84 protein-coding genes, 3 tRNA genes and 2 pseudogenes (2 of these 89 cut by a window edge) are annotated in these 115,343 nt (G+C 71.3%); 43 read left to right on the forward strand and 46 right to left on the reverse strand.

Features of this window, described 5'->3' with window-relative positions; genetic code table 11:
- Both AS97_RS17205 and AS97_RS17210 read left to right on the forward strand, forming a co-directional pair.
- Positions 1–565 carry the 3' portion of a hypothetical protein gene (locus tag AS97_RS17205; RefSeq protein ID WP_059145706.1) on the forward strand. The gene continues 425 nt to the left of window position 1, outside the view, so only the last 565 of its 990 coding nucleotides appear in the window; its start codon lies off the left edge, out of view; it ends in the stop codon at positions 563–565.
- Positions 566–623: 58 nt separating this feature from the next.
- Positions 624–1,469, forward strand: coding sequence for a hypothetical protein (locus AS97_RS17210; protein ID WP_210565233.1), 846 nt, complete (start codon positions 624–626; stop codon positions 1,467–1,469).
- A gap of 105 nt (positions 1,470–1,574) precedes the next feature.
- Here AS97_RS17210 and clpX read toward each other — a convergent pair whose 3' ends face one another.
- From clpX to AS97_RS17235, 5 genes are all read right to left on the reverse strand, one after another.
- Complete coding sequence (gene clpX, locus AS97_RS17215) at positions 1,575–2,861, reverse strand: ATP-dependent Clp protease ATP-binding subunit ClpX (protein ID WP_059145704.1); 1,287 nt, start codon at positions 2,859–2,861, stop codon at positions 1,575–1,577.
- Positions 2,862–3,043: 182 nt separating this feature from the next.
- A complete protein-coding gene (locus AS97_RS17220; protein WP_059145703.1) occupies positions 3,044–3,700 on the reverse strand; it encodes an ATP-dependent Clp protease proteolytic subunit in 657 nt (218 codons plus the stop codon).
- Positions 3,701–3,761: 61 nt separating this feature from the next.
- Complete coding sequence (locus AS97_RS17225) at positions 3,762–4,376, reverse strand: ATP-dependent Clp protease proteolytic subunit (RefSeq protein WP_059145702.1); 615 nt, start codon at positions 4,374–4,376, stop codon at positions 3,762–3,764.
- Positions 4,377–4,656: 280 nt separating this feature from the next.
- Positions 4,657–6,099 carry a trigger factor gene (gene tig, locus AS97_RS17230; RefSeq protein ID WP_059145701.1) on the reverse strand — a complete coding sequence of 481 codons (1,443 nt, stop codon included), beginning with the start codon at positions 6,097–6,099 and terminating at the stop codon, positions 4,657–4,659.
- A 156-nt stretch (positions 6,100–6,255) separates the two neighbouring features.
- Positions 6,256–6,332 (reverse strand) — tRNA-Pro (locus tag AS97_RS17235).
- A gap of 179 nt (positions 6,333–6,511) precedes the next feature.
- Here AS97_RS17235 and AS97_RS17240 point away from each other — a divergent pair.
- A tRNA-Gly gene (locus tag AS97_RS17240) sits at positions 6,512–6,585 on the forward strand.
- 129 nt (positions 6,586–6,714) lie between these two features.
- Here AS97_RS17240 and AS97_RS17245 read toward each other — a convergent pair.
- The gene (locus tag AS97_RS17245; protein ID WP_059145700.1) at positions 6,715–6,909 is read right to left on the reverse strand and encodes a hypothetical protein; all 195 of its coding nucleotides are present in this window, start codon (positions 6,907–6,909) and stop codon (positions 6,715–6,717) included.
- Positions 6,910–7,525: 616 nt separating this feature from the next.
- On the opposite strand from AS97_RS17245, the gene AS97_RS17250 reads away from it, so the two are divergent.
- A complete protein-coding gene (locus tag AS97_RS17250) occupies positions 7,526–8,719 on the forward strand; it encodes an acyltransferase family protein (protein WP_059145699.1) in 1,194 nt (397 codons plus the stop codon).
- Positions 8,720–8,831: 112 nt separating this feature from the next.
- Here AS97_RS17250 and AS97_RS17255 read toward each other — a convergent pair whose 3' ends face one another.
- The 3 genes from AS97_RS17255 to AS97_RS17265 all read right to left on the reverse strand — a co-directional run bounded on the left by AS97_RS17255 (position 8,832) and on the right by AS97_RS17265 (position 13,465).
- On the reverse strand, positions 8,832–11,360 hold the full coding sequence (locus tag AS97_RS17255; protein WP_210565234.1) for an FtsX-like permease family protein: 2,529 nt from the start codon (positions 11,358–11,360) through the stop codon (positions 8,832–8,834).
- Complete coding sequence (locus AS97_RS17260) at positions 11,357–12,175, reverse strand: ABC transporter ATP-binding protein (protein WP_059145697.1); 819 nt, start codon at positions 12,173–12,175, stop codon at positions 11,357–11,359. Before AS97_RS17260 ends, AS97_RS17255 begins: the two co-directional genes overlap by 4 nt.
- A gap of 147 nt (positions 12,176–12,322) precedes the next feature.
- Complete coding sequence (locus AS97_RS17265; protein WP_059145696.1) at positions 12,323–13,465, reverse strand: PP2C family protein-serine/threonine phosphatase; 1,143 nt, start codon at positions 13,463–13,465, stop codon at positions 12,323–12,325.
- 127 nt (positions 13,466–13,592) lie between these two features.
- On the opposite strand from AS97_RS17265, the gene AS97_RS17270 reads away from it, so the two are divergent.
- A complete protein-coding gene (locus AS97_RS17270) occupies positions 13,593–14,825 on the forward strand; it encodes a GNAT family N-acetyltransferase (RefSeq protein WP_059145695.1) in 1,233 nt (410 codons plus the stop codon).
- A 121-nt stretch (positions 14,826–14,946) separates the two neighbouring features.
- Here AS97_RS17270 and AS97_RS17275 read toward each other — a convergent pair whose 3' ends face one another.
- A complete protein-coding gene (locus AS97_RS17275; RefSeq protein ID WP_059145694.1) occupies positions 14,947–15,756 on the reverse strand; it encodes a DNA-formamidopyrimidine glycosylase family protein in 810 nt (269 codons plus the stop codon).
- Entirely contained in the window at positions 15,756–16,244 is a 489-nt protein-coding gene (locus tag AS97_RS17280) for a ribose-5-phosphate isomerase (RefSeq protein WP_059145693.1), read from the reverse strand. Before AS97_RS17280 ends, AS97_RS17275 begins: the two co-directional genes overlap by 1 nt.
- Positions 16,245–16,425: 181 nt before the next feature.
- Between AS97_RS17280 and AS97_RS17285 the strand changes: the two genes are divergently transcribed.
- A complete protein-coding gene (locus AS97_RS17285; protein WP_059145692.1) occupies positions 16,426–17,895 on the forward strand; it encodes an amino acid permease in 1,470 nt (489 codons plus the stop codon).
- Between the two features lie 312 nt (positions 17,896–18,207).
- On the opposite strand, the gene AS97_RS17290 is transcribed toward AS97_RS17285, so the two are convergent.
- Both AS97_RS17290 and AS97_RS17295 read right to left on the reverse strand, forming a co-directional pair.
- The gene (locus AS97_RS17290; RefSeq protein WP_059145691.1) at positions 18,208–18,849 is read right to left on the reverse strand and encodes a superoxide dismutase; all 642 of its coding nucleotides are present in this window, start codon (positions 18,847–18,849) and stop codon (positions 18,208–18,210) included.
- Positions 18,850–19,012: 163 nt separating this feature from the next.
- Positions 19,013–20,434: an amino acid permease gene (locus tag AS97_RS17295; protein ID WP_210565235.1), complete on the reverse strand. Its 1,422-nt coding sequence runs from the start codon at positions 20,432–20,434 to the stop codon at positions 19,013–19,015.
- Between the two features lie 255 nt (positions 20,435–20,689).
- Here AS97_RS17295 and AS97_RS17300 point away from each other — a divergent pair, with 255 nt between their 5' ends.
- Positions 20,690–21,283, forward strand: a complete 594-nt coding sequence (locus tag AS97_RS17300) for a biotin transporter BioY (protein ID WP_059145689.1) — start codon at positions 20,690–20,692, stop codon at positions 21,281–21,283.
- 163 nt (positions 21,284–21,446) lie between these two features.
- Here the strand turns inward: AS97_RS17300 and AS97_RS17305 are convergent, their stop codons facing one another.
- A complete protein-coding gene (locus tag AS97_RS17305) occupies positions 21,447–22,082 on the reverse strand; it encodes a DsbA family protein (protein ID WP_059145688.1) in 636 nt (211 codons plus the stop codon).
- Between the two features lie 171 nt (positions 22,083–22,253).
- On the opposite strand from AS97_RS17305, the gene pepN (AS97_RS17310) reads away from it, so the two are divergent.
- The gene (gene pepN / locus AS97_RS17310) at positions 22,254–24,872 is read left to right on the forward strand and encodes an aminopeptidase N (RefSeq protein WP_059145687.1); all 2,619 of its coding nucleotides are present in this window, start codon (positions 22,254–22,256) and stop codon (positions 24,870–24,872) included.
- 256 nt (positions 24,873–25,128) lie between these two features.
- Positions 25,129–26,154 carry a hypothetical protein gene (locus tag AS97_RS17315; protein WP_059145686.1) on the forward strand — a complete coding sequence of 342 codons (1,026 nt, stop codon included), beginning with the start codon at positions 25,129–25,131 and terminating at the stop codon, positions 26,152–26,154.
- 123 nt (positions 26,155–26,277) lie between these two features.
- Here AS97_RS17315 and AS97_RS17320 read toward each other — a convergent pair whose 3' ends face one another.
- Entirely contained in the window at positions 26,278–28,011 is a 1,734-nt protein-coding gene (locus tag AS97_RS17320; RefSeq protein ID WP_125759558.1) for a TIGR03767 family metallophosphoesterase, read from the reverse strand.
- 316 nt (positions 28,012–28,327) lie between these two features.
- Between AS97_RS17320 and AS97_RS17325 the strand changes: the two genes are divergently transcribed.
- Entirely contained in the window at positions 28,328–29,353 is a 1,026-nt protein-coding gene (locus tag AS97_RS17325; RefSeq protein ID WP_059145684.1) for an aspartate-semialdehyde dehydrogenase, read from the forward strand.
- A 164-nt stretch (positions 29,354–29,517) separates the two neighbouring features.
- Positions 29,518–32,115: an aminopeptidase N gene (pepN, locus tag AS97_RS17330; protein ID WP_210565236.1), complete on the forward strand. Its 2,598-nt coding sequence runs from the start codon at positions 29,518–29,520 to the stop codon at positions 32,113–32,115.
- 272 nt (positions 32,116–32,387) lie between these two features.
- Here the strand turns inward: pepN (AS97_RS17330) and AS97_RS17335 are convergent, their stop codons facing one another.
- From AS97_RS17335 to AS97_RS17360, 6 genes and pseudogenes are all read right to left on the reverse strand, one after another.
- Positions 32,388–34,217, reverse strand: a complete 1,830-nt coding sequence (locus AS97_RS17335; protein WP_247204400.1) for a tetratricopeptide repeat protein — start codon at positions 34,215–34,217, stop codon at positions 32,388–32,390.
- Positions 34,218–34,295: 78 nt separating this feature from the next.
- Entirely contained in the window at positions 34,296–35,270 is a 975-nt protein-coding gene (locus AS97_RS17340; RefSeq protein WP_059145681.1) for an acyl-ACP desaturase, read from the reverse strand.
- A gap of 338 nt (positions 35,271–35,608) precedes the next feature.
- Entirely contained in the window at positions 35,609–35,851 is a 243-nt protein-coding gene (locus tag AS97_RS17345; protein WP_059145680.1) for a hypothetical protein, read from the reverse strand.
- Positions 35,852–36,068: 217 nt separating this feature from the next.
- Positions 36,069–36,390, reverse strand: a pseudogene (locus AS97_RS17350) (alpha-L-fucosidase); the annotation flags it as partial.
- Positions 36,391–36,498: 108 nt separating this feature from the next.
- Complete coding sequence (gene malQ / locus AS97_RS17355) at positions 36,499–38,676, reverse strand: 4-alpha-glucanotransferase (protein WP_086706559.1); 2,178 nt, start codon at positions 38,674–38,676, stop codon at positions 36,499–36,501.
- Positions 38,676–38,966 (reverse strand): hypothetical protein, encoded by a 291-nt coding sequence (locus AS97_RS17360; RefSeq protein ID WP_059145677.1) that lies wholly within the window; start codon positions 38,964–38,966, stop codon positions 38,676–38,678. Before AS97_RS17360 ends, malQ begins: the two co-directional genes overlap by 1 nt.
- A gap of 391 nt (positions 38,967–39,357) precedes the next feature.
- On the opposite strand from AS97_RS17360, the gene AS97_RS17365 reads away from it, so the two are divergent.
- The gene (locus AS97_RS17365) at positions 39,358–42,345 is read left to right on the forward strand and encodes a beta-N-acetylglucosaminidase domain-containing protein (protein WP_210565238.1); all 2,988 of its coding nucleotides are present in this window, start codon (positions 39,358–39,360) and stop codon (positions 42,343–42,345) included.
- Between the two features lie 133 nt (positions 42,346–42,478).
- Here the strand turns inward: AS97_RS17365 and AS97_RS17370 are convergent, their stop codons facing one another.
- Positions 42,479–43,015, reverse strand: a complete 537-nt coding sequence (locus AS97_RS17370) for an HNH endonuclease (RefSeq protein WP_059145675.1) — start codon at positions 43,013–43,015, stop codon at positions 42,479–42,481.
- A gap of 452 nt (positions 43,016–43,467) precedes the next feature.
- Between AS97_RS17370 and AS97_RS17375 the strand changes: the two genes are divergently transcribed.
- Positions 43,468–44,568 (forward strand): mechanosensitive ion channel family protein, encoded by a 1,101-nt coding sequence (locus AS97_RS17375; RefSeq protein WP_059145674.1) that lies wholly within the window; start codon positions 43,468–43,470, stop codon positions 44,566–44,568.
- Between the two features lie 124 nt (positions 44,569–44,692).
- On the opposite strand, the gene AS97_RS17380 is transcribed toward AS97_RS17375, so the two are convergent.
- The gene (locus AS97_RS17380) at positions 44,693–46,618 is read right to left on the reverse strand and encodes a S53 family peptidase (protein ID WP_197049154.1); all 1,926 of its coding nucleotides are present in this window, start codon (positions 46,616–46,618) and stop codon (positions 44,693–44,695) included.
- Positions 46,619–46,913: 295 nt separating this feature from the next.
- Here AS97_RS17380 and AS97_RS17385 point away from each other — a divergent pair, with 295 nt between their 5' ends.
- From AS97_RS17385 to AS97_RS17445, 13 genes and pseudogenes are all read left to right on the forward strand, one after another.
- Entirely contained in the window at positions 46,914–48,149 is a 1,236-nt protein-coding gene (locus AS97_RS17385) for an ROK family transcriptional regulator (protein ID WP_059145673.1), read from the forward strand.
- 197 nt (positions 48,150–48,346) lie between these two features.
- Positions 48,347–49,675, forward strand: a complete 1,329-nt coding sequence (locus AS97_RS17390; RefSeq protein ID WP_210565239.1) for an extracellular solute-binding protein — start codon at positions 48,347–48,349, stop codon at positions 49,673–49,675.
- A gap of 11 nt (positions 49,676–49,686) precedes the next feature.
- The gene (locus AS97_RS17395; RefSeq protein WP_059145671.1) at positions 49,687–50,640 is read left to right on the forward strand and encodes a sugar ABC transporter permease; all 954 of its coding nucleotides are present in this window, start codon (positions 49,687–49,689) and stop codon (positions 50,638–50,640) included.
- A gap of 15 nt (positions 50,641–50,655) precedes the next feature.
- Positions 50,656–51,561, forward strand: a pseudogene (locus AS97_RS17400) (carbohydrate ABC transporter permease).
- Positions 51,558–52,820, forward strand: a complete 1,263-nt coding sequence (locus AS97_RS17405; protein WP_125760037.1) for a 6-phospho-beta-glucosidase — start codon at positions 51,558–51,560, stop codon at positions 52,818–52,820. The pseudogene AS97_RS17400 and the gene AS97_RS17405 overlap by 4 nt, the downstream one beginning before the upstream one ends.
- 80 nt (positions 52,821–52,900) lie before the next feature.
- A complete protein-coding gene (locus AS97_RS17410; protein ID WP_086709726.1) occupies positions 52,901–53,911 on the forward strand; it encodes a BadF/BadG/BcrA/BcrD ATPase family protein in 1,011 nt (336 codons plus the stop codon).
- A 134-nt stretch (positions 53,912–54,045) separates the two neighbouring features.
- Positions 54,046–55,455 (forward strand): hypothetical protein, encoded by a 1,410-nt coding sequence (locus tag AS97_RS17415; RefSeq protein ID WP_210565240.1) that lies wholly within the window; start codon positions 54,046–54,048, stop codon positions 55,453–55,455.
- Positions 55,456–55,475: 20 nt separating this feature from the next.
- Positions 55,476–56,495 (forward strand): glutamate ABC transporter substrate-binding protein, encoded by a 1,020-nt coding sequence (locus tag AS97_RS17420; RefSeq protein WP_247204401.1) that lies wholly within the window; start codon positions 55,476–55,478, stop codon positions 56,493–56,495.
- A 129-nt stretch (positions 56,496–56,624) separates the two neighbouring features.
- Positions 56,625–57,950 carry a hypothetical protein gene (locus tag AS97_RS17425; protein WP_059145666.1) on the forward strand — a complete coding sequence of 442 codons (1,326 nt, stop codon included), beginning with the start codon at positions 56,625–56,627 and terminating at the stop codon, positions 57,948–57,950.
- Positions 57,947–60,526 carry a serine/threonine-protein kinase gene (locus AS97_RS17430; protein ID WP_210565241.1) on the forward strand — a complete coding sequence of 860 codons (2,580 nt, stop codon included), beginning with the start codon at positions 57,947–57,949 and terminating at the stop codon, positions 60,524–60,526. The genes AS97_RS17425 and AS97_RS17430 overlap by 4 nt, the downstream gene beginning before the upstream one ends.
- A gap of 3 nt (positions 60,527–60,529) precedes the next feature.
- Positions 60,530–61,915, forward strand: a complete 1,386-nt coding sequence (locus AS97_RS17435; RefSeq protein ID WP_125760033.1) for a PP2C family serine/threonine-protein phosphatase — start codon at positions 60,530–60,532, stop codon at positions 61,913–61,915.
- 22 nt (positions 61,916–61,937) lie between these two features.
- Entirely contained in the window at positions 61,938–63,365 is a 1,428-nt protein-coding gene (locus tag AS97_RS17440; RefSeq protein WP_210565242.1) for a VWA domain-containing protein, read from the forward strand.
- 69 nt (positions 63,366–63,434) lie between these two features.
- A complete protein-coding gene (locus tag AS97_RS17445; protein WP_059145663.1) occupies positions 63,435–64,571 on the forward strand; it encodes an FHA domain-containing protein in 1,137 nt (378 codons plus the stop codon).
- Positions 64,572–64,668: 97 nt separating this feature from the next.
- Here the strand turns inward: AS97_RS17445 and AS97_RS17450 are convergent, their stop codons facing one another.
- Positions 64,669–65,922, reverse strand: coding sequence for a methyltransferase domain-containing protein (locus AS97_RS17450; RefSeq protein WP_247204812.1), 1,254 nt, complete (start codon positions 65,920–65,922; stop codon positions 64,669–64,671).
- A 149-nt stretch (positions 65,923–66,071) separates the two neighbouring features.
- On the opposite strand from AS97_RS17450, the gene AS97_RS17460 reads away from it, so the two are divergent.
- Positions 66,072–66,476: a globin gene (locus AS97_RS17460; RefSeq protein ID WP_059145662.1), complete on the forward strand. Its 405-nt coding sequence runs from the start codon at positions 66,072–66,074 to the stop codon at positions 66,474–66,476.
- A 31-nt stretch (positions 66,477–66,507) separates the two neighbouring features.
- On the opposite strand, the gene AS97_RS17465 is transcribed toward AS97_RS17460, so the two are convergent.
- The 7 genes from AS97_RS17465 to AS97_RS17495 form a co-directional block, all read right to left on the reverse strand.
- Positions 66,508–67,326: a hypothetical protein gene (locus tag AS97_RS17465; RefSeq protein WP_210565243.1), complete on the reverse strand. Its 819-nt coding sequence runs from the start codon at positions 67,324–67,326 to the stop codon at positions 66,508–66,510.
- A complete protein-coding gene (locus AS97_RS17470) occupies positions 67,323–67,811 on the reverse strand; it encodes a thioesterase family protein (protein WP_059145660.1) in 489 nt (162 codons plus the stop codon). The genes AS97_RS17465 and AS97_RS17470 overlap by 4 nt, the downstream gene beginning before the upstream one ends.
- A 4-nt stretch (positions 67,812–67,815) precedes the next feature.
- Positions 67,816–69,480 carry an energy-dependent translational throttle protein EttA gene (ettA, locus tag AS97_RS17475; RefSeq protein WP_059145659.1) on the reverse strand — a complete coding sequence of 555 codons (1,665 nt, stop codon included), beginning with the start codon at positions 69,478–69,480 and terminating at the stop codon, positions 67,816–67,818.
- Between the two features lie 324 nt (positions 69,481–69,804).
- Positions 69,805–71,202 carry an LAETG motif-containing sortase-dependent surface protein gene (locus AS97_RS17480; RefSeq protein ID WP_210565244.1) on the reverse strand — a complete coding sequence of 466 codons (1,398 nt, stop codon included), beginning with the start codon at positions 71,200–71,202 and terminating at the stop codon, positions 69,805–69,807.
- Positions 71,203–71,417: 215 nt separating this feature from the next.
- Positions 71,418–71,924: a single-stranded DNA-binding protein gene (locus AS97_RS17485; RefSeq protein ID WP_086710331.1), complete on the reverse strand. Its 507-nt coding sequence runs from the start codon at positions 71,922–71,924 to the stop codon at positions 71,418–71,420.
- A gap of 137 nt (positions 71,925–72,061) precedes the next feature.
- Positions 72,062–73,996: a GTPase gene (locus tag AS97_RS17490; RefSeq protein WP_210565245.1), complete on the reverse strand. Its 1,935-nt coding sequence runs from the start codon at positions 73,994–73,996 to the stop codon at positions 72,062–72,064.
- Positions 73,997–74,002: 6 nt separating this feature from the next.
- On the reverse strand, positions 74,003–75,613 hold the full coding sequence (locus tag AS97_RS17495) for a dynamin family protein (protein WP_059145729.1): 1,611 nt from the start codon (positions 75,611–75,613) through the stop codon (positions 74,003–74,005).
- A 382-nt stretch (positions 75,614–75,995) separates the two neighbouring features.
- On the opposite strand from AS97_RS17495, the gene AS97_RS17500 reads away from it, so the two are divergent.
- Positions 75,996–76,068, forward strand: a tRNA-Arg gene (locus tag AS97_RS17500).
- A 127-nt stretch (positions 76,069–76,195) separates the two neighbouring features.
- Here AS97_RS17500 and AS97_RS17505 read toward each other — a convergent pair.
- The 3 genes from AS97_RS17505 to AS97_RS17515 all read right to left on the reverse strand — a co-directional run bounded on the left by AS97_RS17505 (position 76,196) and on the right by AS97_RS17515 (position 79,397).
- Positions 76,196–76,885: a siderophore-interacting protein gene (locus AS97_RS17505; protein WP_210565246.1), complete on the reverse strand. Its 690-nt coding sequence runs from the start codon at positions 76,883–76,885 to the stop codon at positions 76,196–76,198.
- A gap of 203 nt (positions 76,886–77,088) precedes the next feature.
- Positions 77,089–78,831, reverse strand: coding sequence for a cytochrome c oxidase subunit I (ctaD, locus tag AS97_RS17510; protein WP_059145654.1), 1,743 nt, complete (start codon positions 78,829–78,831; stop codon positions 77,089–77,091).
- 146 nt (positions 78,832–78,977) lie between these two features.
- Positions 78,978–79,397, reverse strand: a complete 420-nt coding sequence (locus AS97_RS17515) for a hypothetical protein (RefSeq protein ID WP_059145653.1) — start codon at positions 79,395–79,397, stop codon at positions 78,978–78,980.
- Positions 79,398–79,853: 456 nt separating this feature from the next.
- On the opposite strand from AS97_RS17515, the gene AS97_RS17520 reads away from it, so the two are divergent.
- Positions 79,854–80,936, forward strand: a complete 1,083-nt coding sequence (locus AS97_RS17520) for a sporulation protein (protein ID WP_086705889.1) — start codon at positions 79,854–79,856, stop codon at positions 80,934–80,936.
- Positions 80,937–80,995: 59 nt separating this feature from the next.
- Here AS97_RS17520 and AS97_RS17525 read toward each other — a convergent pair whose 3' ends face one another.
- The gene (locus AS97_RS17525) at positions 80,996–82,291 is read right to left on the reverse strand and encodes a cation:proton antiporter (RefSeq protein ID WP_086705890.1); all 1,296 of its coding nucleotides are present in this window, start codon (positions 82,289–82,291) and stop codon (positions 80,996–80,998) included.
- A gap of 4 nt (positions 82,292–82,295) precedes the next feature.
- A complete protein-coding gene (locus tag AS97_RS17530; RefSeq protein ID WP_059145650.1) occupies positions 82,296–82,766 on the reverse strand; it encodes a TrkA C-terminal domain-containing protein in 471 nt (156 codons plus the stop codon).
- Positions 82,767–82,944: 178 nt separating this feature from the next.
- On the opposite strand from AS97_RS17530, the gene AS97_RS17535 reads away from it, so the two are divergent.
- The gene (locus AS97_RS17535; RefSeq protein WP_059145728.1) at positions 82,945–83,367 is read left to right on the forward strand and encodes a hypothetical protein; all 423 of its coding nucleotides are present in this window, start codon (positions 82,945–82,947) and stop codon (positions 83,365–83,367) included.
- 163 nt (positions 83,368–83,530) lie between these two features.
- Positions 83,531–83,899: a VOC family protein gene (locus AS97_RS17540; protein WP_247204402.1), complete on the forward strand. Its 369-nt coding sequence runs from the start codon at positions 83,531–83,533 to the stop codon at positions 83,897–83,899.
- Here the strand turns inward: AS97_RS17540 and AS97_RS17545 are convergent.
- Together AS97_RS17545 and AS97_RS17550 are read right to left on the reverse strand one after the other, a co-directional pair.
- On the reverse strand, positions 83,865–84,854 hold the full coding sequence (locus AS97_RS17545; RefSeq protein ID WP_086705891.1) for a zinc-dependent alcohol dehydrogenase family protein: 990 nt from the start codon (positions 84,852–84,854) through the stop codon (positions 83,865–83,867). The two genes, AS97_RS17540 and AS97_RS17545, sit on opposite strands and share 35 nt — an antisense overlap.
- 149 nt (positions 84,855–85,003) lie before the next feature.
- Positions 85,004–85,222, reverse strand: a complete 219-nt coding sequence (locus AS97_RS17550; RefSeq protein ID WP_059145648.1) for an MbtH family protein — start codon at positions 85,220–85,222, stop codon at positions 85,004–85,006.
- A gap of 169 nt (positions 85,223–85,391) precedes the next feature.
- On the opposite strand from AS97_RS17550, the gene AS97_RS17555 reads away from it, so the two are divergent.
- The 4 genes from AS97_RS17555 (at position 85,392) to crcB (AS97_RS17570) (ending at position 87,732) form a co-directional block, all read left to right on the forward strand.
- Positions 85,392–86,423: a polyprenyl synthetase family protein gene (locus tag AS97_RS17555; protein ID WP_059145647.1), complete on the forward strand. Its 1,032-nt coding sequence runs from the start codon at positions 85,392–85,394 to the stop codon at positions 86,421–86,423.
- 105 nt (positions 86,424–86,528) lie between these two features.
- A complete protein-coding gene (gene crcB / locus AS97_RS17560; RefSeq protein ID WP_125757767.1) occupies positions 86,529–87,029 on the forward strand; it encodes a fluoride efflux transporter CrcB in 501 nt (166 codons plus the stop codon).
- On the forward strand, positions 87,026–87,361 hold the full coding sequence (locus AS97_RS17565) for a DUF190 domain-containing protein (RefSeq protein ID WP_086705893.1): 336 nt from the start codon (positions 87,026–87,028) through the stop codon (positions 87,359–87,361). The genes crcB (AS97_RS17560) and AS97_RS17565 overlap by 4 nt, the downstream gene beginning before the upstream one ends.
- Entirely contained in the window at positions 87,358–87,732 is a 375-nt protein-coding gene (gene crcB, locus AS97_RS17570) for a fluoride efflux transporter CrcB (RefSeq protein ID WP_059145644.1), read from the forward strand. Before AS97_RS17565 ends, crcB (AS97_RS17570) begins: the two co-directional genes overlap by 4 nt.
- Positions 87,733–87,856: 124 nt before the next feature.
- Here crcB (AS97_RS17570) and AS97_RS17575 read toward each other — a convergent pair whose 3' ends face one another.
- Together AS97_RS17575 and AS97_RS17580 are read right to left on the reverse strand one after the other, a co-directional pair.
- Entirely contained in the window at positions 87,857–88,792 is a 936-nt protein-coding gene (locus AS97_RS17575) for a LysR substrate-binding domain-containing protein (RefSeq protein WP_059145643.1), read from the reverse strand.
- A gap of 177 nt (positions 88,793–88,969) precedes the next feature.
- Entirely contained in the window at positions 88,970–90,070 is a 1,101-nt protein-coding gene (locus tag AS97_RS17580) for a sulfotransferase (protein WP_247204403.1), read from the reverse strand.
- 586 nt (positions 90,071–90,656) lie between these two features.
- Between AS97_RS17580 and AS97_RS17585 the strand changes: the two genes are divergently transcribed.
- Both AS97_RS17585 and AS97_RS17590 read left to right on the forward strand, forming a co-directional pair.
- Positions 90,657–93,461, forward strand: coding sequence for a LuxR family transcriptional regulator (locus tag AS97_RS17585; RefSeq protein WP_247204813.1), 2,805 nt, complete (start codon positions 90,657–90,659; stop codon positions 93,459–93,461).
- Between the two features lie 39 nt (positions 93,462–93,500).
- A complete protein-coding gene (locus tag AS97_RS17590; RefSeq protein ID WP_086705896.1) occupies positions 93,501–95,159 on the forward strand; it encodes an NAD(P)/FAD-dependent oxidoreductase in 1,659 nt (552 codons plus the stop codon).
- Between the two features lie 91 nt (positions 95,160–95,250).
- Here AS97_RS17590 and AS97_RS17595 read toward each other — a convergent pair whose 3' ends face one another.
- Positions 95,251–96,660 (reverse strand): class I adenylate-forming enzyme family protein, encoded by a 1,410-nt coding sequence (locus AS97_RS17595; RefSeq protein WP_059145639.1) that lies wholly within the window; start codon positions 96,658–96,660, stop codon positions 95,251–95,253.
- Between the two features lie 71 nt (positions 96,661–96,731).
- Positions 96,732–97,337, reverse strand: a complete 606-nt coding sequence (locus AS97_RS17600; RefSeq protein WP_237513509.1) for a thioesterase domain-containing protein — start codon at positions 97,335–97,337, stop codon at positions 96,732–96,734.
- 385 nt (positions 97,338–97,722) lie between these two features.
- Here AS97_RS17600 and AS97_RS17605 point away from each other — a divergent pair, with 385 nt between their 5' ends.
- Genes AS97_RS17605 through AS97_RS17615 form a run of 3 tightly spaced genes read left to right on the forward strand, consistent with a single transcriptional unit; the run spans position 97,723 to position 101,147 of the window.
- Positions 97,723–98,748: an ATP-binding cassette domain-containing protein gene (locus tag AS97_RS17605; protein WP_079059512.1), complete on the forward strand. Its 1,026-nt coding sequence runs from the start codon at positions 97,723–97,725 to the stop codon at positions 98,746–98,748.
- Entirely contained in the window at positions 98,745–100,175 is a 1,431-nt protein-coding gene (locus tag AS97_RS47385; RefSeq protein ID WP_236669511.1) for an ABC transporter permease, read from the forward strand. The genes AS97_RS17605 and AS97_RS47385 overlap by 4 nt, the downstream gene beginning before the upstream one ends.
- A 33-nt stretch (positions 100,176–100,208) precedes the next feature.
- Positions 100,209–101,147, forward strand: a complete 939-nt coding sequence (locus AS97_RS17615; protein ID WP_059145637.1) for an ACP S-malonyltransferase — start codon at positions 100,209–100,211, stop codon at positions 101,145–101,147.
- A gap of 205 nt (positions 101,148–101,352) precedes the next feature.
- On the opposite strand, the gene AS97_RS17620 is transcribed toward AS97_RS17615, so the two are convergent.
- Both AS97_RS17620 and AS97_RS17625 read right to left on the reverse strand, forming a co-directional pair.
- Entirely contained in the window at positions 101,353–101,562 is a 210-nt protein-coding gene (locus tag AS97_RS17620; protein ID WP_086705897.1) for a DUF397 domain-containing protein, read from the reverse strand.
- Positions 101,559–102,392: a helix-turn-helix transcriptional regulator gene (locus AS97_RS17625; RefSeq protein WP_086705898.1), complete on the reverse strand. Its 834-nt coding sequence runs from the start codon at positions 102,390–102,392 to the stop codon at positions 101,559–101,561. The genes AS97_RS17620 and AS97_RS17625 overlap by 4 nt, the downstream gene beginning before the upstream one ends.
- A gap of 230 nt (positions 102,393–102,622) precedes the next feature.
- Here AS97_RS17625 and AS97_RS17630 point away from each other — a divergent pair, with 230 nt between their 5' ends.
- From AS97_RS17630 to AS97_RS17640, 3 genes are read left to right on the forward strand one after another with little or no spacing between them, the layout of a single operon-like run.
- On the forward strand, positions 102,623–102,814 hold the full coding sequence (locus AS97_RS17630; protein ID WP_210565248.1) for a hypothetical protein: 192 nt from the start codon (positions 102,623–102,625) through the stop codon (positions 102,812–102,814).
- Complete coding sequence (locus AS97_RS17635; RefSeq protein ID WP_059145633.1) at positions 102,811–103,131, forward strand: hypothetical protein; 321 nt, start codon at positions 102,811–102,813, stop codon at positions 103,129–103,131. Before AS97_RS17630 ends, AS97_RS17635 begins: the two co-directional genes overlap by 4 nt.
- Positions 103,131–103,346 carry a hypothetical protein gene (locus tag AS97_RS17640; RefSeq protein ID WP_086710442.1) on the forward strand — a complete coding sequence of 72 codons (216 nt, stop codon included), beginning with the start codon at positions 103,131–103,133 and terminating at the stop codon, positions 103,344–103,346. The genes AS97_RS17635 and AS97_RS17640 overlap by 1 nt, the downstream gene beginning before the upstream one ends.
- A 114-nt stretch (positions 103,347–103,460) precedes the next feature.
- Here the strand turns inward: AS97_RS17640 and AS97_RS17645 are convergent, their stop codons facing one another.
- Both AS97_RS17645 and AS97_RS17650 read right to left on the reverse strand, forming a co-directional pair.
- A complete protein-coding gene (locus tag AS97_RS17645; protein WP_210565249.1) occupies positions 103,461–115,226 on the reverse strand; it encodes a type I polyketide synthase in 11,766 nt (3,921 codons plus the stop codon).
- Positions 115,227–115,288: 62 nt separating this feature from the next.
- On the reverse strand, positions 115,289–115,343 hold the 3' portion of the coding sequence (locus AS97_RS17650) for a type I polyketide synthase (protein ID WP_247204404.1). Its footprint extends 17,144 nt past the window's final position; 55 of the gene's 17,199 nt are visible here — the last part of the coding sequence; its start codon lies off the right edge, out of view; it ends in the stop codon at positions 115,289–115,291.

The following is a 115,343-nucleotide window of genomic DNA, read 5'->3' on the forward strand; positions in this document are numbered from 1 at the left end:
CACCACCCCCCAGACGGTGGCCGGCGACTACACCAAGGAGTCCTCCGGCTCCGGCGGCGGGCTCACCTCCTCGGACGCGGACGACTTCGAGAAGTTCGGCGTCAGCAACCCCGAGCCGGTGAGCGCGGAGTACAAGTCCGGCGAGGGCATGAGCGTGAAGAAGCTCCAGCTCAACGGGGTCTGGGGCGAGGTGAAGGACCCGGAGTCGGTCGTCGACGGCGCCTTCGCGAAGATCGCCCAGGAGGCCGAGAAGGACTCCTCGACCAGCAGCGGGATGAAGGCCGAGCTCGTGGGCAGCCCGGAGACGGTGACGCCCAGCGGCTTCGAGAACGCCGTGATGAAGTGCCAGAACACCAAGTTCACCCCGGGCGAGGGCTCGAGCTCCAGCGGCATACCCAGCAAGGGGTTCACGATCCCGATCTGCATGTGGGGTGACAACAGCACGGTGGGCTATGTGGTCGTCTCCGACGCGGCCGCGGCGCTCTCCGGCAACGGCATGTCGCTCGACGAGGCCGGTGAGGTCACCGCGAAGGTCCGCAACGACGCGCGCGTGGAGATCAAGTAGCCGAGCGGGCCGCCCAGTTCACAGGCGACAGCCGATCCGGAGGGGGACCCCCACAGCCATGAGCCACAACCAGCCACCACCACCGGGGCCCTACGGCGGCGGACCCAGCCCGTACGGGGGCGCTCAGCCCAATCCGTACGGCGCAGGGCAGCAGCAGCCCGCGGAGCCCAACCCGTACGCGCAGCCGCAGGGTTACGGCTATCCGCAAGCGCAGCCCCCGCAGGGTTACGGCTATCCGCAGCAGCAGGCGGGTCCCTACGGCCAGCCGCCCTACCCCGCGCCGCCCGCGGCCGGCGGGGGCGGCAACCGCACCAAGATCATCGCGGTGACGGTGGCCGGGCTCGTGGTGGTGGGCGCGATCGTCACCGGCGCCGTGGTGCTGTCCGGCGGCGACGACGGCCCGAAGGCGATGAAGCTGGTCACCCCCAAGACGCTCGACGACGGCACCTACACGCTGGACAAGGGCACGGACGACCTCGACAACGAGGGCACCAGCGTGCAGGGCAGCATGCCCGAGGGCGCGACCTCGGTCCTGGCCCAGTACAAGCGGTCGGACGACGACAACTCGGGACTCGCCTTCTCCGGGATGTACGGCGAGATCAGGGACCCGGAGGCGGTCCGGGACGAGATGTTCAAGGGCTTCGCGGGCGGCGACGGCTCCCCCACGGTGGAGGAGAAGCGCAAGCGGTTCCAGCCGGAGGGCGCTGACGGCCCCTCGGTGGAGTGCGAGGTGGTCAAGCTCTACGACCGGATCTACGCCCCGGCCTGTGTCTGGGCGGAGGAGACGGACGCGGCGATGGTGCTCGACGTCAACGCGGAGAACACCTCGGCGTCGGACGCCGACATGGAGTCATTCGCCAAGGTGACCGCGGGCATCTACCAGGACACCCGCAAGCGCGCCTGAACCGCCCGCAAGACGCCCACAGGGCGCGTACGACACGAAGAGGGCCCCGGGAGACCGGGGCCCTCTTCGCATGCTCTCTGCGGGGCGGCTACGCGCGCGGGGCGCCTACGCGCTCTTCTCGTGCCGCTCGCCCGGCTCAGTGCCCCGGGTGCGGGGCACCAGCGTGGGATTCACATTGGAGTGCACGACGTCCTCGGTGATGACGACGCGGGCCACGTCCTTGCGGGACGGCACCTCGTACATCGCCGACATCAGCACTTCCTCGATGATGGCGCGCAGGCCCCGGGCCCCGGTGCCGCGCAGGATCGCCTGGTCGGCGATGGCCTCCAGGGCCGGGCGGTCGAAGTCCAGCTCCACGCCGTCGAGTTCGAACAGCCGCTGGTACTGCTTCACCAGAGCGTTCCGCGGCTCGACGAGGATCTGCAGCAGCGCCTCGCGGTCGAGGTTGTGGACGGAGGTGATGACCGGGAGACGGCCGATGAATTCCGGGATCATTCCGAACTTCACCAGGTCCTCGGGCATGACCTCCTGGAACTGGTCGCTCGCCTCGATCTCGCGCTTGGAGCGGATCGTGGCGCCGAACCCGATGCCCTTGGCACCCGCTCGCGACTCGATGATCTTCTCCAGACCGGCGAAGGCACCGCCCACGATGAACAGCACATTCGTGGTGTCGATCTGGATGAACTCCTGGTGCGGGTGTTTCCGGCCGCCCTGCGGCGGCACCGACGCCGTGGTCCCTTCCAGGATCTTCAGCAGCGCCTGCTGAACGCCCTCGCCGGACACATCGCGGGTGATCGAGGGGTTCTCGCTCTTGCGGGCCACCTTGTCGATCTCGTCGATGTAGATGATGCCCGTCTCGGCCTTCTTGACGTCGTAGTCGGCGGCCTGGATCAGCTTGAGGAGGATGTTCTCCACGTCCTCGCCGACGTAGCCCGCCTCGGTGAGCGCGGTGGCGTCTGCGATGGCGAACGGGACGTTGAGCATCCGGGCGAGGGTCTGCGCGAGCAGCGTCTTGCCGGAGCCGGTGGGGCCGAGCAGCAGAATGTTGGACTTCGCCAACTCGATGCCGTCGTCCCGGCTGTGGCCGCCGTTCTCGCCCGCCTGGACCCGCTTGTAGTGGTTGTAGACGGCGACCGAGAGGGCCTTCTTGGCGGCCTCCTGGCCGACCACATAGCCCTCGAGGAATTCATAGATCTCGCGCGGCTTGGGGAGTTCCTCCCAGCGCACTTCGGAGGTCTCGGCGAGCTCCTCCTCGATGATCTCGTTGCAGAGATCGATGCATTCATCGCAGATGTACACACCCGGGCCCGCGATGAGCTTCTTCACCTGCTTCTGGCTCTTCCCGCAGAACGAGCACTTGAGCAGGTCGCCGCCGTCACCGATGCGTGCCACGAGGTGCTTCCCCTTCGCCTTGGATCCGCTTCGCTGCGCGGAACCGGGTGCTTGCGCTGCGCTTTCTGCTTCTTTTCCCGTGGGCCGGGGCCCCCAGCCCTCTACGACGGTACCTTGCCGGGCCCCCGGTTCGGGCCCCCCTTGGACCTACTCGGTCCAAGGGAGGTGTCGCCACCGAAGATTCAGCCGAGACCGACCGACGTCTTGCGGGTGGAAACGATCTGGTCGACAAGACCGTACGACAGGGACTCCTCGGCCGTGAGGATCTTGTCCCGCTCGATATCGTCGCGGATCTTCTCGATGGGCGTGGTGGAGTGCTTGGCCAGCATCTCCTCGAGTTGCGAGCGCATCCGCAGGATCTCGTTGGCCGCGATCTCCAGGTCGGAGACCTGACCACGCCCGGTCTCACTGTACGGCTGGTGGATCAGGATGCGGGCATTGGGCAGGGCCATCCGCTTGCCCGGCGTACCGGCGGCGAGCAGCACGGCCGCGGCGGACGCCGCCTGGCCCATGCAGACCGTCTGGATGTCGGGCTTGACGAACTGCATCGTGTCGTAAATGGCGGTCAGCGCGGTGAACGAGCCGCCGGGAGAGTTGATGTAGACCGAAATGTCACGGTCCGGGTCCATCGACTCCAGGCACAGCAGCTGCGCCATGACGTCGTTGGCCGAGGCGTCGTCGATCTGGACGCCCAGGAAGATCACGCGCTCCTCGAAGAGCTTCGCGTACGGGTCGTACTCGCGGATGCCCTGGGAGGTGCGCTCGACGAAACGCGGAACGACATAGCGGGATTCGGCCATCGGGCCGGTGTACAGGCCGCTGCCGGGGAAGTTGCTCATCTGGGTCTTCACCATCCTGTGGCGATCTGGGGGCTGGAGGTCGGCTACGGGACGGCGGGACTCAGGCCCCGGTGCCGCCCCCGCCCGGAACGCTGGAGGCGGACGTCATGACGTCGTCGACCAGGCCGTACGCCTTGGCCTCCTGGGCGGAGAACCAGCGGTCGCGGTCGGAGTCACGGACGATCTGCTCAACCGTCTGACCGGTGTGGAAGGAGGTCAGCTCGGCCATGCGCTTCTTGGTGTGCAGCAGCCGCTCGGCGTGAATCTTGATGTCCGAGGCGGAACCCGCCAGACCCGCGGAGGGCTGGTGGATCAGGATCTCGGCATTGGGCAGCGCGAAACGCTTGCCCGGGGTGCCCGCGCTCAGCAGGAACTGGCCCATCGAGGCGGCGAGGCCCATGGCGATGGTGACCACGTCGTTCTGGATGTACTGCATGGTGTCGTAGATCGCCATGCCGGCCGAGATCGAGCCGCCCGGAGAGTTGATGTAGAGGTAAATGTCCTTGTCCGGATCGGCGGCGAGCAGGAGCAGCTGAGCCGTGATCTTGTTGGCGATGTCGTCGTCGACCGGCTGGCCGAGGAAGATGATCCGCTCGCCGAGCAGCCGGTTGTAGACCTGGTCGCCGAGGCCACCGACGGTCGGCTCGCCGGCGGCGGAAGGCATCGTATTCGTCACGTATCCACCTGCTCGTCTCTGACGGCTGACTGGCCGTCTCAGCGTCTTCTTCTGGGGTGCGGGAGTGTGGCCGCCGGTGCGGCCCCGGCGGGCTTGCGAGACTCCCCCGCCCTCGTATCTACGGACCCTAACGCGCTGGTCGGCGGGCGCCATCCCGCATCAGGAACTGTTCGCTCTGAGCGCATGTTCCGGCACCGGACCGGCATCGCGGAACACGAACGGGCCCGGACGCGTGCAGACGTTCGGGCCCGTTCGTTACGGGCTGTGGAGCGGACCGGGATCAGCTCTCGGCCTTGTCCTGCTTCTCCTGGGACTCCGCGGGCTCCTCGGCGGCCTCGGTCGCGGCCTCGGCCTCTGCGGGCGCCTCGACGGCCTCGGAGGTGGCCTCGACCGTCTCGCCGGTCTCGTCCTCCTCGTCGTCCAGGTCGACGGTCTCGCCCTTGTCGTCGACGACCTTGGCGGCCTCGACCACCACGGCCAGCGCCTTGCCGCGGGCGACCTCGCCGACGAGCATCGGCACCTGGCCGCCCTCGACGACGGCCTGGGCGAACTGGTCGGGGCTCATGCCGGAGGACTGCGCACGGCGCATGAGGTGCTCGGTGAGCTCCTCCTGACCGACGGACAGCTGCTCCTTGTTGACCAGCTCGTCGAGGACGAACTGGGTCCGGATGCCCTTCTCGGCCTGCTCCTTGAGCTCGGCGTCGAACTCCTCGGCGGTCTTGTCCTGCATCTGCAGGTACGACTCGAGGTTCAGGCCCATCTGCCCGAGCTGGTGGTGCTCGAGGTTGTGCTTACGGGTGTTGATCTCTTCCTCGAGGAGCTTCTCGGGGATCGGCACCTCGACCAGCTCCAGCAGGGCGTCCAGCACCTTCTCCTGGGCCTGGGTGGCCTGCTCGAACTTCTTCGACCGCTCCAGGCGCTTACGGCTGTCCGCGCGCAGCTCCTCGAGGGTGTCGAACTCGCTGGCCAGCTGGGCGAAGTCGTCGTCGAGCTCCGGCAGCTCACGGGCCTTGACCTCGGAGACCTTGACCGAGACCTCGGCCTCCTTGCCCTGGGCGGAGCCGCCCTTGAGCTCGGAGGTGAAGGTGGCCTCGCCACCCGCCTCCAGGCCGGTCACGGCCTCGTCGATGCCGTCCAGCAGCTCGCCCGAGCCGATGGTGTAGGTGACGCCGGTGGCGACACCGTCCTCCAGGACCTCGCCGTCGACCTTGGCCTCCAGGTCGATCACGACGATGTCGCCCTCGGCGGCGGCGCGCTCCACCGGGCTGGTGGTGGCGAACCGCTCGCGCAGCTGCTCGACGGACTTGTCGAGGTCCTCGTCCGAGACCTCGACGGCGTCGACGGTGACCTCGATACCGGAGTAGTCCGGGATCTCGATCGTCGGGCGGATGTCGACCTCGGCGGTGAAGGTCAGGAGCTCGTTGTCCTTGAGCTCGGTGATGTCCACCTCGGGCTGGCCGAGCGGGTTCAGCTCACCCTCGTTGACCGCGTCGGTGTAGAACTTCGGGAGCGCCTCGTTGACGGCCTCTTCCAGCACGGCGCCACGACCGAACCGCTGGTCGATGATGCGGGCCGGGATCTTGCCCTTACGGAACCCAGGCACCGTGACCTGCTGGTTGATCTTCTTGTACGCCGCGTCGAGGCTGGGCTTGAGCTCCTCGAAGGGCACCTCGACAGTGAGCCGAACCCGGGTCGGGTTCAGGTTCTCCACGGCGCTCTTCACGGTTCGGTCTCCTTGGGGGCTGACGTGTGATGTTCAGCTGCGGTGCGCTGTCGCGTCGCAGCGGATTCGCGTCCGGTTAAAAAAGACACAGACACGCAGCTTGCATAGTAACCGCAAGCATGACGAGCCCCACAACGCGATCTTGACGCCTGTGGATGGTCGGGGTGGCCGGATTCGAACCGACGACCTTCCGCTCCCAAAGCGGACGCGCTACCAAGCTGCGCCACACCCCGTCGGTGCGACACGTAGGGTACATGCCCGCGGACCCCCCGGCTGCCGGTTATTCGACTGGTGGGCAAGGGTGTGCGGGGAACGGTGGAGAACCGCTACGATGCATCTCGTGCCGCGATCCGGGTGATCATGCCTGGGCGGAGGTGTCCGGGCGACCGGTGCATCCGCGTACGTGGCGTGTGCGGGCGTAGCTCAATGGTAGAGCCCCAGTCTTCCAAACTGGCTACGCGGGTTCGATTCCCGTCGCCCGCTCCACTGCTTTCGGCCCGGCCCGGGGAACTCCCCGGAGCCGGGCCGTTTGCTTATGCGCACACGCACGCCCGCCCGGCCATCCGCCCCCGTGACGCGGGGCGCGGATGCCTCAGGGGTTGGGCCAGGGCGGCGTCAGGGGTTGATGTCGGCAATCGCCTCGGCGGCCGAGTTGAGGAACTCCTGGATGTCCGGTGCGACGTTGGACGAGGCGAGCAGGAAGCCGAAGAGGATCGCGACGAGGGCAGGGCCCCACTTGACCCGGCCATTCCGGATCATTATCACCAGGATGATGCCCACCAGCAGCACCAATGACAGGGAAATGGCCACAACATCCCACCCTCAGTCGCACACGTCTCACAGGCCCCGGAAGCACGCGACCCCGCACACCCCCGCAGCCACCATCGTGCCATCAACTCACGCCGCTGAGCAGCGGGATGGAGCGATATACGGTCACCTGTGCACACGCCACCCGCCCCTCCGCTACCCATCCGGGTAAGCGCTCATTCAAAGGGCCCCGGGTGATGCTGCCCACAACTCCGCGCGGCGCCCGGCCGATTAATTCCGACCGTCCCGGATGATCTCGGGCGGGAATTCGGAATTCGCCCGGCGATCACTCGACAGGGTGACAAAACATCAATGAATCAGACATTCCGCCAGAGCCTCCTGCGGGGCATATGCCCCAATTAAGAGGGATGAAAGCGGGCAGAACGGACGGCCTTGGTCGAGATATCGAATGATCGCATCGCTTTGTCGACTCCCCGCCGACTTCCCGAGGTCGGCTATCAGTCGCGACGCGAGGGCCATGAACGGAAAGCAAACAGAACGAGGTTTTACGCAATACAGGTTTGAGCGCTATCGTGCCTTAGATGTTTCACGCTGCCATGACTCCCCCACGCGCAGTGAGGTCCCGGGTGGTCTCCCCCAGTTCCTGGTGGGAGGGCCTGTGACCAACTCCCTGCGCCCGCACGGTTATCAGCGGACCCCCCTCCCCCAGGAGGCGGCGCCCACTCCCCCTACGCCGCGGGCCGAAGAACCAGGGCAGCAGCCGTCCACTCCGCCCGCCCCCAGCGCCCCCAGCGCCCCCGCCGGACAGAAGCCCAAACAGCGGGACGCGTTCTTCGACAACGCGAAGTATCTCGCGATCGTGCTGGTCGCGATGGCCCACTCCTGGGAGCCGCTGACCGACTCCAGCCGCACCGCGGAAGCGCTGTACATGGTCGTGTACACCTTCCACATGCCGGCCTTCATCCTGATCTCCGGCTACTTCTCGCGCAGCTTCGACATGCGGCCGGACCGGCTCAAGCGGCTGGTCACCGGCGTAGCGGTGCCCTACGTGCTCTTCGAGGTCGCGTACACGCTGTTCAAGCGCTGGGCGGACGACGACCCGACGTACGACTTCAGCCTGCTCGACCCCTGGTACCTCACCTGGTTCCTGATCGCGCTGTTCGTATGGCGGCTGACCACTCCGCTCTGGAAGCTGGTGCGCTGGCCAATCCCGCTCTCGCTCGCGATCGCCACGCTCGCGGCGGTCTCGCCCGACATCGGCGACGACCTGGACATGCAGCGGGTGCTGCAATTCCTGCCGTTCTTCGTCCTCGGCCTGTGCATGAGGCCCGAGCACTTCCAGATGATCCGCCGCCGCTCCGTGCGGATCGCGTCCGTGCCGATCTTCGCGTGCGCCCTCGTCTTCGCCTACTGGGCGGCGCCGCGGATGAACTCGGCGTGGTTCTACCACCGCGACAGCGTCCAGGAGCTGGGCGCGCCGCCGTGGACCGGCCCGGTGATGACACTCGCCCTCTTCGGCTGCTCGGTCGTGCTGGTGAGCTGCTTCTTCGCCTGGGTGCCGCGGCGGCACATGTGGTTCACGGTGCTGGGCGCCGGGACGCTGTACGGCTACCTGCTGCACGGCTTCCTCGCCAAGGGCTCCCGCTTCTGGGGCTGGTTCGACAACCACGAGTGGCTGCACAAGCCGCTGGGGGAGATCGCGGTCACGGTCATCGCCGCCTCCGTGGTCACCGTGCTGTGCACGCCTCCTGTCCAGCGCGTCTTCCGCTTCGCCATGGAGCCGAAGATGGCCTGGGCCTTCCGTAAGGATCCCGCCGAACAGGCCCGCAGCCGTACGACGACGGCGGCCTAGCGCGCCGACGGCCACGACGTGAAAGGGCTGGACCGCGGACCCCACGGTCCAGCCCTTTCACGGCTTCGGCCGCGGTCCACCCATTCACGGTTTCGGCCGCGGTCCAGCCCGTTCACGGCTTCGGCGTGGTGCGACGCAGCGCCGCGCGGGCCGGGAGCGCCGTCGCCGCGAGGCCGAGCGCCACGGCGGCGCCCGCGAAGCCCGCGTAGGTGAGCGGCGGCACGTACGGGTCCTCGCCGGTCAGGCCGCGCATCATCGGCACCAGCGTGGCCAGGGCGATCGCCGTGCCCAGGGCGATGCCCGCCGTGGCCACCAGCAGCGCCTCCCAGCGCACCATACCGAGCACCTGCCGCCGGGTGGTGCCGATCAGCCGCAGGGTGCCCAGTTCGCGGCGGCGGTCCAGCACCGTCATCACCAGGGTGTTGACGGCGGCGACGGCGGCGAAGCCGCCGAGGACGGCCGCCATGACGGTGTTGGCCCATGCGTTCAGCTTCCGGTCCTGGTCCTGGGCCGCCGCGTAGCCGTCCCGGTCGGTGACCTGCTCACCGAGCCGGCCGAGCGCCGCCGCGACGGCCTTACGGTCGGCCCCTTCGGCGTCCCGCACCAGCACATCGCTGTCGAACGACGACGTCACATGGCCGGCCAGCGCCGTACGGGGCAGCGTGAGCTCGGCGATCCCCAGCCCGCGCCCGTAGATCGCGACCACGGTGGGCGAGATCCGCGTACCGTCCGGAAGGTGGAGGGCGAGCCGCTGGCCGATCCGGGCGTGAGCCGCCTTCGCCAGGAGCGCGTCGACCGCCACCCGGCCCGGCCCCAGGGCGTCCAGGCGCCCCTTACGGACGTCCAGGTCCTGTACGGCCGCCAGGTCGCGCCCGCTCCCCGAGACGCCCTGCGTCGACGCGGTCCGCAGCCAGCGGCCGTCGCCCGAGCCCACCGGGACCAGCACCCCGGTGCGCAGCAGCCCCACCGACGCGGCCACGCCCCGTACCGAGCCGGCGCGGGCCGCGGTACCGGAGGGGAGCCCGTCGGGGGCGGAGATCACCTGGTCGGCGACGATGCCCGCCCGCCGCTGGCGGTCGCCCGCGTGGTCCTCACTGGTGTGCATGAACACGAGCGTCGAGGAGAAGGCCATGGCCAGCACGATCGGGGTGATCGCCGAGGCCAGGCGGCGGGCGTTGGCCCGGCTGTTGGCCGAGGCCAGATGGGCCGACACCGGTCCGGCGCGCAGCGGCAGACCGATCAGCCACGCGCACAGCCGGGCGATGACCGGGCCGAGCAGGGCCACGGCGAGCATGAACAGCATCACGACCCCGAGGGCGGCGTTGGCCGCGTCGTCGCCGGAGGCTGAGGCGGCGACGCCGGTCATGACGATGCCGCCGACGAGGGCCGCGACGCCGAGGACCGTACGGATGACACCGGGCCGCAGCCGTTCGACGGCCGCCTCGCCCAGCGCCCGCCCCGGCGGGATCCGCGCCGGGCGGCGGGCGGCCATCAGGCCCGCGAGGAGCGAGGTGAGGAGGCCGGCGCCGACGGCGGTGACCAGCGGGATCCAGGAGACGGAGAGCTCCACGGGCCCCGGGATGGCGCCCTTCTCCTTGAGCTGTCCGAACCACCAGTGGGCGAGCCCGTACCCGGCCGGCAGACCGGCCGCGCCCGCGAGCGGGGCGACCAGCAGCGCCTCGGCCGCGACGGAGCGGCGGATCTGGCGCGGGGTGGCGCCGATCGCCCGCAGCAGGGCCACCTCGCGGCCGCGCTGGCCGACGGAGAGGGCGACGGTGCCCGCGGTGGTGAAGACGGCGACGGCGGTGGCGATGCCGCCGAAGGAGCCGCCGAGCCCCATGAGCGTCTCCCTGGCATTCGCGAGCGCGGGCTCCTCGATAGCACCGCGGCCGCCGCCGGTGTGCACGCGCGGGGAGTGCGCCCCGCCCTTCACGGCCCGCTCCAGATGGGCGGCCAGCCGGTCGGGGGTGGTGCCGGGGCGGGGGCGGACGAGGACGGCGTCCACAGTGGTGGGGTGGCCGCTCAGCGCCCGGGCCCGGTGGTCGGTGAACCACGCCGTAAGGCCGTCGCCGTCGGCGCCGCCCGCCTTACGGGTCACACCGGAGACCCGGAACGTGTGGCGGCCATCCGGCGCCGTCACCGTGATCCGGCCGCCGACACCGGTGCCCGTCGCACGGGCGGCCCCGGGACTGAGGACCGCCTCGCCGTCGCGGGGCGCCGCGCCCGAGGCGAGCGCCACCCCCGTGAAGGGCGCCGCGCCCCAGCCATGGCCGGTGAGCGACCCATGGGCGGTGCGGAGCGGGAAGGTCACGTCCGGGGCCGCGGCCGCGGCCCCGGGAGCGCGGGCGGCGGTGGCCACCAGGGAGGCGTCGAGCCGGGCGCGGTCGGGGACCTGCTCGGATTCGTCCGAGCGGCCGTCGCCGTGGCCGATGACGTAGTGCACCCGCTGGTCGGCGGCGATCACGACCGGGGCGCCCGCATAGCGCTGCGGCGGTACGGAGGCCCGGATCCCGGTCTCCAGCAGGATGCCGCACGCGGACACGATCGCCGCGGCCACGGCCAGGGCGATGAAGGTGCCCGCGAAGGCGGACGGCTTGAAACGGACGGCGGCGCGGGCCAGTCCGTTGCTGAGCGGCCTCACCGGACCCCCTCCGCGACCCAGGCCGCGGTGGGGGCCGGAGTGCGGGCGGTGAGGCCGGTCATCCGCTCGGCGATCTCGTGGGCGGGGGCGCGGAGGAGCCGGTCGACGATCGCGCCGTCGGCGAGGAAGAGCACGCGGTCGGCGTAGCTCGCGGCGACCGGGTCGTGCGTGACCATCACGACGGTCGCGCCCAGCGTGTCCACGGCCTGCCGCAGGAGGGTGAGCACCTCGGCGGCGGTGTTGGTGTCCAGGGCGCCGGTCGGCTCGTCGGCGAAGACGACATCGGGGCGGGTGACGAGGGCGCGGGCGATGGCCACGCGCTGCTGCTGACCGCCGGAGAGCTCACCGGGCCGTCGCCTGGCCTGCTCCCCCAGCCCGACCTGGGCGAGCACCTCACGGGCCCGGCGGCGGTCGGGGCGGGTGCCCGCGAGCCGCATCGGGAGCAGCACGTTCTGCTCGACGGTCAAGGAAGGGAGAAGGTTGAAGGACTGGAAGACGAACCCGAGGCGGGCGCGGCGCAGCGCGGTGAGCTTGTTCTCACTCATTCCGGTGATTTCGGTGCCACCGAGCCGCACGGACCCTGCGGTCGGCCGGTCGAGCCCGGCGGCGCACTGCAGGAACGTCGACTTGCCGCAGCCCGAGGGGCCCATGACGGCGGTGAAGCTGCCGCGCGGAAGGGCGAGGTCGATGCCGCGCAGGGCGTGGACGGCGGTGCGGCCACGGCCGTAGCGACGCTGGATGCCGTGGAGTTCAATGGCATGGGCGTCGTGGTGCGGCGCCGGTGCCGCCGTCTCTCGCCGCTTGCGCAGCCGCATGGTGGTGACCCTTCCGAGGAGTTCGCCCGATTCCCCTCGAACGTACGGATCGCGGCCCCTTGGCAGCCATGACGGCGACCGGCGTATCCGGGGTGGGGTTAACCCCCGCCGTAAGGCGCCACCGGACAGTCAGCGGGAAAGGTGCGGCTACTGGCGGCAGATCAGCAGGAGGGCCCGGTCGTCGTTGACGTCCTTCGCGACCGTCTCGATCAGATGCCAGGCCGCGCCGTGGAAGCCGGAGCCCACGTAGCGGTCCGCCTCGCCCGTAAGGTGGTCGATGCCTTCGCTGATATCCCGGTCGGCGGTCTCGACGAGGCCGTCGGTGAAGAGCATCAGGACGTCGCCGGGGCGCAATGTGCCCTTGGTGGGGTCGAACTGGGCGCCGTCGTAGACGCCCAGCAGCGGGCCGTCGGCGGACTTCTCCTCCCACTTGCCGGTGCCCGCGCTCAGCTGGAGCGCGGGCAGATGCCCGGCGGAGAAGAGCTCGAAGTCGCCGCTGTCGAGGTCGAGGACGAGATGGATGGAGGTCGCGAAGCCCTCGTCCCAGTCCTGGCGCAGGAGATAGCCGTTGGCGGCCGGGAGGAAGCCGTGCGGGGGCAGGGAGCCGAGGAGACCGCCGAAGGCGCCGGAGAGCAGCAGGGCGCGCGAGGCGGCGTCCATGCCCTTGCCGGAGACATCGGTGAGGACGACCTCGAGGGTGCGGCCGCCGCCGGTGCGGGCGGCGACGACGAAGTCACCGGAGAAGGACTGTCCGCCGGCCGGGCGCAGCGCCATCTCGCGGTGCCAGCCGCGCGGCAGACTGGGCAGCTTGCTCTGGACGCGGATGCGCTCGCGCAGGTCGAAGAGCATGGTGCCGCCGCGCCGCCAGGGCACCCCGACGCGGCTGCGGAACTGGGCGATCAGCAGGCCGAAGAAGCCGACGGCAGCGACGACCAGGATGGTGCCGGGGGTGACCCGGGAGGAGGCGTCCTCCTCGGTGTACGGGCCGAGCACGGCGGACTCCACGATCAGGGCCGTGGCGGCCGCCGCGTAGAGGGCGAGCAGGCTGGCGGGGCGCAGCAGCAGCCCGCCCGCGACGATGGGCAGGACGAGGGCGGACGGGGAGCACCAGTCGGGCTGGGCGATGGTGCCTCCGGCGATGGTGGGGATGCCGAGGAGCAGTGCCGTCAGGGCGAGTCGGTCGGAGCCCTCGCCGCGGAAATAGTCCACTCCGGCTTTGCGCACGCCTGTGCGAGCCCGGTGCAGAGCTCTGCGCATCCGGGCCCACGGAGTGTCCACGCCGCCAGTCATTGCATCGGGACCCTACCCACCCGTTCGGACGCGCGTCGATTCGTGGCGCGTTGAACCACCCAGCCAGGGGGCAATAGTAAGCGAAATTCGTTCGCGTGTACGGGAAACGGCTGCTAGGGATGGGAATATGAGGACTGAGCTACGCGTGCTCGACCCATCGGTTTGGGATGATTGGTACGGAAAACTGGTACTCGCATTCGGAGGAGTTCCCGAAGCGCCGGAGGAATCCGCGCTCTGGAGGGAGTTGACCGAATGCGAGCGCTCGATCGGCGCGTGGGACGGCGCCGACATCGTCGGCACGGCCGGGCTGTTCAGCTTCCGGCTGTCGGTTCCCGGTGGCGCGATCGTTCCCGCGGCCGGTGTCACCATGGTGAGCGTGCAGGCCACGCACCGGCGGCGCGGGGTGCTGCGGTCCATGATGCGGCGGCAGTTGGACGACATACGCGCGGCGGGCGATGAGCCGCTGGCCGTTCTGACCGCATCGGAACCGGACATCTACGGACGGTTCGGGTACGGCGCCGCCACGCAGAACGCCTACGCCGAGATCGACACCACCCGGGTGCGGCTGACCGTCCCCGAGGGCACCGACGACGTGCGGCTGCGCACGGTGCCCCCGGAGTCCGCCGTCGAGGCGTGCGAGGCGGTTTACGCCCGGCGGGTGTCCGCCCGGCCGGGCATGCTGGAGCGGCGCCCCGGCTGGGAGCGGCTGTCGCTGCTGGACCCGCCCGGCGGTCGCGAGGGGGCGTCCCCGCTGCGCTGTGTGCTGGCCGAGTCGGGCGGCGAGGTCACCGGCTATGCGCGCTTCGCGGTCAAGCCCGACTGGGATCTGGCCGGACCCAAGGGCACGGTCGTCCTGCGCGATCTGGAGGCACTTGATCCGGCGTCCTACGCGGCGCTGTGGCGCCTTCTCTTCGAAATCGACCTGACGTCGGTGATCCGGACCGGCTCCCGCCCGGTCGACGATCCGTGGCAGCACCTGGTCTCGGACATCCGGCGGTGCGCCGTAAGGCTGCGCGACTCGCTGTACGTCCGCCTGGTGGACGTGGGGACCTCGCTCGAGAGGCGGACGTACGCGACCCCGGTGGATGCCGTCCTGGAGGTCACGGACCCCTTCTGCCCGTGGAACGAGGGGCGCTGGCGGCTGAGCGGCGACAGCAAGGGCGCCTCCTGCGAGCGGACCCAGGACGCCCCCGACCTCCGGCTGGGCGTACGGGAGCTGGGGGCGGCGTATCTCGGCGGGGTTTCGCTGACCGCGCTGGCGGGTGCGGGACGCGTCCAGGAGACCCGTCAGGGGGCCCTTACGGAGGCCGCGGCGGCCTTCGCCTCCCCGGTCGCCCCATGGTTGCCCCACGGCTTCTGATGGCTTCGGGGCGGCGGATGCGGCCCTGAGGGTGAGTGCCCGGCGGCCGCCTCAAGGACACAGCGCCACGGCCACCGCCTTACCGCCGCTGCCCCGGAGCCGCTGCCCTACCGCCGCCGCCTCACGGCCGCTGACAGTCAGGGCACCAGAAGAGGTTGCGGGCGGCGAGATCGGCGGTGCGGATCTCGCCACCGCAGACATGGCAGGGCTGTCCGGCGCGCCGGTAGACATAGACCTCACCGCCGTGGTCGTCCACGCGCGGCGGGCGGCCCATCGCCTCGGGGGTGTGCTCGGGGCGGACCGTGTCGATCCGGTTGTTCCGCACACCCTCGCGCATCAGCGCCACCAGGTCGGCCCAGATCGCGTCCCATTCGGCGCGGGTCAGCGCACGGCCGGGCCGGTAGGGGTCGATGCCGTGCCGGAAGAGCACCTCGGCGCGGTAGACGTTCCCCACACCGGAGATCACCTTCTGGTCCATGAGCAGCCCGGCCACGCTGACCCGGCTGCGGGAGATCCGGGCCCAGGCCCGCTCGCCGTCGTCCGCCGGGCGCAGCGGATCGGGGCCCAGCCGGTCGTGGATCGCCTGCTTCTCCCCGTCGGTGATCAGCGCACAGGCGGTGGGGCCGCGCAGATCCGCGTAGCCCTCGGGGTTCGCCAGCCGCAGCCGGACCGTGTCGGTGGCGGGCGGGGCGGGGGCCGGGCCGAAGGCATACGTACCGAAGAGCCCGAGGTGGACGTGGACCCAGCCGGTGGCCGCGAAGTCCAGGAAGAGGTGCTTGCCGTGGGCCTCGGCGTGGTGCAGCGGCTGGCCGTCGATCAGCCCGGCGCCGTCGGCGAACTTCCCCTGTGGGCTGGTGGCCCGGACGGGCCGGCCGCCGAAGGTTTCGAGGTGGTCGGCGGCCAGCCGGTGGATCGTGTGCCCTTCGGGCATCAGTCGCCTTGCGGGTGGTGGGCCGGGATGGGCGGCAGCTCGCCGGTGGCCTCGTAGGCGCTGAGCATCTCGATACGGCGGGTGTGCCGCTCCTCGCCCGAGTACGGGGTGTTCAGGAAGATCTCGACGAACTTGGTCGCCTCTTCCTGCGGGTGCATCCGGGCGCCGACGCTGATCACATTGGCGTTGTTGTGCTCACGGCCGAGGGCCGCGGTCTGCTCGCTCCAGGCAAGTGCCGCGCGCACCCCCTTGACCTTGTTCGCCGCGATCTGCTCACCATTGCCGGATCCGCCGATGACGATGCCGAGGCTCTCCGGGTCGGCGGCGGTCCGCTCCGCGGCACGCAGGCAGAACGGCGGGTAGTCGTCCTGCGCGTCATAGACGTGCGGGCCACAGTCGACGGGCTCGTGGCCGGCGGCGTTGAGCCACTCCACGAGGTGGTTCTTGAATTCGAAACCGGCATGATCAGAGCCGAGGTACACGCGCATATTCCGAGTGTGTCATGGCCGTGTGACCCCCGCCGCCCCGGGTAGGCGCCGCATAAAACTCTGTAGCGCCAAGGAACCTCATGAAAACCTCAAGTAACAATCTGGAATCAAAGGTTCAACTGGCGGACCTCCTGAGATTCACTGGCGTCGCTCGTTACGCGAGAGCAAAGGAATCCAGCACATGAGCGCACAACCTGCGACCACGCCGGAGCGGCAGGCTCCCGGCGACCCGGGCTCGCCCGACGGCCTCAAGGCGGGGCTCAAGAACCGCCATCTGTCGATGATCGCGATCGGCGGGGTGATCGGCGCCGGTCTGTTCGTCGGCTCCAGCGCGGGTATCGCGAAGGCCGGCCCCGGCATTCTTGTCTCGTATGCGCTGGTCGGCCTCATGGTCGTCTTCGTCATGCGGATGCTCGGCGAGATGTCCGCCGCCAATCCCACCTCCGGCTCCTTCTCCGCCTACGCCGACCGGGCGCTCGGCCGCTGGGCCGGTTTCTCCATCGGCTGGCTCTACTGGTTCTTCTGGGTCGTGGTGCTGGCGGTCGAGGCCACCGCCGGCGCCAAGATCCTGGAGGGCTGGTGGCCGGCGGTCCCGCAGTGGGGCTGGGCGCTGATCGTCATGGTGGTGCTCACCGCGACCAACCTGGTCTCGGTCGGCTCCTACGGTGAGTTCGAGTTCTGGTTCGCCGGGATCAAGGTCGTGGCGATCGGCGCGTTCATCGTGATCGGCGGGCTCGCGGTGTTCGGGGTGCTGCCGCATTCGGACAACGAGGGCGCGGGCCTGTCCCACCTCACCGATCACGGCGGCTTCCTGCCGAACGGGCCGGGCGCCATCCTCACCGGCATCCTGCTGGTGGTCTTCTCCTTCATGGGCAGCGAGATCGTCACCCTCGCGGCCGGTGAGTCCGAGAACCCGCGGCGGGCGGTCACCAAGGCCACCAACAGCGTGATCTGGCGTATCGCGGTCTTCTACCTGGGCTCGATCTTCGTCGTGGTCACGCTGCTGCCCTGGGACTCCAAGGCCATCGCCGACAAGGGCAGCTACGTCGCGGCGCTGGACTCGATCGGCATTCCGCACGCCGGCGACATCATGAACGTGATCGTGCTGACCGCCGTGCTCTCGTGTCTGAACTCCGGGCTCTACACGGCCTCCCGCATGGCCTTCTCGCTCGGCCAGCGCGGCGACGCCCCGGCCGCCTTCGCCCGCACCAACTCCCGCGGCGTGCCGGCGGCCGCGATCCTCGGCTCGGTCGTCTTCGGCTTCGTCGCGGTCTGGTTCAACTACCAGTGGCCGGACACGGTCTTCACCTTCCTGCTGAACTCCTCGGGTGCGGTCGCGCTCTTCGTCTGGCTGGTGATCTGCTTCAGCCAGCTGCGGATGCGCGGGATCATCCTGCGCGAGAGCCCCGACAAGCTGATCGTCCGGATGTGGCTGTTCCCGTATCTGACCTGGGCGACGATCGCGATGATCTCGTTCGTCCTGGTCTATATGCTCACCGACAAGGACGGGCGCGAGCAGGTGATCCTCTCCGCGCTGGTGGCCGCGCTCGTAGTGGCCTTCGCCCTGGTCCGGGACCGCCTGGTCGCCGGCCGCGCCGTCGCCCCGGCCGCTTCCTCCGACGCCTCGGCCAAGGAGACGGCGGCCCCGTAAGGGCGCGCTCTGCTGAATTCCCCTGTGCCCCTGGGCGGCGGTATACCGGCCGCCGCCCAGGGGCACAGCCGTGTCCGGGGGCTGGGGCCGGTGGGCTGCCTACGGGGGCTGTCTCGGGGGCTGCCGTACGGGAGGTGTGCCGGGCTCAGACGACGCGCGGAAGGACCCGCTCCGCGAAGGCCCGGACCGCGTCCAGCACGCCCACGGCAGGGCCCCCGCGCGAGTCGACCGCGCGGGGGCCCCTTTCCCGACCTGCCCGGTGTTCGGTGAGAAGACGATCACGCAAGCAGGTGGTCTGGCGGGCGTCCCGGGTTACGGGGCCAGCAGCAGGTTGTGGGCGCGCTCCTTGGCGGCCGTGTAACGGCGGGCCACATCCTGCCAGTTGACGACCTTCCACATGGCCTCGATGAAGTCCACCTTCTGGTTCTTGTACTGCAGATAGAAGGCGTGCTCCCAGGCGTCGAAGACCAGGATCGGCACCGAGCCCTGCCCCACGTTCCCCTGGTGGTCATAGACCTGCTCGACCACCAGCCGCCCGCTGACCGGCTCGTACGCCAGCACGCCCCAGCCGGATCCCTGGGTGGTGGCGGCGGCCTTGGACAGCTGGGCCTTGAAGCCCGCGAAGGAGCCGAAGTGCTCGGCGATGGCGTCGGCCAGCTCCCCGACCCCGTCCCTCTCCAGCGGCTCGCCGCCGCCGTCGCCGGTCATGTTGTGCCAGTAGATGCTGTGCAGGATGTGGCCGGACAGATGGAAGGCCAAGTTCTTCTCGAGCCCGTTGATCGAGCCCCACTGATCCTTGTCCCGCGCCTCCGCGAGCTGCTCCATCGTGTCGTTCGCGCCCTTGACGTACGCGGCGTGGTGCTTGTCGTGGTGCAGCTCGATGATCTCGGGGCTGATGACCGGGGCCAGCTCCGAGTAGTCGTAGGGAAGTTCAGGAAGTGTGTAGATGGCCATGCGAAGCCCTTCGGACCGCGTTATTGCAATTGACTTGCAAGTACACGCTAGCAGCAAGAGCGTTTTCCGCCAGCCGGAATCGGATGCCTGGCCCCAAAGACGGAGGCGGGGCGGGTCCTCCGACCGAGGACCCGCCCCGCCTCCGTGCGCGGGATGGTGAGGATCAGCTTCGTGCCGCCGCCGTCCGCTGTCGTACGTAGCCGATGATGGCGAGGGCGATCGCCAGCGCGGCCGTGGCGTACAGCTGGCTGCGGGTGTCGCTCTCGCGGAGCATCAGGACCAGGACCCCGGCCGTACCGGCCAGCGCGACCCAGGTCAGATAGGGGAAGAGCCACATCTTCACCACGAGCTTCTCCGGGGCCTCGCGCTGCAAACGGGCACGCATCCGCAGCTGGGCGACGGCGATGAAGCTCCAGACCACCAGCACCGCGGCGCCGACCATGTTGAGCAGCCACTTGAAGATGGTGTCCGGCCACCAGTAGCTGAGCAGCACCGCGACGAAGCCGAAGACGGAGGAGGCGAGCACGGTGAGGCGGGGCACACCGCTGGTGACCCGGCCCAGGAAGGCCGGGCCTTCGCCGCGGGCGACCAGGGAGTAGGACATGCGGGAGGCGCCGTAGATGTTGGCGTTCATCGCGGAGAGCAGCGCGATCAGCACGATCACGTTCATGATGTCGCCGGCCGCGGGGATGTCGAGGTAGTTGAGCACGGCCACGTACGGGCCCTGCTCGACCACGGCCTTGTCGTTCCACGGGATGAGCGTGACCACGATGAGCATCGAGCCGACGTAGAAGAGGGCGATGCGCCACATCACGGTGCGCACCGCGACCGCGACGCTCTTGACCGGGTTCTCGGACTCGGCCGCCGCGATGGTGACCGTCTCCAGGCCGCCGTAGGCGAAGACGGACGCCAGCAAGCCGAGGACCAGGCCGTTCACCCCATTGGGCAGGAAGCCGCCGTCACCGCTGAGATGGGAGCCGCCGGGGGCGTCGGTGCCCGGCAGGACGCCGAGGATCGCGAGCACGCCCAGCGCGAGGAAGATGGCGATCGCGGCGACCTTCAGCGCGGCGAACCAGAACTCGAACTCGCCGAAGTTGCTGACCGCCGCGAGGTTCGTGCCGCAGAAGATCGCCATGAAGAGGGCGACCCACATCCAGGATTCGGTGCCCGGGAACCACTGGACCATGATCCCGGCCGCGCCGATCGCCTCGGCGGCGAGGGCCACGCACAGCGTGATCCAGAACATCCAGCCCGCCGTGAACCCGGCCCAGGGCCCGATCGCCCGCTCGGCGTGGACGGAGAACGAACCGGAGGCCGGGTTGGCCGCCGAGAGTTCGCCGAGCATCCGCATCACGAGCAGCACCAGCAGCCCGGACAGCACATAGGCGACCACGATCGACGGACCGGCGGCGGCGATTCCGGCGCCGGAGCCGACGAACAGCCCCGCGCCGATCACACCTCCGAGGGCGATCATCGACAGATGGCGCTGCTTGAGGCCGTGGGAGAGCGACGACGCGGCGGTCTCGCCCGCCCCCGTCTCCTCGACGTCGCCGGATGGCGCGGAGGACGCGGATGTCCGGTTCATTCTTCTTCTCTGTCCCTTACGAGGGCCGGGGGTGGCGGATGCAAAACGTCCCCAGTGTGAAGGGCGCGCCCTGACGGGACAACATCGCGGACGATCTTTTCTGGATATCGGACGCCGATGTCACGTTCCGTATCGGGAATGTCTGCCAGAAGCCGCCAACCCGATGCGTCCGCCTTTGTGGCCATCCGACGGTGTCCGGGACCCCCGCTCCGGGTTAGCGTCGCGGTATCACCCTCTGACCTGGGAGCTTCGCTGATGAGCACTGTTTCTGCCGCCGCCACACCCGGTACGGTCCTCGCGGACGCGGTCTTTCCCGCCCGGCGCGTCCTGGCCCGGGACACCGCGCTGGTCATCGGGGGCGCCGTGCTCACCGGTCTCGCCGCCCAGATCTCGGTGCCCGTCCCCGGCTCGCCGGTGCCGGTGACCGGCCAGACCTTCGCCGCCCTGCTGGTGGGCACCTCGCTGGGCGCCCGGCGCGGCTTCCTGTCGCTGGCGCTGTACACCCTGGTCGGCATGGCCGGTGTGCCGTGGTTCGCCGAGGGCAGCTCCGGCGCCGCCATGCCGTCGTTCGGCTATGTACTGGGCATGCTGCTGGCGGCGACCGTGGTGGGCGCGCTGGCCCGGCGCGGCGGCGACCGCGGGGTGCTGCGCACCGCGGGCACCATGGCGGTCGGCTCGGCGGTCACCTACGCCGTGGGCGTCCCGTACCTGGCGCTGGCCACCCACATCTCCCTCGGCGAGGCGGTGGCGGCCGGGCTCACCCCGTTCCTGATCGGGGACGCGCTGAAGGCCGCGCTGGCGATGGGCGCGCTGCCGGCCGCCTGGAAGCTGGTGGGCCGCCGGGGCTGAGCCACCCCGTACGCCCGGGCCCGGCGTCCGGGCATGGCCACTCAGCCGCCCATGCGTGAGCCCATGCGTGGGCGGCTGGGACGTGAAAGCGGCTGGGACGTGAAAGGGCCCCCGCGCGGTCGACTCGCGCGGGGGCCCTGCCGTGGCGGCGGAGCAGAGGGGGTCAGTCGAAGATCGGGCCGACCGTACGGGTCCGCTTGATCTCGTAGAAGCCGGGGATCGAGGCGACCAGCAGCGTGCCGTCCCACAGCTTGGCGGCGTCCTCGCCCTTGGGGGCGGGGGTGACCACCGGGCCGAAGAAGGCGACCTGCTCGCCGTCCGCGCCGGGGACTGCGATGACGGGGGTGCCCACGTCCTGGCCGACCATCTCGATGCCCTCCTTGTGGGAGGCGCGCAGCTCGGTGTCGTACGCGTCGGAGTCGGCGTAGTCGGCGAGCTCGGCGGGGAGACCGGCCTCTTCGAGGGCGGCCACGATCGTCTCGCGGTTCTTCTCCAGGCCCTGGTTGTGGAAGCGGGTGCCGAGGGCGGTGTAGAGCCGACCGAGGACCTCGCTGCCGTGCTTCTGCTCGGCGGCGATGCAGACCCGGACCGGACCCCAGGCGGTCGTCAGCAGCTCGCGGTACTCCTCGGGCAGCTCATCCATCTTGGGCTCGTTGAGCACGGCGAGGCTCATGACGTGCCAACGCACCTCGACCGGGCGCACCTTCTCCACCTCGAGCATCCAGCGCGAGGTCATCCAGGCCCAGGGACACAGCGGGTCGAACCAGAAATCAACAGGAGTCTTGGCAGTCTGGGTCACGGTTTCTCCTCAAGCGGGCGCGTCGTAGTGGCAAATGAATAGAGAGCTGGCTACCTCACCCAACGCGGGCGGGAGGGGGGCCCATTCCCCGATACCGGCTGTCGGCGCACCGTGACATGATTTCCGCTGTCCGATATCCGAGATGCGAGACATTGCCGAGGGAGCCGCGTCGTGCCCGGTGAGAACCTGACCCGTGACGAGGCCCGTGCGCGGGCGAAGCTGCTGACCGTCGAGCGTTACGAGGTGGCGCTCGATCTGCGGTCCGCGGTCGGTGAGCACACCGGGTCCGGGCCGCGCACCTTCCGCTCCACGACCACGATCCGCTTCCGCTGCGCCGAGCCGGGCGCGGCGACCTTCGCCGATCTGCTGGCCCCCTCGGTGACCTCGGTGCGGCTCAACGGGCGGGAGCTGGACGCGGCGGCGGTCTTCGACGGCTCCCGGATCGCGCTGGACGGCCTCGCCGCCGAGAACGAGCTGGTGGTGGACGCGCAGTGTGCCTACAGCCGGACCGGCGAGGGCCTGCACCGCTTCGTGGACCCGGAGGACGGCGAGGTCTACCTCTACACCCAGTACGAGCCGGCCGACGCCCGCCGGGTCTTCGCCAACTTCGAACAGCCGGATCTCAAGGGCCCGTTCACCTTCTCGGTGACCGCCCCGGAGGGCTGGACGGTGCTGAGCAACGGGACGGTGGACCGGGTGGAGCCGTCCGGTGCCGGCGATGGCGCCGCGACCAGCCACTTCGTCCCGACTCGGCCCATCTCGACATACATCACGGCCGTGCTCGCCGGTCCGTACCACCACGAGAGCGACCTCTACCGCCGCACGCTGCCGGACGGCTCGGAGCTGGAGATCCCGCTGGGCGCGCTCTGCCGCAAGGGGCTGGCCAAGCACTTCGACGCGGGCGACATCTTCACCGTCACCAAGCAGGGTCTGGACTTCTTCCACGACCACTTCGACTATCCGTACCCGTTCGGCAAGTACGACCAGGCATTCGTGCCGGAGTACAACCTCGGCGCGATGGAGAACCCGGGCTGTGTGACCTTCCGGGAGGAGTTCGTCTTCCGCGGCAAGGTCACCCAGGCGTCCTACGAGAGCCGGGCCAACGTCATCCTGCACGAGATGGCCCATATGTGGTTCGGCGACCTGGTGACCATGGAGTGGTGGGACGACCTGTGGCTCAAGGAGTCGTTCGCCGACTTCATGGGGGCCTTCGCCCTGGTCGGGGCGACCCGCTTCACCGACGGCTGGATCACCTTCGCCAACCGCCGCAAGGCCTGGGCCTATCGCGCCGACCAGCTGCCGTCCACCCACCCGGTCACGGCCGACATCCGTGACCTGGAGGACGCCAAGCTCAACTTCGACGGGATCACGTACGCCAAGGGCGCGTCCGTGCTCAAGCAGCTGGTGGCCTACGTGGGGCAGGACGCCTTCCTGGAGGGCGCGCGGCGCTACTTCAAGCGGCACGCGTACGGCAACACCCGGCTGTCGGATCTGCTGTCGGTGCTCGGCGAGACCTCGGGGCGGGACATGGCCACCTGGTCGCGCGCCTGGCTGGAGACCGCGGGGGTCAACGCGCTCACCCCGCGGGCCGACTATGACGCCGAGGGGCGCATCACCGAGCTGGCGGTGGAGCAGCAGGCCGCCGAGAGCCACCCGACTCTGCGGCCGCACCGCGTGGCCGTGGGGCTGTACCGCAAGGAGGCCCCGGCCGGTGAGCGCCCCGGGGCGCTGGTGCGCTACGCCCGCGCCGAGGTGGACGTCGACGGCCCCCGTACGGTCGTCCCCGAGCTGACCGGCGCCCCGCGGCCCGATCTGATCCTGGTCAACGACGACGACCTCACCTACTGCAAGATCCGCTTCGACAAGGGGTCGCTGGACACCCTGCACCAGCACCTGGGCGAGCTGACCGACCCCCTCGCCCGCGCGCTGAGCTGGTCCGCGCTGTGGAACCTCACCCGTGACGCACTGCTGCCCGCCCGCGACTATCTGGAGCTGGTGCGGCGGTTCGCCGGGGCCGAGAGCGACATCGGCGTACTGCAGATGGTCCAGGCGTGGGCGCTGTCCGCCCTGCACCACTACTCGGCGCCGGACGCGCGCGAGGCGGCCGGCGCCCAGCTGGCCGAGGTCGCGCTGAGCGAGCTGAGGCTGGCCGAGCCGGGCAGCGGGCATCAGCTGGCCTGGGCGCGGTTCTTCGCCCAGGTCGCCGTCGCCGACTCCGAGCTGCGGATGCTGAGCGGGCTGCTGGATGGCACGGCCCGGATCGACGGGCTGGATGTGGACCAGGAGCTGCGCTGGACGTTCCTGGCCGCGCTGGCCTCGAGCGGCCAGGCCGACGAGGCGCTGATCACCGCCGAGCTGGCGCGCGACGACACCGCCTCCGGCAAGCGCCACCAGGTGCGGTGTCTGGCCGCCCGGCCCTCCGCCGCGGTCAAGGCCGAGGCATGGGACGCGGTGGTGGAGTCCGACCGGCTCTCCAACGCCCTGGTGGAGGCCACGATCTCCGGTTTCGACCAGCCGGGCCAGCGGGATCTGCTGGCGCCGTACACACCGCGCTACTTCGAGGTGATCGAGCGGATCTGGCAGGAGCGGTCGATCGAGATCGGGATGGCGATCGTGCGCGGGCTGTTCCCGGCCGCCCAGGGCGACGCCCGCGCCCTGGAGGCGGCCGACACCTGGCTGGACGGCCACCCGGACGCGGCGCCCGCGCTGCGCCGGCTGGTCCTGGAGGCGCGCGACGACCTCGCTCGCGCCCTGCGCGGGCAGGAATGCGACGAGCGGGCGGCCGCCTGAGGCATACGCCGCCCCCGGACGCCCGGCGGCGTCCCCGGCTACCACCGGGCAAGCGCCGCGCGGGCATCGGGGCGGGGTCCCGCGCCGGGGCCTCGCGACCGGGCTGTGCGGCCGGATGGCGGGGCGTGGCCGGGCGCCGGGGCGGGGAGCCTTTTCGGCATTCGAACTACCGTACTTTAGTGCGGGGTTGTCCGCTTTTGTCGACGACTCTGTAACAGGGGTTAGCCGGTGCGGCGGGCGCGGGAATGGCGGGGGCATGAGCCACAACACGCCGCTGTCCCCCCGCCCTCTCCACCACCTCTCGGACGTCCAGCGCCGGGTGTTGACGATCCGTCAGCTTCGCGAGCACGGTGTGACCGCGTCCGTCGCCGCGGAGCGCAGCCGGGCCGGCGGGCCCTGGCAGCAGATCCTGCCGGGCGTCCATCTGCTCCACCCCGGCCCGGCGACCAGCGAGGAGCGGCTGCTGGCCGCGCTGCTGTACACCGCGAGCCGCGGCCAGGGCGCCGACGGCTCGGCGCCGGGCGGCGGCGAGCCGCACGGCGAGGCGATGATCACCGGGCTTGCCGCGCTCGCCATGCACCACTTCTCCTCCGCTCCCCCGCTGGCCTCCCTCGACCGGATCGACGTCCTGGTGCCGCGCAGCCGGCGGCTGCGCGCCACCGGCTTCGTCCGCTTCGTGCGGGCCGGCACCCTGCCCGGCCCGCAGTACGTCGCGGGGGTGCCCACCGCCCCGGTGGCCCGTGCCCTCGCCGACGCGGTCGCCCGGCTCACCGACGCCGTCCTGGTCCGCAGACTGCTCACCGAGTCCGTGCGGCACGGCCACTGCGAGGCCACGGCCGTCGTCGCGGAGCTGAACTCGGCCCGGCTGCTGTCCCGGCCGCATGTCGTGGACGCCGTGGACGCGCTGCTCGCCGAGGGCCGGGCGATCGCCGAGGGGCGGCTGTACGACATGGTCCGCGGCAACCACCTGCCCGAGCCGCTGTGGAATGTGGAGCTGCGGCTGCCCGGCGGGCCCGCCCTCGGCGGAGTGGACGCCTACTGGCGTGAGCAGGCGGTGGCGGTGGAGATCGACACCCGGGCGCCGCGCCAGAACCAGGAGGTCTGGCGCGGCGGCTTCGGCCACAAGCGCGAACACCTGGAGCGGCTCGGGATCACGGTGGTGCGCGTCACCCCGAAGAAGCTCCGGGAGACTCCGGAGGAGCAGGCCGCGGTGGTCCGTACCGCCCTGATCGCGGCGGCCGACCGCGACCCGGCCTCCTATGTCGTGGTCCTGCCGCGCTGACGCCCCGATGCCCCGGCGCGGAGGCGGGGCATCGGGCGGGTCACACCCGGTGCGGGCGACTCAGGATCAAGATCAGGCTCGGGATCAAGATCAGGCTCAGGACCAGGGATCCGGGCTCAGGGCTCAGGGCTTGCGCAGCAGCAGCTCGGTGTTGCGGTCCGTCACGTCACCGGCCAGCTTCTGGCTGGCGCCGGGCGCGTTGAAGGACAGCTCGCGGTAGAGCGCCGCGAGCCCGGTCTGGGACAGGTCCGAGAAGTCCGTGCGGTGCGGCGCGGCCGACTCGATGAGCGTGGTGAACAGGGAGATCGTGCCGTCGTGGTTGTCCACGACCTCGAAGACCCGGGCCAGCTGGGGGAAGTCCACATGCGAGGCGGTGGTGATCTCCCAGAAGGTGCCACGCGGGGTGATCTCGTTCTGGTGACTGTGGCCGTTGATCCAGGCCAGCACCTTGGGGTGGCGCTGGAACAGGGCGACGACCTCGTCCCCGCCGTGGCGGGCCTCGCCCGGCCGGCCCGGGTCCCGGTTCATGTTGTCCAGGCTCCGGCTGTAGTGGTGGCTGAAGACGATGACGTAGTCGTCCTTGTGGGCCTTCAGGGTCCGCTCCAGCCAGCGCAGTTGGGCGGTGCCGAGCGACCCGGTGTAGTGGCCGCCCGGGTCGGTGGTGTCCAGGCTGATGCCGATCACGTTCTCGGAGACCCGGAACGAGTAGTAGAGGGTGCCCTGCTCGAGGTTGTCCTCGGTGTAGCCGTGGCCGACCGGGCCGGGGCCGGTGGCGGCCGGGTCCAGGTGCGCGGCCAGGTACTCGGTCTGGGTGAAGGGCGCGCGGCGCTCGTCGGGGGTGACCGTGCGCATGTCCTTGGCGTGCGCGTCCAGCAGCGCCTTCATCTGGACGCCCTTGGGGTCGTCCCCGACGCGCGTGCCCTTGAACAGCCGCTCGGCGTCGTCGGCCGGGATGATCTCCAGCTTGCGCTTCCCGGTGGCGAAGTCCGCGTAGAAGTTGTGGCCGAGGGAGTAGACACCGCCCGCCAGATCGTCGTGGTTGCCGATGGTGGAGTACCACGGCAGCCGCAGCCCGGGGCTGTTGACGGTGCGCAGCGCGGCCTCGAGGAAGCCGTCGATGCGCGGGAAGCCGAGCTTCTTGTCGGCGTCGCGCAGCGCGTCCTCGGGGTGCCAGAACTCCTTGAGCCCGCTGTTCTGGACGCCCTCGTAGTGGCGCGGATCGCCGGTGTTGGGGGTGATCCGGCCGCCGTTCATCGCGGCCAGGAACCAGTCCAGCTCGATCTTGGCGTTGTTGTCGGTGTTGTCGCCGGTGGTCATGACGAACGACAGCGGCGCCCCGGTGGCGGGTCCGCCGCGCAGCCCGTTGATCCGCTCGATGAGCGAGGCGACCCCGGCGACGGTCAGCGCCTCATGCGGCCGCCACGCCCCGGCGCGCCCGCTGCGCAGGAACTCGTAGCGCATCGGGTGCTGGACGTCGGTCAGGTGCAGATCCGTGAGCTGGACGAACGAGGCGAGCGCGGTGCGCCGGTCCTCGCGGCCGCCCTTGGCGCCGGTGATCTCGGTGCGGACCGCACGGGTCCAGGCGGGGCCGCCGGCCAGCCGCCGGTAGCCGGTGGCACCCTGCGCTGCGGAGAACGTCTCCAGCGTCGTACCGGCCGTCGAGGGCGCCGCCGGGGCCTGCACCACCCGGCGGCCCGCGGCGCGCGCGGTGGCGGGCTGCGTGGCGTCGGCCGAACCGCTGCCGGGCCCGAAGGCGAGCCCCAGACCGGCCGTGGCACCGGTGGCGGCGGTCGCGGCGAGGAAGGTACGCCGGTCGAGGTGAGCGACGGCAGTTGCGGCGGACCGTATGCGGGACATGCGCGATCTCCCCGAGTGGACACGCGGAAACGGGCGGACAGCGACGCTGCCCTCACCTCGGATCGTTGGCATCGGGAATGGCCTGGCGGTGAACGAGGCGGCAACGCCGGTCGCCGATCTCCACACGTGGATCTTGGCGGTAGCAAACGGTCATCGCGCCCTTGTGAACAGGAATTCTTCTCCTCACTTGGCGTTCATCCACGCTGGGAACCGCCCCCCGCCGTGGGATAAATCACGGGACGGTAACGGACCCGCCTGAGACACTTGCCAGGAGGGTAGGCGCCTCGAACAGGCACAACCAAGGAAAAGGGCTGATATGAGGATCGGAATCGTCGGAGCGACCGGCCAGGTCGGCGGAGTGATGCGCAGGGTGCTCGCCGAGCGTGACTTCCCGGCCGAGCAGCTGCGGCTGTTCGCCTCCGCCCGCTCGGCCGGCCGTACGCTCCCGTGGCGCGGCACCGAGATCACCGTCGAGGACGCCGCCACGGCCGACTACTCCGGTCTGGACATCGTCCTGTTCTCCGCGGGCGGCGCCACCTCCAGGGCGCTGGCCGAGAAGGTCGCCGCACAGGGCCCCGTCGTGATCGACAACTCCTCGGCCTGGCGGATGGACCCCCAGGTGCCCCTGGTCGTCGCCGAGGTCAATCCGCACGCCGCGGTGGACCGCCCCAAGGGCATCATCGCCAACCCGAACTGCACCACCATGGCCGCCATGCCCGTGCTGCGCCCGCTGCACGCCGAGGCCGGGCTCACCGCCCTGGTGGCCACCACCTACCAGGCCGTCTCCGGCTCCGGGCTGTCCGGCGTCGCCGAGCTCGACGGCCAGATCCGCAAGACCGCCGACCGTGCGGCCGAGCTCACCCACGACGGCGCTGCGGTGGACTTCCCCGAGCCCGAGGTGTACGCCCGCCCGATCGCGTTCAATGTGCTCCCGCTGGCCGGGAAGATCGTCGACGACGGCCGGTTCGAGACCGACGAGGAGCAGAAGCTCCGCAACGAGAGCCGCAAGATCCTGGAGATCCCGGAGCTGAAGGTGTCCGGCACCTGTGTCCGGGTGCCGGTCTTCAGCGGCCACTCGCTCCAGGTGAACGCCCGCTTCGCGCGTCCGATCAGCGTGGAGCGCGCCTCCGAGCTGCTGGCCGCGGCCCCCGGCGTGGCGCTCTCGGAGATCCCGACCCCGCTCCAGGCCGCGGGCCAGGACCCCAGCTATGTGGGCCGGATCCGGGTGGACGAGACGGTCGAGCACGGTCTCGCGCTGTTCCTCTCCAACGACAACCTGCGCAAGGGCGCCGCGCTGAACGCGGTGCAGATCGCCGAGCTGGTGGCGGCCGACCTGAGCTGACGCCCACGCCTCGCCCGAGGGGGAGCGGCCGACCGGCCGCTCCCCCTCGGTGTTCCTCCCGTTCAGTCGCCCTTTGGCCTACCGACGCCGACCGGCCGACGTGCGAGGATGGCCATCCGCCTGACGCATGGCGTACCGCACATGACGAACGGGAGTTAGCCGACGTGCCTGGCACCAACCTCACAAGGGAGGAAGCGCAGCAGCGGGCGCGCCTCCTCACGGTGGACGCGTACGAGATCGAACTGGACCTGAGCGGCGCCCAGGAGGGCGGTACCTACCGCTCCGTGACCACGGTGCGCTTCGACGCCGCCGAGTCGGGCGCGGAGTCGTTCATCGACCTGGTGGCGCCCACGGTGCACGACGTGGTGCTCAACGGCGACGCGCTCGACCCGAACGAGGTCTTCAAGGACTCGCGGATCGCGCTGCCGGGGCTGCTGGCCGGGCGCAATGAGCTGCGGGTGGTCGCGGACTGCGCGTACACCAACACCGGTGAGGGGCTGCATCGCTTTGTCGACCCGGTCGACCAGCAGGCGTACCTCTACACCCAGTTCGAGGTGCCCGACGCCCGCCGGGTGTACGCCAGCTTCGAGCAGCCCGATCTGAAGGGCACGTTCCAGTTCACCGTGACGGCGCCCGAGGGCTGGACGGTGATCTCGAACTCACCGGCGCCGGAGCCGAAGGACAACGTCTGGCGGTTCGAGCCGACCCCGCGCCTGTCGACGTATGTCACCGCGCTGATCGCCGGCCCGTACCACAGTGTGCACAGCTCCTACGAGAAGGACGGCCGCTCGGTGCCGCTGGGCATCTACTGCCGTCCCTCGCTCGCGGAGTACCTCGACTCGGACGCCATCTTCGAGGTGACGCGGCAGGGCTTCGAGTGGTTCGAGGAGAAGTTCGACTACGCGTACCCGTTCGCCAAGTACGACCAGCTCTTCGTGCCGGAGTTCAACGCGGGCGCGATGGAGAACGCGGGCGCGGTGACCATCCGCGACCAGTACGTCTTCCGCTCCAAGGTCACCGACGCGGCGTACGAGGCGCGGGCCGAGACCATCCTCCACGAGCTGGCCCATATGTGGTTCGGCGATCTCGTCACCATGGAGTGGTGGAACGACCTGTGGCTGAACGAGTCGTTCGCCACCTACACCTCGATCGCCTGCCAGGCCCATGCGCCGGGCAGCAGGTGGCCGCGGTCCTGGACCTCCTTCGCCAACTCCATGAAGACGTGGGCCTACCGGCAGGACCAGCTGCCGTCCACCCACCCGATCATGGCCGAGATCAACGACCTGGACGACGTCCTGGTCAACTTCGACGGGATCACGTACGCCAAGGGCGCCTCGGTGCTCAAGCAGCTGGTTTCGTACGTCGGGATGGACGAGTTCTTCAGCGGCGTCCAGGCGTACTTCAAGCGCCACGCCTACAAGAACACCCGGCTGTCGGATCTGCTCGGCGCGCTGGAGGAGACCAGCGGGCGCGATCTGAAGACCTGGTCGAAGAAGTGGCTGGAGACGGCGGGCATCAATGTGCTGCGGCCGGAGATCGAGACGGACGCGAACGGCACCGTGACCTCCTTCGCGGTGCGGCAGGAGGCCCCCGCGCTGCCGCCGGGCGCCAAGGGCACTGTGTCTGATGATGCGGCTCCGCCGCGTGGCACCCTGCGGCCGCACCGCATCGCCATCGGGCTCTACGACCTGAACGCGACCGGCAAGCTGATCCGCTCCGAGCGCATCGAGCTGGACGTGGACGGTGAGCTGACCCAGGTGGAGCAGCTGATCGGCGCGAAGCGCTCCGCGGTGATCCTGCTCAACGACGACGACCTCACCTACGCGAAGGTGCGCCTGGACCCGGACTCGCTGGCCGTCGTCACCGAGCACCTCGGCGACTTCGCGGAGTCCCTGCCGCGCGCACTGTGCTGGGCCTCGGCCTGGGACATGGTCCGCGACGGCGAGCTGGCCACCCGCGACTACCTGGCGCTGGTGCTCTCGGGCATCGCCAAGGAGTCCGACATCGGCGTCGTCCAGTCGCTGCACCGCCAGGTGAAGCTGGCCCTGGACCTGTACGCGGCGCCGGCCTGGCGCGAGACGGGCCTGGCCAAGTGGACCGAGGCCACGCTCGACCATCTGCGGGCGGCGGCGCCGGGCAGCGACCACCAACTGGCCTGGGCGCGGGCCTTCACCGCGACCGCCCGTACGGACGCGCAGCTCGACCTGGTCGCCGGGCTGCTCGAGGGCACCGAGACGATCGAGGGCCTGGCCATCGACACGGAGCTGCGCTGGGCGCTGCTGGAGCGGCTCGCCGCCACGGGGCGGGCGGACGAGGCCGCCATCGCGGCGGAGCTGGAGCGCGACAAGACCTCGGCGGGCGAGCGCCACGCCGCGACGGCGCGGGCCGCGCGGCCGACGCCGCAGGCCAAGGCGGAGGCGTGGGCGTCGGTCGTGGAGAGCGACAAGCTCCCCAACGCGGTGCAGGAGGCGGTGATCGGCGGCTTCGTCCAGACCGATCAGCGGGAGCTGCTGGCGCCGTACACGGAGAAGTACTTCGCGGTGGCGAAGGACACGTGGAACAGCCGCAGCCATGAGATGGCGCAGCAGATCGTGGTGGGGCTCTACCCGGCGCTGCAGGTCTCCCAGGAGACCCTGGACGCGACGGACGCGTGGCTCGCGTCGGCCGAGCCCACGGCGGCGCTGAGGCGTCTGATGACGGAGTCCCGCGCGGGCATCGAACGCGCCCTCCGAGCCCAGACCGCGGACGCCAACGCGGGCTGACCGGGTTACGGCGCCGTGCGGGGCCCAGCGCCCCGCACGGCGCCGCCCGGTTGTGGGCAATCGTCCCGCTGGAGGGGCACCTCCCAGCGGTAGCTGAGGGAGGGACGGGTGAGCACAACCCGGCCACCGGGCCGCACCCGGTAGCGATGGCTCAGCCAGGGCCCAGTGGGGCCGGACCGGGCGCGCCCGTCTCTGGCCGACTTTCCTTGCCGGGCGCGGGCCGGTGGGCGGTTCGTGCCCACCGGGCCGCGGAACGATTGCCCACAAACCGGTCAGCGGGGGTCGGGCATGGCCAGGCCGGCCATCTTGCCGTATTGGGCCAGTACGTCCGGGTACGCCTCGGCGGCCACCCGAAGCCACCGCTCCGCCTCCTCCACCCGCCCCACCCCCCGCAGCGCCTGCGCAAGCCAGTACGGCGCCTCCTCGTGCTTACCCTCGCACGCCACCCTGAGCAGCGGCTCGGCCTCACCATAGGCACCGCGCCGAACCATGCTGCGCCCCGCGAGAAACGCGGGCGGCACCAGACCGCTGCGCGCGGCGCGCACATACCAGCGCTCGGCGTGCTGCGGGTCGCCGCCCCGCTCCTCCGACGTCCAGCCGAGCCACCACGCGGCGCGCCCGTGCCCGAGGTCGGCCGCCCGCCGGAACCAGATCTGGGCGGTGCGCCGGTCCCCGGCCTCGTCGTGGATGCGGCCGATGTCGTACGCCGCCCCGGCGTCGCCCTCCGCCGCCGCGGGCTCGTAGTACGGCACCATCCGCAGCCCCGTGGCGCCGCCCACTTCGTACAGCATCCGGCCGAGGGCGAGCAGGGCACGCGGGGTGCCCGCCCTGCGGTACCACTCGGCGGCCTCCGGGAGCCGGTACAGCCGGTCGAGCGCGTCGGCGTACGCGTACCAGGCGTCCGGGCCGCCCTCCTCGGCGCGGGCCCGCAGCTCGGGCAGGCGTTCCTCCCACTCGGCGGGCGGCATCCGCTCGGGGTCGGCGCGGATCGCGGCGATGTCCTCCAGCGCCCTGACGATCCGCTCCTCGCCCTCGTCGAACGGGCCCCGGTCCCGGCCCTCCGCATCCACACCCCCGGCGCCCCCGACGCCCTCGGCCCCGTCGAGCCCCGTGGCCCGCAGCCATCGCTCCGCCTCGTCCAGCCGCCGCTGCCGTACGCACAGCACGCCGAGGTTGAAGCAGGCCCATATGTGGCCGCCGTCCGCCTCGTCGGCCGTGCGGTACCACTCCTCGGCGGTGCGCAGTTCGCCGTTCTCCTCGGCCCAGACGCCGAGGACGTACGCCGCGCCGTCGTAGCCCCGCTCATGGGCGCGTTCGACGAGGGCGCGGGCCTCGTCCCAGCGGCTGTCGTCGCGGGCGATGAAGAGGGCCTGGTCCACCAGTGCCTTGGCGCTGCCGACCGCGGCCGCCCGGGCGTACAGCGCCTCGGCCTCCGCGACCATCCGCGGGTAGCGCGCGAACATCGCCTTGCGCTCCGGGTCGAGCAGGTCGCGCAGCGCCTCGTACGCCTCCTCGGGGTCGCCCTCGGCCTCGGCCCGGGCGAGGGCCCCGCGCCAGCCCTCCAGGTCCCGCAGCATGTTCTCGATGGCCCCACGGGTGCGGGTGGCGATGTCGTCGCCCTGGGCGGACGCCTCTGCCAGCCGCTCCAGGGCGGTGTCCCATTCGCCGCGGGCGGCCAGCAGCACGGCGCCGTTGGTCGTGCACTCGACGCTGCCGAGCGCGGCCCCGTGCTCGTACCACGTCTCGGCACCGGCCGTATCACCGGCCTCGTGCAGCAGCCGGGCCAGACCGAACGCACAGCCGCCGTCGCGATCGGCGGCCGTGCGGTACCACCGCTCGGCCTCGGGGAACTCGCCGCGGTCCTTGTGACAGATCGCGAGCGTGCGCGAGGCGTCCGCGTCCCCGGCGTCGGCGGCCCTGGCCCACCACGGCAGGGCCTCGTCCAAGCGGCCCTGGCCGGTGAGGAGTTCGGCGTAGGCCCGGTACGCCTCCGGCTTCCCGGCAGCCGCGGCGGCCCTCAACCGGGCCGCCTCGACTGCCGGATCCACCGCCGGGTCCACCGCCGGGTCCGGATCCTGATCCGCCGCCGTCCGGTCCGCCATGGCGGGCATTTCACCGTGAGCCGCGCCGGACGTCCCTTGCGATGAATGTTCGACCATCACCCGATGGTGCCAGAGTGATCACGAACGTTCGGCACGGGCCCTGCGACGGGCCAGCAGCGCCTCGCGCCGCTCGTCGAACTTGGTGGCCTGATCGTCCAATCCACCCATGTAGAGCCCCAGCTCCTCCTGCGCCTTGAGCCCCTCCGGGCCGAGCCCGCCGATCTCCAGGACCTTCAGGAAGCGCAGCACGGGCTGCAGGACGTCGTCATGGTGGATGCGCAGGTTGTATATACCGCCAATGGCGATCTGGGCGGCGGCGCGCTCGAAACCGGGCATCCCATGACCCGGCATGCGGAAGTTGACCACCACATCGCGGACGGCGCCCATGGTCTGGTCGGGGGCCAGCTCGAACGCCTTCCCGAGCAGGTTCCGGTAGAAGATCATGTGCAGGTTCTCGTCGGTGGCGATGCGCGCCAGCATCCGGTCGCAGACCGGGTCGCCGGAGTGATGGCCGGTGTTGCGGTGCGAAATGCGGGTGGCCAGTTCCTGGAAGGCGACATACGCCACCGTGTGCAGCATGCTGTGCTGGTTGTCCGACTCGAAGCCCTCGGACATGTGCGCCATGCGGAACCGCTCCAGCTCCACCGGGTCGACGGCGCGGCTGGTCAGCAGGTAGTCACGCATCACGATGCCGTGGCGCCCCTCCTCCGCCGTCCAGCGGTGCACCCAGGTACCCCAGGCGCCGTCCCGGCCGAAGAGGGACGCGATCTCATGGTGGTAGCTGGGGAGGTTGTCCTCGGTGAGGAGGTTGACCACGAGCGCGATCCGGCCGACGTCGCTGACCTTGGACTGGTCGGGCGCCCAGGCCTCACCGCCCATGACACCGTCGAAGTTCCGGCCGTCGCTCCACGGGACGTACTCGTGCGGCATCCACTCCTTGGCGACCGCCAGATGCCGGTTGAGCTCGGTCTCGACCACCTCTTCAAGCGCGTACAGGAGCTGGGTGTCGCTCCATACGGCCTGACCATTGCGATGGGTGGGGGCGAGTGTCACTGTGGCGCTCCAGGGGACGGGGGCGACGGGCTATACCTACGGACCCGTAGGTTACGACACCGTAGGTTAAAGCGAAAATAAACGGTCCGGGGCCTGTGGATGGCACACGGTGAACTCGGCGTGACACGGTCGCACTTGGGATCCGGAGCGGCGCGATGCGGCGCGGCGCGGATGGCCTACCCGGTACAGGCGGGCGGCCGGAGACGACCCGAGCCATACGCGGCCGGAGACGGCCCGCGCCACCCGGCCGGAGACGGCGCCCCTCGTACGACAAAAGCGCCCCGGCCGGATGGCCGGGGCGCTCCGCAGCGGCGTGCGCGCTTCGTCGATCAGTCGCCTCAGTCGGTCTGCTTACGGGACTTCCTGTCTCCCGCCATCACCAGACCCGCGATCACCAGGAAGAGAACGATCGGAGCGGCGACATAGAGGCCCAGCGTCTCGGCGACGCTCAGGCCCGGACCCGGGTCGTCACCGTCGTCGCGGGTGAGCGCGAACGCGGGGGACGACATCAGCAGCATCGCCGTCGTCGCGGCGATGACTGCACCGGCGCGCACGGCGTTCTTTTTGACCTTGTTGCTCACGGACTCAAGTTATCCGATGCCCCCCGGCGCCGCGTGCCCGGGGTGGCCTTTACCACCGTGTTGAGATGGCCATGACCGCGGCCTCGGACGTCGGCTCAGCGGCGGCCCGCCGCGCCGAGGTGGACGGTGGGCGGCAGCAGCCGTGGCGCGGCGCGGGCGGCGAGGACCCGTACCCGCAGCCCATCGGCGGTGACGGGCGCGGCCAGCGGAAGGATGCGCCCTGGAAGACCACGGCATCCGGGGAGAGCGCGCGGATCAGCTCGAACCAGTTCCTGACGTCGTAGTTCTGGGTGACGCCCGCACCGCCCCAGGGGTTGGCGCCGTCCAGGCGAGAGATAGACGCCGACGTTGAGTCCCGCCTTACGGGCGGCCTTGACGTACGCGCCCAGGACATCGCGATCGGGATTCCTGCCGCCGGGGCCGTTTGTCCACCAGGGGCTGGCCTCGACGTCGTGGTCCGTGTAGCGGCTCGGGTAGAGCACGAAGCCGTCGTGGTGCTTGGCGGTGAGCATGACCTGCTGGGCGCCAGCGGCCTTGTAAGGGGAGGCGTTCTGGGGAGGCTGCGCAAAGCAGAGATCCAACCTATGGGCGGGTCGAGCGGGCCGGGGCATCGAAGCCCGGCGAGCCGGCCATGGGCGGAGTCGGCCTTACGGCGCGGATTGACGAGGGGCGAGCCGGGCCACCTCGGCCATCAGCGCCCGCAGCCGAGGCGAGGCGACCAGCTCCTCCAGGGACATCGGGCGCCCCTCGGCGTCGGCGATCGGCAGCCGCCAGTTGGGGTACTGATCCCAGGTGCCCGGCAGATTCTGCGGTCTGCGGTCCCCCACGGCGTCCGGCAGCCATACGCCCACCATCCTCGCCGGGGTGCGCAGCAGAAAGCGGTGGACCGCCTTGACCGCCCCCTCCTCATCGCCCGGCCCCTCGGGCAGCAGCCCGAGCCGCCCCAGCAGCGCCAGCCACTCGGCGACCTCGACCGCGTCCGCCGCGCGCTCCTCGGCGAGGGGGCGGGTCAGCAGGCCCAGCCGGTGCCGGAGTTCGACATGGTCGCCGGTGAGCCGGGCGGCCGTGCTCGGCAGATCGTGGGTCGTCACGGTGGCCAGGCAGTCCGCGCGCCACTCCCCGGGGGACAGCGGCCGGGCCGCGCCCGCTCCGTTGTAGTTCCGCTCGAACCACATCACCGACGTCCCCAGCACTCCGCGCCGCTCCAGCTCCCCCCGCACGCCGGGCTCGACCGTCCCCAGGTCCTCCCCTATGACGACCGTCCCGGCCCGGTGCGCCTCCAGGGCGAGCACGCCGAGCATCGCCTCCGCGTCGTAGCGGACGTAACAGCCCTCGGTCGGCTCACGACCCTCGGGGACCCACCACAGCCGGAAGAGGCCCATCACATGGTCGATACGGAGCGCGCCCGCGTGCCGTAAGAGGCCGCGCAGCAGATCGCGGTAAGGGGCGTAACCGGTGGCGGCGAGCGCGTCCGGGCGCCACGGCGGCAGGCCCCAGTCCTGGCCCCGGGAGTTGAAGGCGTCCGGGGGCGCGCCGATCGACATGCCGGAGGCGAAGACGTCCTGGAGCGCCCAGGCGTCGGCGCCCGAGGGATGGACCCCGACCGCCAGATCGTGGACGAGGCCGATGCCCATGCCGGCGTCGAGCGCGGCGCGCTGGGCGGCGGCGAGCTGGGTGTCGGTGAGCCAGGCCAGCCAGCAGTGGAAGTCGGCGCGGTCCAGGTGCTCGGTCCGGGCGCGGGCGGTGGCCGCCGAGCGCGGATCGGCCAGGCCGCCGGGCCAGGTGCGCCATTCGGGACCGTGGGTCTCGGCCAGCGCGCACCACAGGGCGTGGTCCTCCAGGGCCTGGCCGCGCTCGGCGAGGAAGTCGCAGTAGGCGGCGCGGCGGCCGGGACTGAGCGGGACCGTCCGCACCAGCTCCAGCGCCTCGCGCTTGAGGGCCCAGACGGCGTCCCGGTCGATGAGGGCGCCCTCGCGCAGGACGGACGTACGGAGGGCGGTGGCGGCCTCCAGGAGCTGATCGGCCCGCTCACGGGCGGGGCCGCGCAGCTGGACGAATTCGGGCACGTCCTCGATCCGCAGATGGACCGGGTCGGGGAAGCGGCGCGAGGAGGGACGGTAGGGCGACGGATCGGTGGGGGCGCCCGGGGTGCCGGGCACGGCGGCGTGCAGCGGGTTGATCTGGACGAAGCCGGCGCCGAGGGCCCGCCCCGACCAGGCGGCCAGATCGGCCAGGTCGCCGAGGTCGCCCATGCCCCAGGAGCGCGCGGAGAGCAGCGAGTAGAGCTGCACCAGAAAGCCGTGACTGCGGACCGGGGATAACGGCATCCGGTCGGGGGCCACGATGAGGGGGGCGGTGGCGCGGCGGCCGTCGGGGGCCTCGGCGAGCAGGGTATGGGCGCCGGGCGGCAGCGCGGTAAGGAGACCTTCGGCGGTGGTGCCCTCCGTAAGGACGCCACCCCTATGAACACTCTCTGTGCGGGCCTCCGTAAGGGCGCTATCGGCCCCACGGGTCCCCGCGGCCGCCCGCCCCCGCGTGTGCGGTGCGCCGTCTTCGGGGCGCACCCGCAGCGCCGTGCCCTCGGGCAGGCTCAGGCGTGGCGCCTTGCCGGGGCGCACCACCACGCAGGGGGGCAGCAGCTGGTCGCGCTGCCGGCTCTCATGCCGGTCCAGCGCTTCGCGTACCGATTCGGGGGTCGAGGCGTCCACGCCGAGCGCGGCCAGTACGGCGACGACTGTGTCCTCGGGCACCTGGACGGTGCGGCCCGGGGCGGGCTCGTAGGAGGTGGCGACACCGTGCAGCTCGGCGAGCCGCGCTCTGCCCATCAGTACTCCATCGGCTCGCAGCCCGCGCCCACGCCGGTGAGGGCGGCGGTCGGCTCACTGGTCAGGGGACGTTCGGCGGCGAGCGGGGGCTCGCTGGTCAGGGGAACGTTGTCGGCGAGCGGGGGCTCGCTGGTGAGGGGCGCCTCCGTAGCGCTTCCGGACCCGAAGCCGTCCAGGCCGCACAGTCCACAGTCGGGGTCGGAGACTCCGTCGAAGGGATCCGGTTCACTGGACGCCTCGGGTCCGGGTTTGGACAGGGCGGAAAGCAGAAGCTGAGCTGACGCGGCCACACGGACCTCCGTGGGGTTGTCGGCAGTGGGTCATCCCGAGCCCTACCCACTCCGGACGGGCGCAGACGTAAACGCCCCCCGTACGTGCTGTAGGTCACATCCCCTCTGGGCGGCGATTTCACGGCCGCAAGGGATCGGGAGCACAGAGTTTACGAACAGGACCGCCCTTCATCCGTCAGACTTGCGCCGGGCGCGCCGCGCCGGGCCCCGGTCCGCCCAGTGCCTCGCGCACGCGGCAATGCCGACAGTTCGGTCGTCCGCGTTGACACCCTCACCGGCCTGGTGGTGGGCTCACGCCTATCGGCGCCATCTGCGGGGACCGGCTATCTGGATCGAGGAGAGGCCCGTGCACTTCGGGGGGAAGAGGCCCAGGGCCGCGGGGGCGACGGCCATGGCTGCCGCGGTCATCGGCGGGCTGCTCGGCGGCGCCCCCGCGGCCGCCGCCGCACCGGTGGACCACGGCTCCCCGGGCGCCTCCACACCGGAGCGCGACAGCGGCGACGGCATACCGCCCGTATGGCCGCGCCCTCAGTCGCTGCGGGCACACGGGCCGGAGCTGGCCCTGGGGGACGAGGCCACGCTCATAGCCGACGGCGACGCCGATCCGTACGCCCTGGACGCGCTGCGCGGCCTGCTGCACGACGCGGGGGTGCGCACCGTCAACGAAGCCACCCCCGGCGGCAAGGCCCCGACGCGCGGACTGGTGGTGCAGGTGGGCGGCCGGGGCGCGGCCGACGCCCTGCGCGCCCTGCGCGCCCCCGAGCGCGGCGACCTCCCGTCCGGCGGCTATCTCCTGGCCACGGGCCCGGTGGAGGGGCGGCCCACGATCGCGCTGTCCGGCGTCGGCCCCGACGGTCTCTTCCACGCCGTCCAGACCCTGCGCCAGCTGTTGGTGAAGCGGGAGGGCAAGGGCTCCGCCGTCGCCGGGGTGACCGTCCGCGACTGGCCCGGGACGGCCGTAAGGGGCACGACCGAGGGCTTCTACGGCTCCCCGTGGTCGCACCGCGACCGGCTGGCCCAGCTCGACTTCATGGGCCGCACCAAGCAGAACCGCTATCTCTACGCGCCCGGCGACGACCCTTACCGGCAGGCTCGCTGGCGCGACCCCTACCCCGCCGAGCGGCGCGAGGAGTTCCGCGAGCTGGCCACGCGCGCCCGGGCCAACCACGTCACCCTCGGCTGGGCGGTCTCCCCCGGCCAGGAGATGTGCTTCTCGTCCTCGAAGGACCTCAAGGCGCTGCTGCGCAAGGCCGACGCCATGTGGGCGCTCGGGGTGCGCTCCTTCCAGCTGCAGTTCCAGGACGTCAGCTACAGCGAGTGGCACTGCGACGCCGACGCCGACACCTTCGGCTCCGGCCCGGAGGCCGCCGCCACCGCACAGGCCAAGGTGGCCAACGCCCTCGCCCGCCATCTGGCCGGCCGCTACCCCGGCTCGGCCCCGCTGTCCCTGATGCCGACCGAGTACTTCCAGGACGGCGACACCGAGTTCCGGCGCGCGCTGTCCGGTGCGCTCGACGACGGCGTGGACGTCGCCTGGACCGGGGTGGGAGTGGTGCCCAGGACCATCACCGGCGGTGAGCTGGCCGGTGCCCGGTCGGCGTTCGGCCACCGCCTGGTCACCATGGACAACTACCCGGTCAACGACTGGGCCCAGGACCGGATCTTCCTCGGCCCGTACACCGGCCGCGACCCGGCGGTGGCCACCCAGTCCGCGGCGCTGCTGGCCAACGCCATGGAGCAGCCGACCGCCTCCCGGATCCCGCTGTTCACCGCCGCCGACTTCGCCTGGAACCCGCGCGGCTACCGCCCCCAGGAGTCCTGGCAGGCGGCCATCGACGACCTCGCGGGCCCCGACACCAAGACCCGCGCCGCCCTGCGCGCCCTCGCCGGGAACGACGCCTCCTCGACGCTCGGCGGCGACGAGTCCGCGTATCTGCGCCCACTCCTCGACGCGTTCTGGACGGCCCTGGCCGGTACGGACGTGGGGCGGCTGGAGCGGTCCGGGGACCGGCTGCGCGACGCCTTCCGGACCATGCGCGACGCCCCCGAGCGGCTGTCCCGCACGCTGGGCGACGATGTGCGGCCCTGGCTCGACCAGCTCGGCCGGTACGGCGACGCGGGCGTCCGGGCCGTGGACATGCTCACCGCCCAGGCACGTGGCGACGGAGCGGCGGCCTGGAAGGCCCGGCTCGCGGTGGAGGCGCTGCGCGAAAAGATCGGGGACAGCCGGGTCACGGTCGGCAAGGGCGTCCTCGATCCCTTCCTCGCCAAGGCCCTGACGCGGGCGGACGCCTGGTCGGGCGTGGACCGGACCCCGAAGCAGGGGCTGCGGACGGGCAAGGACGACCGTGCGGCGGCCGACGGTAAGGCGGCCACGGAGGTGGCGTCCCCCGGCCGCCCGGTCACGGTGCGCTTCGGCCGCAGCCGTCCGCTCTCCTCCGTCTCCGCGCTCACCGCCCGGGTCCGGGACGCCTCACCGGGCACCGTGGAGGCGCATGTCCCCGGTAAGGGCTGGCGCAGCCTGGGTGCGCTCTCGGGCAGCGGCTTCACCCAGGTCAGGGCGGCGGACGGGGACAGGGACCTGCTGGCGGACGCGATCCGGCTCAGCTGGCCGGCCGGCACCACCCCGCCGGCCGTGCACGAGATCACGCCCTGGTTCGGCGACACCCCGGACGCCGAGCTCACGCTGTCCCACAAGACGGCGGACGCGGAGATAGGCGGCGGCGCGGCCATCGTCGAGGCACAGTTGGTCTCCCACCGCCCCGGCGATGTGAGCGGGGACCTTACGGTGAAGGCGCCGCACGGCATCACCGTCCGGGCCCCCGGCGGGGTGACGGCCCCACGCGGCGGCGCGGTGACCGCCCGCTTGGAGATATCGGTGGCCCAGGGCACCAAGGCGGGCAGCTACTCCCTCCCGGTCCGCTTCGGGTCGGAGGAGCGCATGCTGACCGTAAGGGCGCTCCCGAGCGCCGGCGGCCCGGACCTGGCCCGTGCGGAGGGCACGAAGGCGACCTCGTCCGGCGACGAGACCGCCGACCTCCCCGCGTCCGCCGCGATCGACGGCAAGGCGGACACCCGCTGGTCCTCCCGGCCCGAGGACGGCGCCTGGCTCCAGCTGGAGCTGGCCCGCCCGGCCCGGATCGGCCGCCTCGAGCTGAACTGGCAGGACGCCTACGCCTCCCGCTACCGCGTCCAGGTCTCCGGGGACGGCCGCACCTGGCGCGAGGCGGCGACAGTCGCCCATGGGAAGGGCGGGCGGGAGTCGATCGGCATGGACGCCCCGGACACGCGTTTCATCCGCATCCAGGGCGTCGAGCGCGCCACCCGCTTCGGCTACTCCCTCTGGTCGGTCGCCGCCTACGCGGTCCAGAAGGATTAGGGCCCGGTCTCAGGGCCCGGTCTCCCCTCCGTTCCACGGTGCCCCGGTTCCCCGCCGGGCACCGGTGGCTCCCGGCCCCTGGTTCCTACCGGCCAGGGGCGAACCGGGCCTCAAAAAAATGGTGACCCGGATCTCAGGCGGATTTGCCGTCGATCCGGGCCATGGCGTCTTCCGCGCCGTATGCCTGCAGGTATGGCAGCCAGCGCGGGTCCCTATGCCCCGTGCCGATGATCCGCCACGCGAGCCCCGAAGGCGGCGCGGGTTGATGGCGCAGCCGCCAGCCGATCTCGGCGACATGGCGGTCTGCTTTGACGTGATTGCAGCGACGGCACGCGGCGACCACGTTTTCCCAGGTGTGCTGCCCGCCACGGCTGCGCGGGATGACGTGATCGACGCTGGTTGCGACGCCACCGCAGTACGCGCATCGGCCGCCGTCGCGGGCGAACAGCGCGCGGCGGGTGAGCGGGACGGGGCCGCGAAAGGGCACCCTCACAAAGCGCTTCAGCCGGACGACGCTGGGTGCGGGGATCGCGCGGGACGCGCTGTGCATCAGGGCGCCTGAGTCCTCAAGGCTGATGGCCTTGTCGTTGAGGACGAGTATGAGCGCGCGGCGGAGCGGTACGACGCCGAGGGGCTCGTACGACGCGTTGAGGACCAGGACATGCGGCACGGGGGCCTCCTTGTACGCCGGCGGCGCGTGGCTCGCGCCGGGACGATCTCCCCCAGTTTCCCCTGAACCCTGGCCGGAACGCCACTATCACCGGGTTAACGGTTGAGAGGCATTTCCGCGTACCGCGCGTATACCGCCCGCGCGCGGTAGGGGCGGCGGCCGCTTGACCACCGTCCCGACAGCCTTCCGGCGGCCTCGCTCACGGTGCGCGGGCAGCGGGACCCCACTGCGGAGTGGCAAGAATCACGGCCCTTCCCCCGCTGCTGCCACCGCGCCCTCCCGGCCGGGGCAGAAGGTGGAATTGCGGCCTCCGGCCCCGCTCATACGCGCCCCCTGAGCACGCTCGCGCCCTCTCGAACACAGGAACGGCGCGTCTCGCGCCCCGCTACTGTGTGAGAGGTTCCGCGCGCGGGTGATGCGTGCGGGCATGTCGCATACGAAGGGTTTCTGCTGTGTTCTGGTCCGCTGCTCTGGCCGCAGACTCGACGCCTCGTCCCACGACTCTCGACGATGCGCATAGGAGCGCCACGAACGCCGCGGGCTGGGTGGAGGAGAACTGGTCCACCTGGCTCGGCATCGGCCTGCGCATAGCCCTGATCCTGATCATCGCCTTCGTACTCCGGTCCGTCATCCGGCGAGCGATCACCAAGCTGATAGAGCGGATGAACCGCACGGCCCAGGCCGTCGACGGCACCGCGCTCGGCGGGCTGCTGGTCAATGTGGAGCGCCGGCGACAGCGTTCCGCGGCGATCGGCTCGGTGCTGCGCTCCGTCGCCTCGTTCATGATCATGGGCACCGCGGCGCTGATGATCCTCTCCGCGCTGCAGATCAATCTGGCGCCGCTGCTGGCCAGCGCCGGGGTCGCGGGTGTGGCGATCGGTTTCGGCGCCCGCAATCTGGTCACCGACTTCCTCTCCGGTGTCTTCATGATCCTCGAGGACCAGTACGGGGTCGGCGACACGGTCGACGCCGGGGTGGCCTCGGGCGAAGTGATCGAGGTCGGGCTGCGCGTCACCAAGCTGCGCGGGGACAACGGCGAGATCTGGTACGTGCGCAACGGCGAGGTCAAGCGGATCGGCAACCTCAGCCAGGGCTGGGCGACGGCCGCGCTCGACGTCCAGGTCCGGGCCGAGGAGGATCTGGACCACGTCCGTTCCGTGATCACGCAGGTCGGTGTGGACATGGCCAAGGACGAGCCGTGGAACGAGCGGCTGTGGGAGCCGATCGAGGTCCTGGGGCTCGACGCGGTCTATCTGGACTCGATGATCGTCCGGGTGTCGGCGCGGACCATGCCCGGCAAGTCGCTCGGTGTCGAGCGGGAGCTGCGCTGGCGGATCAAGAAGGCGCTGAACGAGGCGGGCATTCAGCTCGTCGGCCGGCCCCTGGACCCGGAGCTGCAGACCGAGGCCGTCGATCCGTCGGCCACCACGGCGGCGCCGTCGGCGCTGGCCAACCCGGACTCGCCGCAGTCCACGGCGGCCAGCCCGCTCTCCGCCCCCGCCGGCCCGGCCGCCACCCCCTCCGCGACGGTGCCGCCGCCCACGCAGAAGTGAGCACGGCGCACACACGGAAGTAAGCGCGCGGCCCACGCGGAAATGAGCGCGGCGGACGTGGCAGGGCTCCCGCCCCGGGGAGGGACGGGAGCCCCATGGCAACCGTAAGGAGCTCAGCCCCGGCTCAGCGGCGGTGGTGTCCGCCGAACGAGCTGAGATAGCCGGCCGCGGGGGTGCCCACGCCGGTCACATCGTCGTAGCCCACGACCGCGTGCAGTGAGCTGTCCCGGCCGAGGCTGCGCAGCGAGGTCACCAGCCCGTCGGAGTCGTCGTGGCTGTTGACGTAGTCGACCCGGACCACGCCCAGCGAGACACCGGCGCCCAGCGGGTGATCGGTCACATCGTGGTACGAGGCGGTGCCGTACCGGTCGTACAGCGACGGGTTGGCGAAGCCGATCGGCTGGCCGCCGCGCGCCTGCTGGGCGAGCGCCTGGACACCGGCGATCACGGGCGCGGCCAGCGAGGTGCCGCCGATGCGGTACTCGCCGTACTGGAGCGATCCGTCCGGGAAGGTCTGCGTCTGGCCCACCAGGAAGCCGGTGTTGGGGTCGGCCACGGCCGCGACGTCCGGGGTCACCCGCTTCTTGGCCGTGCCGCCGCCTGCCAGGGCGAGCGAGTCCGGGACCACTCCGCGCTGGTAGAAGGGCTGTGCGACGGTCTTGCTGGTGCCGCCGCCGGCGCCGGAGGTGTACGCGCCGGGCAGCGCTTCCCAGTTGGTGCCGTCGGCCGAGAGCGTGGCCTTGGTGGTGCCCCAGCCGGTCTCCCACTGGTATGTGTCGCCCTTGCCGACGGCCAGGGAGGTGCCGCCGACCGCCGTCACCCACGCCGAGTTGGCCGGGGTGTCGACCTGCTTGGTGCCGGTGGACGCCACGTTGTCGCCGTTGTCACCGGAGGAGAAGTAGAAGCCGATGCCCTCGACCGCGCCCTGCTGGAAGATCTGGTCGTAGGCGGCGGCCACGTCCGGGGTCTCGTTGGCCTCCACATCGCCCCAGGAGTTGGAGACGATGTCGGCCAGCCGGTTGTCGACGACCTTGGCCAGCGAGTCGAGCAGATCGTCGTCGGTGCAGGAGGCCCCGCCGACGTAGACGATGTCGGCCGCGGGCGCCACCGCGTGCACCGCCTCGACGTCGAGGGTCTCCTCGCCGTACCAGCCGCCCGCGTCGCACTCCTCGGTGTACCGGTAGTCGGCCGGCAGGACCTGCGTCAGCTGGCCCTCGCGGTAGGCCGGGTCGCCGTTGCGCCGGGCGTACTTGGCGGCGTCCGCGGCGATGGTCGGCGAGGCGAAGGCATCGGTGATGGCGACGGTGACGCCCTTACCGGTGTGACGGCTCTTGGCGCCGTAGGCGGCGCGCAGTTGCTTGCCGGTGTACCCCTTGATCGCGTACGGCTGCTTGGCGCCGTAGGCCGACGGCAGACTCCGGTTGGTCCGGGAGCCGTAGGAGGTGGAGAACGGACCGGCGTTCTTGAAGACCGGCCCGGGGGGCGGGAGGGTCTCGTCGTGCTTGGCCCGCTTGGGCGCGTTGTCGAGGCCGACGACGGTCAGCACCGCGCCATGGAGCGAGGCGGGCACGGTGGCCGCGTTCGACGGCGCCCGGTAGACCTCGCCGCCCTTGGTGTAGTCGTGCAGCTGGGTGCCGAACGCCCGCTCAGCGGCGGCGACTTCGCCGGTGACGGACAGATAGTGCTGGTTGGCGCCGGTGACGTCGAGCCCGGAGCCCTTCAACCAGGCGGTCACGGCATCCTTCTGTTGCCGTGTCGCTCCGAAACGTGCCTGGGCCTGCCGGGCCGGGAGATACCTGCCGTAGTCCGGTGAGGACGGGTCGGACACGGCCTTCGCGTAGTCGGCCAGCCCCTTGGCGTCCCGTCCGGCGAGGTAGACGCGGGCGGTGACCTTATCGCCGTCATCGGTGGCGCCACGATCCGAACGCACCGTCGCCCAGGTGGGCTTGGTGCCGCTCAGGGTGTCACGGCCTTGCGGTGTGGAGTCGGCCTGGGCCGTGGGTATGCCCAGTGCGAGCGCACCGGCCACCAACGGCAGCGCCGCCGCCAGACCCAAGGCCGTGCGCTGTCTGGAACGGGCCGCGCGCTTCCGGGAAGAAGATCTCACCAAACCCCCTGCGATACGAGTAGTCGCATTCCGGTGGGGGCCGACGATCACAGCCACCCCACCGGAGGCCACTCTTACGGTGACTTGTCCATGCCAGGCACATGCGAGATCCATCTCTTCGCCAAGAACCCACCAAGGAAAGCCCACCCATGACCCATTGACGCCACCCCGGTCCGCCCCCTAGCTTGCTGTTCATCAATAGGAAACTTTCTTAACAGAGTGAGGACGGGGGCAGCACATGGCCGCACCACCCGGCAGCAGCACGCAGGGCGGCACGCCCGGGACTCCCCGCGTCCTCCGCGCCATGAACGACCGCGCCGCACTGGAACTGCTGGCCGCGCACGGGCCGCTCACCCGGACCCGGCTCGGGGAGCTGACCGGGCTGTCCAAGCCCACCGCCTCCCAGCTGCTGACCCGCCTGGAGTCCGTCGGCCTGGTCCGCACCACCGGGAACGTCACCGGACGGCCGGGGCCCAACGCGCAGCTGTACGAGATCGATCCCGCCGCCGCCCATGTGGCCGCGCTCGCCGTCGACCAGGAGGGCATCACCGCCGCCGTCGCCGACATCACCGGCCAGGTGGCCGGTGAGCACCGGGTGACGGCCCCGGCGACCGACGAGAGCCTGACCAACCGGACCGGAGAGCTGGTCGCCGAGGCGGTGGACGGGGCGCTGGCCGCCGCCGGGCTCGGCCGCGACGATCTGCACTCCACCGTGATCGGCACCCCCGGCGCGCTCGACCCGCGCACCGGGACGCTGCGCTACGCCCCGCATCTGCCCGGCTGGCAGTCCCGCACCCTGCGGGACGAGCTGGCCGAGGTGCTGCACACTCCGATCGTCATCGAGAACGACGTCAACCTCGCCGCCATCGCCGAACAGCACCACGGCACCGCCCAGGACTTCGACGACTTCGCGCTGGTCTGGGCCGATGAGGGGGTCGGCGCGGCCATCGTGCTCGGCGGCACCCTGCTGCGCGGCGCCACCGGCGGGGCCGGCGAGATCGGCTATATGCCGCTGCCGGGCGCCCCGCTGGCCCGGGGCGGACCGGACGCCACCGCCCGGCCGGACGGGGGTGGGGGGTTCCAGAAGCTGGTCGGCTCACCCGCCGTCGTGGAGCTGGCCCGCGACCACGGGATCGACGCGCCCACGGCCACCAAGGCGCTCGCCGCCGCGCTGCGCACCCCCGGCCCGGGGGACGAGGTGCTGACCGAACTGGCCCGCCGGCTGGCCACCGGGCTGGCCTCCGTCGTCGCCGTGGTCGACCCGGAGCTGGTCGTCCTTTCGGGTGAGGTCGCCCAGGCCGGCGGGGAGCGCCTGCGTCAGCTGGTCGAGGCCGAGATGACCGGTCTCGCACTGCCCCGCCCGCAGTTGCGGATCAGTGAGCTCGAGGGGGATCCGATTCTCATCGGCGCGCTGCGGACGGCGGTCGCCGATGCCCGTCAGACCGTTTTCGACACCGCCCGGTTCGACGCCTGATTCACCGCCCCACTCTCCCCGTACTTTCCCCTCCCCGTACTTTCCCCTCCCCGTACTTTCCCCTCCCCGTACTTTCCTCTCCCCGTACTTTCCTCTCCCCGTACTTTCCTCTCCCCGTACTTCCTGGTTCATCATCCGGCGCCCGCACCGCCGCTTCCCCCTGCCGTCCCCCCGTACCGCAGTAAAGGAAGTCCCCCATGCCACGAAAACTGGCCGCTCTCGCGTCGGTGCTGAGCGCCGGCGCCCTCCTCCTGACGGGCTGCGCCAATCCCAGCACCGGCAGCGCCGAGGACGATCCGACCAAACCCGTCACGCTGAAGTTCTGGCACGGCTGGTCGGAGAAGAGCGAGGTCAAGGCGATCGATGCCAGCATCGCCCGGTTCGAGAAGCTCCACCCCAATATCAAGGTGCAGGCGACCGGGAACGTCACCGACGCCACCGTGAACCAGGCGCTGCGGGCGGGCGGAAGCGATGCCCCCGATGTGGTCTCCTCCTTCACCACCAACAATGTGGGGCAGTACTGCTCGTCCGGGATGTGGGTGGACCTCAATCCGTTCATGAAGAAGACCGGGCTGGACAAGACCAAGGTCTTCCCGAAAACGCTGCTGGACTACACGAGCTACGAGGGCGACCAATGCGCCCTCCCGCTGCTCGCCGACGCGTACGGCATGTACTACAACAAGGACGCCTTCGCGGAAGCGGGCATCAAGCGGCCGCCGCGCACCATGTCGGAGCTGCGGCGCGACGCCGTCAAGCTGACCAAGCGCACCAAGAGCGGCGGCTATCAGCGGGTCGGGTTCATGCCCAATTTCCGGCTCTACCAGAACAGCCCGGACCGGCTCTTCGCCCAGTGGGGCCCGTCCTATTTCGGCAAGGACGGCAAGGCGCGGCTGGCGAAGGAGAAGGCGGCCAAGGAGTTCTACGCCACCACCCGGGAGCTGATCCGGAGCCAGGGCGGCTATGGGCCGCTGGAGACGTTCCGCACCTCCTTCGGCGATGAGATGTCGTCCCAGAACGCCTTTCTCACCGGAAAGCTCGCCATGCATATGGACGGCGAATGGCGCGGGCTCTTCATGAAGGGCGCGAAGTTCAAGTGGGACACCGCTCCGCTGCCCGTGCCCGACGACCGGCCCGAAACCTACGGCCGGGGCTATCTCACCGGCACCGTGGTCGGCATCGCGCACTCCAGCACCCACCAGAACACCGCCTGGGAGCTGGTGAAGTTCCTGACCGCCGACACCGATCAGGTGGTCGCCTTCGCCAACGCCATTCACAATGTGCCGTCCACCAAGGCGGCGCTCACCTCGCCGAAACTGGACTCGGATCCCACCTTCCGGGCCTTCCTCGACATCGCGCAGAACCGCTACAGCACCGCCCTGCCGCCCTCGATCAACGGCGGCCAGTACGTCACCTCGCTGCAGGACTTCTCCTACGGCGTCGAGGCGGGCAAGGTGCACGATCTGGACGCGGGGCTAAGGGAACTCGATGACGAGATAGACGCCGACAATCTCCAGGCACAGAACTGACGGAGTGCGATATGGCCACTTTGACGAACGCCCCCGCCCTGCGCCGCAAAGCACGGCGAGAGCGGCTGCGCACCCTCGGTTTTCTCTCCCCCTGGCTGGTCGGCTTCACCGTCTTCTTCGGCTATCCGCTGATCGCCACCGTCTACTTCTCCTTCATGCACTACAACCAGATCGAGGCCCCGACCTTCGTGGGACTGCGCAACTGGCGTTATGTGCTGGAGCAGATGCCGCTGTTCGGACCGGCGCTGTGGAATACACTCTGGCTGGTCGTGGTCATGGTGGCGCTGCGGGTCGTCTTCGGCCTGGGCATCGGACTGCTGGTCACCAGGATCAAGTCCGGGGTGGGATTCTTCCGCACCGCCTTCTATCTGCCGTATCTCGCCCCTCCGGTGGCGGCCACCGTCGCCTTCGTCTTCCTGCTCAATCCCGGCACCGGCCCGGTGAACGACATCCTCGGGAATATCGGGATCCACGCGCCGAACTGGTTCAACGACCCGGCCTGGGCCAAGCCCTCCCTCGTGCTGCTCTCCCTGTGGGGCATCGGGGATCTCATGGTCATCTTCATGGCGGCCCTGCTGGACGTGCCCAAGGAGCAGTACGAGGCGGCCGAACTCGACGGCGCCGGGGCGTTCCACAAGTTCCGCTATGTGACCTGGCCGTCGATCACCCCGATCGTGATGTTCGCGGTCGTGACGGGTGTCGTCCAGACCATGCAGTACTACACCCAGGCGCTGGTCGCCGGAAAGCTCGCCTCCGGGGTCAGCATCGGGCCCGGATCGGTCATCCAGCCCGGCTATCCCGACCACTCCACGCTCACCGTGCCGCAGCTCGTCTACTCGCTCGGCTTCCAGAACTTCAACACCGGAGCCGCCTGCGTGCTCTCGCTCGTGCTGTTCGCGATCGCGATGGCCGTGACGACGCTGCTGATGCGCAAGCGTGCCGGACTGCTGTCGGCCGAGGACTGAGAGGACCGATCCGCCATGACCGCCACCACCGCCCTCTCGGCGCCATCCGCGCCCACGCACCCCGCCGCCGGCCGCTCCCCCGCCCCCGCCGCCCGCCGCCGCGCCGCGCTGCACTGGATCGCCGTGCACACGGTCGCCATCGCCGCCGCGCTCTTCTTCATCCTGCCCTTCGTCTTTGTCTTCCTGACCTCGGTGATGAGCGATGACCAGGCGCTGAGCGGCGATCTGTGGCCCACCGAATGGAACTGGTCGAATTACGCCGATGTCTTCAACACTCCGGGCTTTCTGGACTGGTGGCGTAATTCGCTGATGTACGCCGGGCTCGGCACCCTGTTCACGGTCTGTTCCTCCATTCCGGTGGCCTACGCCCTCGCCAAATTCCGCTTCCGCGGTCGCCGCACCGCCATGATCATGGTCATCTCCACGATGATGCTGCCGCCGCAGGTGATCGTGATCCCGATGTATCTGGTCTGGGCCTAGCAGCTTCATCTGTCGGGTTCGCTGTGGCCACTGATCATTCCGATGGCGTTCGGCGACGCGTACTCCATCTTTCTGCTGCGTCAGTTCCTGCTGACGATTCCCCGGGAGTACCTGGAATCGGCGAAGGTCGACGGCAGCGGTGAACTCGGCACGCTGCTGCGCATCGTGGTCCCGATGGCCAAGCCGGGGATCGCGGCCGTCGCGCTCTTCCAGTTCTTCTACTGCTGGAACGACTACTTCGGCCCGCAGATCTACGCCGCGCAGAATCCGGGCGCCTGGACGCTCAGTTATGGCCTGGAGAGCTTCAAGAGCGCGCACAGCGTCAACTGGAATCTGACGATGGCCGCGACCCTGCTCGTCATGGCCCCCGTCATCATCATCTTCTTCTTCGCTCAGAAAGCCTTCGTCGAAGGCGTCACACTGACAGGAGTCAAAGGTTGAAGCTCGCAGTCGTGGGGGGCGGATCCACCTACACCCCCGAACTCATCGACGGGTTCGCCCGGTTGCGGGACGCGCTCCCGCTGGAGGAGCTCGTCCTGGTCGACCCGGCCGCCGACCGGCTGGAGCTGGTCGGCGGGCTGGCGCGCAGGATCTTCGCCAAGCAGGGCCACCCGGGCACCATCTCGTGGACCGACGACCTGGACGCGGGCGTGGACGGCGCGGACGCGGTCCTGCTGCAGCTGCGGGTCGGCGGCCAGGCCGCGCGGAATCAGGACGAGACCTGGCCGCTGGAGTGCGGCTGCGTCGGACAGGAGACCACCGGCGCGGGCGGGCTGGCCAAGGCGCTGCGCACGGTGCCGGTGGTGCTGGACATCGCCGAGCGGGTGCGGCGCCGCAACCCCGACGCCTGGATCGTGGACTTCACCAACCCGGTCGGAATCGTGACCCGGGCGCTGCTCACCTCCGGGCACCGGGCGGTCGGCCTGTGCAATGTCGCCATCGGCTTCCAGCGGAAGTTCGCGAAGCTGCTGGGTGTCACCCCCGGCGAGGTGACGCTGGAGCATGTGGGCCTGAACCACCTCACCTGGGAGCGCGCGGTGCGCATCGGCGGCACCGACGGCGAGGATGTGCTGCCCAAGCTGCTCGCGGAGCACGGCGAGGCGATCGCCGAGGATCTGCGGATGCCGCGCACGCTGGTGGACCGGCTCGGCGTCGTCCCCTCGTACTATCTGCGCTACTTCTACCAGCACGACGCGGTGGTGAGGGAGCAGCGCACCAAGCCGTCCCGGGCGGCGGAGGTCGCGGCGATCGAGCGTGAGCTGCTGGAGATGTACGGCGATCCGACTCTGGACGAGAAGCCCGAGCTGCTCGGCAAGCGCGGCGGGGCGTTCTACTCGGAGGCGGCGGTCGATCTCACCTCGTCCCTGCTGGGCGACACCGGTGAGGTGCGGATCGTCAATACGCTCAACAACGGCACCCTGCCCTTCCTGCCCGACGACGCGGTGATCGAGGTCCCGGCGGCCGTCAACGCACAGGGCGCGAAGCCACTGCCCGTGCGCCCCCTCGAGCCCCTGTTCGCCGGCCTGGTCGCCAATGTCACGGCGTACGAACACCTGGCGCTGGAGGCGGCGTTGAAGGGCGGCCGGGAGCGGGTCTTCCAGGCACTGCTGTCCCACCCCCTCATCGGCCAGATCGAATACGCCGAGAAGCTGACCGACGACCTCATCGCGCACAACCGGGAGCATCTGGCGTGGGCCTGACCCAGACCGTATCGACCCCCTCTCCTTCCCCTTCGTCTTCTTCCTCCACTTCCTCCGCCGCCGCCCCGGAGCGGTCGGTCCTGGCGATCGACGCGGGCAACAGCAAGACCGATGTCGCGCTCGTCGGCCCGGACGGCTCCGTCCTCGGCGCGGCCCGCGGCGGCGGCTTCCAGCCGCCCGTCGTGGGCGCCGAGGCCGCGGTCGGCTCGCTCGCGCCCCTGGTGGAGGACGCGGCGCGGCAGGCAGGCGGGTCCGGTCCACCGCGCGTGGGGCATATCTCGGCATGCCTGGCCAACGCCGATCTGCCCAGCGAGGAGGAGGAGCTGACGGGCGTACTGGCCGATCGCGGCTGGGGCGCCACCGTCACGGTCGCCAACGACACCTTCGCCCTGCTGCGGGCCGGGGTCGCCGACGACGGCGAGCCGACCGGCGTCTCCGTGGTCTGCGGCGCGGGCATCAACTGCGCCGGGATCGGGCACGGCGGCCGGGTGGCCCGCTTCCCCGCCATCGGCCGGATCTCCGGCGACTGGGGCGGCGGGGGCTATCTGTCGGAGGAGGCGCTGTGGTGGGCGGCACGCGCGGAGGACGGCCGCGGCGAACCGACCGAGCTGGCCCGCGCCCTGCCCGCGCAGTTCGGCCTGACCACCATGTACGAGCTGATCGAGGCGCTGCATCTGGGCCGGCTGGACGCGGCCCGGCGGCATGAACTGACGCCGGTGCTCTTCGCGGTGGCCGACGCCGGCGACGAGATCGCCCGGGCGATCGTCGACCGCCAGGCGGAGGAGGTGGTGACCATGGCCACGGTCGCCCTCGGCCGCCTCGATCTGCTGGGCGAGGAGACGCCCGTCGTGCTGGGCGGCGGGGTGCTCGCGGCCCGCCATCCGCTGCTGGACGACCGGATCCGCGAACTGCTGGCGGAGCGCGCCCCGAAGGCCGAGCCGCGGGTGGTCACCGCACCGCCGGTGCTGGGCGCCGCGCTGCTGGGCCTGGACCGCGCCGGCGCGCCCGAGGCGGCGTACACCCGGCTGCGCGCGCACTACGCCCCAGCTGATGACGCGGAAAGTGGAACCGAAAGTCCGTCCGAAGCGTAATGAAAAGGGGAGGGAAGATCGCGATCCGAACAAGATCCAGGCTCGACCGGTGACCTCTCCTGGCGCCGCGGTCCATACTGCTGCGACACCGACCGCGACACCAACTACGGAATCCGGGCCAAGGGGGAGGTCTTGTGTCATACCCGCCGACCACCGGCAGAGCCGCGCCGCCACCCGCGCCCGCGGCCCCGCCGCGGACCGCGTGGCGTGAAGGGCTCGACCGGGCACGGGCGGCGGCGACGACCGAGCCCGGCCGGCTGCGCGTCATCGGGGCGGTCCTGGCCGCGCTGGTGATCGCGTTCGGCGCGGTCACGGCCTGGCAGGTCTCCGACCGGCAGACCGCGGCGGACGCCGTGGCCGAGCGCAGCCAGCCGCTGAGCGCCGACGCGGCGCAGATCTACCGCTCCCTGGCCGACGCGGACACCACGGCGACCAGGGGCTTCCTGGCGGGCGGCCAGGAGCCCGCCCAGGTCCGCAAGCGCTATGTGCAGGACATCGACACCGCCTCCAAGCTGCTGGTGAGCGCCGCCGCCAATACCGGGGGCTCGGCCTCCGCCCGCGAGGAGATACGGAAGATCAACCAGCTGCTGCCGGTCTACACCGGTCTGGTCGACTCCGCGCGCGCCAACAACCGCCAGGGGCTGCCGCTGGGCGGCGCCTATCTGCGCTATGCCAACGACACCATGCGCAGCCGGCTGCTGCCCGCCGCGGGCAGGCTCTATCAGGCCGAGACCGCCCGGCTCGGGGATGACTACGAGGACGCCGAGGCATGGCCGTGGGTGGCGATCGGCACCGGCCTGGTCGCCCTGGGCGCGCTGGGGTGGGCCCAGCGCCGCCACTACCAGCGGACGAACCGGGTGCTCAACCACGGCATGCTCGCCGCCACGGCCGCCTCCACGGTGGTGATGCTGTGGCTGGTGGTCGGCCATGCGGTCGCCAGCACCGAGCTCGGCGACTCCAACGACCACGGGGCGAAGTCCCTCCAGGTACTCAACGAGGCGCGGATCGACTCCCTGCGGGCCCGCGCCGACGAGAATCTGACCCTGGTGGCGCGCGGCGCGGTCGTCGTCGACGAGGACGGCTCCAACAAGGGCAAGGACGCCTACGAGGTCAGCTACGGCTCGCGGATGTCCGCGCTCGTGGGGAAGTCGTCCGGCGGCCGTCCCGCGGAGGGCGGCCTGCTGGACAAGGCGCGCGCCCTCGCGGACGACGACGCGGGCCGCGAACCGCTGGAGAAGGCCGCCGACCGGGTCAAGGAGTGGCAGGTGCGGCACAAGGCCGCCCGCACCGCCGATGACGCGGGCGACTACAAGACCGCGCTGACCAAGGTCATCGGCGCGAAGGACAGCACTGGCGAGTCCTTCGACGCGGTGGACAGCAAGCTGGCCGAGGCCCTCGCCCACGAGCAGCGCGAGTTCCAGCAGGCCGCCGACGACGGGCGCGGCGCGTTCACCGCCATGGCACTGGGCGCCGGGGTGCTGGCCGTGCTGGGAGCCGCGGGCGCGTTGCTGGGCATAGGCCGCAGACTGTCGGAGTACCGATGAGGACGATGGGGGGCGGAAGCATGCGATCGCTGCGATCGGCCGCCGCGGTGACGGTATGCGCCCTGGGCGTGGCCACGGCCATCGCGGTGCCGGCGATGATGGACGACGGCGGCGACGGCGACAGCAAGGGCGGTGCCGCGCGCCCGCAGACGATGCGGGCCGGCACCGAGGCCGAGGCCGCGGCGGACAGCTGCCGCAATCCCGAGGCGAGCCTGCGCCCGTCCAGCGCCAGCGGTCCGGCCATCAAGCGGATCAAGAACCGCGAGGTCAACGGCCACAAGCTCAACAAGCTGATCGCCGGCGTCGACCAGAACAGCTACCGCTGGGGATACCGCGATCCGGCCACCGGCGACCTCACCGGGTTCGACATCGACCTGGTGCGCGCCATAGCCGAGGACATATTCGGCGATCCGGACGCGGTCATCTTCCGCACCATCCCCACCAGCCAGCGCATCAAGGCCCTGCAGCAGGGCAAGGTGGACGTCGTGGTGCGCACCATGACCATCAACTGCGACCGGATCAAGGACGTCGCGTTCTCCACCGCGTACTTCCAGGCCGGACAGCAGGTGCTGGTCGCCGACGACTCGTCCATCACCGGCTACAACAAGACCCTGCGCGGCAAGAAGGTCTGCACCGCGCAGGGTTCCACCGCCGAGGCCGAGCTGGACAAGCCGGACACCGGGGCCGAGCATCTGGGCGCGATCAAGGTCAAGCCCGTTCCCAACCAACTGGATTGCCTGGTCAGGCTGCAACTCGGCGAGGTGGACGCGGTGATCACCGACAATGCGCTGGCGGCCGGCCAGGCGGCCCAGGACCCCTCCGTCAAGCTGGTCGGCTCGCGATTCACCGATGAGCTCTACGGCGTGGCGATGAACAAGGACGACGACGACCTGGTACGCCGGGTCAACAAGGTTCTGGAGAACTACCGCCAGGGCGGTGTCGGCAGCCCCTGGATGCAGGCCTACCAGAAGTGGCTCGCCAAGGACTTCAGCACGGCACAGGAGAATCCGGCACCACCCGCCCCCGAATACAAGGACTAGCGCCGGGCCCCGGACACATCGGGCCCGAGCAAGGATCACAGACCGGCAAGGATTAGCACCCGCCTCACACGCGTAGGGATGACGCTGCGGACGGATCACACAATGGTTACGGACATGGAGAGGTGATCGATGGGGGTCCCGGGACCCTTCCCCAGCTTCGCGGGGGCACCCGACGGCCCGGTCATGGGCCGTGAGGAGGTGGACCGCGCGCTGGCGAAGCTCGCCGCCGAACACGAGGCGATCGAGTCCTCGCTGCTCGCCCTCCAGGACCACGCGGGCAGAAGGCTTCTCGAGGGCGCCGAGCTGACGGGCCTCACCAAGGACCGGTGGTCCACCACCGAGCAGGCCATCTCTCTCCTGTGGAGCTACTTCGACGCGTACTCCGAGGCCCTCACTCGCGCCCGTGAGCTGCGCTCCCGTCACCGCTGGCCGACGCAGGAAGAGCTGACCGAGCTCACCGAGCTGCTGTGCGGCACCGCGATCACCCTGCCCAGCAGCGCCACCCTCGGCGGCTCGCCCCTGCTCAGCGAGGAGTTGAGCCTGGACCGGCTGGTCGACCGGATGAACCGCTGGTACGCGGAGGCTCTTGGCGTCATCGTCAGCGCCGACGCCGTATGGTCCGCGCTGCCCGCCCGGATCGACATGCTCTCCGCCGAGCTGCACCGCACCCGTTCGCTCGCCCACTCGGTCGGGGTGCGCCCCGGCGAGCACCCCTCGGGGGACGATCTGGAGCAGATCACCGCCGAGCTGACCGCGCTGCGCGCCGAGGTGGTCTCCGACCCGCTGGCCTTCTGGAAGCCGGCCGGCGGCAGCTCCGCGCCCGGCGGCGGCAGCCCCGACACCCAGCGCTATGACCGCTCGGCCCGCGCCCTGGAGGATGTGCGACGGGAGATCGAGGCGGTCCTGGATGTGCGGCAGGACGCCGAGCGGCGGCTGATGCGGCTGCGGGATGTGCTCTCCCGCGCCGATCGCACCCTGGCGGAGGCGCGCCAGGCGCGCGGTGAGGTGCTCGCGAAGATCGCGGCGTCGGAGGTTCCGGCCGTCAGCGGCCCGCCGACCGCGCTGCACGAGCAGCTGGTCGCCGCCGCCGACTACCGCAGGCGCTCCCAGTGGCACCGGCTCTCGCCCCTGCTGGAGAGCCTGGAGCAGCGCGCCGACGACGAATTGCTGCGGGCCCGCGAGTCGTTGACCGCGGTCACCGCGCCGCTGGCGGTCCGGGCCGAGCTGCGCGGCCGTCTCGACGCGTACAAGGCGAAGGTCGCCCGCCACGGCATGGCGGAGGATTCGATGCTGGTGGAGCGGTATGACGTGGCCCGCCGGATGCTGTGGAGCGCCCCGTGTGATCTGCGGGCGGCCGAGCAGGCCGTGCTGCGCTATCAGCAGGCGGCGGCCGAGGCCCTGGTGCCACGCCAGACGGGCCCGGCCGACGAAGGTATCGAGGGAGGCACGAAATGACTGCGGCGGTCGCCGCCTGCCAGCGGCGTGACTGCGGCGGGTCCTACGAGGACGTGGGCGGAGGTGAGCTGTACTGCGATGTCTGCGGTATGGCTCCGGTCGTCTCACCGCAGGGGTTGGTGGCTTCACCGCCCACCGGGATCACCGGGCAGGGCGGACCGGTCGGGGGCTCCTCGTCGTCGGGCGGCGGATCCTCGTCGTCGGTCAGGGGCTCCTCCCTGCCGTCCAGCCCAGGCTCCTCCCCCTTGTCCGGCCGGGACTCCTCGTCCAGCGCCTCGAGCCGGTCGCGTTCGGCACGCTCCTCCTCGTCCCGGCGCTCGGTCTCCGGGCGGCTGTCCCGCTCCATGTCCGGGGTCTCCTCGTCGCGTTCGGTCTCGGTGCGCAGCTCCCGCACCTCCACCGCGGCCTCCTCGGGGCGGAACGCACTGGGCGCCGGTCTGGTCAGCGTCCCGGATGTGCCGCGCCCCGATCCTCGGACGGCGGTGCTCGCGGACCCCGAGGTCCCCGAGCGGAAGCGGTTCTGCAGCCGCGGGGACTGCGGTGCCCCGGTGGGCCGCGCCCGCGGCGAGCGGCCGGGCCGCACCGAGGGGTTCTGCACCAAATGCGGCCATCCGTACTCGTTCGTACCGAAGCTGAACCCCGGTGACATCGTCCACGGCCAGTACGAGGTCGCGGGCTGTCTGGCGCACGGCGGGCTCGGCTGGATCTATCTGGCCATCGACCGCGCGGTGTCGGACCGCTGGGTGGTCCTCAAGGGCCTGCTCGACACGGGCGACGAGGAGGCTCTGGCGGCCGCCGTCTCCGAGCGCCGCTTCCTCGCCGAGATCGAGCACTCCAACATCGTCCGGATCTACAACTTCGTCGAGCATCTCGACCAGCGCACCGGCAGCCTCGACGGCTACATCGTCATGGAGTACGTAGGCGGCAAGTCCCTCAAGGACATCGCCAACGCCCTGCGCACCACCGACGGCCGGCGCAATCCGCTGCCCGTCGAGCAGGCGTGCGCCTACGGCATCGAGGCGCTGGAGGCGCTCGGCCATCTGCACAGCCGCAATCTGCTCTACTGCGACTTCAAGGTCGACAACGCCATTCAGCAGCAGGACCAGCTCAAGCTGATCGACATGGGCGCGGTCCGGCGGATGGACGACCACGACAGCCCCATCTACGGAACGGTCGGCTACCAGGCCCCCGAGATCGCCGAGACCGGCCCGTCGGTCGCCTCCGATCTCTACACGGTGGCGCGCACCCTGGCCGTGCTCACCTTCGACTTCCAGGGCTATACCAACGTCTTCGTGGACAGCCTGCCGGACCCCGAGCACATCGAGGTCTTCCGGCGCTATGAATCCTTCTACCGGCTGCTGGTGCGGGCCACCGACCCGGACCCGGGGCGCCGCTTCGCCTCCGCGCGGGAGATGGCCGACCAGCTCACCGGGGTGCTGCGGGAGGTCGTGGCGCTGCAGACCGGGCGGCCCCGGCCGGCCCTGTCCACCCTCTTCGGGCCCGAACCACGCGTCGTGGACACCGAGTTGTTCGCCGACGACGGCCAGGATCCGTCCCTGCTGGGCGCCCGGCCCCTCGGCCGGGGCGCCACCGCGCCCGTCCCCGCGCAGCGGCCGCCGGGCCCGCTGGCCCTGCCGCTGCCCGCCATCGCCACCCTGGAAGGCGGAGCCACCGCGCTGGCGCTCCCGGTGCCGCTGGTGGACCCGGACGACCCCAACGCCGGATTCCTGGCCGGGCTGCTGGCCGCCGACCCCGCCGAGGTGAGCGCCGCGCTGCGGACCGCGCCCGTCGACTCGGTCGAGCTGCGGCTGCGCCGGGTCCGCGCCCAGCTGGAGCTGAGCCAGGAGCATGACGCGGGCGTCGCGCTCACCGGCCTGGAGGCCGCGTACAGCGACGACTGGCGGATCGTCTGGTACCGGGGGCTGCACGCACTGGCCACCGGCGACCGCGAGACGGCCGCGCTCTCCTTCGACGCCGTCTACGACGCGTTCCCCGGTGAGCCCGCGCCGAAGCTGGCGCTCGGCGTCTGCGCCGAGGTCCTGGGCCAGTTGGACAACGCGGCGGAGTACTACCGCCTGGTGTGGGCCACCGACCCCAGCTTTGTGAGCGCCGCCTTCGGCCTCGCCCGGGTCCTGCTGTGCTCCGGGGACCGGGCGGGCGCGGTGCGGGCCCTGGAGTCGGTCCCGGAGTCCTCGATCCACTACACGGCGGCGCGGGTCGCCGCCGTACGGGCCCGGCTGCGCCAGCGCGCCCCGTACGACGCCCTGCTGGGCGATCTGGCGGCCTCGGCCGCCCAGGTCGAGCGGCTGGGCGAGTTCGGGCTGGACGCGGTGCGGCGCGAGCGGCTGCGTACGGAGGTCCTGGGCAGTGCCCTCGATTGGGTACTGTCCGGCAGCAGCGGGGCGCCCCCGGGACACAACCGGCCGCCTCTGCTCGGCAGCAGCCTGGACGAGCGCGGGCTGCGCTTCGGATTGGAGCGCTCGTACCGGGTACTCGCCAGACTCGCGCAGCGAGGCGAGGAGAGGATCGAACTGGTGGAGCGGGCCAACCGTTTCCGCCCCAGGACGTGGGTGTGATCGATGTCGCAGATGCCGCAGCCAGCCCAGCTGTCAGCCTGCCCGACCTGTGATGAGCCGCCGCAGGCGGGGGACAGATACTGCGATCAGTGCGGTGCGGATCTGGCGGCGGCGGCCGCGTCGGCGGCGCAGACGCCCGGCGACCGGCCGGTGCCTCCGCGGCTGAACGGCGCGGCGTGGTCCCCCCATCCGGAACCGGAGCCGGACGACTACGAGCTGGCCGCCCCGGCCCCCGACGGGTACGAGCTGGCTACCGCGGCCCCCGACGGGTACGGGCAGCCGGCCGATCCGCGGGCCGCCGGGGCGCTCGGCGCGCCCGAGGCGGCGCCGCCCACCGAGACCGGCACCCCCGCGGAGATCGACACGGGGGTCAACGCGAGTACGCACACCAGCGCGGCGACCAGCACGGGCAGCATGGCGGGCGCCGGCACCGGGGCGGGCCCCCGGCTGCCCGGCGGGGAGCACCGTCCCCGGTGCGCCGCGTGCCAGGAGGGCACCATCGACCAGGACGGATACTGCGAGCGCTGCGGACACGCCCAGGCACGCGAACGCGACCATATGGAGAGCGAGTTGGAGGGCATCGCGGCGGCCAGCGACCGAGGGCTGCGGCATCACCGCAATGAGGACGCGTTCGCGGTGTCCGCCGCCGAGCTGCCCGACGGCTCACCGGTCATGGTCGCGGTGGTGTGCGACGGCGTCTCCTCGGCCACCCGCCCCGACGACGCCTCGGCCGCCGCGGCCCATGCGGCCGGTGAGGCGCTGCGGACCTCGCTGCCGCGCGGCGCCCACCCCCAGCAGGCCATGAACGAGGCGATCGTCGCCGCCGCCGAGGCGGTCAACTCCCTGGCCCTGGACACCGGCGCGGCCGCCGCGCACCACGAGGGCCAGCGCCATCAGAACGCACCGGCGTGCACCATCGTCAGCGCCGTCGTCACCAGCGACATCCTCACCATCGGCTGGGTCGGCGACAGCCGCGCCTACTGGGTCCCCGACGACCGTACGGCCCCGCCCGCCCGGCTCACCGAGGACGACTCCTGGGCGGCCCAGATGGTGGCCGCGGGGCTGATGTCGGAGGCGGAGGCGTACGCGGACGAGCGGGCCCACGCCATCACCGGCTGGCTCGGGGCGGACGCCTATGAGCTGGAGCCCCACACCGCCTCCTACAAACCGGACCGGCCGGGCGTCGTGGTGGTGTGCACCGACGGGCTGTGGAACTACGCGGAATCGGCGGAGCAGATGGCCCGCGCGGTGCCGTCGGACGCCCGCTCCCGGCCGCTGAACACCGCCCAGATCCTGGTCGGCCACGCCCTCGACGGCGGGGGCCACGACAACGTAACAGTGGCGGTCGTGCCGTTCCCCGCAGCCCCGGGCCGGGCAGGATCCGCCTGACGGTCGCCAAGGAGCGGATGACATGGCCCATTTCTCGACGCCCGACGCGCCGCGGTTCTCGGTCGAGGTCTACCAGAACGAGTACCTCCCCGAGGGAGGCCACGAGGTGAACGCGATCATCACCGTGACCTCGTCCGGCGGCGGGGCCGCCGCGGGAGGCCCGCCGATCCCCGCTCCCGCCGCCGCGCCCGATGTGTACGACGGCATCCCGGCCACGTACGGCGGCGTCCCCGGCGCGTACGACGGCGGGAGCGTCCCGGGCGGTGCCGCCGCCCGCGCGGCCGTGGTGATCATGGTGGACTGCTCCGGCTCGATGGACTATCCGCCGACGAAGATGCGCCACGCACGGGAGGCGACCGCCGCCGCCATCGACACGGTGCGCGACGGTGTCGCCTTCTCCGTGGTGGCGGGCACCCATAAGGCGGTCGAGGTCTTCCCGAGGAACGGGCAGCTGGCCATCGCCGATCCGCTCACCCGTGCCCAGGCCAAGGAGGCGCTGCGGAGTTTGAGTCCGGGCGGCGGCACCGCGATCGGCACCTGGCTGCTGCTGGCCGATCTGCTGCTCGGCTCCGCCGATGCCACGATCCGGCACGGCATTCTGCTCACCGACGGCCGGAACGAGCACGAGGAGCCGGCGCGGCTGCGGGCGGTGCTCGACGCCTGCGCGGGCCGCTTCACCTGCGACGCCCGCGGGGTGGGCACCGACTGGGAGGTCGAGGAGGTCACCGGGATCGCCTCCGCCCTGCTCGGCACGGCCGATATCGTCGCCGATCCCGCCGGACTCTCCGCGGACTTCACGCGGATGATGGAGGCGGCGATGGGCAAGGAGATCGCCGACGTCAGCCTCCGGCTGTGGACCCCCAAGGGCGCCGAGGTGGCGTATGTGAAACAGGTCGCACCGACGGTCGAGGATCTGACCGCCCGCCGCGTCGAGGCCGGTCCGCGCGCGGGCGACTATCCCACCGGGTCCTGGGGCGATGAGTCCCGCGACTACCACCTGTGTGTGAGAGTTCCGGCGGCGGAGGTCGGCCAGGAGATGCTCGCGGCCAGGATTTCCCTGGTCCAGCCGCCGCCCGAGGGAGTCGGCAGTCCGCCGAGCCCGCTGGCCCAGGGGCTGGTACGCGCGGTGTGGACGGCTGACCTGGCCGTCTCCACCGCGATGAATCCGCAGGTGGCGCACTATACGGGCCAAGCCGAACTGGCCCAGGTCATCCAACAGGGCATGAATGCCCGCAAGTCCGGCGATGCCGAACAAGCGACCGCGAAGCTGGGGCGTGCCGTACAGCTGGCGACCGCATCGGGGAACGAGGACACGGCGAAACTGCTTGCGAAGGTGGTGGACGTCCTCGATGTGGGGGCAGGTACTGTGCGACTGAAGGCGAAGGTCGCGGAGGCGGACGAGATGACACTCGAAACGCGCTCCACCAAGACAGTTCGCGTTAAGAAGTAGCACATAACCAGCACTCACGTAGCACTTCTCGGCAGAAACACCGAGAAAGCCACAAGAGGGGGATCCGACATGCCGACCTGTCCCAACGGCCACCACTCGGCGGCCGACGACTGGTGCGAGGTGTGTGGCCACCGGATGTCGGGGACACCCATGCCCTCCGGTGCCGTCTCGCCACCTCCGCCACAGCCCGCGCCGGGTGGCCACGGCATGCCCGTGCCACCGGGCGGCTACGGGAGTCCGGGGCCGGGCGGCCCACCGCCGCCCGGCGGCGCGGGGGGCTACGGCTATCCGGCGCAGCAGCAGGAGCTGTGCCCGCAGTGCCGTACGCCGCGTGAGGCGCAGGCTCCGTTCTGCGAGGAGTGCCGGTTCAACTTCCAGACGCATACGCCTTCTCCGTACGGTCCGCCGCAGGGCGGTTACGCGCCGCCACAGCAGCCGGGCCCCGGGGTGCCGCATGTCCCGCACCCGGGGCAGGGCGGCGCCGGTCACTCCTCCGGTCCGGGGTTCGGCGGCAACGACTGGACGCTTCCGCCGCCGCAGCAGGGGGGCACGCCCCCGCACGGCGCACCGCAGCAGGGCGCCCCGGGCCACGGCCAGGGCGGGCCCCCGGCCGCGCCGCAGTACGGCTACGGCTACCCCCAGGCCCCCGCGCCCCCGGCCCAACCGTACGGGAACGAGGGGTACGCCCCGCCCCAGCAGCAGGGGCCGGGCCACCAGCAGCAGCACCCCGGCGCCCCGCAGCACTCGACGCCGCCCGGCGGCGCCCAGTTCGGCCAAGGCGGGGCTCCGTCGTCGGCGCCCGGCAACTGGATAGCCGTCGTCGCCCCGGACCGTGAGTACTTCATGGCGATGATGAACCGCAGCGGCCCGGAGGCCGCCGGGCTGAACCTCCCGGCCTACTCCCCCGAGCAGCAACTGCCGCTCAACGGCGGCCAGATCACCATCGGCCGCCGCCGCCACAGCACCGGTGAGGCCCCCGACATCGACCTCGGGCGCCCGCCCGAGGACCCGGGCGTCTCACATCAGCACGCGCTCCTCGTCCAGCAGCCCGACGGCGTCTGGGCGGTCGTCGACCAGGACTCGACGAACGGGACGACGATCAACGGCGGCGAGGAGCCGATCCAGCCGTTCGTGCCGGTCCCGCTCCGGGACGGCGACCGCGTCCACGTCGGTGCCTGGACGACGATCACGGTGCGCCGGGGCTGAGGCCGGGACGGGCGGCGGGGCGGGCCCGGAGGTCCGGTGCTGCGCCGCGCGCAGGGCCGGAGGGCTAGAAGGGCTGAAGGCCGGGCTGAAGGCCGGGCTAAAGGCCGCTGGGAGGGCCCAGCGGCCAGCCGTAGGCGCCCTCCGGGTCGTCCAGCCAGGCCCATTGGCGCTCGCCCCGCACCGTTACCCCGTAACGCTCCCGCCCCGGCCTGCCCTCGTGCTCCCACAGCGCGAGGGCCTCGACCGGTTCCAGATGGCCCGCGGCCACGTTCAGCAGGAAGCGGAAGGAGTCGTCCAGCAGCGGCCGGGACGGCAGCCCGTGGGTGGGCACCTGAGGCGGCGGGCCGCTGCCGCGCAGCGGAACGAAGTACGCGGGCATGGCCAGAAAGTGCCCCTGCGCATGGCGGGCGTCGGCGACCCTCAGGGCGATCAGCCCGGTCGCGAGCGGCGTCAGGATCAGCGCGCCCGGCCGGCACTGGCCGATCCATGCGGACGGGATGGACGCCACGGCGCAGGTGGCGATGATCCGGTCGTAGGGAGCGTGCAGCGGGCAGCCGCGCGCCCCGTCGCCCGTGACGACCGCGGGGCGGAATCCGGCGGCGGCCAGATGGTTGCGGGCGGCCTCGGTGATCTCCGGGTCGAGGTCGAGGGTCGTGACGTGGGTGTCGCCGAGCCGATGGGCCAGCAGCGCGGCGTTGTAGCCGGTGCCCGCGCCGATCTCCAGCACCCGGTCCCCGTCCCGCACCTGGAGCGCCTGGAGCATCCGTGCCATCAGTGACGGCTGGCTGCTGGAGCTGATCAGCTCACCGTCGCGCACCCGCGTGGCGAGCGGGGCGTCCGCGTACGCGCCGGCCAGCCAGCGGGCCCGCCGCAGCGGGTGGGGGTCGTCGCGCCACAGCCGGGTGTAGCCGACCGTCCCATACGCCGCACCGGCCTTTGCCGCCCCTGCTGTCTCACGGCCCGGTGCACCTGCCGAGCCCGTGCCTGCCACACCCGCCGCACCTGCCGTACGTGCCGTGCCTGCCACACCCGCCGCACCTGCCGTACGTGCCGTGCCTGCCGCACCCGCCGCACCTGCCGTACGTGCCGTGCCTGCCGCGCCTGCCGCCGTACCTGGCGTAGTAGCCGCCGCACCTGCCGTGCCTGCCGCACCCGCCGCACCCGCCGTACGTGCCGCCGCACCCGCCTCCCCGGCCTCGTAGTAGTAGGGCACGAAGAGATGGCGCGGCACCTCCTCGAAGGCCGCCCGCCAAGCGGGGTCCGTGAGCCCGCCGCCCGCCACGATCTCCCGGACCAGCCCGGCCCGTACCGCCGCGGCCTCCTCGGCGCACACATCGGCCTCCTGGCCCATACGCCTCCCCCGCGCCACACGCTCCACGGCGTCCGGCGCACTGCGTGTGTCACCGCCCGTGCTGCCCATGACTCCACTCTCCTGCGCCCGCCCCGCGGCCGCGACCCACGCCCCCTTTTCCAGCCGGGGGTGTCTGAGACCATGGGGGCGTGAAAGAGATTCCGCGAGGCACACTTCAGGAGCAGACCTTCTACGAGCAGGTCGGCGGCGAGCAGACCTTCCGGCGTCTGGTCCACCGCTTCTACCAGGGGGTCGCCGAGGACCCGCTGCTCCGGCCGATGTACCCCGAGGACGACCTGGGACCGGCCGAGGAACGACTCGTACTCTTCCTGATGCAGTACTGGGGCGGCCCCCGCACCTACAGCGACAACCGCGGCCACCCGCGGCTGCGCATGCGCCACGCCCCCTTCACCGTGAACCGCGCCGCCCATGACGCCTGGCTGCGCCATATGCGCGACGCGGTCGACGAGCTGGAGCTGGCCCCGGAACTCGAGGGCCAGCTGTGGCGCTACCTCACCTACGCCGCCGCCTCCATGATCAACACGGAGGGCTGACCGTCTGAGCCCGTAGGGCTCACCCCGGGGCTCAGGCGGGTGTGACGGACAGGCCGGAGAGGCCCGACGTACGCACCGCGATCGAGCCGTACGGAGTGCGCAGCCTCAGCCAGCCGCCCGCGGCGAGCAGCGCCAGAGGCTCGGCCGTGGGGCCGGGCGTGGCCGTGGCCACACCGCCCCCGGCCCCGGCACTGGTGGCGGCCGGCGCCGCCGCCCGGACCGGGCGCAGGAAGCCCAGCGACTGGGCGGCATGCACGGCGCGCAGCGGGAGCCCGGTGTCGCCGAGCGTGCGGGACCAGATCTCATGGCCGATACGGTCGCGCTCGGCGCGCGTACGGCGCTCCTCGGGGAGTTCCGCGTCGCGGGCCCGGAACTCGGCGACGGCGGCGGCGACCGCCCCGTGCACCTCGTCCACGCCCGGCAGGCCGCTCACCCGGCGCCAGCCGCCGCGCGGCGGCAGCACCCCGGCCCACGGCGGACCGGTGACGGCCTTCGGCACGGTGACCACCAGGCCCCGGTCACGGACCTCGGGCCCGTCGGCGGTCCGCCCGGCCCGCGCCGTGTCCAGCGCGTCCCCCAGCTCACCCGCCGAGACCGTCGTATCCAGCACGCCGGGCCCGCTCGCCCCGGCCGTCGTGGTGTCGGTGCCGATGATCGCCTCGAGCCGTGCCGTACGGATCGCGAGGACCTCGAAGGACGGCGGCCGGCCGAAGACGGCGAGCACACCGCCGCCCGCCTGCAGCCGCACCGCCGCCGCCCGGTCGTAGTGGATCAGCCGGGCCAGGAAGGCGGCGAGATCGGCCGCCTCCCCGGCGTCGGCGAAGTGGAGCTCCTGGTCGGCGGCCGTCATACGGCGACGGCCCCCTCCGACCGCTCGGCCCCGCCGGCGGGCTTCGCGGACGCCTTACCGGCGCCCTTCTTCACCGGGTCCGGCTCCAGGTACTCGGTCAGGAACTTCTCCTCTTCCGGGGAGACCCGGCGCGGCCGGCCCTGGTCGAGGTCGTACGGCACGATGCGGGTGGCGGCACGCACATACAGTGCGTCCTCGTCCTTGATCTCGTAGCGCAGGGTGAGATACGCGGCCTTGATCTCCGTCACCCAGGTCTCGATCGTCACCGGGCTGTGCCGGTGGACGAGGGGCTTCAGATAGTCGATCTCATGCCGGGCCACGACCACGCCACCGGTGAACGCGTCACTCCCGTTCCCCGGCGCCAGTCGCCACATGAAGTCGACCCGGGCCTCCTCCAGGTAACGGAGGAAGGTCACGTTGTTGACGTGGCCGAACGCGTCCATGTCGGACCAGCGCAGGGGACAGGGGTAGATATGGCGTGCCATCCACTCAGCCCCGGGTGAGCTTCTTGTAGGTGGCGCGGTGCGGACGGGCCGCGTCCGGGCCGAGCCGCTCGACCTTGTTCTTCTCGTACGACTCGAAGTTGCCCTCGAACCAGAACCACTTGGACTCGCCCTCGTACGCCAGGATGTGCGTGGCGACGCGGTCGAGGAACCAGCGGTCGTGGGAGACGACCACGGCGCAGCCGGGGAAGTCGAGCAGCGCGTTCTCCAGCGAGGACAGGGTCTCGACGTCGAGGTCGTTGGTGGGCTCGTCGAGGAGCAGCAGATTGCCGCCCTGCTTGAGGGTGAGCGCGAGGTTGAGGCGGTTGCGCTCACCGCCCGAGAGCACACCGGCCGGCTTCTGCTGGTCCGGGCCCTTGAAGCCGAACGCGGAGACATAGGCGCGGGACGGCATCTCGACCTGGCCGACGTTGATGTAGTCGAGCTCGTCGGAGACGACCGCCCACAGCGTCTTCTTGGGGTCGATGTTGGCGCGGCTCTGGTCGACGTAGGAGATCTTGACGGTCTCGCCGACCTTGATGCGGCCCGCGTCGGCGGTCTCCAGGCCCTGGATCATCTTGAAGAGCGTGGTCTTCCCGGCACCGTTGGGGCCGATGATGCCGACGATGCCGTTGCGCGGGAGGGTGAAGGAGAGGTCGTCGATGAGGACCTTCTCGCCGAACGCCTTGGAGAGGTTCTCCACCTCGACCACGACACTGCCCAGGCGCGGGCCCGGCGGGATCTGGATCTCCTCGAAGTCCAGCTTCCGGGTCTTCTCGGCCTCGGCGGCCATCTCCTCGTAACGGGTCAGCCGGGCCCTGGACTTGGCCTGGCGGCCCTTGGCGTTGGAGCGGACCCAGTCCAGCTCCTCCTTGAGGCGCTTGGCGCGCTTGGCGTCCTTCTGGCCCTCGACCTTCAGCCGGGCCTGCTTCTTCTCCAGGTAGGTGGAGTAGTTGCCCTCGTAACCGATGGCGCGGCCGCGGTCGAGCTCCAGGATCCACTCGGCCACATTGTCCAGGAAGTACCGGTCGTGGGTGATGGCCACGACGGTGCCCGCGTACTTGGCGAGATGCTGCTCCAGCCAGTTGACGGACTCGGCGTCCAGGTGGTTGGTGGGCTCGTCCAGCAGCAGCAGGTCGGGGGCCTCGAGCAGCAGCTTGCAGAGCGCGACCCGGCGCTTCTCACCGCCGGAGAGGGTGGTGACCGGCCAGTCGCCGGGCGGGCAGCCGAGGGCGTCCATGGCCTGCTCGAGCTGGGCGTCCAGGTCCCAGGCGTTGGCGTGGTCCAGGTCCTCCTGGAGCTTGCCCATCTCCTCCAGCAGCGCGTCGCTGTAGTCGGTCGCCATCTGCTCGGCGATCTCGTTGAAGCGGTCCAGCTTGCCCTTGGTCACCGCCACGCCGTCCTGGACGTTCTCCAGCACGGTCTTGGACTCGTCCAGCGGGGGCTCCTGGAGCAGGATGCCGACGCTGTAGCCGGGCGAGAGGAAGGCGTCACCATTGGACGGCTGCTCCAGGCCCGCCATGATCTTCAGCACCGTCGACTTACCGGCGCCGTTGGGGCCCACGACACCGATCTTCGCGCCGGGCAGAAAGCTCAGCGTGACGTCGTCGAGGATCACCTTGTCGCCGTGCGCCTTGCGCGTCTTGCGCATGGTGTAGATGAACTCAGCCAAGAGAAACCGTCCGGCAATCTGGTAGGTATCGAGGTGCGGCTCCGCCGCGGGGTCCGTATCCGTGGCAGCTCCACCGCATGAGGGTAGATACAGCCATCTTGCCGTACGCCGAGCCCGAGGCGGAAACCCGTTTGGTCCGGCGTGCGGCGTGAGTCCGGCATCCGCGGCCCCGCGGCCCCGGCATCCGCCGCCACCGCGACACGAAGGGCCGGAACCTCCGCGAGGCTCCGGCCCTCCATCACCGCGTTTTCGACGATCACCACGCTCGGTGACCTTCGCTTCACTCAGCGATCATCGCCGCCCTGGCGTCGCCGCCCAGGCGTTTCACTGACCTGCGGGCGCCTTCTTCTTGCGGACGAAGAACACCGCGCCGCCACCGACGACGACCAGCGCCACGGCGATGCCCGCGATCATCGGGGTGTTGCTGCTGCTACCGGTCTCGGCCAGGTCGCCACCGGAGGTGTCACCGCCGGTGCTGCCACCGGCCGACGCGGCGCTCGGCTGCGAGGAGGGGGTGTCGCTGCCGCCACCGCTGCTGGCGGTCTTGCAGTCGAGAACGCCGGAGAAGGTCTTCTCGAAGCCGTTCGGACCGGTGATGGTGAACTTGTAGCTCTGGTCCTCCTTCACCGGGGCGGTGACGGTCTTCGACTGACCCGCCTCGACGGTGTACTTCTCGCCCAGCAGCTCGAAGGTGAACGCCTCGTCGCCCTTGTTGCCGGCGGTGATGTCCACGCCGCCCTTGGCGCAGTCCTTCTCGGCGGAGACCGCCGGGACCGCACCCTTCTTCGCCCAGTTCGCGGTGGCGGTGGCGGAGACGGTGCTCTCGCTGGACCCGGCCAGGATCTGGGTCTGGCTCTTGGTGGCGCTGGCGAACGCGCGGCCCACCGGAACCTTGGTGGCGGCCTGGGCGGTCAGCGTGGCGGAGCCGTCCGCCGCGCCCTCCGGGACGTCGAAGTACACCTCGCCGCCGTCGGCGGCGCTGGTGAGGGTCTTGCCGCTCTTGTCGACCAGCTTGACGCCACTGCCACCGGCCTCGGTGCCCGGGGTCAGGGTGACGCTGTCGGCGTTGGTGTGGACCTTGACCGGGCCGAGACGCTCACCGGCCTTGCCGGAGACGGCCGGCGGGTCCAGGCTCAGCGACGCCTTGGGCTCCTCGAGGTTCTGGGCACTCTTCTCGAGGTAGTCGGCCAGCTTCTCGGCCTGCGGGTCGACCGCGTCGACCTTCGCATTGTCGGAGAAGCGCCAGATGGCGACCTGCGTACCCGCGGCGGCGGTCTTCTCGGTGAGGGCACCGGTGCCGGCCGTCTTCGCCAGCGCGCCGAGGTCGTTCACCTGCGGGTAGGAGTTCTGCAGAACCCAATTGATCTTGCCCGCGTCGGGGTTGTTCGCCAGCGACGTCTCGGCCCAGGACTTCTCCTCGTACTTGGCCTTGCTCTGCGTCGGGTTGTGCAGATCAATGCAGTACGTCTGGATGGAGCCGCCGTTGTCGACCGACATCTCGAAAAGACCGGCGCCGACCTGCTGGTCCTTGCCGTTCTCGTGAATGACGGCCTTGTCGAACGTCTTGAGACCGCCCAGCGTGGCGGTGGCGCCGCCCTGGCTCGGGGGCGCGTCATCGGCGGCGGCGGTGTCGGCGGTGAACAGCGCACCCGCCGCGACCAGACCGGACGCCAGCACGGCGGCCGCAAGGCGGGCAGCGCCCCGCCTCCTAACAGAAATCATGATTTCCCTCCGGGCGAGCACCAGTCAGTTGGTGCGCCTCGCCAGCGAACTCAAAACTCAGGAACCCCCGTTGGGCACGCACGGATCCTAGGGAGAAAAGCGGGGCACGTTCCCCACCAATACCTAGACCCAACCGATCCGAATCGGAATCGTTATCAATCTTCAGATCCCATATGAGCTGGGTTTATCGACAAGTCTCCCGTGTTCGCGGCCGCTCACGGGGAGGTTGTCCCGGTCAGTGTGTTTAGAAGCGGTTTAGCCTGTGAAACCCGGCGAAAAGCGGATGTACCTCGCGTGAGGTCATGGCCGACGGCCATCGCGTCGATCTCCGCGGTGACCCAGCGCCGGGACTGATGCGCGCCGCCGCCGGAATCCATACCCGGGGCCGCAGGCGCGGCCGCGCCTCCCCCTTCTCCCTGAAGCGGCCGGTCCCTCTCCCGCTCTCGCTCCCGGTCCCATTCGCGCTCCCGTACCCGCAACGTCCCATGGACAACGAGGGGTTCACCGAGCGATACCGACCCGGCGACATTCGCGGCGAGCGTGCGCCACGTCCAGACCGTGTAGAAACTCGTGTACGCGTCCGCCCACGCTTCCCGCCCCCGGTCCCACCGGCGCACCGTCACCGCCAGCCGGAACCGGGCCACCGCGACACCCGCCGCCGTCTCCCAGAAGTCGGGCCGCGTCGCGGCATTGCCCACCACGGTCACCCAGCTCTCATTCACCGGCTACTCCCCCATCAATTCCCGGCTCTGTCGTGCTGTTCGTGGACCATGCTGCCCGCGATCACGAGGCCCCGCCGGGCCCTGTGTACGACCCCGCGGTTGTGGACAACTCGGTCACCCGCCCGGGTGACCGCCCGTCACGCGCCGCCCGCCGCGATGACGTACTGCGCCCGGACCTCCCCGTACCGCGCCAGCTCCGCCTCCACCGGCTCCAGCACCCTCCTGGCCCCGCACTCGGCCGCCGCCTCCCGCAGCCGGCCCTCCACCGACAGGCCATGGCGCCGGGCGGGCCCCCGCGCCGCCACCCGGGAGCCCCACGCCAGCGCCGGGCCGACCGCCGCACCGCCCACCAGCAGCGCCGGCATCCACCACCGCGGCCCGCCGAACACCCCGGCGGTGGCTCCCAGCAGCCACAGCACCCCCACCACTTGGACCACCAGCAAGGTCACCTGAGCCACCGCCACCATCGACCACCACACGGGCCGGACCGGCTGCCGGTCCACCGCCGCGGCCGCCACCGCCTCGTCGACCGCCTCCGCCAGCCCTCTGCCGCCCCACCCCGCCGCCTCCCGTACGGCCTGCGCCCATGGGCCGGGCAGCCCGGCCGTCGCCTGATCCCCGAGCGTCCGTACGGCCTCCTCCACCGCGGGGCGCGCCGTCACCGCCTCCACCGCCACCGTGCCCGCCCGCGCGCCCGGGATCTCCATCCGTTCCGCGGCTCGGGGGGTTCGCGAGGCCCGGGAGCCTCCCGAAGCGCGGGCCTTCCTCCCTCGCACCCGCCCCCACGGCGTTCCGCACCACCACTCCGCGTCCCTCAGCCAGGCGCGCTCCGCCGCCTGTCCGGCCGCGGCGGCGCCTGCCGCCTCGGCCAGCCGGTCCTCGAATTCCGCCCGTGCCCGCTCGGTGAGCCCGACCGGCCCGTTGTCCGCCACATACTGCGGCCGCAGCCGCGTCATCGTGCCGTCCACGTCGGCCGACAGCCGGCGCTCGGCCGCCCCGCACTCGGCCGTGAGCCGCCCGAGCGTCTCCCGCAGCTCCCCGACGCCCTCGCCGGTCAGCGCGGACAGCGCGAGCACGGCCGCCCCCGGCTCCCCGTGCTCCCCGAGGGCGAGCCCGTCCTCGTCCAGCAGCCGCCGCAGATCGTCCAGCACCTGGTCCGCGGCCTCGCCCGGCAGCCGGTCCACCTGGTTGAGCACGACGAAGGTCACCTCGGCATAACCGGCGAGCGGCCGCAGATAGCGCTCATGGAGGACCGCGTCCGCGTACTTCTCGGGGTCCACCACCCACACCACCGCGTCGACGAGCCCCAGCAGCCGGTCCACCCGCTCCCTGTGGCCCGGGGCGGCCGAGTCGTGGTCGGGCAGGTCGAGGAGGACGAGACCGCGCAGCGCGGGGTCGTACGGATAGCCCGGGTTGCGCCGGTCCACCGCCGGGATGCCGAGCCGGTCCAGCAGTCCGTCGGCGTGGTCGGTCCAGGCACAGGCGAGGGGCGTGGCGGTGGTCGGACGGCGGATCCCGGCCTCGGAAAGGGGGGCTCCGGCGAGGGCGTTGAACAGCGTCGACTTACCGCTTCCGGTGGCCCCGGCGATGGCGACCACGGTGTGCCCGTAAGGATGCCGTCCCCGCGCGTCCGCCTCGTCGAGCACCCGCGCGGCCCCGGCGAGCGTGCGCCCCTCGAGCCGGGACCGGGAGAGCCCGACCAGCTGGCGCAGGGCTTCGAGCCGGGGCCGCAGGGTGCCCGTGGCGAAGCTGCGGACGCCGGCCTGGTACACGGCGTAGGGAGGGCCCCCGAAGGACCGCCGGGCGGTCTCCTCCTCCGGGAAGTAGCCCGCCGTGGCGTGGGGAACACCCGCCGTGGCGTGGGGAACACCCGACGCGGCGTGGGGAACACCCGACGCGGCCTCCTCCGGCCTCCCCTCGTCCACCGCGCGGGCCGGGCGGGCCCCGGTGCGTCCTCCGGTCCAGCGGTGCGCGCGCCGGGCGATCAGGCCGTCGTCCCAGGTGTGGCGGCCCCCCGCCGCCCGGTCTCCCCCGCCGCCCTCGTTGCCGCCATTGCCCTCCGTGGCCGTCACCGTCGGTCACCTCTCCTTCTGCAGTACGGACAGCGCGGCGATCAGCTCGACCTGGTGCTCCGGGGACATGTCCAGGGCGTCCAGCGGGGCCAGCCTGCCGTCGCGCTCCGCCCGCATGGCGCGTGCGACACAGCTGTCGAGCAGCCGTCCGCCGCGGTCGCCCAGGCGCAGCGCCGCATGCGCGCCCAGGGTCTCGGCGAGCTTCTCGCCCGCCTTACGGGCGCGGCGTCCGCCCAGCAGGGACGCGGCGAGCAGGGCGGCGATCTCCTCGGACGCACAGCTGCCCCCGTATTCGGCGATCCGGGCCCGGGCCTCCTCCTCGGCCAGCTCCTCGACACAGCGCCGCCAGTGCCGTACGGCCACGCCGATCCGCTCGGCGGCGCCGGGCGTGTCGCACGGAGCGAGCCCGGCCTGGGCGACCGGGTCCTGTCTGCCGGCCTCCGCGACCCGTTCGTCGGCGGTGGCGGCCGCACCGCGCAGCAGGGTGGCCAGGGAGTCGGTGAGAGCCGTAAGGAGCTCATCGGGGGTGCTGTCATGCGGCAGGCCGTGCCAGTGGGTGAGCGCGGCGCCCGCGAGCGGCGCGCCCTGCGCGATCTCGCGCCGCACCCGCTCCACCGCCTCCCCGTACGCGCCCTCGACCCGCTGGACCAGCCGCACCGCGGCCGCGTGCTGTGCCGCCGCGGCCCCGGCCAGCGCGGGCATCCGGGAGCTCAGCGAGGCGAGCGTCCCGGCGGCCGTGCGGGCGGCGGCGACGGTACGGGCGTACGGATCCTGTGCGTGCTGGGTGAGCCAGGACCGCAGGGCGGCGACGGCGGTGGCCGGCAGCAGCCCGCTGCCGCCGCCCGCGGACTCGGGCAGCTCGGGGATGGTGAAGCGCGGGATATCGCCGAGCCCGGCCGCCGTAAGGAGCGCGGCGTACTGCCGGGAGACCTCGGCGCCCACCTGGTGCGGCACCCGGTCCAGGACGGTGACGAGGGTGACGTCGTACTCCTTCGCGGTCCGCAGCAGATGCCAGGGGACGGCGTCGCCGTAGCGGGTGGCCGTGGTGACGAGCACCCAGATGTCCGCGGCGCAGATCAATTCCGCGGCCAGATCGCGATTTCGCGCGACCAGTGAGTCGATGTCGGGCGCGTCGAGCAGTGCGAGCCCCCGCGCCAGCCCCGGATCGGTCTCCACTCGCAGCGCCGCCGGCCCCTCCTGCGCCCGCCCCTCCTCGTCGTACGCGCTCTCCGCCCGCTCCCCCTGCGCCGGCACCCACACCCGGGTGAGCCGCGGCAGCACCCGCTGCCCGGCGAACCAGGGGTGATCGTCGGGGTGGCACACCAGCACCGGCGTACGCGTCGTGGGCCGCAACACACCGGCCTCGGTGACCCGTCGGCCGACCAGCGAATTGACGAGGGTGGACTTGCCCGCCCCCGTCGATCCCCCGATTACCGCCAGCAGGGGCGCTTCGGGGGCGCGCAACCGGGGCACGAGGTAGTCGTCCAGTTGAGCGAGCAGCTCGGCTCGGCTGCGGCGAGCGCGGTCGGCGCCGGGAAGGGGGAGCGGAAACCGAGCGGCGTCGACACGGTCGCGCAGTGAGGTCAGCGCGTCGAGCAGCCGGGGCCGTACGTCCAAGATCGCCACGTGGTGAAGAATGCACGCTTTTGGTGCCTTTTTGAAGCGTATGGTCACTCGTGCGCGTCAAAGAGACCCACCCGGATCACCCTAAAAGGGGCATGAGGCGGACGTGACGACAGGGGCGCGGGCATAACGAGTGCACAACACCCGTTCCCTGAGGCGTGAAAAACGATGCGAGTTTCGGACCTGCCTGCGATTATCAGACCGCTTCACCGAACCTCCACAACGTGCCACGGAGGTGAAGCAACCGGGGCGAGGCGCAAGGAGCCCTATCCTTGTCCCGGCAAGGTCACGGTCCGTCGAGTCCGGCCACCCGCACCACGGCCGTCCCGGCGGCCCCGCAGGCACCGGGGGCTCAGCAGCTCCGCGACCACCACCGGCCCCCGTAGCTCAGTGGATAGAGCAGGCGCCTTCTAAGCGCTTGGCCGCAGGTTCGAGTCCTGCCGGGGGCGCACCGGACCCTCTTCTCTACGCACGTAGCGAAGGGGGTCTTCTCGCTCTTCGGAGCCGATCCCACCGGCCACGGCACCGCCCCGGGCGCGCCTCGGCGGTCGGGGGCAGGCGCGGGGCCGGACTGTCCTACTCCATGCCCCGCTTGCCCGGCGCCCAGAAGGGCTTGGTGAGTACCGCGCGGCGGTCCCAGCCCGCCTCCTGGACGAGCACCTGGCGCACTCGCTGCACGGTGCGGGCCTCCCCGGCGACGTAGGCGATCCCGCCCGGGGCGGGGGCGAGGCGGCGTATCGCGTCCGGAAGTGAAGCGCTTCCCCTGGTCAGCCAGTTGAGGCGGTCCGAATGGGGCAGCGGCAGGCGGTCCGCGGCCGTTTCCGTCTCCACGCAGCCGGAGACCCGCGCCCCGGGCGGCAGTGCGGCCAGCATCGCGCCGAAGGGGACGGACGCCGTCTCCTCCCCGACGAAGACGTGGTGGGTGGCCTCGGGGCGGAGCGTGAACGACCCCTCGGGTTTGCCCAGCCGCACCCGCTCGCCGACCTGGACGCTCCTGCCCCAGCGCGCCCCCGGCCCCGCTTCGGCGTGGTCCAGTACGCACAACTCGACGGCACCGGAGGGGTCGTAGCGCCACACCGAGTACGTACGGCGGGTCAGCCCGGAGCCGACCAGGACGCGCACCTGCTGCCCGGGGCGGACGTCGAGCCCGGCGAGGGTGTGGCCCTCGATGCGCAGCCGGCGCATACGGGCGGCTATGGGTTCGGCCTCGGTGACGGTCCCGCGGAGCATCAGCAGGTCCAGGACCGGATCCAGCAGCGTGGGCATGGGAGGGCTCCTCGGGGAACTCAGGTGCGTGCGGGGGAAGTTGGGCAGCCACCGGCAGCCGGACGCGATAGTACGTGTTTCCGGCTGAATGCGATAGTGCGTGACTTGCCCCGGACCCGAACCCCGGCCGCGGCTCCCGGCTCCCGGCTCCCGGCTCCCGGCTCCCGGCTCCCGGCTCCCGGCTCCCGGCTCCCGAGAGAGGGTCAGTCCTTGCGGTCCCCGGCGTCGCCGCCCGTTTCGGGGGCGGGCTCGCCGTCGGTGCGCCCCGCCCCGGGGAGGGGCGGCCTGTTGGACGTGGTCACCTCGTGGAGGATGACCTCGGGGTGGTGGAGGTCGAAGGCGGGGGATTCGGAGCGAATCTTCGGCAGGGTGAGGAAGTTGTGCCGGGGCGGCGGGCATGAGGTGGCCCATTCCAGGGAGCGGCCCCACCCCCAGGGGTCGTCGACCTCGACCCGCTTTCCGTATTTCCCGGTTTTCCACACGTTGTAGAGGAACGGCAGGGTGGACAGGCCCAGGAGGAAGGAGCCGATGGTGGAGACCGTGTTCAGCGTGGTGAAGCCGTCGGCGGCCAGATAGTCGGCATAGCGGCGCGGCATGCCGGTGGCGCCCAGCCAGTGGTGCACCAGAAAGGTCGTATGGAAGCCGACGAACAGGGTCCAGAAGTGCATCTTGCCGAGGCGCTCATCGAGCATCGTGCCGGTGAACTTGGGCCACCAGAAATAGAATCCGGCGAACATCGCGAAGACCACCGTGCCGAAGACCACGTAGTGGAAGTGGGCGACGACGAAGTAGCTGTCGTGAACCTCGAAATCCATCGGCGGCGAGGCGAGGATCACCCCGGTCAGTCCGCCGAAGAGGAAGGTGACCAGGAAGCCGATGGACCACAGCATCGGTGTCTCGAAGGAGAGGGAGCCACGCCACATGGTTCCGATCCAGTTGAAGAACTTCACCCCGGTCGGCACCGCGATGAGGAACGTCGTAAAGGAGAAGAACGGCAGGAGCACCGCCCCGGTGGCGAACATATGGTGTGCCCATACCGTCGCGGAGAGGCCGGTGATGGCGACGGTGGCGCCCACCAGACCGATATAGCCGAAGACGACCTTGCGGGAGAACACCGGAATGATTTCGGTGATGATGCCGAAGAACGGCAGGGCGATGATGTAGACCTCGGGGTGGCCGAAGAACCAGAAGAGGTGCTGCCAGAGCATCGGCCCGCCGTTGGCCCCCTCGAAGACGACCGCGCCGAATTTACGGTCCGCCTCCAGCACCAGCAGGGCGGCCGCCAGGATCGGGAAGGCGAGCAGCACCAGGATCGAGGTGAAGAGGATGTTCCAGGTGAAGATGGGCAGCCGGAACATCGTCATTCCCGGAGCGCGCATGCACACGATGGTCGTGATGAAGTTGACGGCGCCCAGGATCGTCCCGAAGCCGGAGAGGGCGAGCCCCATCACCCACATGTCGCCGCCCACGCCCGGCGTGCGTGCCTTGCTGCTGAGCGGCGTATAGGCCGTCCAGCCGAAGTCGGCCGCGCCACTGGGGGTGAGCAGAGCGCCGATCACGATCAGCCCGCCGAAGGCGAAGAGCCAGTACGAGAACATGTTCAGCCGGGGGAAGGCGACATCCGGGGCGCCGATCTGCAGCGGCATGATCTCGTTGGCGAATCCGGCGAAGACCGGTGTGGCGAAGAGCAGCAGCATCAGCGTGCCATGCAGGGTGAAAGCCTGGTTGTACTGCTCCTGGCTGATCAGTTGCAGTCCGGGCCGGGCGAGTTCGGCCCGCATGACCATCGCCAGAAGGCCGCCGATGAGAAAGAAACCGAACGCGGTCACCAAGTACAGGTGTCCGATTTTCTTATGGTCCGTGGTGGTGAGCCAGTCGACCATGATGCTGCCGAGTTTGGTGGTTTCGGCGGGAGCTTCAAATTCGGGCTTGGTTGTCGTCGCCATGTCCGTGTCCGCTCCTCGGCAGGATGCATGTGTGGGCGGCCGGCGGCACCGGCCAACGCATACGTTGTATTGATTCGCCCACCATTACCGGAAGCGGGACGGCGATTCGGACCCGACTCGCCGTAGAGGATTTATATGTGCCGCCCTTATGGCTGTGGCTTTGTCTGTGCCGTCTTTCCCGACTCCAGCTGGGACTTCGCCTCGCGCAGGGCGCGGCGCACCTCCTGGCGGGGGTCCTGACCGGCCAGCCTGCCCGGCAGGGCGATGGCGAGCCGCGAGGGCCGATCCTTCGTCCGCGCCGCCAGCTCGGTGCCGCAGTTCCCGGGCGCCGGGCGGATCCGGATCTCCAGCCGGTCTCCGTAGCGCTCCAGCGGCTCCGGCAGCGCTTCGGCCCATACGTCCGTGGGCGGCCGGTTGACGGTGACCGTCTGCCATCGGCCGCCGTTCTGGGCGTCGGCCAGCCGGGCCATCCGCGACGGCCTGCGCCGCCATCGCCGGATCCCCGCGCTCACGACGATCGCCGCGGCGCTGAGCAGCGCCGACCTCACCCGTCGCACACGTGACATCGGTTCCTCCTGTCTTCCGGCATGAGGATGAGCAGGCGCCCCACATTCGGGCACACGCCTCTGCGGACATACTCCGCTCTCCGCACGGCACCCGCCCGTCATGGGCCAGGGTCCACCGCCGGTTACCCATGGCCGGATGGCCCAATCAGACGGCTCCGCGCGGGCGGGCGTTGGTGGAGACGGACCGTTTTCCCCGGCCCGATCCGGGTCACCCGGAAGGGTGACGTCGGGTCCGGCCGGACGGATTCCGAAAAACGTTCGACCGGACGAGGGGCCACCGAAGGGCGCCTGAGCTGGACCGTCGCGGACACCGGCGGTCGGGGCCGCACCATCCCCGACCGGTTTTGCCAGCCCAGAAGGCGTACATGGGAATCCCTTTACCATCCCATTCGTTCCACGCATGCCCCCCACGGAACAGAGAACGAACCCAGTGACAGTGAAGGAGTGGACGCCGCAATGGTGTTCAAACGAGTGCTCGGCTCGCTCGGGGTCGGTGGACCCGTCGTGGACACGGTCCTGGACCGGGAGCCGGTACGCCCCGGTGGGGTGGTGCGGGGGCAGGTGCGGCTTCGGGGCGGCGGCCGGGCCTGCGATATCGAGCACCTCACACTGGAGCTGGTCGCCCGGGTCGAGGCCGGGCACGGCGGCGAGGAGCGCGCGGGCGGCGTGGTCTTCGACCGCCTCCGGCTCAGCGGGGGGTTCCGGCTCGACACAAGAGAGCACAGAGACGTTCCGTTCACCCTTCACATACCGTGGGAAACCCCGCTCACCGAACTCTCCGGGCAGCCGCTGGGCGTCGCCCTGGGCATCCGGATCGAGCTCGCGTCGGCGGGCGCGAAGGACCACGGTGATCCGGATGAGCTGATCGTGCGCCCGCTGCCGGTCCAGGAAGCCGTACTGGGGGCGCTGGGGAGGCTCGGCTTCGGCCTCATCGCCGCCGATCTGCGGCTGGGCCATGGCCCCGGCACCGGGCAGACGCTCCCCTTCCACCAGGAGATCGAGCTCACTCCCGCCCCGCGGTACATCCACGACATGAACGAGCTCGCGCTGACCCTTCTCACCGGCCCCGACGGCATGGAGGTCGTCCTGGAGGCCGACAAGCGCGGCAGGCCCTTCTCCGGCGCGTCCTCCCCTGACACGTCCTCCCCCGCCGGGTCCTCTTCCGGCGGGTCGTTCCCCGGCCCGTCCTCCCCCGGCAAGCGACTCCCCGGCGGCCCTGCCGCCCTGGGCCGCCACACCGTGAGCCATGAGGACCTCGAGCATCGCGACTGGATCGCCGAGGTCGACTCCTGGATCCAGGCGCTCATCGCGGCCCGCACCGCCCACACGCCCCGCGCCGGGGCGACCACCTCGGGCATCACGGCCGGGACGGCGGCCGGGACCGCGGGCGGCATGGTCGCGGCCGGGCTCGGCGACGCGTTAGGGAACTTAGGGAGCTTAGGAGACTTAGACGACTTAGAGGGCGTAGAAGGCTTAGAGGGCTTGAAAGACTTAAAAAACTTGAGGAACGCAGGGCACGAGGAAGCGGGCCAGGGCTGAGACGCGCGGAAGGGCCGCGGATCTCCCCGCGGCCCTTCAGGTGCACCACCGGCGAACGGCTAGGAACGGCGCCCCACGGCATCGGGGTCGTCCACCGTCTCCCGTGACTCCTCCGTCACGCGATCACCTCCGTTCTCGGCCCCGGCCTCACCCCCGCCCTCGACCGCCGTCGCCGGAGCGGGCTCGCGGCGCGCCGCCAGTCGGGCCGTGACCTGCCGGGCGATGGGCTCCGTCCAGCGGGCGGTGAGCGGGCCGAGGACGACCAGGATCAGGACGTATGCCGTGGCCAGCGGGCCCAGCGAGGGTTCGATACCGGCGGTGACGGCGAGTCCCGCGATGACGATCGAGAACTCGCCCCGGGCCACCAGCGTGCCGCCCGCCCGCCAGCGGCCCCGTTCGGAGATCCCGGCCCGCCGCGCCGCCCAGTAGCCCGTGGCGATCTTCGTACTGGCGGTGAGGACGGCCAGCGTCATGGCGGGCAGCAGCACCGGGGGGATGCTGGCCGGGTCCGTGTGCAGACCGAAGAAGACGAAGAAGACGGCGGCGAACAGATCCCGCAGCGGGCTGAGCAGATGATGGGTGCCCTCGGCGACCTCCCCGGACAGGGCGATGCCCACCAGGAACGCGCCGACGGCCGCCGACACCTGGAGCTGCTGGGCGATCCCCGCCACCAGCAGCGTCAGCCCGAGCACCACCAGCAGCAGCTTCTCGGGGTCGTCGCTGGAGACGAAACGGGAGATGTGCCGGCCGTAGCGGACGGCCAGGAACAGCACCAGACCGGCCACGCCGAGGGCGATGGCCAGGGTGACGCTGCCCGCCGCCAGGCCCGCACCGGCCAGCAGGGCGGTGACGATCGGCAGATAGACGGCCATCGCCAGGTCTTCGAGGACCAGGATGCTCAGGATCACCGGGGTCTCGCGGTTGCCGAGCCGGCCCAGATCGCCGAGGACCTTGGCGATGACACCGGAGGAGGAGATCCAGGTGACGCCGGCCAGCACCACGGCGGCCACCGGCCCCCATCCCAGCAGCAGGGCCATGACGGCGCCGGGCAGCGCGTTGAGCACCGCGTCGACGAGCCCGGCCCGGTACTGGGTCTTGAGATTGCTGACCAGATCGCTGGCGGTGTACTCCAGGCCGAGCATCAGCAACAGCAGGATGACGCCGATCTCGGCGCCGGTCGCGACGAACTCCTCGCTGGTCCCCAGCGGCAGCAGCCCGCCCTCGCCGAAGGCCAGCCCGGCCAGCAGATACAGCGGGATCGGGGAGAACTGAAACCGGCCGGCCAGCCGCCCCAGCAGCCCGAGGCTCAGGATGACCGCACCGAACTCGATCAGAAAGACGGCAGACGAATGCACGGGCCTACACCCGCCCGAGTATCGCCGCGGCCGAGTCCACGCCCTCGCGGGTACCGATCACGATCAGCTCGTCCCCACCGGCCAGCCGGAAGTCGGGGGTCGGGGAGGGGATCGCCTCCGCCCTGCGCAACACGGCCACGATCGAGACGCCGGTCTCGGTCCGCATCCGCGTCTCGCCCAGCACCCGCCCGTTCCAGTACGACGTGGACGACAGCTCGATCCTCTCGGCCACCAGCCCCAGTTCGGTGGTGGACAGCAGATTCGGGCTGTGATGGCTCGGCATCAGGACCCCCACCAGCGCTTCCGCTTCCCCCGCGGTCAGCCTGGTGGACAGGGCGCACTCGTCGGGATCCTCCTTCCGGTACGCACTCAGCGTCCGGTCTCCGTCGCGGTGCGCGATGACCGACAGCAGCCGGTTTTCTCGTGTCGTCAGGTCGTAGCGAACCCCGATGCCGGGCAATGGCGTACTGCTCATCCGCGGAGCGCCCACAATCATCCCTCTCGTCGCTCGAGTCTCGTGCCACCCTAACGAATGGCAAAGATTCGGTAATGAGGGCCGGTGAGTGAGGGCTCGATGGGACGATGCCGACCGCATAAGGGTGGGGTGGCCATCGACAGGCGAGGAGGACGGTGCCCGGAGGAGGATGGTGCCCATGATTGTGTGGAGGCGGCTCAGCACAGGCATCAGACCGGTTCCCGATCCGGTCGCCACTCCCGTCATCTGGGGCGGGGCCTTCCTCGGTGCGCTGGTGCTGGTGGTAACCCTGAACTCCCTCGGCGGCCACGGACGCCCGATGTTCGCCCTGATCGGGCTCTCGCTGCTGGCCGCCCTGCTGGGGCTGTGCGCGCGTTTCGTCGCGGCGCCCGGTACGGCGGCGCTGTGCTGGTTCTTCCTCAACGGCTTCGCCATTCCGCCCGCGGGCCGGCTCTCCTGGGCGGGCGACCGCGACACCGGCTGGCTGGCCTGCCTGCTGGCGGCGGCCGTCGCGGGCACCGCGCTCGCCCGTATCGTCAACGCCCGGGCGGGATACCGCCGCATCTCCCCGCTCGGCCGCCGGCCGGGGCCGCCGGAATGAGCGACGGCCGGTCCGACGACCGGCCCATGGCCGTAGGTCCCACGGCCGTGGGACGGCCCGGCGAAAGGCCGATGCTCCCGGGACGGGCCCGTCCCTACGCTGTGGGGCGCTGCCCGGCGGTCACGGTGCCGTCGATGTGTTCCTCACGACGTAGGAGACGCCCATGCCCGCCGACGGTCAGAGCCATATCCGTATCGCCCGCCCCTCGCGCGACCTCGCGGCGGCGGAGCGCTTCTGGTGTGGTGGGCTGGGGTTGAGCGTGGTGTACCGGATCGAGGGCGGTGACGGGGCCGGGGAACACGATCTGCTGATGGTGGGCTGGCCGGACGCCTCCTGGCACCTGCAGCTCGTCCACGGGGCGGCCCACCCCGTCGAGCCCCGGCCGACCGAGGAGGATCTCCTGGTGATCTACCTCGACGAACCGGTCCCCGAGGCCCTGGTGGCCCGCCGCTTCGCCAGGCGTCGGCGCCATGTCGCGACGCGCCGGACCCCTCGGGCTAGTGCGGCAGCGTCAGGACCGCCACACCGTTGACGCGGTCGGCGGCGAGGTCGTCGAGGGCGGCGTCCGCCCGGTCGAAGGGGTAGGGGGTGACCGTGGCGCTGATGCGGTCCCCGGCGGCCGCGGCGAGGAATTCGCGCCCGTCCTCGCGGGTGTTGGCGGTGACGCTGCGCATGGTGCGTTCGCGGAAGAGGTGGCGCTCGTAGTCGAGGGACGGGATGTCCGAGAGGTAGATCCCGGCGATGCTCAGCGTGCCGCCGGCGTCCAGGGCCTCCAGCGCGACCGGGACCAGTTGGCCCACCGGGGCGAAGAGGATGGCGGCGTCGAGGGGCTCGGGCGGGCGGTCGTAGGAGTCGTTCGCGGAGGCGGCGCCGAGCTCCAGGGCGAGGGTCCGGGCGGCGGGTGAGCGGGTCAGGACGTGGACGACGGCGCCCTGGGCGATGGCGACCTGGGCGGTCAGATGGGCGGAGCCGCCGAAGCCGTAGATGCCGAGCCGGCCGCCCGGCGGGAGGTCGGCGCGGCGCAGGGCGCGGTAGCCGATGATGCCGGCGCACAGCAGCGGGGCGAGTTCCTCGTCGGTGTAACCGGAGGGCAGCTCATAGGCGTAGGCCGCCGGTACGGTGACGTACTCGGCGTAGCCGCCGTCCGCGTCCCAGCCGGTGTACTCCGAGGACGGGCACAGGTTCTCCTGGCCCCGGAGGCAGTAGCGGCAGCGGCCGCAGGTGCGCCGCAGCCAGGGGACGCCGAGCCGGATTCCGGGGCCGGGGCCGTGCGCCCGCGGGCCCGCCGCGACGACCTCGCCGACGGCCTCATGGCCGGGGACGACGGGACTGCGGTGCGGGGGCAGGTCGCCGTCGCGGACATGCAGATCGGTGCGGCACACCCCGCAGGCCCGGACCCGGATCAGCAGCTCGTCCTCCGCCGGCCGTGGCACCGGCAGCTCCACCTGCTCGATCCGGCCCGGGGCGGGGACCACCCATGCCCGCATGGTCGCCGGAAGGTCGGCGTTCGCGTCCGTCGTCACACCGTCAACGTAACGCCGTGAGGGCCGCGGCGACCGTAAGGCACGCGTTCAGGCCATGCGGCGCCAAAAGGGAAGAGATGCGGCCGGAAACTGCCAACCGCGTGCGGATGCGGTCAGGCCGAGGTGCCGTCCATCGCGGTGATCAGGCTCTTGGGCCGCATATCGGTCCAGTGCTCGTTGACGTAGTCCAGGCACGCCTGGCGGTCGTCCTCGCCATGGGCGACCGTCCAGCCCGCGGGGACCTCGGCGAAGACCGGCCACAGGGAGTGCTGCCCCTCCTCGTTGACGAGCACGAAATAGCGGCCGTCGGGGTTCTCGAAGGGGTTGCTCATCGCGGTTCTCCTCGCTCGCGGTCGGCATCGACAGGGTTTGACGGTACCGGCCGGAGCGCGCACCCGCCCAGGGTCCCCGGGGACCCTGGGAAAAAGCCTGGGATACGGAAATGGCACCTTCCTGGCGGAATTCCGTGTTCCGGCATGTCCCTCGCCTACGGTCCCCGGCATGGTCGCGTCCGCCACAACCGAGCCCAAGGGCTCCATGGCCATGGAGCTCACCACCGGCGACCCCGCGCTCACGGCCCGTCTGGAACGCGGGATGGACGCCTCGGAGGAGCAGCTGCGCGCTCTCGCCACCGAGGCCCGGGACCCTTGTGTCGCGGAAGTCGCCGGACATCTCTTCGGCCCCGGCGGAAAGCGGCTGCGCCCGCTTCTGGCGCTGGTCGGCGCGGAGTTCGGGGTACGCGGTCCTTCCGCCGCCGTGCCGGCCGCCACCCTGGCCGAGCTGGTGCATGTCGCCTCGCTCTACCACGACGACGTCATGGACCAGGCCCGCACCCGGCGCGGGGTTCCCAGCGTCAACGCCCGCTGGGGCAACACCACCGCCGTGCTCGCGGGCAATTGGCTGCTGTCGAAGGCGGCCCAGCTCGCCGCGGAACTCGGCCCGGAAGCCATTCGGTTGCAGTCCAAGGTCACCAATCGGCTGATCATGGGCCAGATACGGGAACTCGTCGGCCCCTCGGACGACGACGATCCGCTCTCCCACTACTTCACCGTGGTGGCGGGGAAGTCGGCCTCGCTCATCGCCATGGCGCTGCAGCTGGGGGCGGTCCGGACGGGCGCCCCGGAGCCTGTCGTCCAGGCGCTCGCCGAATACGGAGAACATCTGGGAATCGCCTTCCAGATATCCGACGACATCCTCGATATCACGTCTTCCTCCGAGGTCTCCGGGAAGGAACAGGGCAAGGATCTCGCGATCGGCGTCGCCAGCCTCCCGGTGCTGCTGGCGCTGGCCGACGAGCGGCCGGAGGCGGGTGAGTTGCGCACCCTGCTGACCGCCGCCACCGCGGGCCCGGAGGGCACCGGGCTGCCGAGGGCCGTCGCGCTGCTGCACCGCTGCGGGGCGCTCGCGGAGGCGCGGACGGTGATGCACGGGCGGCTGCTGCGCGCCCGGACCGCGGCGAACGGGCTGCCGGACGGGTCGGCGACGCGGGTTCTGCACGCGCTGTGCGACTTCGTGGCGCGCCGGGATCGCTGACCGGCGCGCGTACGTCCGCGCCGTCCCCCTGGCCGCACCGCCGCATCCGTTTCCGCCGCCCCCACCGGTCGGCCGGTGGCGGCGGCACGACGTAACCTGATCCCTATGGGCAGCTCACGGTCGAATGTGGTGGACGAGCCCATCGACCCCGATACCGGCCCGACGCCGCCCACCCGGCACCACCCCTGGCGGGGGCAGGGCCCCGTGGTGGGCGTGGTGGCGGTGGGCGGCGCACTCGGGGCGACGGCACGCTACGGGGCGTCGCTGCTGTGGCCGACCCCGTCCAGTGCCTTCCCCTGGACGATCCTGCTGGTCAACGCCGTGGGCTGCGCGGTCATCGGCGTCTTCCTGGTGCTGATCACCGAGATGTGGACGGCCCACCGGCTGGTACGGCCCTTCTTCGGCACCGGTGTGCTCGGCGGCTTCACCACCTTCTCGACGTATGCCGTGGACTTCACCCGGCTGACCCAGGACGGCCGTTTCGCCCTCGCCTTCGCCTATCTGGCCGGGACGCTCGTGGTGGCGATGGCGGCCGTATGGGCGGCCGTGGCGGCGACCCGGAACGTCCTGGGCGCGTACGGGCCCGGCGGGAGGGCGGCCCGGTGACCGGCGAGCCCGCGCTGCGGCTGACCGTCTTCATCGGCGAGAACGACACCTGGCATCGCCGGCCGCTGTCCGCCGAGATCGTGCACCGTGCCCATCGCGCGGGGCTCGCGGGGGCGAGCGTGTTCCGCGGCGTCGAGGGGTACGGCTCCTCGTCCCTGATCCACACCTCGCGGCTGCTGTCGCTCGGCGAGGATCTGCCCATGGCCATCGTGATGATCGATACGGAGGAGCGGGTGCGGTCCTTCCTGCCCGAGCTGGAGGAGATCGTGGGTGACGGCCTCGTGGTGGTCGACCCGGTCGAGATCGTGCACCCCCGGGGCCGGGCCCGGTGAACTGGCTGCTGGTGATCGCGGGCGGGATGGTCGGTGCGCCGCTGCGCTATCTGACCGACCGCGCGGTCCAGGCACGGCACGACTCGGTGTTCCCCTGGGGCACGTTCATGGTCAATGTGGTGGGCTCTCTGGTGCTGGGCCTGCTGACCGGTGCGGCGGCGGAGGGGGCGGCGTCCCAGCGGGTGCAACTGCTGCTGGGCACGGGGCTGTGCGGGGCGCTGACGACGTACTCGACGTTCTCGTACGAGACCCTGCGGCTGGCCGAGGAGGGCGCCCGGCTCTTCGCCGTGGCGAATGTGGTGCTGAGTGTGGTGGCCGGGGTGGGCGCCGCCTTCGCGGGTGCGGCGCTGGCCCACGCGATCTGGGGCTGAGGCACGACCCTCGCGACGGCCTTACGGTTCGCACCGGCCCTTACGATTCGCACCCGCCTTACGATTCGCACCCGCCTTACGATTCGCACCGGCCTTACCGTCCACAAGCCCCACCCCCGCACAGCTACGGCAGCAGTCGCGTCGCGCTCGGCGGCAGGCCGAACTCCCCCGCGGCAGCCGTCCGCAGATGCTCCAGCATCACCCGGCGCAGCTCACGCGCGGCCCGGGGCGGCGCGACGTCCTTACGGTGGGCGACGGCGATGGTGCGCTGCATATCGTGGCCGGCGAACGGCGTGATCCGCAGCCCGGACCGGGCCGCCACCATCCCCGGCAGTACGGCGATGCCGAGCCCGGCCCGTACGAAGCCCAGCACCGCGTCCATCTCGCCGCCCTCGACCGTGAAGGACGGCTCGAACCCGGCCGCCCGGCAGACCGCCGTGGTGAATTCGCGCAGGTCGTAGCCGCGCCGGAACATCACCATCGGTCGGTCCCGCAGATCCTCCACCAGGATCCGCCGACGCCGGGTGGGGGGCGGGGACGCGGGCGAGGAGGCCACCACCAGTTCCTCCCGCAGCAGCTCGGTGGCGGCGAGGGCGGGCGCCTGGCCGGGCAGCGGGGTGATGATCAGCGCGAGGTCCAGCTCGCCCGCGGAGAGCGTGCGGACCAGGTCCTGGGATCCGCCCTCGTCCACGATCAGCTCGATGCCCGGGAACTCGTCGTGGAAGCGGCGCAGCACATCGGGGACGAAGCTGGCGCACAGGCTCGGCGTGGCCCCCAGCCGCACCCGGCCGCGCCGCAGCTGGGCGACCTCCTGGACCTCGCGGTGCGCGGTCTCGGCGTCGGCGAGGATCTGGCGGGCCAGCGGGAGCAGTGCCTCTCCCGCGTCGGTGAGGGCGATGTTGCCGCGCGCCCGGTGGAAGAGGTCGGCTCCCAGCTCCCGCTCCAGGGAGCGGATCTGCTGGGACAGCGAGGGCTGGGCGACATGCAGGAGTTCCGCGGCGCGGGTGAAGTGCCGGGTCTCCGCGACGGTGGCGAAATAACGCAGCTGATGCAACTGCACACCACGATGATAGGCACCGGCTATGGACGTCTCGCCACAGCGTGCCCAGGACGTATGGGCCAGAACCTATGGGCCGGGACACATCGCCCACGACATAGGGGCCAGGACGAGGCAGCAGGGCGCCACCCGGCGACCGGCCTCGGGGCGGGCGGCCGTCGCCGGGTGACGACGCGCGCCCTACTGGTGGGCGGCCAGCGCCCGCGTGCCCGGGCTACAGGATTCGAGCAGCGAGGTCAGCTCCGCCTCGGGCAGCTTCCGCGCCGCGCCGGGCCGGCCGCCGTCGAGGTGGGCGATGGACGCGTCCAGCCAGGTGCGGTGCGGTTCCACCCCGATGAACTCGGCGAGCCGGATCAGTTCCTTCTCCGGCTCCTCCAGCAGCGTCTCGTACGACAGCGCGGTGCGCTGCTCCGCCGGGACGCCGTCCAGCTTCCGCAGACCGTCCACGATCGTCTCGGACCACAGGGTGCCGAACGCGCTGAGCGGAATGGGACGCTCCATCACCAGCGCCGGGTCGTACCGGTCGCTCAGCAGCGGCGCCAGGTCGGGCGGGAGCTGGGCCGCGTGCTGCGGCGTCAGGTGCTGCGGGGTCTCCAGACCGAGGTGCATGGCCATCTCCCACAGCAACGGGATCATCCGGAAGCTGAAGTGGCGGCTCATGGAGACGGCACAGTCGGGGCCCTCGCGGTAGAGGTGCACAAAGCGCGCCTCGGGGAAGGCGCGGTGCATCTCCGGCACACGGCCGATGGACAGGCCGGTCCGCTCGACGACGGCACCGGGGTTGCCGAACCGTGCGCCGAGGGAGGCGAAAAGGGCCGTCCAGTGATCTGCCGGACGGCGGGTGGGCCAGGAGGTGACCTCGGACTCCAACTCGTCGAAGAGCGTGTCGGGGTCGTCGGTCAGATGGGGCAGCACCATGACGCTGATGGCCGGAATACCGGTGGTCTCCGCGTCGAACCGCCGCTTGGGCAGCTTGTGGTAGAGGAACTCGGGCGGGGTGGCACCATTTTTGATCATGCTATTGGTGATCACATTGGGCCGGGACAGATAACCCCAGAACTCCGGACCGCTCAGCGGAGCCTCGTCCAGCATCTCCGCATCGGGAATGCTGGCGAACAATTCATTGATGCTGAGAACATCCGGATGAATATTGATGACCTGAGACAGAGCTGTCGAACCGCACCGACCGGTGCCGACAACAAATGTCAACTTCTGGTTGACCACGCGCACTTCCTCCCGTTTTCTCGGACAACTAGTCGTTTCCCTAGTAGCCGTTCCCATAGTGGTCCATGACACACCGCAGCCCATTCGGCGGCCGCGGCGATGCTAATGGACGCCCTGGGCGACGATGACTACGACCATGGAACAGGGGAAACACACACAACGGGATGTGAGGGGACGAACTCAAGGTTCAGCAGTTTCCGACACTTTTGCGCAACTTTCACATCCGACAGGAGTGTTACCTTCGGTAACCTCCTGACGACCAGCAGCGAAGCGTGATCTGAGAGTCGACGCGCGGCTTCACAACTCGGTTACGGGGCCGAAACCATAATCGAACAGTTTCTCCCGTGACGAGACGGTCATCTTTTCGTACCAACAGCACTGCTAGAGTGCACATCCGCCCCATACCCCTGATCCTGGGCTGGCATGCCCAACGAGGCCGGGAGGGGCGGAAGAAGACGCGACATGACACAGAGCAGCCATGCCGCCGCACAGGGTGTCAACAACGAAGGGACCTGGGGGCCCAACAGCGGCGCGGTATTTTCGACTCGGGGGACGATGCATTACCAGGTGCGCCATGCACGGTGATTCGCTTTCAAGACCCCTGCGCATACGTTAAATCGGGGAAGGTGTTTCGTACGTGTTGGTGGAGCGCGATCAGGAGATAGCCCGGCTCAATCGGCTCCTCTTCGAGGACGCCCGCGAGGGAAGCCGGCTCGCCGTGATCAGCGGCGCCGTTACGTCGGGAAAGACCGCACTGCTGCACACCGTGGCGGACACGGCAGGTGGACGCGGCGTCCGGGTGCTGCCCGCGGTCGCCTCCGCCTCGGAGCAGAAGTTCCCCTATGCCGTGCTCGAGCAGCTCTACCAGGGCATGCCGGCCCATCTGCAGCGCTCCAGGCCGCGGCCCGGCCTCGAGGCGCTCCGGAACCCGCACGGCCCCATCGAGGCCGAACTCCCGCTGCTCCAGGACTTCCACCGCACGCTCGACGAGCTGACCGGTGACGCCCCCGTGCTGATCGCCATCGACGACGTCCAGTTCGCCGACCTTCCGTCGCTGCGCTGCCTGGCGTACGGCATCCGCCGCTGCCGCTCGGAGGCGCTGTCCGTGGTGGTCAGCCGCGGGTCGCTGACCGGACCCGCCGCCACGGCCCTGGACGAGCTGCTGCACGAGCCGAAGGTGTGCCATGTGCGGCTCGCCCCGCTCACCGTCACGGGCGTCTCCACGCTGCTGGCCCAGGAGTTGGGCACCGAGGAGGCCGGGCGCCACGCCGCCGCGTACCACGAGATGACCGGCGGCAATCTGCTGCTGCTGCGCGGCCTCCTGGACGACCGGTTCTCCCGCCTGACCCGCGGCCCCCTCGACCCCGCGCCCGGAACGGACGCCCCGGTGGCCGGGGAGCTGTTCCGGCAGGCGGCGCTGTCGTGCGTGTACCGCGGCGGCCCGGCCCACCGCCGGGTGGCCCACGGGGTCGCGCTGCTGGGTGACGCCACGTCCGTTCCCCTGCTGAGCAGGCTGATCGAGGTCGAGGAGCGGCTGGTCCGGCAGTCCGTCGGGCTGCTCACCGAGGTGGGCATCCTGCACGGCGGGCGGTTCCGCAGCGACGCGGTGCGCGCCGTGCTGCAGGACGATCTGGAGCTGCACGAGCTCGGCCCGCTGCATCTGCGGGCCGCCCGGCTGCTGTACGAGGAGGGCGCCGACCCCATCGACGTGGCCCGCCATCTGCTCAGCCACGAGGCGCCCGGGCCGGTCGAGGAGTGGATCTCGCAGGCGCTGTGCGACGCGGCCGTGCACGCCATCGCCGCGGACCGCAGAGAACTCGCCATGAACTGCCTGCAGATGGCCGACCGGTACAGCACCGACGAGCGCGAGGCGCTGCAGCTCCAGGCGACGATGGTGCAGGCCATGTGGCCGTTCAACCCGCTGTCCCAGATGCGGCGGCTGCAGGCACTGGCCGGTCCGGCCGGCAGCGGGCTGCTGCCCGCGCCGCAGACCATCCCGGTCGTCATCGGGCTGCTGGGGCTGGGGCGGATGGGCGAGGCGGCCGCCGCGCTGGAGCAGGTCAACCGGGCCGCCGACGAGCACCCGGGCACCGACCTGGACACCGCGCTGCGCGCCATCCGGCTCGTGCTGTCCTCCACCTACCCCGACCACCCCGAACTGCGGCCCTTCCTGGACCAGGAGGAGTGCGACGGCCCGTGGGACATCGGCCCGCTGTCGCCCGGCCAGTCCCCGGAGTCGCCCCAACTGACGGCGTTCCGGGCGCTGCGGACCGTGCTGAGCCGCGGTGTCGACGAGCGCGCCGTGCGGGCCGCGGAGCGGGTGCTGGAGACCGTCCGGCTCTCCGACCGGACGATGCTGACCGTGCACGCCGCGCTGCAGACGCTGGTGTACGCGGACCGCCACGCCACCGCCACGAGCTGGTGCGACCGGCTGATCGAGGAGACCTCGGAGCGCGGCGCCAAGGCGCTGCTGGCCTACTTCTGTGTGCTGCGGGCCCAGATCGCGCTGCGCGTCGGACGGTTGCGGGACACGGTCCGGTACGCGGAGCGGGCGCTGGAGGAGCTTCCGGCGCGCGGCTGGGGGGTCACCGTCGGCATGCCGCTCGGGATGCTGATCAACGCGCACACCGCGATGGGCAACCACGACGCGGCGGCCGAACTGCTCGCCCGTCCGGTGCCGGAGGAGATGTACCGGAACCGCTTCGGGCTGCACTACCTCTACGCACGGGCCCGGCATCAGCTGGCCACCGGCCGCCAGCACGCGGCCCTCACCGACTTCCGCGCCTGTGGCGAGAAGATGGCCGCCTGGGGCCTGGACTCGCCCGCCACCCTGACCTGGCGGCTCGGCGCCGCCGAGACCTGGCTGACCCTGGGCGGCCAGGAGCGGGCGGCGCGGCTGGCGGAGGAGCAGCTGGAGCTGGCCGGGGAGTCCTCGTCCCGTACCCGGGGCGCCGCGCTGCGGGTGCTGGCCGCCACCCGGCCGCTGAACGAGCGGATCGCGCTGCTGCAGCAGGCGGTGGGGGTGCTCCAGGCGAGCGGCGGCTGGTACGAGATGGCGCGGGCGCTGGCGGATCTCGCGGAGGCGCACAAGCAGCTCGGCGATCTGGACACCAGCCGGCTGATGACCCGTCGGGCGCTGCGGCTCGCGGACAGCTGCGGCGCCGAGGAGCTGTCGCGTTCGCTGCAGCGCACTCCGGCCCGTTCGGCCCTGTCGGAAGCGACCCGTACCGGCGAGGATACGGCCGCCTTTTCCGAACTCTCCGACGCCGAGAGCCGGGTCGCAGCACTAGCAGCTTCCGGCTACACCAACCGGGAAATCGCCGCTAAGCTCTACATCACGATCTCCACGGTGGAACAACACTTGACCCGCGTCTACCGGAAGATCAACATCAGCCAGCGCCGAGAACTGCCCGCGAGCCTGGATTTCGATGTCGCTTACACCGCCTGATTTCCCCGCGATGCCACTCGGCCCCAAGAGGTTGATGCCATGACGTGCGCTACCGCGTCCGCCACGACCATGCTCGTGCCGGATTTCCCCTATTCCTATGACAGGTGGCTGTCCCATCCTGCCGGTCTGGGCGCTCTGCCCGCCGCGGCGCACGGGACCGAAGTCGCCGTCATCGGCGGCGGGATGTCCGGCTTGACGGCGGCCTATGAGCTTCTACGCCTAGGGCTTTCCCCAGTTCTCTATGAAGCGGAGCAACTGGGCGGCCGGATGCGGTCCACACCGTTCCCAGGGAATCCGGAATACAAGGCGGAGATGGGCGCCATGCGCTTTCCCGTCTCCGCCCGATCGCTGTTCCATTACATCGATCTGCTGGGCCTGTCCACTCGTCCTTTCCCTAATCCTTTGGCACCGGCCACCGCGAGCACGCTGATCGACCTGAACGGCGGTCAGGACCGGGCGCGAACCGCCGGCGAGCTCCCGGACGTCTACCAGGAGGTCGCCGACGCCTGGGACAAGGCGCTCCAGGAGCGGGCCGACCTGGCCACGCTGCGGGACGCCATCCAGCGGCGGGACGTCAGCACGCTGAAGACCATATGGAACTCGCTGGTCAGGGAGTTCGACGACCAGTCCTTCTACGGCTTCCTCGCCACCTCTTCCGCCTTCCAGTCGTTCCGCCACCGGGAGATCTTCGGCCAGGTGGGCTTCGGCACCGGCGGCTGGGACACCGACTTCCCCAACTCGGTGCTGGAGATCCTGCGGGTCGTGGTCACCGAGGCCGACGACAACCAGGTGGGCATAGTCGGCGGCTCCTCCCAGGTGCCGAACGGGCTGTGGGAGCACCAGCCCGAAACGCTCGCGCACTGGCCGCAGGGGACGTCGCTCGCGTCGCTGCACGGCGGCCGGCCCCGCCCCGCGGTCACCCGGCTGCGGCGGACCGCCGACGGCGTCCGGGTGACGGACGAGAGCGGCGAGGAACGCGAGTTCCCCGCGGTGGTCTACAGCCCGCATGTGTGGACACTGCTGAACCGGGTCGACTGCGATCCGTCGCTGCTGTCCACTCCGCTGTGGACGGCGGTGGAGCGCACCCACTACATGGGCGCGTCCAAGCTGTTCGTCCTGGTCGACCGGCCGTTCTGGCGGGACGCCGACCCGGCGACCGGCCACGACATGATGAGCATGACGCTCACCGACCGGATGCCGCGCGGGGTCTATCTCTTCGACGACGGGCCCGACCGGCCCGGGGTCATGTGCCTGTCGTACACCTGGAACGACGACTCGCTGAAGGTCGCCACGCTCTCGGCCGAGGAGCGGCTGGAGACGCTGCTGACCAAGCTGGCCGCGATCTATCCGGATGTGGACATCCGGTCGCACATCATCGCGGGGCCGCTCACCGTCACCTGGGAGACCGAGCCCCGCTTCATGGGGGCCTTCAAGAACAATCTGCCCGGCCACTACCGCTATCAGCGGCGGCTGTTCACCCAGTTCATGCAGGACGGGGTGGATCCGGCGCAGCAGGGCTTCTTCCTGTGCGGGGACGATGTCTCCTGGACGGCCGGGTTCGCCGAGGGTGCGGTGACCACGGCGCTGAACGCGGTGTGGGGAGTCCTCCGCCACCTCGGCGGCACCACGCATCCGGACAACCCGGGCCCCGGCGATCTCTTCGACACCTTCGCGCCGCTGGAGCTTCCGTACGACTGACGGCCGTGGCCGTACACCTACAGACGGCCATGGCCGTACACCTACAGCGCACAGGGGGAGCCGACGCGCGCCGTCGGCTCCCCCTGTCGTCTCAGCCCTGGGCTATCTGCTCGAGCCGGCGCTTGTCCGGCTTGCCGTTGCGGTTGAGCGGGAAGCTCTCCAGCACCTCGACCCGGTTGGGCTGTTCATAGACCGGGAGCACCTGGCACAGCCGCTCCCGCCAGTGCTTGGCGTCCCGCAGCTCATCGTCCTCCACGAAGAAGACGAGCTGGGTGTCGCCGGCCCGGCGCTCGTCGGGGAGCGGCACGATCCGGGTGGAGATCTCGGCCAGGGCGGCCTTCCGCTCGATCAGCTCGGGGTGGAGCGTGTAGCCGGAGCGGTGCACCGCGAACTTCCGCCCCAGGACGAAGAGGTTGTCGTCGGCGTCGAGGTAGCCGAGGTCGCCGGTGGTCTGCCAGCCGGTGGGCACGGCATCGATGGTGCCGTCCTCGGCGAGATGCCCCTCGAGCGCGTCCGGGGTGTCGACCTCGATCTCACCGGCCTCGCCGGGAGCGGCCGGGTGCCCGTCCTCGTCGACGACGCGCAGCTTGATGCCCTCCATGGCCCGGCCGCAGGAGACCGGGTTCTCCAGGGTGGCGAAGGCGATGTTGCCCAGCTCGGTGCTGCCGTAGCTGTCCAGCAGCGGCAGGCCGAACTCGGCCACATAGCGCTCGGAGAGCGCGCCGTCGAGCGGCGCGGCGCCCGAGCAGAACATCCGGACGCCTTCCAACTGCGTCCGCAGCGACGGCTTCCGGCCGACCAGGTTGAGCATGGTGCGGTAGCTCGACGGAGTGGCGTCGATCACCGTGGCGCCGGTCCGGCCGGCCATCTGCACGGCCCGGTCCAGGCGCTTGTACGGGGCGATCACCAGTGAGCAGCGGGTGAGCCAGGCGATGAGCACCATGGACAGCCCGTACTGGTGGGCGAAGGGCAGCAGCGGCAGCAGTACGTCGTCCGGCCGGTGCCCGACCTGGGCGGCGTTGCGCTCCAGGTTGGTGAGGAACTTCGCGCCGGACTTGACGGCGCCCTTGGGCTCGCCGGTGGAACCGGAGGTCCACATGATCAGGCCGTCGCGGCGGTCGGCCCAGGCGTCGAAGGACAGCTCCCGGGTGGTGAGCGGGCGTCCGGCGGCCGGAGCGATCAGTTCGTAGAGGTTCACCGTACGGATGTCGGCGTGGATCGGGGCGTCGTCGTCCACGAAGGCGATCGTGGCGCCGGTGCGCTGGGCGATCCGCCGGGTCTCGTCCGGGTGCTCCTGCTGGTCGATCAGGACGATGGAGGCTCCCACGTGCATGAGCGCGAACAGCACGCTCACGTAGGCGGCGGAGTTGCCCGCCTTGAAGATGACGCGGTCGCCGTGGGTCACCCCGTGCTCGCGGATCACATCGGCGACGCGCAACGCGTCCAGCTCGAAGTCGGCCAGGGTCTGCACCGAGTCGAGCGCGTAGATCTTCGCGGTCATCGAAACGTACTCTTTTCCTTTTCGCTCAGGGGTTCGCTCAGGAGATACGGGCAGCCCTGGGCGGGTCCCCCCTAGGCTCCCTGGTCTTCGAAGCCGGTCTCCCACTCGGCATCGACGGGGACGTGCGAGAGCAACTGGTCGTGCACCAGGTTGACGACCTCTCTCCGGCTCGAGTCGAGGTAGTAACGGGCGCCGGGAAACACCTCGAGGTCGAATCGTCCGCTCGTACGCCGCCGCCAGGCCCGTACGCCGCGCAGCGGGGTCTTGGGGTCGCCCTCACCGGCGAGGGCGACGATCCGGCAGCCGAGCTCCGGGGGCCCCAGGGACATGCCCCAGTGCGCGGTGCGGCCGGATACGAACAGGGTCAACAGTGCCGTGCCGGTCTCCCGTTCCAGGCGCTCGGCGACGCGGTAGGCGAGGTCGGCGCCGGCCCGGTGGCCGAAGAAGGCCAGCGGGCGGTCCATCCACTCCCCCAGCGCACCGAAGATCCGGTCCGCGAGGTCGGCCGAATCGGTCAGCCGCTCATCGTCGTCGATGCCCACGTACAGCGGGTACTGGATCGCCAACACCTCGACAGTGGGCAGCAGAAGCTCGGACAGCGAGAGGTAGTACGCGGTGGAGTGGGCGGATTCCGGGAAACAGATCAGCCGGAAACTACTCGGAGTTTCCGTTTGCAATATCCGAATAAGGCCCACATCATCGGGCTTGATCTGGCTCAAGGAGTACATCCCCGCGATTGCACTGAGGGGCCGGGCACGAGTGCGATGGTGGGGCGCGTCGACCACGCTCGTCCGAGATGCTGACTCCGTGAGGCTATGAGCCCTTCTCCCGGGCCACAACCCCTAGTAACCGCTATTCGAGGTACGCGCTATATGCGGGTACCGCGCCATCCCGGCGTGGCCCGGGACACAGCGGGACACAGCAGGCGCCCCCTAAGGCCCCCTCACCCGTGCCACCACCCCCTAATCTGCGGGCAGTTAGGGGCCAGGAGTCAAGCCGTCGTGTTAAACAAGAGGAAAGTAATGTTCTCCTCAAGCCAATTAAATCGGTGCGACGACAGCGATGAACACAACACGCCCTATTGACTTCGCCGTCGTTGTCGACGGCTTGATCAAGAAGTATCCCGGCCGGCCCGTTCCGGCTGTCGACAATCTCAGCTTCACCGTCAGGCACGGTGAGGTCTTCGGCTTCCTCGGCCCCAACGGAGCGGGCAAGACCACCACCATCGGCATCCTGACCACCCGGGTCGCACCCAGCGGTGGGCGTGCCTTCGTGCAGGGCGTCGATGTGGTGCGCAGGCCGGCGGTGGCCCGGCAGTCCTTCGCCATTGTGCCGCAGCGCAACAACCTGGACCGGTCGCTGACGATCCGTCAGAACCTGACTTTCCACGCCGGCTACCACGGTCTCCCCCGCTCGGAGCGCAACCGCCTGGCGGACGAGAGCCTGGAGTGGGTCGGCCTCGGCGACCACGCCAAGGCCCGGGCGGACCAGGTCTCCGGTGGTCAGGCACAGCGCGTGATGATCGCGCGGGCACTGATGCACCGCCCCCGCGTGCTGTTCCTGGACGAGCCGGCCACCGGTCTGGACCCGCAGTCACAGATCTTCGTACGCGACCGGGTCGCCGAACTGAAGACCCGTGGCGTCACGGTGGTGATCACCACCCACGACATGGAGGAAGCCTCCAAGCTGTGTGACCGGATCGGCATCGTCGACCACGGCAAGCTGCTCGCCCTGGACACCCCCGAGGCACTGACCAGCCGGATGAGCAACACCGCGCTGACCGTCACGGTGCGCCCGCCGCACACCGGGATGAACGGCGTGGTCCACATGGTGCAGGGCCTCGGGGTCGCCGAGCGGGTCGAGGTGCTCAGCGCCGGGGCCGAGATGGCCGCAGCCATGGGCGGGGCCGGGGCGATCGACGACGGCACCTTCCGGATGAAGGTCTACAGCAACGCGTCGTCCTCCGTACTTCTGCCCACGGTCATCAAGGCCCTGACCGACACCGGCTGCGAAATCAAGGACCTGAATGTGAGCAAGGCGAGCCTGGAAGACGTCTTTGTCGACCTGACGGGGAAGGAGATGCGATGAGCTCCTCCTCTCGACCCACGTCATCGACGGACGGGACCACGGGCGGCAAGGGCGCGGAGGAGAAGCCCGCGGCCGGCGCCGGGGCACCCGCGTCGCACCAAGGCGGCGCCGCCAGGGACGGCGGGCACCGGCCCGCCGACCCCAGGACCCCCGCTGCCAGGCCGGACGGGAACCGCACCACCGACCCGCGGGCCCCCGAGTCCAAGTCCCCCGAGGACGACGGCTTCGAGGACACCCGGACCGTGCTCGTCCGGTCCAAGCCGTCGGCCCCGCGCCCGGCCGCCGAGGTGCAGAAGGCCACCCCGAACGCGCCGGTCAAGCACGAGGGCAAGGCGCCGGATGTCCGGCAGCCCGACCCCCGGCAGCAGCAGAGCCGGCCGCAGGAGCACCGGCACCACGAGGCCAGGGGCATGGCCGCCCCGCACGGCGGCGGCGACATCGGGGACACCCTGACGCTCGTCATAAAGCCCATACCGGCCCCGTCGGCGACCCAGGCCGCACAGGACGCCAAGGCCGCGCTGAACGCCATCATCGCGGCGGCCGACGCCCGTTCGCCGCTCGTGGAGCCCGAGCCCGAGCCGCAGCCCGAACTCGAACTCGAACTGCCCGACGCCAAGCGCCGCCCCGGGCGCCACCGGCGCCGCGCCAACCGGTGGCGGACGTTCTTCTTCATCCTGTGGCGCGACATCTTCGTCACCGGCCGCGAGATGGGCCCCTTCCTGGGCCAGGTCATCGTGGAACCGTTCTTCATGCTGTTCGTCTTCGGCAAGGTGCTCGGCGAGATCGGCTTCACCCAGCCGGGCTTCCAGCAGGTGCTGCTGCCCGGTGTGGTGGCGCTCAACAGCTTCCTGGTCGCCCTCCAGAACACCGCACTGCCGCTGGCCATCGACTTCTCCTGGACCAAGGAGATCGAGGACCGATTGCTCGCCCCCATCCCGGTCTCCCTGGTGGCGGTGGAGAAGGCGATCTTCGGCGCGATGCGCGGTCTGATCGGCTCCCTGGTCATGATCCCGATCGGTCTGGCGCTGCTGGACGACGTCTCCTGGCCGCTGGAGAAGATGCCGGTGACGCTGGGCATCCTGAGCCTGGGCGGACTGGTCGGCGGCTGCGTCGGCCTGACCCTGGGCACCCTGGCGCCCGCGCGTCATATCTCCATCGTCTTCGCCATGACGCTCACCCCGATCATGTTCACCGGGGCCACCCAGTTCCCGTGGCGGAGCCTGGAGGGCGTCCGCTGGTTCCAGATCCTGTGCAGCTTCAACCCGCTGACCTATGTCACCGAGGCGATGCGCGGACTGCTGCTGGAACCCGGGCCCAAGGTGCCGGAGTCGATCCCGCTGTGGATCTGCTTCTCCGCGATCGGAGCGGCGATCCTGATCTTCGGGACCATCGGCATCCGGGGCTTCAACCGCCGGGCGCAGGACTGAGCGACGGCAGGATCGAGAGTAAGGCACCACATCATGACGGCATCCGAGCAGACGAAGACAGCCATCGTGTTCCCCGGTATGGGGCCCTCCGGCTTCTCCGAGGTGGGCAGGTTCCTGACGCTCGACCCGTTCGCCCGCAAGCGGCTCGCCGAGGCCGACGAGGCGCTGGGCTACTCGGTCTTCGACCGGCTCCGTGACTCCGAGGACGACTACTCCGAGGCCACCCAGATCGCCTTCCTGGTGAACTCGATGGCCTCGGCGGACCGCGCGGAGCAGGAGCACGGACTGGTCCCGGACCTGTGCGTGGGCCCCAGCTTCGGGCAGAAGGCGGCGGCGGCGTACGTCAGTTCGCTGCCGTTCCCCGAGGTGGTGCGGCTCACCGCGGAGCTGGCCCGCTGTGAGCACGCGTACTTCGCCGAGGCGCACCAGGACGCGGTCACCCACACCTTCGTCCGCACTCCGCAGGAGAAGCTGACGGAGATCCTCACCGAGCTCGGCGAGCGCGGTGAGTGGTACGACTACTCCGGCTATCTCGACGACGGCTTCTTCATGGTCTCGCTGCGCGAGAAGGAGCTGGAAGGCTTCAAGAAGGCGATCAGCCAGGCCGGCGGCTACTCCATGTACACCATGGTCCCGGCGGTGCACGCGCCCGCGTTCGCGGAGCTGCGGCGCCGGGCGGCCGAGGAGATCCTGCCGAAGTACGACATCCTCGACCCCAAGCTGCCCGTGGTCACCGACCAGGACGGCACCATCGTGACCTCGGCCGACGCGCTGCGCACGATGCTTCTGGACACCTTCGACCTGCCGATCCACTGGCCGAAGGTGGTGGACACGCTCAAGGGCGCCGGGGTGTCGAAGATGTACATCACCGGGCCGGACAACCTCTTCCACCGGCTGGACCGCACCAAGTCCAACTTCGAGGTGGTGACGGTGGGTCCGGGCAAGCGCTCGCGGCCCGCGCGCAAGCGCTGATGACGGCGTGACACGCGGCGCGGCCCGGCCCCATCGGGGTCAGGCCGCGCGGCGTGCATGGGTTCAGGAGTGTCCCTCGGCAACGTCCAGGTTTGCGCAGGTCAGAGCGGAGCCGGACGCGGGCGGCGCGGCAGTGTGCCGACATGACGACGGCCCCCGGGGTTCCGGGGGCCGATCGCTTTGGGTGGCTGGCGTGCCGGAGGGGTCAGGTGGTGGGGAACTCCCCGCGCCGGACGGCGGAGACGAACGACGACCAGGCGGTCGGCTCGAACATGAGCGCCGGGCCGTGCGGGTCCTTGCTGTCACGGACGGGGACCACGCCGCGCGAGGCGACGAGGTTGGCGGCGATCTCTATGCACTGGCCGCCGTTGTCGCTGTACGAGGACTTGAACCAACGCGGGGACTCGGTCGTCACGGGGTGCCCTTTCGCAACTGGTTGACCATGGTCACAGATTCCGCCTGCGAGCAGGCTTCGGCCTGTAGTTGATGGTAGGCCGTCAACACGGGCAGAACGAACTTACCGTCCCGTTCGAGATGGCCCCGCTGAGCGGATTCGGCGTACGACATCAGCGAGCGGTCCCCCATCGTGAGGATGGTGACCGGCAGATTGAACGGGCGGCGAGCCCCCATGGTGAACGGGGCGACCTGGAGCACGGTGTTCGGCAGCTCGGCGAACTCGGCCAGCCGTGCCAACTGGGCGTCCATGACGGCCGGTTCGCCGATGGGACGGCGGAGACAGCTTTCGTCCAGCACGACGAAGACCAGCGGCGGGCGCGTCCGGACGAGCGCGGCTTGCCGCTCCGCTACAAGCGTCACCCGCTCATGCGCCTGCTCGACCGTGATCGCTCCCCGTTTGAGGGCGCTGTCCGCCAGCACCGCCGCGTACTCCGGTGTCTGGAGAAGCCCGGGGATGACACCCACTTCGTACAGCCGGATCTCCGTCGCGCGCCCCTCATAGCCGACGAACTCCGGGAACCCCTCCAACAGGCTGCCGTGGCGGATCTCGCGGAACTGGCGCTCAAAGGTGTCCTCACCCTGGATGCCGAAGGCGCGGTCCGCGCTACGCGAGAACCGGAGGGTAGGAGGTTTCCGACCATTTTCGACGGCTGAAACATGCACGCTGGAGTATTCGGCACGTGCGGCAAGGTCCTCTTGAGTCCAGCCGCGAGCCTCCCGCAGCCTCCGTAACCGCGCCCCGTAGGCCGCCTCGGGCGAGGCGTCCGGGTTCAATTCGTTCTTGTTCACAGGTCACTCCCGAGCCTTCCATCCTGCTCTGACACGTTGAACAGGTCTCCTCAGTAGGCCACGCTGAACTCGCTTGGTAGTGGAGTCACTACAGAGAGGAGTGGTCGGTGGCCGACGAGACCACGAACCCACCACACGTGCCAGAGCTTGAGCCCGTAGCCCGCGCTGACTGCCCGGCCGTGCGGCACCGGGACGCGCCGACGCGGCGCCGCCCGGTGCTGGCGTCCGGCGTGCCCGCTGGGACTGCGCCCGCGGCGTACGGGCCCACCTCCACCCTCCCGTTCCGGGCCGTCTCCGGTCCGCCGGACGGCCACGGGGCGGGCATGGTCCGGCCCTGCCTCCTCGCGCGCGAACAGCGGCGCAAGAGCCACCCACGGGTGGAGTCGCTGTGCGCTCCGCACGGGATGGTGGTGATCCGGTGACCGCCGACGGACGGGCCGCCCCCGTCCTCTCCCCCGGGTGCGCTCTGTGCGCGACCCCCGGCGACTTCGGGCCCCACCACCCCACCGCACCGCGTTCGGGCCTGTGCCCCGCGTGCGTCGCGGCCGGGAAGCCCACCCGCGGCGGCCTCGAACAGGCCGTCGTGATCGTCGCCGGACAGACCCTCACGGGAGCCGAAACCCTCGACCTGGCCGACGCCACGCCCGAAGAACTGGCCTACCACCTCGGCGCGATGAAGCGGAGCCTGCGCGGCCTGCTCCAACTCCTCGCCCCCGTACCGGGAGAGGAGGACCGCTGATGGCCGCCAACCGGCCCGATCGGGGCGACCAGCCGAAGATGACGATGCGCGTCTACACCATGGCGCACAACGGGATCGTCACCGCCCGACGCGCGATGGTGGCCGTCCTCGACGGGGACAAGGGCGACGCCTACTCACTGGGGCAAGCGTGGCCACCGTGCCAGTGCCCGCGCCACCGCGACCACAACAACCCCGACCGATTCACGCTCCTCTGAACACGACGACGGCCCGCACCACCCCACAGGGGTCGTACAGGCCGCCGTCACACGGGCCCGGATGCGCCGACAGCCCCCTCGGGGGCCGGGCTCGGGCCCGCGTCCGTCCGTCGGTCAGGACAGCCAGTCCTCCACGGCCCGCGCTGTCTCCCCGGCGTGCTCCTCCATCATCGTGAAGTGGTTCCCCGGCACATCGAGCGCGGTGTGCGGGAGCTGCCAGTACGACCGCCAGTCGCCGTCACGGGACCAGTCGAAGAGCCGCTCCCCGGCCCGGACCAGCAGCGTCGGCGTCTTGACCTCCTTGGGCCGCCACTGGCCGAACAGCCGGAAGTAGGCGCCCATGGCCAGCAGCCGGGTGTCGTCCACCGGCACCTGGCCGGCGCTGCGCTCGTCCATCCCGGCGCTCAGCCCGGGCTGGAGGCCCACGGCCGCGTCCCGGTCGTGCGAGTAGATGTCGAGCAGGACGACCGCGTCCGGGAAGACCCCGGTGCTCTCCAGCCGCGCGGCCACCTCATGGGCGAGCAGCCCGCCCGAGGAGTGGCCCAGCAGCACGAACGGCGCCCCGTCGGTCTCCCGCAGCACCGCCTCGGCCTGCGCCTCGATCACCGCCTCGGCGTTGGCCGGGAGCCGCTCCCCGGCGACGAAGCCGGGGTTGCCCAGCGCCCAGACGTCCCGGTGGCCGCGGAATCCGGCGGCGAACCGCGCGTACTGGTGCGGGCCGCCGATCGACAGGATCGAGGAGAAGCACACCAGCGCGGGCCCGGTCTCCCCGCGCGACAGCCGCACCAGCGCGGGCGCCTTGTCCAGCTCGGCGGCGCTCGCGAACGAGGGCCGGAACCGTGAGACGTCCATCAGCAGCCGGGTGAACTCCTCCTGCTTGCCGAGCTGTCCGGCCTCCCGCATCATCGCGCCGAACACGGCCGACGGCTCCGCGCCCGCCGCCTCCTCGCGCGCCGTGTCGGACACCGCGCCGCCCTCGGCGGCCACCGCACCGGCCAGTTGCGCGAGCAGCTGCCGGGCGGCCAGCTCGGGCGTCGGGTGGTCGAACAGCAGCGTCGGGGGCAGCCGCAGCCCGCTCGCGGCGTTCAGCCGGTTGCGCAGCTCGACAGCGGTCAGCGAGTCGAAGCCCTGCTCCAGGAAGCCGCGCGTGGCCCCCACCGCCGCCGCGTCCGGGAAGCCGAGGACCGCCGCCGCCTGGCCGCGGACCAGGTCCAGCACGGCCTTCTCCCGCTCCGCCTCGGCCAGCCCGGCCAGCCGCCGCGCCAGCGAGGGGCCGCCGGCATCGGCCGCCCCGGCGGCGACGGTGCGCCGCCGGGCCGGAGCCCGGACCAGCCCGCGGAACACGGCGGGCAGCCCACCCTCGGCGGCCTGCTCGCGCAGCGGCGCGATGTCCAGGTGCAGCGGTACGAGCACCGCCTCACCGCCGACCGTGCACGCCGTGTCGAACAGCTCCAGACCGTCCCGCGAGGACAGCGGCGCCATCCCGGAGCGCTCCATACGGGCCACATCCGCGTCCGCCATGCCACCGGTCATCGCACTGCGCTGCTCCCACAGGCCCCAGGCCAGCGAGAGCGCGGGCAGTCCGGCGGAGCGGCGCTGGGCGGCCAGGGCGTCCAGGAAGGTGTTGGCCGCCGCGTAGTTGGCCTGGCCCGGCGCGCCGAAGGTACCGGCGGCGGACGAGAACAGCACGAAGGCGGAGAGGTCCAGATCCCGGGTCAGCTCGTGCAGGTTGTGCGCCGCGGCCACCTTCGGCCGGAAGACCGCGTCGATCCGGTCCGGGGTGAGCGTGGGCAGCAGCCCGTCGTCCAGCACACCCGCGGTGTGCACGACGGCGGTGAGCGGATGGTCCGCATCCACCTCGGCCAGCAGCATCGACAGCGCCTCGCGGTCGGCCACATCGCAGGCCGCGACGCTCACCCGGGCACCCAGCGCGGCCAGTTCGTCGACCAGCTCGGGCATCCCCGGGGCACGCTGTCCGCGGCGGCTGTTGAGCAGCAGATGCCGCACACCGCGCTCGGCCACCAAGTGGCGGGCGAGCTGTCCACCGAGGACACCGGTGGCGCCGGTGATCAGGACCGTGCCGTCCGGGTCGAACTCCGGTAGCCCCTCCGGCGTCCGGTCCTCCTCCTGAGTGGCGACCCGGGCCAGCCGGGGCGCGTGGAGGGCGCCCGCGCGGACGGCGAGCTGCGGCTCCCCGCCGGTCACGGCCGCCGTGAGCAGGTCGGCCGAGGTCTCGTCACCGTCCAGGTCGAGCAACAGGAAACGGTCCGGGTTCTCGGTCTGGGCGGTGCGGATCAGGCCCCATACGGCCGACCGCGGCAGGTCGTGCACCTCGGCGTCCGGGGACGTGGCGACCGCACGCCGGGTGACGAACGCCAGCCGCGCCCCGGCCAGGCCCTCCTCCGCGAGCCACGACTGCGCGCTGTCCAGCGCGGCGTGGGTGGCCAGCCGGGCGCCCTCCGCCACATCGCCGCCCCCGGCGGGGCCGGTGTGCGGGAGGAGGACGACATCCGGGCGGGGGCTGCCCGAGGCCACCACGGCCGCGAGTTCGGTCAGATCGGGGAAGACGGCGCAGTCGGCACCGGCGGACTCCAGCGCGGCGACGAGCCCGAAGGCGTCCGTGCTGTGCGCGGCGTCCTGGGCGGCGTTGTTCGCCGTGTCCTGGCCGATCAGGGCCCAGCGAAGGGTCCCGGGGGCCGCCGAGGGCGCCGGTACCGGCGCCCACTCCAGGCGGAACAGCGAGTCGTGGTAGGTCATCCGGGCCGCGCGCAACTGCTCCGGGGCGATACGCCGCAGCACCAGGGAGTCCACCGACGCGACCGCGCCGCCGTTCTCGTCCGCGACGGTCAGGGCCACCGTGTCCGGCCCGGCCGGGGCGATCCGTACGCGCAGCGCCGTGGCGCCCGCCGCGTGGAGGGTGACCCCGGTCCAGGAGAACGGCAGCCGGATCCCGCCGGTCTCGGCGCCCAGGAAGTCGCCGAGCGCGACCCCGTGCAGCGCGGCGTCCAGCAGCGCCGGATGCAGTCCGAACAGCGCGGCGTCGGCATGCTGCCGCTGCTCCAGGCGCAGCTCGGCGAAGACCTCCTCGCCGCGCCGCCAGGCGGCGTTGAGCCCCTGGAACGCCGGGCCGTAGCCGAAGCCGCCCGCCGCGAACCGCTCGTAGAGGTCGTCCACGTCGAGCGCGACGGCCTCGGCGGGCGGCCATACGGACAGGTCGGCTCCGCCGTCCGTGGCGTCCCCGGAGGCCAGGACACCGCTGGCGTGACGGATCCAGGGCTGGTCCGAGGCGTCGCCCCGGTCCGCGTCCGGCTCCGGGCGGGAGTAGACCTCAAGCGTCCGGCGGCCGCTCACGTCGGGCGCGCCGACGGTGAGCCGGAGCTGGATCCCGCCCCGGTCGGGCAGGATCAGCGGCGCCTCGAGGGTCAGCTCCTCCAGCAGATCGCAGCCGACCTGGTCACCGGCGCGGATCGCCAGTTCCACGAAGGCCGTCCCCGGCAGCAGCGCGGTGCCGGACACGGCGTGGTCGGCGAGCCAGGGGTGGGTCTGGAGGGAGAGCCGCCCGGTGAGCAGGAAGCCATCGGAGTCGGGCAGTTCGACGGCGGCACCCAGCAGCGGATGCCCGGCGGCGCCCAGCCCGGCGGAGGCGACATCGCCCACCGCGAGGGGGACCTCGATCCAGTAGCGCTCGTGCTGGAAGGCGTACGTGGGCAGCTCGACGCGGACCGCGCCGTCGAACACCGCCTCCCAGTCGACGCCGACGCCACGCGTCCACGCCTCGCCCAGCGAGGCCCAGAAGCGGTCCAGGCCACCCTCGTCACGGCGCAACGACCCGATCGCCGCAGCCTCACGGCCCGCGTCCTCGGCGGTCTCCTGCACACCCATCGTCAGCACGGGATGCGCGCTGGACTCGATGAACACACCGAAACCCTCGTCCAGCAACCGCCGAACCGCACCCTCCAGCTCAACGGTGCGACGCAAGTTCGTGAACCAGTACTCGGCGTCCAGCTCCGGACCCTCGACCCACTCCCCCGTCACCGTCGACAGGAACGGCACCTCGGCGACCTTGGGCTCCACAGCCGCCAGCAACTCCAGCAGTTCCTCGCGCAGCAACTCCACCTGCGCCGAATGCGAGGCGTAGTCCACCGGCACCCGACGCGCCCGCACCCCATCGGCCTCACACGCGGCAACCAGCTCGTCCAGCGCCTCCGGCTCACCCGAAACCACCGCCGACGAAGGCCCATTGACCGCCGCCACCGAGATCCGCTCCTCACCCCAAGCCGCGATCCACTCCCGCACCTCCGCCACCGGCAGCGCCACCGACACCATGCCACCCTTGCCCGCCAGCACCCGGCCGATCGCCTGACTGCGCAGCGCCACCACACGCGCCGCATCCCGCAGCGACAGAATCCCCGCCACACACGCGGCCGCGATCTCACCCTGCGAGTGGCCAACCACGGCCGACGGCCGCACACCCAACGAACGCCACAGCTCCGCCAGCGAAACCATCACCGCGAACAACACCGGCTGGACCACATCCACGCGCTCCAGCGAGGGCGCGCCCTCGGCGCCGCGCAGCACCTCCACCAGCGACCAGTCGGTGAACTCCGCGAGCGCGGCGGCGCATTCGTGGATCCGGGCCGCGAAGACGGGCGAGGCGTCCATCAGCCCCACCGCCATACCGGCCCACTGCGACCCCTGCCCCGGGAACACGAACGCCGTCTTGCCGGCCGTTCCGGTGCCCTGGACCAGCTGGGCCACCGCCTCGCCCCGGGCGAGCGCCGTCAGGGCGCGGGTGAAGTCGTCGCGGTCCGTGCCGACCAGCACCGCGCGCTGGTCGTGGACGGCGCGGGTGGTGGCCAGCGAGTAGCCGACGTCGGCCGGGCGCAGGTCCGGGTCCGTGTCGAGGTGGGCCAGCAGCCGCTCGGCCTGGGCGCCCAGCGCCGCCTCGCTCCTGCCGGACAGGATCCAGGGCAGCACACCGGGCTCGGGCGCGGCGTCGACGGCCGTGGGCCGCTCCGCCGGGGCCTGCTCGATGATGGTGTGCGCGTTGGTGCCGCTGATGCCGAACGAGGACACGGCGGCCCGGCGCGGACGGCCGGTCTCCGGCCACTCCACCTGCTCGGTGAGCAGCGACACCGCGCCCGCCGACCAGTCCACGTGCGGGGACGGCTCGTCCACGTGCAGGGTCCTGGGCAGCACGCCGTGTTCGATGGCCTTGACCATCTTGATGATGCCGGCGACACCGGCCGCGGCCTGGGTGTGGCCGAAGTTGGACTTCACCGAGCCGAGCCAGAGCGGCTCGTCCTCGGGCCGCTCCTGGCCGTAGGTGGCCAGCAGCGCCTGCGCCTCGATCGGGTCGCCCAGCGTCGTACCGGTGCCGTGTGCCTCGACCACGTCCACCTCGGCGGCGGACAGCCGGGCGTTGGCGAGGGCCTGCCGGATGACGCGCTGCTGGGACGGGCCGTTGGGCGCGGTCAGACCGTTGGAGGCGCCGTCCTGGTTGATCGCGGAGCCACGCACGATCGCCAGCACCGGATGGCCGTTCTTCCGCGCGTCCGACAGCCGCTCGACCAGCAGCATGCCCACACCCTCGCCCCAGGCCGTGCCGTCGGCCGCGGCGGCGAAGGGCTTGCAGCGGCCGTCGGTCGCGAGGCCGCGCTGCTTGCTGAAGGCCACGAAGGTACCGGGGGTGGCCATCACGGTCACGCCGCCCGCGAGCGCGAGCGAGCATTCGCCGCTGCGCAGCGCCTGCACCGCCATATGCAGGGTGACCAGCGACGACGAGCACGCCGTGTCGACGGTGACCGCCGGGCCCTCCAGACCGAAGGTGTACGACACCCGGCCCGAGGCGACACTGCCGGAACTGGCCGTGCCCATGTAGCCCTCGAGGCCGTCGGGGGCGCGGTGCAGCAGGGTGCCGTAGTCGTTGTACATGACGCCGGTGTAGACACCGGTCCGGCTGCCGCGCACCGCCGCCGGGTCGATCCCGGCCCGCTCGAACGCCTCCCAGGTGGTCTCCAGCAGCAGCCGCTGCTGCGGGTCCATGGCGAGCGCCTCACGCGGCGAGATCCCGAAGAAGACGGGGTCGAAGTGGTGGGCGTCGTGCAGGAATCCGCCGTTGCGGGCGTAGCTGGTGCCCTGCTGGTCGGGGTCGTCGTCGTAGAGCGACTCGATGTCCCAGCCGCGGTCGGTCGGCATGTCGGTGATGGCGTCCGCGCCCTCGACGACCAGCTTCCACAGGTCCTCGGGCGAGGTCACCCCGCCGGGGAAACGGCAGCTCATCGCCACGATGGCGATCGGCTCGTCGGCGCCTGCGGTAGCGGTGGCGACGGGTGCGGCGGCGTCCTCCTGGCTGCCCTGGGCCTCGGCCCGCAGATACGCGGCGAGGGCGGCGGGGGTCGGGTAGTCGAAGATCAGCGTGGCGGGGAGCCGGACGCCGCTGACCGCGGTGAGGCGGTTGCGCAGTTCGACGGCGGTGAGCGAGTCGAAGCCGACCTCGCTGAACGCGCGCTGCGGCTCGACCGCGTCGGGCCCGGCGTAGCCGAGCACGGCCGCCACCTGCGTACGGACCACGCCGAGGACGATCGCCTCGGCCTCGGCGTCGGACGCCCCGGCGAGCTGCTGGGCGAGCGCGCCGGACCGCGCCGCGGCGGCCGCCTGGGCCGCGCGGCGGGGCGGGACGCGGACCAGGCCGCGGAAGAGCGGCGGCAGCATTCCGGCGCTCGCCTGCGCCCGGAGGGCGGCCAGGTCGAGCGGCATCGGCACGAGGAGGGCCTGGTCGGCGGTGTCCGCGAGGTCGAACAGCTCCCGGCCCTGGTCGGCGGTGATGGCGGCGACGCCACCGCGCCGCAGCCGGTCCAGCTCCGCCTCGTCCAGCTCACCGGCCATGCCGCCGGACTCGGCCCACAGGCCCCAGGCGAGGGAGGTGGCGGACAGGCCCTGCGCGGTGCGGTGCTGGGCGAGGGCGTCCAGGAAGGCGTTGGCCGCCGCGTAGTTGCCCTGGCCCGCACCGCCGAAGACACCGGCGGCGGAGGAGAACAGGACGAACGCGGCCAGGTCCGGGTGGTGGTCGCGGGTCAGCTCGTGGAGGTTCCACGCCGCGTCGACCTTCGGGCGCAGTACGTGCGCCATGCGGTCGGGGGTGAGGGAGGCGATGACGCCGTCGTCCAGGACGCCTGCCGTGTGGATGACGGCGGTCAGCGGGTGCTCGTCCGGGATCGCCGTCAGCACGTCGGCGAGTGCGTCCCGGTCCGCTACGTCGCAGGTGGCCCAGTGGGCTTCTGCGCCCAACGCCGTGAGTTCGTCCGTGAGTGCGGCGGCGCCTGGGGTTTCCGCGCCGCGGCGGCTCACCAGCAGCAGGTGGCGGGCGCCGCGCTCGGTCACCACGTGGCGGGCGAAGAGGGCGCCCAGGGTGCCGCCGGCGCCGGTGATCAGGACCGTGCCGTTCGGGTTCCACGCGGCGGCCGGGGCGTCGGCGGGGGCTGTGGCGCGTGCCAGGCGCGGGGCCTTGAGCGCGCCCTCGCGTACGGCGAGTTCCGGTTCGCCCGTCTCCGGGGCGGAGGGGAGGGCGACGAGGGAGTCCGGGTGGCCGTCGTGGTCCACGAGGATGACGCGGCCCGGGTTCTCCGACTGGGCGGAGCGGATGAGGCCGTGGGCGGCGGCGTGGGGGAGGTTGGTGAGGGATTCGGTGGGGGTGGTGCTTGCGGCGCCGGTGGTGAGGACGACCAGGCGGGTGTCCGCGAAGTGGTCTTCGGTGAGGTAGCTCTGGAGGAGGGCGAGGGTGCGGGTGGTGGCTTCGTGTGCGGCTCGGGTGGGGTTTTCCCCTGTTCCGCCCCTTCCCGCAACCATGGGCTCCGCCCCTGGGCCCCGGTCCTCAAGCGCCGGGCGGGCTTCACGCGCCGCGGCCGGTGCCCCGGCACGCCCTTCGGGCGTGTCCTCAAGCGCCGGACGGGCTTGGGGTGCCGCACCGTGGCCCTGGTCCCCAATCGCCTGGCGGGCCTCAGATGCCGCGCCCGGAGCAGCCGGAGATTCCAGCGACACCACGATGTAGTCCGGGGCCTTCTCGGCCGCCGTCAGGGTGGCCAGGTCCGGGTAGGTCGCAAGGCCCAGGGGATTGGGGCCCACCGCCACCCAGCCGTCCGTGGATACCGGGCCGGACGGTGTCGGGATCGGGGTCCAGTCCACGCGGAAGAGGGCGTCCGCCGCGGCGCCGCCGGGGCGGTCGGCGCTGAGCTGGTCCGGGGAGACCGTGCGCAGGGCGAGGCGTTCCACCTCGGCCACCGGGGCGCCGGTGACGTCGGCGAGTTGCAGGGACACCGTGCCGTTTCCGGCCGACGACAGGCGGACCCGTACGCTGTCCGCGCCCACCGAGTGGACGCGCACACCGGTCCAGGAGAAGGGCAGTCCGCCCTGGCCCGGGTTCTCGGTCAGGTCGCTGAGGCCGATGGTGTGCAGGACGGCGTCCAGCAGGGCCGGGTGCAGTCCGAAGAAGGCGGCGCCGGGTTCGGCGTCCTCGGGGAGGGCGACCTCGGCGTAGACCTCGCCGTCGCCCCGCCAGGCGGCCCGCAGCCCCTGGAAGACGGGGCCGTAGCCGAAGCCCGCCTCGGCCAGTCCGTCGTAGAGGCCGTCGGTCTCGATGCGCTCGGTGCCCGTGGGCGGCCAGGCGCTCAGGTCGAACGAGGGGGCCGCGGGCGTGCTCTCCGCGAGCACACCGGTGGCGTGCCGCAGCCACGGCTCGTCGTCTCCGGCCTCGTCGGGACGGGAGTGGAGGGCGAGGGTGCGGCGGCCGGTGTCGTCCTGGGCGCCCACGGCGATCTGGAGTCGGACCCCGCCCCGTTCGGGCAGGATCAGCGGGGCCTCCAGGGTGAGTTCCTCGACCAGGTCGCAGCCGGCCTGCTCACCGGCGCGCACCGCCAGTTCCACGAACGCGGTGCCGGGCAGCAGCACCGCGCCCATGACGGCGTGGTCGGCCAGCCACGGGTGGGTGTCCAGGGCGAGCCGCCCGGTGAACAGGAAGCCCTCCGCGTCGGCCAGGGACACGGCCGTGCCGAGCAGCGGATGGTCGGCGGTGCCGAGGCCGAACGAGGAGACGTCGCCGTAGGCGGTGCCCGCGTCCAGCCAGTAGTGCTCGCGCTGGAAGGCGTAGGTGGGCAGTTCGACGCGCTCGGCGCCGGTCCCCGCGTAGTACGCCTCCCAGTCGGGGGCCGTACCCCGGGTGTGCAGGGTGGCCAGGGCGGTGGTCAGGGTCTCGGCCTCGGAACGGTCCTTGCGCAGCGCGGCGGCGAACGCCACGTGCTCGGACTCGCCCGCCAGGCACTCCTGGCCGAGCGCGGACAGCACACCGTCCGGGCCGAGTTCGAGGTAGGTGGTGACGCCCTGCGCCTCCATCGCGCGCATGCCGTCGAGGAAGCGCACGGCCTCGCGGACGTGGCGGACCCAGAAGTCGGCGGTGGCGATCTCCGCGGCGGGCGCGATGCCGCCGGTCAGGTTGGAGACCACCGGGATCTTCGGGGCCTCGTACGTCAGGCTCTCGGCGACCTTGCGGAACGCCTCCAGCATCGGGTCCATCAGCGGCGAGTGGAAGGCGTGGCTGACGGTGAGCCGCTTGGTCTTGCGGCCCTGGGCCTCGAAGCCCTCCGCGATCTCGACGGCCGCGTCCTCGTCACCGGCGATGACGACCGACGTCGGCCCGTTGAGCGCGGCGATCGAGACGCGCTCGGTCAGCAGCGGCGCCACCTCGTCCTCGGACGCCTGGACGGCGATCATCGCACCGCCGCCCGGCAGCCGCTGCATCAGCCGGCCCCGGGCCGCCACCAGCAGTGCGGCGGCGTCGAGCGAGAGCACCCCCGCCACATGCGCGGCGGCGATCTCGCCGATGGAGTGTCCGGAGACCACGTCCGGCTTCAGGCCCCACGACTCGACGAGGCGGAACAGCGCCACCTCGATGGCGAACAGCGCGGGCTGGGTGAAGCCGGTCCGGTCCAGCGCGGCGGCGTCGTCCCCGAACAGCACGTCCTTCAGCGGACGCTCCAGCCGCGGGGCGAGCGCGGCGCACACCGCGTCAAACGCCTCGGCGAACGCCGGGTAGGTCGCGTACAGCTCGCGTCCCATGCCGAGGCGCTGACTGCCCTGGCCGGTGAAGAGGAACGCCAGCTTGCCCCGGGTCTCCACGCCCTGGACCACCCCGGCGGCGGGCTCACCGGAGGCGAGCGCGGCGAGGCGGTCGAGGAAGGTCGCGCGGTCACCGGCGATGACGGCGGCCCGGTTCTCCAGGGCGGCGCGGGTGGTGGCCAGGGAGCGGCCGAGGGACACCGGGTCCAGCTCGGGCCGCTCGGCCACATAGCTGTGGAGCCGGGCGGCCTGGGCGCGCAGGGCGTCCTCGCCCTTGGCGGAGACCAGCCATGGCAGCAGCGGGAGGGTGCGGGGCTCCGCCATCTCCTCAACCGGGGCCTCGGCGGGGGACCCTTCGGCCTCCTCGCCGCCGGTCTCCTCCTCCGCCACCGGCGCCTGCTCGATGATCAGGTGGGCGTTGGTGCCGCTGATGCCGAACGAGGACACGGCGGCGCGGCGCGGACGGCCGGTCTCCGGCCACGGCCGGCCCTCGGTCAGCAGCGAGACGGCCCCGGCCGACCAGTCGATATGCGGCGACGGCTCGTCGATGTGCAGGGACTTCGGCACATAGCCGTGCTCGATGGCCTTGACCATCTTGATGATCCCGGCGACACCGGCGGCGGCCTGGGTGTGGCCGACGTTGGACTTGATGGAGCCCAGCAGCAGCGGCCGCTCCGGGCTCTTCTCCTTGCCGTAGGTGGCCAGCAGCGCCTGCGCCTCGATCGGGTCGCCGAGTGTCGTCCCGGTGCCGTGTGCCTCGACCACGTCGATCTGGTCGGCGGTCAGCCGGGCGCTGGCGAGCGCCTGGCGGATGACGCGCTGCTGGGACGGGCCGTTGGGCGCGGTCAGGCCGTTGCTCGCGCCGTCCTGGTTGATGGCCGAGCCACGGACGACGGCCAGCACCCGGTGGCCGTATCTGCGGGCGTCCGACAGCCGCTCCACCAGCAGCATGCCCGCGCCCTCGGACCAGCCGGTGCCGTCCGCCGACGCCGCGAAGGACTTGCAGCGGCCGTCGAAGGACAGCCCGCGCTGGCGGCTGAACTCGGTGAAGGTGCCGGGCGTCGACATCACGGTGACACCGCCCGCGAGCGCCAGCGAGCATTCGCCGTTGCGCAGCGCCTGCATGGCCAGATGCAGGGTCACCAGCGACGAGGAGCACGCGGTGTCGACGGTGAGGGCGGGGCCCTCCAGGCCGAAGGTGTACGCCACCCGGCCGGAGGCGATGCTGCTGGAGCCGCCGGTGCCGAGATAGCCCTCGACACCGGGCGGCACGGCGCGCAGCCGCGAGGCGTAGTCGTGGTACATGACGCCCGCGAAGACACCGGTACGGGTGCCGCGTACGGAGGTGGCGTCGATGCCCGCCCGCTCGAACACCTCCCACGTGGTCTCCAGCAGCAGCCGCTGCTGGGGGTCCATCGCGAGGGCCTCGCGCGGATTGATACCGAAGAACGCCGGGTCGAAGTAGTTGGCGTCGTGGAGGAAACCGCCCTCCCGGACATAGCTCGTACCCGCGCCGTCCGGATTGTCGTCGAAGAGCCGCCCGATGTCCCAGCCGCGGTCGGTGGGGAACTCGGAAATGCCGTCCCCGCCCTCGGACACCAGCCGCCACAGGTCCTCGGGCGACTCGACTCCGCCCGGGTAGCGGCAGCTCATGCCGACGATCGCGATGGGCTCCTGGTCCTCCGACTCCACCTCCTGCAGGCGGCGCCGGGTCTCATGCAGGTCGGCGGTCACCCGCTTGAGAAAGTAGCGGAGCTTTTCCTCATTCATACGTGCGTTTCCCTCTCGAGGAATCCGGAAGACCTTGTCACTTCACGCCGGCCACGGTCATTTCAGGAGATCCCGAATTCCTTGCCGATGAAGTCGAAGAGGTCGTCGTCCGTGGCG

The organism is Streptomyces sp. AgN23 (assembly GCF_001598115.1).
In the GTDB taxonomy this organism is placed as follows: Bacteria; Actinomycetota; Actinomycetes; order Streptomycetales; family Streptomycetaceae; genus Streptomyces; species Streptomyces antimycoticus.

What these genes read in the sequence shown, in the direction of transcription:
- AS97_RS17615 (WP_059145637.1), top strand. Translation starts at nt 100,209, where the DNA reads ATGACGGCATCCGAGCAGACGAAGACAGCCATCGTGTTCCCCGGTATG.
- AS97_RS17465 (WP_210565243.1), bottom strand. Translation starts at nt 67,326, where the DNA reads ATGACGGCCGCCGACCAGGAGCTCCACTTCGCCGACGCCGGGGAGGCG.
- AS97_RS17550 (WP_059145648.1), bottom strand. Translation starts at nt 85,222, where the DNA reads ATGAGCAACCCCTTCGAGAACCCCGACGGCCGCTATTTCGTGCTCGTC.
- AS97_RS17325 (WP_059145684.1), top strand. Translation starts at nt 28,328, where the DNA reads ATGAGGATCGGAATCGTCGGAGCGACCGGCCAGGTCGGCGGAGTGATG.
- ctaD (WP_059145654.1), bottom strand. Translation starts at nt 78,831, where the DNA reads ATGGCGACGACAACCAAGCCCGAATTTGAAGCTCCCGCCGAAACCACC.
- AS97_RS17520 (WP_086705889.1), top strand. Translation starts at nt 79,854, where the DNA reads ATGGTGTTCAAACGAGTGCTCGGCTCGCTCGGGGTCGGTGGACCCGTC.
- crcB (WP_125757767.1), top strand. Translation starts at nt 86,529, where the DNA reads ATGGGCAGCTCACGGTCGAATGTGGTGGACGAGCCCATCGACCCCGAT.
- AS97_RS17420 (WP_247204401.1), top strand. Translation starts at nt 55,476, where the DNA reads ATGCGATCGCTGCGATCGGCCGCCGCGGTGACGGTATGCGCCCTGGGC.
- AS97_RS17470 (WP_059145660.1), bottom strand. Translation starts at nt 67,811, where the DNA reads ATGGCACGCCATATCTACCCCTGTCCCCTGCGCTGGTCCGACATGGAC.
- AS97_RS17605 (WP_079059512.1), top strand. Translation starts at nt 97,723, where the DNA reads ATGAACACAACACGCCCTATTGACTTCGCCGTCGTTGTCGACGGCTTG.
- AS97_RS17260 (WP_059145697.1), bottom strand. Translation starts at nt 12,175, where the DNA reads ATGCGGCTGCGCAAGCGGCGAGAGACGGCGGCACCGGCGCCGCACCAC.
- AS97_RS17445 (WP_059145663.1), top strand. Translation starts at nt 63,435, where the DNA reads ATGCCGACCTGTCCCAACGGCCACCACTCGGCGGCCGACGACTGGTGC.
- AS97_RS17220 (WP_059145703.1), bottom strand. Translation starts at nt 3,700, where the DNA reads ATGAGCAACTTCCCCGGCAGCGGCCTGTACACCGGCCCGATGGCCGAA.
- AS97_RS17640 (WP_086710442.1), top strand. Translation starts at nt 103,131, where the DNA reads ATGGCCGCCAACCGGCCCGATCGGGGCGACCAGCCGAAGATGACGATG.
- AS97_RS17540 (WP_247204402.1), top strand. Translation starts at nt 83,531, where the DNA reads ATGCCCGCCGACGGTCAGAGCCATATCCGTATCGCCCGCCCCTCGCGC.
- AS97_RS17365 (WP_210565238.1), top strand. Translation starts at nt 39,358, where the DNA reads ATGGCTGCCGCGGTCATCGGCGGGCTGCTCGGCGGCGCCCCCGCGGCC.
- AS97_RS17590 (WP_086705896.1), top strand. Translation starts at nt 93,501, where the DNA reads ATGACGTGCGCTACCGCGTCCGCCACGACCATGCTCGTGCCGGATTTC.
- AS97_RS17315 (WP_059145686.1), top strand. Translation starts at nt 25,129, where the DNA reads ATGAGCCACAACACGCCGCTGTCCCCCCGCCCTCTCCACCACCTCTCG.
- AS97_RS17265 (WP_059145696.1), bottom strand. Translation starts at nt 13,465, where the DNA reads ATGACTGGCGGCGTGGACACTCCGTGGGCCCGGATGCGCAGAGCTCTG.
- AS97_RS17280 (WP_059145693.1), bottom strand. Translation starts at nt 16,244, where the DNA reads ATGCGCGTGTACCTCGGCTCTGATCATGCCGGTTTCGAATTCAAGAAC.
- AS97_RS17385 (WP_059145673.1), top strand. Translation starts at nt 46,914, where the DNA reads ATGGCCGCACCACCCGGCAGCAGCACGCAGGGCGGCACGCCCGGGACT.
- AS97_RS17595 (WP_059145639.1), bottom strand. Translation starts at nt 96,660, where the DNA reads ATGACCGCGAAGATCTACGCGCTCGACTCGGTGCAGACCCTGGCCGAC.
- AS97_RS17300 (WP_059145689.1), top strand. Translation starts at nt 20,690, where the DNA reads ATGAGCACTGTTTCTGCCGCCGCCACACCCGGTACGGTCCTCGCGGAC.
- AS97_RS17290 (WP_059145691.1), bottom strand. Translation starts at nt 18,849, where the DNA reads ATGGCCATCTACACACTTCCTGAACTTCCCTACGACTACTCGGAGCTG.
- AS97_RS17645 (WP_210565249.1), bottom strand. Translation starts at nt 115,226, where the DNA reads ATGAATGAGGAAAAGCTCCGCTACTTTCTCAAGCGGGTGACCGCCGAC.
- AS97_RS17270 (WP_059145695.1), top strand. Translation starts at nt 13,593, where the DNA reads ATGAGGACTGAGCTACGCGTGCTCGACCCATCGGTTTGGGATGATTGG.
- AS97_RS17430 (WP_210565241.1), top strand. Translation starts at nt 57,947, where the DNA reads ATGACTGCGGCGGTCGCCGCCTGCCAGCGGCGTGACTGCGGCGGGTCC.
- AS97_RS17425 (WP_059145666.1), top strand. Translation starts at nt 56,625, where the DNA reads ATGGGGGTCCCGGGACCCTTCCCCAGCTTCGCGGGGGCACCCGACGGC.
- AS97_RS17545 (WP_086705891.1), bottom strand. Translation starts at nt 84,854, where the DNA reads ATGCGGGCATGGGTGGTCCCCGCCCCGGGCCGGATCGAGCAGGTGGAG.
- AS97_RS17320 (WP_125759558.1), bottom strand. Translation starts at nt 28,011, where the DNA reads ATGTCCCGCATACGGTCCGCCGCAACTGCCGTCGCTCACCTCGACCGG.
- AS97_RS17395 (WP_059145671.1), top strand. Translation starts at nt 49,687, where the DNA reads ATGGCCACTTTGACGAACGCCCCCGCCCTGCGCCGCAAAGCACGGCGA.
- AS97_RS17535 (WP_059145728.1), top strand. Translation starts at nt 82,945, where the DNA reads ATGATTGTGTGGAGGCGGCTCAGCACAGGCATCAGACCGGTTCCCGAT.
- AS97_RS17335 (WP_247204400.1), bottom strand. Translation starts at nt 34,217, where the DNA reads ATGGCGGACCGGACGGCGGCGGATCAGGATCCGGACCCGGCGGTGGAC.
- AS97_RS17505 (WP_210565246.1), bottom strand. Translation starts at nt 76,885, where the DNA reads ATGCCCACGCTGCTGGATCCGGTCCTGGACCTGCTGATGCTCCGCGGG.
- AS97_RS17435 (WP_125760033.1), top strand. Translation starts at nt 60,530, where the DNA reads ATGTCGCAGATGCCGCAGCCAGCCCAGCTGTCAGCCTGCCCGACCTGT.
- AS97_RS17580 (WP_247204403.1), bottom strand. Translation starts at nt 90,070, where the DNA reads ATGGGAACGGCTACTAGGGAAACGACTAGTTGTCCGAGAAAACGGGAG.
- AS97_RS17210 (WP_210565233.1), top strand. Translation starts at nt 624, where the DNA reads ATGAGCCACAACCAGCCACCACCACCGGGGCCCTACGGCGGCGGACCC.
- AS97_RS17480 (WP_210565244.1), bottom strand. Translation starts at nt 71,202, where the DNA reads ATGATTTCTGTTAGGAGGCGGGGCGCTGCCCGCCTTGCGGCCGCCGTG.
- malQ (WP_086706559.1), bottom strand. Translation starts at nt 38,676, where the DNA reads ATGGGCAGAGCGCGGCTCGCCGAGCTGCACGGTGTCGCCACCTCCTAC.
- AS97_RS17285 (WP_059145692.1), top strand. Translation starts at nt 16,426, where the DNA reads ATGAGCGCACAACCTGCGACCACGCCGGAGCGGCAGGCTCCCGGCGAC.
- AS97_RS47385 (WP_236669511.1), top strand. Translation starts at nt 98,745, where the DNA reads ATGAGCTCCTCCTCTCGACCCACGTCATCGACGGACGGGACCACGGGC.
- AS97_RS17555 (WP_059145647.1), top strand. Translation starts at nt 85,392, where the DNA reads ATGGTCGCGTCCGCCACAACCGAGCCCAAGGGCTCCATGGCCATGGAG.
- AS97_RS17515 (WP_059145653.1), bottom strand. Translation starts at nt 79,397, where the DNA reads ATGTCACGTGTGCGACGGGTGAGGTCGGCGCTGCTCAGCGCCGCGGCG.
- AS97_RS17450 (WP_247204812.1), bottom strand. Translation starts at nt 65,922, where the DNA reads ATGGGCCAGGAGGCCGATGTGTGCGCCGAGGAGGCCGCGGCGGTACGG.
- AS97_RS17440 (WP_210565242.1), top strand. Translation starts at nt 61,938, where the DNA reads ATGGCCCATTTCTCGACGCCCGACGCGCCGCGGTTCTCGGTCGAGGTC.
- AS97_RS17295 (WP_210565235.1), bottom strand. Translation starts at nt 20,434, where the DNA reads ATGAACCGGACATCCGCGTCCTCCGCGCCATCCGGCGACGTCGAGGAG.
- AS97_RS17530 (WP_059145650.1), bottom strand. Translation starts at nt 82,766, where the DNA reads ATGAGCAGTACGCCATTGCCCGGCATCGGGGTTCGCTACGACCTGACG.
- AS97_RS17390 (WP_210565239.1), top strand. Translation starts at nt 48,347, where the DNA reads ATGCCACGAAAACTGGCCGCTCTCGCGTCGGTGCTGAGCGCCGGCGCC.
- AS97_RS17275 (WP_059145694.1), bottom strand. Translation starts at nt 15,756, where the DNA reads ATGCCCGAAGGGCACACGATCCACCGGCTGGCCGCCGACCACCTCGAA.